This is a genomic window from Pseudoflavitalea rhizosphaerae (assembly GCF_003991355.1).
In the GTDB taxonomy this organism is placed as follows: Bacteria; Bacteroidota; Bacteroidia; order Chitinophagales; family Chitinophagaceae; genus Pseudobacter; species Pseudobacter rhizosphaerae.
On sequence record NZ_RCSU01000012.1, the window covers coordinates 1 to 115,343 of the forward strand.

Consider the following 115,343-nt stretch of genomic DNA (forward strand, 5'->3'; position numbering starts at 1 on the left):
TTAATGACATTGCTCGCCGGGAGGCGAGCGACTGGACGCACTCCAATGGATATTTTTATTGTTTCTGCGGCCAGGCAGCCAGGTATGCAGAGAGTTTTCTCGTGTATTCCTTTGCGCGTTGCGTGGAAATGGTTTCCATCCCAAACAGTAATACACCCTGGATGATCAGGCTGAGTCCCAATCCAACCCAGAATGTTCGTTCTGTCTGCCCGCGATACAGGATCAGCAACGCAATGCCAATTACCACCAGGCCTATTTCTACAGCCTGGTAGATCACAAATTTCCTGTTCACTTCCTGCATTCGCGGAAGCTCTTCAGATTTGAGTTGCTGCGGGTTCATATCATATGCATACACCAGACGGACGCGATCAGCATCGCTTCTCTTGTGAATGGCATATCCCACAATACATTCCAGTAAACCCAATACCAGTAGCGGAACAGCAGCCCCTTTGAAGAGGCTCGTTCTGAGAGCGAATAAGAAGATCAATCCTATAAGAATTGCAATCGCTCCAATGATCAACACCATCAGGGCAGCCTGCTTTTCAGCCAGGAAGTACTTTTCAATATCAGCTTTGCTCAACATGGAAATGGTATTTGAATATGATAGTACGATACCGGCAATTACGCCGATGCTTTCCTTTCCACGGCAGTCACTACTTCATTACTCAGGGGAGATACGGAGGGATCAAAGTAATCAGTCAGATGACCGTTCTCATCCAACAGGTATTTGGAAAAATTCCAGGTGGGGGCCTGTTCATTCCAACCATTCTCTTCTTTATTCGTCAGCCATTTGTATACCGGATGCTGATCAGTCGCGGGCACTACAACTGATTTTTTTACTAATGGAAAGGTAACACCAAAATTGATCTTACAGAATTGTGCGATCTCCTCATCTGTTCCTTTTTCCTGTTCGTGGAAATCATTGGCGGGAAAACCGATGATCTCCAGGTTACCGGAGAATTTCTTGTACAAAGCCTGCAGATCATCATACTGATTGGTATAACCGCAATTGGAAGCTGTGTTCACCAGCAAGAGTTTTTTGCCTTTGTATTGCCCGAGGTTGAGCTCTTTGCCGTTATTGAGTTGCACGCTGAGATCGTATATCGAAGTCATCGGTTGATCATTTGTGTTATGCAATACTTTTGAGTTCTTTCCGGTTGCTTTGGTGAGCTTCATCAGCAAAGGATACAGGAATTTCATGATGCGCTGCCTGATAGTCATACTTGTGGTGTTGTGCAACAAAGTTCCGGGTTTACCGGATGATCTTTTTGAATAAATTCATTTTACCCTTGAATGGTGGGTATTTCATAGCAGGGTCGAACCAGACTGGTGTTTTCATGATGGCCTTCCGGTGTGTGAATGTATCGAAGCCTGTTTTGCCATGGTAGGCGCCGATTCCACTACCGCCTCTCCCGCCAAAAGGCAAATGCGGATTGGTGAAATGCCAACTGGTATTGTTCACACAGCCGCCACCGAAAGAAATATTACCGAAGTAATATGCTTCCTGCTTCTTGCTTTTGGTGAACAGGTAGAGCGCCAGCGGCTCAGGGTTTCTTCCAATGATCTGCAATGCTTCCGATGCATGTTCAAATCCGACCACCGGCAATACAGGTCCGAAAATTTCTTCCTGCATCAAAGGAGCATCCATGGGTACATCATCCATTATGGTGGGCTCGATATAAAGTGAATCAGCATCGGTTTTACCACCATGCAGGATCCGCCCCTGTTGAAGATATGCCTGTATACGTGAGAATTGTTTTGCATTGATGATCCTGCCATAGCCATAATCAGTGGAGGCATCGCCTGAATAAAAGTTGATGATAGCTTCTTTCAAAGCATTTACCAGTGCATCTTTCTTGCTGTGATGCACCAGCACATAGTCCGGCGCTATGCACATCTGTCCGGCATTCGAGAACTTGGTAACTGTAATTCGACGAGCCGCCACCCTGATGTCTGCATCCTCTTCAACAATGGCAGGACTCTTACCGCCCAGCTCCAGCGTTACGGGCACCAGTTTTTCCGCCGCCATCTTATACACCAGTTTGCCAACTGCGCCGCCACCGGTATAGAACACATGATCGAACCTGAAATTATTCATCATCAGTGGCACCACTTCAGCGCCATCTCCTTCCACATACAGAACATATTGGTCTGAGAACACAGAGCGGACCAGTTTTTTCATCACTGATGCTGTGGCTGGTGCATGCTCACTCGGTTTGAGCACTGCACAATTACCTGCAGCAATGGCGCTGATCAACGGAGCAATAAGCAATTGAAAAGGATAGTTCCAGGCTCCCATGATCAAAACCACGCCCAACGGCTCCTGTAGAATATAACTGGATGATGGGAAATTCAGCAGATTGGTGCCGGCAGGCTGAGATTGCATCCATTGCTTCAGGTGTTTGAGATTGTACCTGATCTCGCTGTGAACAAATCCGGTTTCTGTTACCCAGCTTTCTTCCGGACTTTTTCTGAGATCGGCATAAAGCGCCTGATGAATATCATCTTCAAACTTTTTGATGGCTTCATCCAGTGCTTTCAATTGTTTCACCCGGAACTCATAGGTCCTTGTGGCTCCGCTGTTGAACCAGGCGCGCATTTGCTGAATGGATTCTGTGATAGTCAATACTGCCATGCAAGCTGTTTGACTGTAATTTACAGGTTTTTACTTTTTCCGTTTTGCAGCGCCAGCAGATTTCCCAGTTGAATGGCTGTTCGCACGAGGTTCAGCTTTGTGTTGCGAAATGCCTGTTCCAGTTCAGCGGGTTCATTACCAATGGGAAGGATGGCGTCGAAATAAGTTTCCATCACAGGTTCCTTCATCAGTGGCACTCTGCCGGCCAGACCGATCACAGGTATATTTAATGCACGCGCCCTTAGCGCTACTCCATATGGCGCTTTACCATGCAGGGTTTGTTCATCAAGACTGCCTTCTCCGGTGATCACCAGGTCAGCCTGCTCCAATGCTTTAATGAAATTGGTCATTTCAAGGAATTCATCTGTACCGTTCTTCAGTTCTGCATCCAGTAATGTTGCCAGCCCTGCAGCGGTACCACCTGCTGCACCGCCATGTTCCAGGCTTGCCATATCCCTGCCAGTTTGCTTCAGCACCACATCCCTGAATTGTTGCAGGGCAGCTTCCAGCTTTTCCACGTCTTCTTTGCCGGCTCCTTTCTGTGGGCCAAATACACGGGCTGCACCTTGCTCTCCCAATAGTCTGTTCTTCACATCACAGAGAATGATGATGCTGCACTCACGTAAACGTGCATGCGCTTTTGATATATCGACATGGGATAATTTCTGCAAACGCTCGGGCATGAAGAGCAGTTCCTGACCACTTTTGTCGAGGAAACGATAGCCCAGCGCCTGCAGGATGCCCGAGCCACCATCCACTGTTGCGCTGCCGCCAATACATAGCAGGATGGAACTGGCTCCCTGGTCCAGTGCATGAGCAATCAGCTCACCCGTTCCGTTGGAGCTGCAATGCAGCGGATCTCTTTCCGATACCGGCAAAAGCCTTAATCCTGATGCAGCAGCCATTTCGATGATAGCTGTGGCAGTGGAAGGGAGCCAGCCATAAGTGGCTTTTATTTCTTCTGCTTTGGGGCCCTGCACCACCACTTCAACCGGTCTGGCATTGAGGTGTTGCATCAACAGGGTGGCTGTGCCATCGCCTCCGTCTGCAACAGGAAAGAGCTCACAGGTAACCTGCTGATAACTTTGTTCCAGTCCTTCGCGGATAGCGGCTGCCACTTCTTCTGCGTTGAGACTGTTCTTGAATGAATTGGGAGCTATAAGTATGCGCATATGATCAGTTTAATAAGAAAAATGATAAAATGTACAAAACAAGGAGCGTGGTCAATCCCATCCAAAGAGTTGCCAGGGTATACACGCGCAGCATGGAGCGCATATCAAGACCAGAAAATTTCGCGATCACCCAGAAATACGAATCATTGGCATGCGAGATTATCATGGAACCTGCTCCCATTGATAATACCGTGATCAGTTTACCATTTTCCGAATCCAGTCCCAGGGCTGGCAACAGTGGCAGAACAATCGATGCAGTTGTAATGATGGCTACAGTGGATGAACCCTGTGCCGTTTTCAATACTGCCGTGAGCAGGAAAGGAAACAACAGTCCAAGACTCGCAAGCGACTCCATGTTTCCCAGATGTTTTCCCAGTCCTGTAGCAGCCAGTACAGCTCCGAATGCTCCGCCACCACCTATGATCACAAGGATCCCACCTGCTTTTTCGGCACTTTCCGTTAACAGCTTACCAACCTTTTCCCTTTTCCAGTTCCTGCCTGCTGCAAAAGCCAGCAATACACCAATGGATAAAGCCACTTCCGGCATTCCGATTACATTGATTATTGTATGCCAGCCTGTATTGGCAGTTTGTTTCATCACAAAGAAAGAATGCAGCGCAATCAACAAAATGGGAACAATCACCGGCAGGAAGGCCGCCACCACGGATGGCCTGGCAATCACTGACTCCTCAGATTGATGTTTCACAGAAGTTATCTGCCCGTTGGATTCCCCAGGCCATTTCTTTCCGGCATATAACGCCCACCAGTAACCGACCAACATGGCAGGAATGGCAACCAGCAAACCAATACTGATCAGCTTCCCAAATTCAACGCCAATGGTTCCTGCTGCAGCCGCTGCGCCAGGATGAGGCGGCAACAGGCAATGCACTGAATACAGCGCAGTTGCCAGTGTTACAGCCATCACAGACATGGCTATTCCGGTTTTCCTGGCAATCGACTGGTTCAATCCACTGAGAACGATATAACCTGAATCACAGAATATCGGAAGGCCCACAATAAAGCCGGTAAGGCTCATGGCCAGTGGCGCCCGCTTTTCACCTGTTTTACGTAGAATGAAATCTGCCATCACACGGGTACAGCCAGTATGCTCCAGCAATCCTCCCAGGGTTGCTCCCAGTATAATCACGAAGCCTAGTGAGCGCATGATATTCCCAAAGCCATCTTTGGAATGTTTCAGAATATCAGCTACAGGCATTTGTACGCCAACACCTACCACAAAACAGGCAAGTAATAAGGCAAAAAAAGCATGAACGCGATATCGTGCGGTCAGGATAATGATCAGTACTATTCCCAGGATAAGGCAAATCAGTACCTGCAAAAAAGTTGGGGTCATGGAGGCTTATTTCTGAAAAAGATACTTAAATTAACAGTACAAGCCTTAACTGTAGATCAAACTCCCCAAAACTTACAGTTCACTTCCCTTCCACCATGATTTACTGCTCTGCTTCCTGCCGGAACAAGATTTTTCTCTGCAACATTGCAATGTTTGTACTCTCTAACTTTTAAAAACATAAATATGAAATTCAGATCCGGTTCTTTTATGCTCCTGCTGATGGTGCTCACCACCTTTGCTGAAGCGGCACCTAACAGCACCGATCCCATCAGGACTAAAAAAGAAGTGGCTGCCATGACCACTTCCGAAAAGGAAGCAAGGGTTGCCGCCATCATCAAAAGGGTAGAGGAAATCAAAGCCATGGACAGATCGAAACTTTCCGGCTCGGAACGAAAAGAGCTCAGGAAAGAATTAAGATCCCTCAATAAGGAAGCTAAGATATTCGGCAGAGGTGGCATCTATCTTTCCGTAGGTGCAATACTGGTGATCATACTTATTCTGATATTGATCCTGTAAGATATTACCAACAGGTTTTTGCTCCTGCAATTTGCTCCGGCTTCCCCGCCCGGCTTTTTTTAGTTTGCCGGGCCGGGATGGCCAGGGCACAGCAGCTTCTTCCACCATACCAGGCGAGAAGTCTGCATCCGGGCAAAACCTGCGTACCAGCTTTTCCACCCTGCCAGCCAGGACCAGTATCTGTTCTTCCGAGATCACATAATCTTCTTTATACCGGCCATGTATATACGCTTTTTGCAATAAACGGAATAATTCAAGGTCCTCTGCAGTAGCTCGGGGAAAAATACTATTCAATGCATTTCCCATCATAGTAGAATATCGCAAAAGCTTATCGATATTATGTGTACCCGTTCTTAGACCGGTGCTTTGCAACACGAATGACATGCAAGCGTGTTCAGTAGCCTGGTGCAGGAGAAAAGCAGCCAGGCTAAACTGTTTCCTTTCTATGAATTGCCTTGCCCCGGAAAGGAAAGCAACGCTGCGATCATAGCCATTCAGTGCTTGTGTTTCCTGGTTAACAAGGTGTTCCTTTAATTGGTCGTAACCGGGAGCCGGCAGATGGGTGATCCCTGCATTGTACAATAGTGGCGCCTTATTCACTACCTGGATGGCGAAAGCCTGGCCGGCCTTCAACCATTGATAGAATGCTTTTACAGGATGTACAATCAGGTTAACAGGCATGCGAAAACGGTTACGCTGTTCCAGCATATCCTGGATAACATCATCTGACCTTTTCTCTCCCGGCCTCGTGAGCAATAAAAGAAAATATCCTGCAGCAGGTTCCTCTCCATGAAAAAAGGGACGGAAGATGGAATTGACCGGCAGGTTGTCCGTAGCAACTCCCAAAAGATAAATCTTATCGGTGGCCACTGCCTGATGCAGTGTTCTCACCAGTTGATCCAGTGTTGGAGATGGTTGATATTGTAACATAGAACTGGTTTATTCGGATGAATGATTTTTTTTGTGCTGCGACTTACGCATTGATGCAGGCAGGTCTTTACGTACAATCATATAGGCTGCCTCCGACATCAGTTCCAGATTGCGGTAAAAGAACAGCAGATCACTCCGGTCACTGGGAGATTCAAACTGATCACCATCCGAAGTCATTGCTGCTTCTATCCATTGCCAGAGCAGATGACGAATGTCATCGAGATGATAAGTTGTAAAGAACTCGAGGATAACAGCTGAAGGATTCTTCTTCTGCTCCCTGGTCAGACGCACAGGTTTGTTGAAGAACTTAGTTCTTTTATTTTCATGCATAAAATTATTTTTAATGAATGAAAGAGTTTCTTTCAATAAAATTGAAAGGCAAAACCTAATCATGTAGAAAATCTGTGGTAGAAGGTACCTGTGGTCCTGAAGAAACTGGCAACGACCTTATCGTTACCGGAGTACTAACGCTTAATTATACACGCAATTTAGTAATTAATAAACAGACTGCCAAAAATTTTAGCATTTAAGTTTTACACATTCTCACTGAACTGAATCTTACCTTAGCGGCATGTCCAGTACAGACGAACAATATATGCGTCAGGCGCTCCGTGAAGCGCAACGCGCTTATGAAGCCGGAGAGATTCCTGTTGGCGCCATTGTGGTGATGAACAATCGCATTATTGCCAAAGGATATAACCAGGTGGAATTATTAAAAGATCCCACCGCTCATGCAGAGATCATTGCACTTACTTCCGCATTCAATTTTCTCGGCGCCAAATACCTGCCGGACGCTACGCTGTATGTTACTGTTGAGCCCTGCCTGATGTGCACCGGTGCTTTGTTCTGGAGCAAGATCAGCCGGATAGTATGGGGCGCCGATGATGAAAAGAACGGGCATCAGCGTATCACCGGTGAGAACTGGCCCTTCCATCCAAAGACCACCATCACAAAAGGCATACTGAAAGAAGAATGCGCTGAACTGATGAAGAACTTCTTTAAAGACCGCAGATAAGAAAAGCGGGGCATGAAGCCCCGCTAACCAAACATGCTATAAATATACCTAACTGCTCAGGGTTTGTCCCACCACACGCGTCCCTTCAGATCATCTTTTCCATTAAGCCCCGGCTGGTTCTGTACAGCATTGACATAATTCTCACCATTGATGTTCTGTTCCTTTACAGGGTAACCCTGTCTGCGTGGAATGGGTGTGTTATTGTTGTTGGGCGCAGGGGTCAGTACAGGGAATCCTGTTCTTCTCCATTCTGCCCAGGCTTCATAACCATTTGAATAAAGATGTAACCAGCGCTGATAACCGATCCTCTTTAAGGCATCGGCCGGCGTGTAGGCAACTTCAGGTTGTGCCAGGTACACGGCCAATCCGGTGGTATCTCCAACATCAGCTTTGTTGTATGGAATTGGTTCCACCTGTTTTTGCACATCGTCATCATAATCTTCATAACTATTCCGGACCCATTGACGAATTGAAGCTTCAACACCGGCTTTATAGTGTTGTTCAGCCACTGCATCGCCGCCACCGATCCAGTTGATCTTCGCTCCCTCTGCCAATGCAAATTTAACCTGGGCATTGGTAAGGATATAACAGGGAGCATTTTGCGTTCGTATATGCACACCCGTGAGAGAAACTGTTGAAGTGGGCACCTGCCCCACAGCATTTCCATCGAGTCCGTATGGAACGCCTTTATATCCCTTCGAACCATCCTTCACTGTATCTGCAAAAATAGGCAGGCGTGGATCGTTAAGGTCCTTCAAATAATCAACAATGGGCTCGCTGGCCCAATACCAGGCCCGGTTCTGAACGGTGAACACATAGTACCAATAACTTTGATTGGCAGCATTGGGTAGGTGAACAAACACTGCGCTTTCTGCATTATCGTCTATGATATCCGATGCTGCCGCATCGGCAAATTCAGGTTTACCTTTTGCTTCATCGATCTTTGAAAGGCGAAGCGCCATGATGAGCCTCATGGAATTGGCCAGTTTTTTCCAGCTGCTCATATCCCCTTTGAAAAGTATATCGCCTTTAACGGGATCCGCATCACTGATCTGTGCGGCTGCTTCTTTCAGTTCTTTCAGCAGATCATAGTAAATATCCTTCTGACTGGTATAGGCAGGTGTGAAATTCTCTTTTCCCTGCAATGCTTCTGAATAAGGGATATCTCCCCAGCGATCTGTGGCATGCCAGTAGAACCAGGCGCGCAGGATACGGGCCACGGCAATCTGATTATCTTTGGAACCCTCAGTAATGTTGAACTCCTTTGTTTCGAGGATCGTTTTCAGGTTCATCAAGGCACCTGAATAGATTCCGTAAAAATCGAAATTGACAGTCAGGTACCTGCTGGCATCGGTATAAGGTTTTTCCGACCAGTACTGTGCATACAGGTTGGGTGTAGGGGCTTCGAGATATGACGGTATCTGGTTGATAGCGTATGTGAGTAACTGTGAGTTTGCAGCCTTCGCCGGCAGGTTGGGGTTGATATTGAGATCATCTTCAAATTTGGTACAACCTGTTCCCATTACCAGCAATACCGCAATCAGTTGGATGAATGTTGATTTTTTCATGATGGTAATTTTTAGAAGGAAATATTCAGGTTAAGTCCAAAGGATCTTACGGTGGCCAGCTGACCGGTTTCCAGCCAGTTGAGCGATGAAGATCCGGTGGCCAGTTCCGCCGGGTTTAGTCCTTTGGGCGCTTTCTGCCAGATCATGAACGGGTTCCGTGTGATGAGGGCAATGTTCACGCTTTTCACCGGCAGTTTGGCAATCTGCTTGCTGGTGAAAGTGTATCCCAGCCTGATCTCACGCATACGGATATACGAAGCATCGTAACACCATTCTTCATAAACCCTTGTTCCTACAACATTCCTCCAATAGGACCGCGCATTCACATAGGCAGTCACTTCCTGTTTGGTTGAATTGGAAATGCCGGTGATCTTGTAGCCGCCGCCATCAGCCAGCGGATCGCGGATATTCTTTCCTTTATCGTTCATTGCAGCTGTTATGGCATGTTGTCCGCTTTTCACGGCCAGCATCTGCGTCCAGCTGAAAAATTTACCTCCTTTCTGAAAATCGATCACGGCGCTCAGGTCGAAATTCCCAACAATGATGCTATTGGTCCATCCGCCCGTAAATTCAGGCACAGCAGAACCTAATTTGTGATTGGTGCTCCACAGCGGCATGTTATCGTTACCCAACAGGATCTTTCCTGTTGCTGAATCACGCTGATAGCCGTTGCCTACCAGGGTTCCGAATGCTTCGTTCACATTGGAGAGCAGGTACACGCTTACACCTGCATATGTGTTCTGGTCGAGCGTTAGTGTATTGTTGCCAGGGATAAGCTCCAGCACCTTGCTTACATTCTTTGCAAAGTTGAAAGTGGTGGTCCATTTTACCAGCTTAGACTGAATGGGTGTTGCATTGATGGTCAACTCAACACCTTTGTTGCGGATCTTACCGGCATTGATCACATAACTGGTGAAGCCGCTTGGGCCGGGCACATCCAGACTGAACACTTCATCCCTGTTTTCCTGGTGATAGTAGGTAAGATTGAATCCAACTCGGTCTCTCAGGAAACGCATATCCAGGCCAAGCTCCCAGGCCGTTGCCAGTGAGGGCACCAGGTTTGGGTTTTTGAGATTGTCCGGAACATACATGGGAAAGTCCTTGTCGTAAGGATCACCCAGTACAAAGGAGTTGGCGGTTTGATAGATATCGATATCGGAGCCGGCCTGTGCAAAGCTGCCCCTGATCTTACCGTAAGAGAGCTGCGGTATATTGAGCAGTTCACTGAATACAACGCTGGCACCAACAGAGGGATATAGATAAGCGTTGTTATCCAGTGGCAGCGCCGAAGAAATATCCCTGCGCAGGGAGGCATCAATAAAATAAGTGTTATCATAACCAAGGCTCACAGATCCGAATGCGCTTCTCACTTGTTTCTTCCTCAGAATATTTGATACATCGGGCCTTTCCAGTGAATTGGCAATATTGTAAAAGCCTGGCGTTACCAATCCACCAACAGTGGCTTCACGCAAATAAGTGTAATGTTGGGTCATGATATTACCACCCAGGTTGGCCTGCAAGGATACTTTTCCAAACTCTTTGATGTATTGTGAAATGAATTCGTAGTTCATTTCCTTGTTCTCATATTTACCGATCCAGAAGCCAGGTACACCACGCCCACCCACAGCATTTCGTCCATCGATATTTTGAGTGAATCCATCACGGCGCACAAAGCCACTCACGGTCAGCCCGGGAATGATGGTCCAGCTCAAGCCCACATCTCCAAAAAAACGATCCCTTGAATCGTTGGATGGATTTTCATACGCATCGAAATATGGATTGTTCCAATCGATAGGTGTGAGATTATCATATACTCCCTCTGTATTCGGATCGTTCAGGTTCCAGTGATAGATGGTTCCATCGGGGTACCTGTATTGTTTCAGCTTGTTCATGTCGAGGTTGCGCTGGAACCATTGGTACATATTCCTCGATCCAAGCTGCTGGTAACCCTGGGAAGGGCGGATCGCTTTGTTATTGGCATAGTTCAGGTGTGTGCTCAAAACCAGTTTATCGGTTACGTTCAGTGTTCCTGCAAACGACAGGTTATTTCTCCGCAGGTTGGTATTGGGTTCGATACCTTTGATGGAAGTATTGTTGTATGAAAGGCGGAAAGTTGAATTGGCTCCGCCCCCCATAAAAGAGATATTGTTGTTCAGGTTGGTCCCTGTTTCGAAATAGTCCTTGATATTGTCCGGATGCGGCACAAAGGGCGTTTCTTTTCCAAAATCAGGGTCGGCACGATAGAAGCTGTATTGATGTCTTACAGGAGTGCCGTCCATTACGGGCCCCCAGCTTTCGTCCCAGGTCCCGTCAACATATTTTGTTTGCACACCATTGATGAGAGTAGTGGGAAAATTGAGATTGGATCCTGCTCCATAAATATTTTGCAAAGGCATCCAGTTGCCGGGTTTATCGATGGAGAAGGCAGAGCTGAGGCTTACCGTGGGTTTCTTTGCATTCCTGCTACCTTTTTTGGTTGTGATAAGGATCACGCCGTATTGCCCGCGCAGTCCATACAAAGCTGATGCAGCCGGCCCCTTGAGCACAGTCATCGTTTCAATATCATCCGGGTTGATATCCTGCGCCAGGTTACCATAGTCTTTACCGCCCTTGCTTGCATAGTTGCTGTTGGAGATGGGGATATTGTCTACTACAATCAGCGGCTCACCACCACCAGTAACCGAATTCACACCACGGATCTGTACTTTCTGTGTTCCACCCATACTGGCTGCAGAGGAACCTGAAACCTGCACGCCTGCAATTTTGCCACCAAGCGATCCCAGTACATTCTGTTCTTTGGCAATGGTCAGGTTTTCTCCTTTTATTTCCTGCTGAGAATAGCCGAGTGATCGCTGTTTACGATTGATACCGAGCGCCGTCACCACTATTTCCTGCATTTTGTTCTCATTTTCCACCAATTGGGCAGATACCTGGGTTACCTCGTTATCCTTTACAATCACGGTCCTTTCATCGGCAATATAACCAACAGCAGAAATGGTTAATTTGTAAGAGCCTGCACTCAGCCCGGGAATGGAGAACTCACCGTTCTGGTTAGCCGCAGTGCCTTTGTCGCCGGGTTGCACCGTCACGGAAGCATTGGGTATGGCCAGGCCCAGGGTGGTGGTCACCCTTCCGCGGATACTGCCATCGAAAGCGAGCTGCTGCCCTCTCACATCCATTGCGGGGATCAGCGGCGGCGAATAGTCTTTTACTTTTTTGATAATGATATTACTGTTCACCAGCTCATAATGAAGGCCTGTATTATTCAAAAGAAGTGGCAACACTTTGGACAAAGGCATCTTATTCACCCGGAGGTTGATACTGTCGTAGGGCGCTATTTCTGAATTCCTGTAGGTAAAAGGGACTTTGGAAGCCGACTCGATAGTACGAAGGGCTGTTTTCAGGGAAGCATTTTTCAGGTCCAGGGAAACAAAGATCTTGTCGAGTTCCTGGCCCCTGGAATGGCCTGCCATGAGTATCCCATTGATCGTGAGCAGTATAGTCAGTACAAAAATTCTCATGAGTATTTGCTTGTTCAAAAGCAACCTGGCAAACGGTAGCCGTTGATGCATTGAAGCGCCTGCGCCCGCCTGGGCAGGGGCATGCGATTGTGCAGACAAATTCATAGTTTTGGTCTGTTTAATAATTCTGAAAGAGGATTATGTTTAAACGCAGGGCCTTTACCAGGTCGCAACTGGTAGGGCCCTTTTTATTTCCCGTTCTATCCGGGAGCGGAAATAGTTGCTTTCATTTTATTTGATTTTGGATGAAGGTATTTTTTCAGTAAATAAAATACTGACCGTTCCGCTGCTCCATTTTTCTTTCTGTAAGACTGCAAATGATCTGCAATGCCTGCTCTACTCCCGTCTGTCGGTTGAATGATGTTGAAATTCGCATGTTACTCACCGTTATATCCCTTACATTGATCCTTACATTGTACATCCTTTCCAGGTCCGCTACAATATCCATGATGGTTTCATCATCATATACCAAATTACCCTGCTGCCAGGCTGCAACCTGATTGATACCGGACTTCCTGTCTGCAATACCGGCCCCATTGTTGTTCACTTTAACCTGCTGGCCGGGCGTGAGGGTGGCCACTTCTTTATCCAGGTATTCTACTTTTACTTTTCCCCTGCTCACTGCTACTGTAACATTGCTGAGATCATTGTATGCTTTAATATTGAAAGCTGTTCCCAATACTGTGGTAGAGATCTTACCGGTATGAATAATGAATGGTTTATCAGTTGCATGCTTCACGTCAAAATAGGCTTCGCCGGAAAGAAATACTTCTCTTTTTCTTCCTCCGAACTCAGGAGGATATTCCAGTGTACTTGCTGCGTTTAGCCATACCTGTGTGCTGTCTGGAAGCAGGAGATATTTGAATTCAGATCTTTCTGTGGAAGACACCTGAAAACTGGCAGATTGATTGTTAACAGTAGCATGCTCACGGAATAAGAAGAAAATACCTGCCACAGTTGCCGCCAGTCCCACTCCTATCCGGATGGCCCTTCCCCATTTTCTGCCAGTGACCTCAGCTTCTTCCGGTATTGGTTTTGAAAACCATTCAGGTTCCGGTAACACCAGGTTCCCTGATTCATCTACATATGTAACCGAGCCCTGCCCCAATTCCCTGTAAGCATTGCTGATGAGCTGGCGAAGGGATTCATCATGTGAAGCATCGCGCAGCAATGCAAAGAATTCATCAAACTCCCTGCGGGTACATTTATTCTCCAGATACTGCCTGAACAGATATTTGATCCTTGCTTCCATAAATTTTGAACTGTAAGACAGGCTGAAAAAAAGACGCCTGCTCCTGGTAGACGAAACAGGCAGTAGTATGTTCCTATCCGGAACGAATATTTTTTTACAGAAAGAAAATACGCGATGCTCCCGCCAGGAAACGGCGAATGGATTGCAATGCTGTAGAAAGCTGATTCTTAACGGTGTGCCTTGAAATCTGAAGCGTTTGTGCAATCTCCTGGTAGTTCAATCCTTTTTCCCTGTTCAGTTGATAGATCAGCTTTCGCTGTGCAGGCAGACTTTCGATGGCCTTGCGGATGATCTGGTGGTACTCTTTGGTTTCTATCAAAACCTCGGGGTCCTCATCCTGCATCGGAAGGTTTTTCCAGATAGCTTCTTTCAGCCTGCCATCCGCTGCGGCCTTGCGAAGGAAATCGATCACCTTGTTCTCTGTCATCCTGTAAAGCCAGGCTTCGATATTTTCGATGCGGGATAGCTCTTGCCTGCGTTCCCATAATTTGATGAACACTTCCTGGATCACATCCTTTGCATATTGTTCAGATTTGGTGAGTTGCTGTGCGAGCGTATACAACCGGCATTCATGCTTACGGAACAATTCTTCGAAAAGCAGTTCCATAGCCTGTTCATTGATATTCCCGCCGATATGTTGCCTGTTGTTCTCCATCATCAGCAGTTAGTGGTAGAAGGAATCGGTATTACTGTAAGTTAATGGATAGGGACCAATAATACCGCAATCAGCTGCATGTTTTTGCGAGGATTTACTTACTAAAACGGATTTATGCCGCATCTTGATGGTTGACATCAAAATGCACTCCGCCTGCGTTAATGCAGCCGCAAAAAACAGCACTTAATTGGAGAGCTGGCAGTCGCTCGCCTCCCGGCGAGTGAATTTTGTTTAGTCGCCTCCGGCGAGTGAGTTTTGTTTAGTCGCCTCCGGCGACGAAGTGTTCGCCGGAGGCGAACAAATACAGGTCACTCGCCGGGAGGCGAGCGACTGCTCTCCGCTAATCAAAGAGGTTTGATCTTGATATTCCTGAACCAGATGCCGCCTCCGTGGTCCTGCAATGCGATATGTCCCGCCGGATTTTTTCCATAAGCTGCAACATCTTTCCATTTGCCTTTGGCTTTCAGGGTTTCCCATTCCGGTGTCCACAGATCGAAGTCAACCACTTTCTCTCCATTGAGCCAATGCTCTACATGTGCGCCTTTCACAATGATCCTGCTGTGATTGTATTCTCCCGCAGGTTTCGCCATGATCTTAGCAGGCGGATGCATGGCATAATCCGATCCGCTCTTCTGCCAGTCTTCTAACTTCTCCGCATAACCGAGATCATCTATCAACTGGTATTCCGGCCCTGTCTGGTAGGTAGCGGCATGGTCTTCGGAAACCCGGTACATCACGCCGGAATTGGCGCTCTTACCAACTTTCCAGTCGAATGCAAATTCAAAGTCTTTGTATTGAGCAATGGTGATGAGATCTGCGCGATGTTGTACATCTTTTTCTTTACAATGAATTTCTCCATTCACCACTTCCCATCCGTCTGAAGTGGCGTTTTTGAATGGTCTCCATTCATTAATGGTTTTTCCATCGAAGAGCAATTGCCAGCCTTCCTGTTTTTCCTTAGTGGAAAGAATATTGTTTTTTTCCTGCATAAAGCTATTCATACTGGTTAAGGTGATCAGTATTGAAAGTGGTAGGATGAAGCGTTTCATGTGTATGTATTTTATCCGATCAGTTTCATTTTTTCGGGATCCCATTTGATGGCCTTTTCCTGGTAGTAGCTATCGTTGCAAAGCAAGGCAGGCGCAGCAGCACGATACCCGAACACAGTGTCTTCCACTACTGGTTTGCCGCCACGGATGGCCCTGATCCAATTGAAGAGATGATCATAATGTGCGCCCTTGTATCCTGCTTCCGCCTGGAATACGGTGGTATCATCGGCCTTGATCTTTTTACGATCGTAGTCCTTGTCGTATCTTCTCTCTGCAAAATATTTCGCGTATTCTTCGGGAGGCCAGAATTTATTTTTGATGAGGGTCACCTTATCCCATTCCACCAGCATGGCGCCTTCATTACCTACGAGGCGGAGCGAGTTCTCGCCACCGGTGCCGTCTACAAAATTCACGCGAAGCGAAAGATTGAAAGCAGGATGTGTTAACGTTTGGGGATAGTCGAACATCCCTAACAGGATATCAGGCACTTCCCTCCCATCTTTCCAGTAGCGCAATCCTCCTGTGCTCATGATCTTGTTGGGGCCATTGGAGCCCGTGATATAATGAAGACTGGAGAATAGATGAACGAAGAGGTCGCCCGAAACACCGGTGCCGTAATCTTTGAAACAGCGCCAGCGGAAAAAGCGTTTCGGATCGAAAGCGTGGTTGGGTTTATCGTGTAGGAATCTTTTCCAATCCACAGTTTGCGTGGAAGCATCGGCAGGGATATCCCATTGCCAGGCGCCCCCGGGCGTATTACGCGCCCAGAATCCTTCTGCATAATTAAGCTGGCCGATGGCGCCGGCCTGCAGCAGTTCCTTTGCTTTCTCATTACCGAGCGAGCTCATACCCTGGCTTCCTACCTGGAATACCACTTTGTTCTTAGCTTGTGCAGCAATCACTGCTGGTCCTTCGGAAACATCATGTACCATGGGTTTTTCGCAGTAAACGGCTTTGCCGGCATTCATAGCATCCACGGAAATGTCTTTGTGCCAGTGATCGGGTGTACCCACAATCACGGCATCGATGTCTTTACGGGAAATGATCTCCCGGTAATCTTTGGTAGTGAAGATATCGTTGCCGAATTTCTTTTTGGCATTGGCGAGCCGGCCATCGTAGAGGTCACAGGCAGCTACCAGTTTTACGCCTGGTATGCTCACAGCTGTTTCCGCATCTCCGGTGCCCATTCCTCCTGCGCCGATCAGCGCGATCTGCACAGTATTGTTGGGCGATTCATATTTCCTGGCCAGCAATTCTGTTTGGGGATAATTATCAGCAGCTTTCGCTATTCCGGGGATCAGAGCGGATGCGGCTACACTTTTACTGAGCTTTTGGATAAAGGCTCGTCTCGCATGGGTAGGTTTGCTCATGTGTGATGTAGTCTGGTTGGGTGAAATGGTTAGATTGAACGGAAGGTAATTTACAATAAAATGGTGAGTTGATGGCAGCTAAATGATCAGAGTTGGTCAATCCGGCAATGGCCCGTAAATTTGTTACCCTGTAAGCTTTGAGCGAAAGATTATCTTATCAATTTAAAATTTAATAGTATGGCATTCACATTATCACCTCTTCCATATGCAGCTGATGCACTGGAACCTCATATCGACGCAACTACCATGCAGATCCACCATGGTAAGCACCACCAGGCTTATGTTGACAATCTGAATAAAGCAATTGCCGGAACTCCCAATGAGAATAAATCTCTTGAAGAACTGGTAGCAGCAGCCGGCACTATCAGCCCTGCAGTAAGGAACAACGGCGGTGGTCACTGGAACCACAACTTCTTCTGGGAATCTCTTGCTCCCAATGCAGGCGGCGCTCCTTCAGGTGCATTGGCCGATGCTATCAATGCTGCATTCGGTTCTTTCGATGCCTTCAAAGAGAAATTCAATAATGCTGGTATGACCCGCTTCGGTAGCGGTTGGGCATGGCTGATTGTGAAAGATGGTAAACTGGAAGTTTCTTCTACTCCCAACCAGGATAATCCCCTGATGGATGTGGCTGAAGTAAAAGGTCAACCCATTCTCGGAGCCGATGTATGGGAGCATGCTTATTACCTGAAATACCAGAACAAGCGCGCCGATTACCTGGCTGCTTTCTGGAATGTAGTGAACTGGACCAAGGTAGCTGAACGTTTCGCAGCTGCATCCAAATAAGCGAGCACAACCATCCTTTTTACTAAATTTTGCAATGCATGAAACAAACTATCATCACCGCCTGCACGGTGGCATTTCTGGCAACTGCCTGTTCATCCGGATCTGATGTGAAGAGATTAGTGGTAATGAGCAGTGGCAAGATCCAGGCCGCAGGTAAAGACGCCAAAGAGATCACTTTCGAACCAGGTACACAGCACAACGAAATGGAATTCCAGTACGTTGGCAAGGACCCGGTTAAATTTACCGTGAAAAGCAAGGATGGTGATAAAACCTACGACCTCACCGAGAATGGCGCTTACGTACTGAACCTGAAATCAGCAGATACACTGATCGGCAGTATCGTGAACTATGGTAACTCAGGTATCCCAACTTCTATCACAACAGAACAATTGCAGCACATCGTAGACAGTACGCAGCAGTTGATCATGGGCATCAACGCCAGTGATGAGGCCAGGACCTATTTTCTTGTGCCTAATACCATCAAGAAGATCAGCGCTAATTACAACGCAAGACTGATCGGGCCATTCAATGGTATCCCCAATTCCGTGGAAGTAGATAAGGATGGTAAAGCTCCGGAAGTCTACAAGTTTGCTACCACCAAACAAAAACGCGAAGACCTGTACAAACTGGTTGAGCGCATGAACAAATAAGCGGAATTCATTTTCCGGAGAGAAGCATGAAGTGACAAACTTCGTGCTTTTTTCGTTTAAGGAACAGGGTCATATCCATGACCACCCCAGGGATGACAACGACTGATGCGTTTCACTGCCAGCCAGAAACCTTTGAACAGCCCGTATTTTTTGAATGCTTCCACTGCATAATGCGAGCAGGTAGGTGTATAACGGCATTTGGGCCCCAGCAAAGGAGAGATGCCCCACTGGTACAGTTTGATCAGCGCGATAAAAGGGAGACTAAGTATTTTGAGGATTTGCTTCATTGACAATGCCGCTAAGTCTTTGCAAAACTACACCGATCTTCTCACTCACAACATTATAATCAGGTAGTTCCTTTCCAACATAAATGAAGAAAATGGCCAGTTTAACATTGCCTTGAACAGTGGCATCCTGCAGTTGTTGCTTCTGCAGGCGGTATGCTTCACGCATGAGCCGTTTGATGCGGTTGCGGTCTGTCGACTTTCCAAAATGACGGCTGCTGGCGGTAAAGCCGGCCTGTAGGGAGGTTTCTATGTAAGGGATGAAAGCATACGATACCCGCAAAGGAAAGACGGAGAAATGCTTTCCTTTTTTGAAGAGCTGCTCGATGGCTTTTCGCCTCTTGAGCCGCTCCGTTTTGCCGAGCGTGTTTCTTTGATCCTTCATGATTCATCAAAAATAAAATAGCTCCGGCATATGCGGAGCTATTAATATAGTAGGAAGACTGATCAGCAGGGAATGAACCATTACTGCGCAGCGATCATTTATTTCAATTTCCTTTCATCAGAAACAGTCAGTTTCTTACGGCCTTTAGCCCTGCGGCTTGCCAGTACCTTACGGCCATTGGCAGTTTGCATACGCTTACGGAAACCATGAACGGTTTTACGACGACGGCGGTGAGGTTGGAATGTACGTTTCATAATTGTTTTCGTTTACACTTTTTGCGCTTCGATTTTGCGAAGCTTTGTTGAATGCGGCCTGGGAGAACAAGCCTGGTTTCTTTTTCAGCCCCACGGGTCACCACACCTGTAGGATTGTGAAAGGACGGCAAAGGTAGGGTAAATCAAATCTTTTTCCAACCAGTGAATCGTAAATTTCCGGGAAGAATCTTATTAATTAGTAAGTTACTGAAAACGAACCTTCTGTAATAGGTACATCAGGATTAGCAGGTGGATTGGCCTGGTCCTCTGCAGTGAACTGGAAACTGCCTTTGATGGTCCGGTTCTGATGCTCTGTAATCTTCAATGTGCCTCCGGCTCCTGCACCATAGGCTTTGTTGCCATTTAAATAAATGGCCATATAAAAAATATTGGTATTGTCCAGAGGATAGTCACCCGGTACGATAGTTTCAGGAACGGAGATTGTTATGGTTTTGGTCGCATTTTCAGTGCCAACGATACCAATCACACCCTGGTTGAGGGCGCCTCCTGCCTGTGGTGCAATCCATTCAGTACCGTCGATCTTGCATTTAAAAGAATTGCCGGTGCCGGTTGTAGGAGGATCTGCTGTATATGGAAGGTTCTCAAAAACACCTTCCGTGATCATGATTGATTTATCATCGATTGACCTGTAGAGTTTGAAGGTGAAATTGCCGGACATCCTTTTGGTGGCTTCATCGATCTTTGTGATGTTCACGGTGCCGCCTGCAATGCTGGAATTAGCGCCCTGATCTGTAGAATAACCTACAGGTGATGCTTCATTATTATCGATCACAATGGCAAAATGATCACTGGCCTGATCTAACTGGTAAGTACCAACGCTGGTAGTCTTGATCTGGATCATCAGGTCAAAATTATCCTGGCTTGCGCCTGTGATGGTAACGTGTTCATTCATGATGGTGGCTGAAGCTGTTTTGTTGGCAGTCCATTGCTTACCATCTATTTTCATTCGCAAGCTCCCTGCACCACCATCTCCGGTGGAATCCAAACTTTTTTCTTTCAGACAAGATACCAGGCCGAATATCATCAACACTGGCAAACACATACGAAGTAACCTGTTCATATGATTAAATTGATCAATGATTGAATACTTATGGGTACGGGTTGGATACGAAATTAGCTTTCTTTACTGAACAATTAAAGTGCCACATGCTGCGATTGAAGCCTTTCTCCAAAGAATATACTGGCCTGGCTATTGAAATCGTTGGGGTCGTCAGTAGTGAAAAATTGCCGGCTGCCACCTTTGCTGCAACGGCTTTCCATTTCCGGATGCCTTTGCAGGTAATCGGCAAGGCTTTGCGCCACAACAGGCCCCTGGCTCATCACCTGTATTCCGGGAGGAAGAAACTGTTTGATCTTATTCAATAGCAAGGGATAATGGGTACAGGCCAGGAGCAGCAGATCGGTACCTGGTTGCTTTTCCAGGATTCTGACCAGGTGTTGCTGAATGAAATAATCAGCGCCTGGCTGCTGATGCTCATTGTTCTCCACCAGCGGCACCCACATGGGGCAGGCTTCCTGCTGTACTTCCACCTCCGGAAAGAACTTTTCTATTTCGATTCGATACGATTCCGAATTCACGGTTCCCCTGGTAGCGAGGATGCCTATCTTTTTATTTTGCGTAAAAGTTCCAACTATTTCGGAAGTAGGCCGGATCACACCGAGCACACGGTTAGCAGGCGCAATTATGGGGAGATCATTTTGCTGGATGGTGCGGAGTGCTTTGGCAGAAGCCGTATTGCAGGCCAGTATCACCAACGGGCAGCCCTGATCGAAAAACCATTTCACGCATTGCAGCGTATAATGATATACGGTATCGAAGCTGCGATTACCATAGGGAGCACGTGCATTATCGCCGAGATAGATATAATCGTATTGAGGTAGTTTGTGCAGGATCTCTTTCATTACAGTGAGACCGCCATATCCTGAATCGAAGATTCCGATGGGTGCATGCATGCTCAAAAATACAACAAAAAAGCCCCACCGGGGGTGAGGCTTCTTCAATATGTTACAGTATTAACTTATGGTTTTTTAGCGGGAGCATTACCGGCAGCAGGCGGCAATTTGATGTTCAGCTTTTTTGCTACCAGCGGCAGGATGTCTTCTGCAGGAGGAGCCACCAGCAGCGCTTCTTTCTCGAAAACATAAGTATATCCGCTTTCTTTGGCAACAGCCTGGATAGCGTCGAATGCTTTTTTGTTGATTGGCATGATCAGCTCATCGCGTTTTTGCTGGAGCAGATTCTGGATGCGCTCTTCTTCACCACCGAGCTCAGTGCTCAGTTTATTCAGTTCAGTTCTTTTTACAGTTTTCACTGCATCGGACATGGTAGTTGAGTCCTTGATGAATTTTTCATATGCTGCGTAGAATGCAGTTTGTTTTTCCTGTGCGCTTGCCAGCAGTGCATTGCGATAATCTGTGAGGGATGAATCAGCTTTCCGGGTTTCAGGCATGATACCGATCACTTCCTGTGAACTGATATAGCCGATTTTTGTTTGTGCCTGAGCGTGTGCAGCAACCATCATAAGCCCTGAAGCGAACAACACTACTGTAAAAAACTTTTTCATGTGTTTCATTTTAGTTGTTTAGGACACCCTTAGCCCGGGAATTGGGGTGGGCATTATTTACGTTTAAGTTGAAATTTTATAACAATAAGTTGTTCCCCTGATGTTGCTTTCACGATTATTTAACACCGAGCTCCTTTAAAATATCTTCACTCCGATCCAGCTTGGGGTCGGCAAAGATAACAGTAATTCCTTCACTTTTATCCAAAATAAAATCGTATCCGCGGCTCACGGCTATTTTCTGGATAGCGTTGAAAACCTTGTCCTGTATAGGTTTCACCAGTTCCTGCCTCTTCTTGAACAGATCGCCTTCAAAACCAAAGCGTTTGCGTTGAAGATCTCTCAGTTCTTTCTCGCGGATGAATAATTCGTCTTCTCTTTTTTTCTTCAGTTCATCGCTAAGCATTACCTGTTCAGCATCAAAATCTTTATACATCTTATCGAGAACAGCCTGCTTATCGTCGATCTCTTTTTGCCAGGCCATGCTGAACTGGTCCAGTTTCTTCTGTGCTTCCTTGTACTCAGGCATCTTGTCGAGGATATACCTTGTATCAACAATTGCGTATCGCTGAGCATTGGCCAGTTGGGCCACCAACATCACTCCCAGGAGGATAAAGAGTATTTTTTTCATATCACTTCTTTTTAAGTTTATGAGAAAGGATATAAATATCCAGATAATCTCTGAAATGCCGGGGTTTACAGGCCTTTAAAAAAAGATTATTCGGGTTCAAATCCAAGCATGAAGGTAAAGCGTGCGGCATCGCGCAGTTTTCCTTCAGGTTTGAGACGGTCGAAACCAACACCGTAATCAAATCCAAGCAAGCCGAACATAGGCAGGAAGAAACGCATACCCACACCGGCACTTCTTCTCAGGCGGAAAGGATTATAGTCTTTATAATCATACCATCCGTTGGCAGCTTCAAACCATAACATACCATAGATGGTGCTGCTGGGGTTGGTAGTAAACGGATAGCGGAGTTCCAATGTATACTTATTGAACATTGTGAAGAACTGTGTTGCCGATTGCTGATCGGGATTCACCTTCGGATCGGAGTTCTCATACACGGGATATCCGCGGTGAGCAATGATATCATAACCCAGGATGAAGTTACCATTGGCCAGGCCTGCGTCACCCACCTGGAAGCGCTCAAACGGAGAATAATCCAGCTTGTTGTTGTATCGGCCCATGAAACCGTATTTGGCCGCAGCACGCAATACGAACTGCCTTGTTCTGTCTGCCCCCATCGCTTTACCGATCGGGATGAACCATTCGGCATTGAACCGCCATTTGTGGAATTCAGGCAATTTATAGTTGTCTTCGTTGGTGATATTCTTATTGAACAATGAATACGGAGGCGTCACCTGCACGCTGGCCAGGAAGTTGGAACCGCTCACAGGGAACATTGGGTTGGGGCCCGCGGAGTTCCGTGCCAGCGCCAGTTTGAAGCTGAGGTTGTTTGAAGTTCCATCCGAGAAGGATGAAATGAAATATGGATAGTTGATCAGCTTGTACTGAGTAAAGCTGATTGAATAGATCAGTGTAAAGAAGTCATCGGGCCATTTCAATTGTTTTCCCAATGATACAGACGCACTGAAACTTTTCAGTTTGTTGGTATCGCTGTACACATAACGGCTGCCATCATAGCCACCGGTACGGAACATAGTTTTTGACAGACTCACGGTGAGTGAGTTCCTTTTCTTTCCACCCAGCCATGGCTCAGTGAAAGAAGCATTGTAGCTCTGGAATGCGCGTCCGTTGGACTGGATACGCAGGCTGAGTTTTTGTCCGTCACCAGTAGGTAACGGATCCCATGCTTTCTTATTAAAGATATTACGGATAGAAAAGTTGTTGAAGGATACACCCACTGTACCGGTCAGACCGATACCACCACCCCAACCGGCGCTGAGCTCCAGCTGATCGGAAGATTTTTCTTCCAACGTATAATGAATGTCTACTGTTCCATCATCCTGATTGGGTACAGGGTTGATGCCGATCTTCTCCTGGTTGAAATAACCAAGCTGTGAGATCTCACGCTGAGAGCGGATAAGATCAGTACGACTGAATTTATCGCCGGGCAGTGTACGGAGTTCACGACGGATCACGTGCTCCTTTGTTTTATCATTACCGGCAATGGTAATGTTCTTGATGGTTGCCTGCGGACCTTCGCGCATACGGATCTCGAAGTCGATGGTATCATTGTATACCGCCGTTTCAACCGGGTCAACCTGGAAGAAGAGGTATCCATCGTCCATATAATAACTACCGATGTCTCCACCTTCCTGGGTGAGTTGTTTGCCGAGTTTCCTGTTGAGGGTCTCCAGGTTATAGATATCACCCTTCTTGATGCCCAGCAACATTGTGAGCACAGAATCGGAATATTTTGTATTTCCTTTCCAGGTGATATTACCGAAATAGTATTTGCGGCCTTCATCAACCTTCAGGTCAACTTTCAGATTGCCTTTGTTGTTGAAGTATTGCGTGTCTGCTACGATAGAGGCATCGCGGAAACCGAGAGAGTTATAAAATTCCAGCACACGGTCTTTGTCTTCGAGATATTTCTTCTCATTGAATTTGGCGGAGCTGAAAAGTTTGAAGCGGAAATAAGGATCGAGGAATTCTTTTGTTTTGGTGAGCGAGAGGAAACCTGCATTGTTCAGGTATTCATTGAAAGAGGTTTCTTTGTTCACACCATAAGGGCTGGTTTCCTTTGTGGGGAAGAGTGTGATCTTGGTCATCTCTTTGGTGCCCTTCATTTGTTTCTTCAGTTTCATCTCTCCCACTTCTTCATTGCCGTAGAAGTTTACACCATCGATACGCACTTTGTTTCCCTTGACAACCGTAAGGGTAAGGATCACAGAGTTGGGGAGTGCGGGATCCGGGGCTGATTCAATTTCAACAGTAGCTCCCCTGTTTCCTTTTTCAGTATAATATTTTTGGATCGCGTCTACAGCATTTCGTTTAACGTTTTCCGTTACTACCTTTCCTACAACCAGGTCTGTTTTGGGTTTCAGTTCATCTTCATCTGATTTGCGCACACCTTTGATAAAGAATTTGGAGAGGGTGGGCATTTCAGTAACATGGATTTCTATGTAGAGGTTGGAGCCTTCGAGTTTGGTAAAGTAGATCTGAACGTTGGAGAAGAGGCGTTGTTTCCAGAGATTGTTGATGGCTTTAGAGAAATTGTCGCCTCCTGGTATCAGTACTTTGTCTCCAATATTGAACCCGGCGATGGAGATGAGCAGTTGTTCGTCGTATCTTTTGGTTCCTGTAACGGTCACTCCTGCGATGATGTATTCTTTTGGATTTCTTGAGGTGAGTATTGCTTCCAGCTCCGGATCCACGGAAGTTGGGATGGTATCCCTTTCCTGCCCATAAGCCGAACCTGCCAATAACAGAACGAAAGCCAATAAAAATACAGGGGAAGTAAACGTACGCTGCATTCCGGGTTGTTTAAGCTGGAGCAAATTAAAGGGATTTATTAATTGTGTTTTAAAACTGTTTGTTAAAACGCGCTGCTGATGATCGATTTTTTCCGGGGAAATGGTGAATCATGAGAAGGGCTTATTGATTGACGACAGTTTCCTGCTGCAACTGGTCTCCTGTTTTACCAAATCTTCTTTCTCTTTTCTGGAAGTCGATAATGGCCTCGTACAGATTTTCCTTGCGGAAGTCGGGCCAGCGTACATTGGTAAAATAAAGTTCTGCATAAGCCAGTTGGTAAAGCAGGAAATTGCTGATGCGATATTCTCCACTGGTTCTGATCATCAGTTCGGGATCAGGGAAATTACCGGTGGAAAGGTAGCCAGACAGCGTATCCTGTGTAATGGAGGCGGGATCTATTTTTCCGGCCTTAACATCTTCTGCGATATGTTTCACCGCCTGTACCAGTTCCCATCGGCTGCTGTAGCTGAGCGCCATGATAAGATTAAGGCCGGTATTGCGGCTGGTGATCTCGAGTGATTCGCGCAGCGCCTGCTTTGCATATTCAGGCAGCATGTTCATATCACCGATCACATGCAGTTTGATATTGTTCCTGTTGAGTGTTTCGGTTTCTTTCCGGATGGTTTCCACCAGCAGTTCCATCAGACCGGTTACTTCCTGTTGCGGCCTGTCCCAGTTCTCGGTGGAAAAAGCATATAATGTAAGGTATCCTACACCAAGCTCGGCGCAGCCCTCTACTATATTACGTACACTTTCCACTCCGTGAAAGTGACCATAGAGGCGGTCCTGACCTTTCTCTTTAGCCCAACGGCCATTACCGTCCATGATAATGGCGATATGACTGGGCAGTCGCTGCAGGTCAATATGGTCCTTTCGGCTCCTCATACCTTAATTTTTGAAGGGCTCAAAGGTACAAAAATTTAACTCCGATGCTATTTTCATCAAAATTTTATCTACTTGTTATGAACATGGGTCCATAATCCTTTAAAATAGCCCGACGAGCGGGCGGTTTCTTACAATTGACAGGATCAGTTTGCCGATGGGCACCTGTAAGATGAGAGGTTGAAGGAGAAAGTGATCTCAGCAAAAATGTATTGGTCTTTTTGTTTGGAGAAGCCACGTTGTCTGCCTTCGATACCGATGATATCCCCTGTTTCGTAGGATCTGTCCTGCAGCAGGCGGGCTACTGAAGGCGTACCATCCGGGAGATCAGGGAACTTGTCTGCACCCACATAAGTTTTACTCACATCATCCAGATAATCGGTACCGGTAAAGCGGTGCACCACTTCAAAACCTATATTCATCCTTTCATTCAGTGCATACTTCACACCAACGCCGAAGGGAATACAGAAAGACATATTGCTGTAAGCTTTCCTGTCTGGATAAGCTGCAGAGCCCTGTCCCTCCGTTCCAAGCGGACGAAGAAAATATTTTTTACCGCCGAGATAGGCGAATGGGTCATAATTGAAAACCCCGGCGCCCACTGTAACATAAGGAGTGAAACGATGATAGGGGTCGGCCGGAATGAATTTGAAGAAATTGAAATCGCCCTGGACCGTCAGCTCAAAAATATTCGTGTTGAAGCTGAGGTTCCTTCTTTGCTGGTAAACGTTGGAAGTATTGTAAGTATCGGAATAGCCGAGCTGTGCAAAGTGACCGGCTACACGAAGGGCAATATAATTTCCGAATTGTTTGCGGAAGAAAACTCCCACTGCAGGCTTGGGCCTGTTAAGGCGGGCCCTGGTGTTGAGATCTCCGAAATAGTGAGCGCCGCCAACTGAGATACCAAATTCACCTACGTGAACATAGCTTTCATATTGGGCTAAAACCTGTGATGTCTGGAAGAGCGTGCCTAGCACCAGCAGTGAAAACACCAGTTTCTTCATAACTGCAATATAATGATTAAGTATGTTGCCTTTAACGGCAGAACCTGGTTTTTCTGTCTATTGGAAAAGTTAAAGTACCGCCTCACAGCGGGTTTCACGGAAATGATCAGTTTCTTGTATCAAGCCCCCAGGACAACTTATTTCGAAGAGTCTGGAGAAAATTGTTTTCATTCAATCTTACAAGACTGATGTTGAACGATTCACGCCTTACTGCAAGTTGCACTTTCTTTTCCACAATTTCCTTTCTTGAGTCCAGTGCGCAAATAAAATGATCGGCCCTTGCTTCCACTTCAAAAGATATTACGTTGTCATCGGGCACAACGATGGGTCTGACGTTCAAATTATGTGGCGCCACAGGCGTGATCACGAAACTGGATGATTCCGGAAATACAACCGGACCATTGCAGCTCAGCGAGTAGCCCGTTGATCCCGTTGGCGTAGCTACAATCAGTCCGTCAGCCCAATACGTATTTAAAAAATCTCCATTGAGATACGTGTGTATCTTGATCATTGGAGAAGTATCTGTTTTGTGGATCGCAAATTCGTTCAATCCGTAAGGCACATTTCCAAAAAGCGGTTTGTCTGCATCCAGGTGAATAAGCGAACGCTTATCGATCACTATATTCCTCTTCACCAAAGATTGTACCGCAGTGTGTAGTTCATCGCGGCCGATACTGGCCAGAAAACCCAATCTTCCGAAGTTGATACCCAGTACAGGGATGTTTTTATCACGAACGAGTGTAACGGTATCCAGCAGTGTTCCATCGCCACCGAGACTGATCACAAAATCGATGGACTCTCCCAGATCTGCGGGATCACTGAAAATAGCGGTCTTCTCCGGGAACCGGAAGGAAGACTTGATGGTTTCAAAGAACGGATGATAGATCACCGGTTCTATGTTTTCCTTGGCCAGTTCATCGAGCAATTGCTGAACGTCTGCCTTCTGCTCGTTGTCGATGATCCGGCTGTAGATAGCTACTTTCATAATGGGTTGCTGTTACTTAAAACTCGTTCTTGATGTGTAAAAATAGCCCCTTTTGGCCTAATTGGTTGAAGCTATAATCGAAGCGGAAGATAAAATCGTAAAAAGTGACAATATCCACACCAAACCCGCCTGTGTACAGCATTTTATTCACCAGGGAATTGTCTTTCAGGTTTTTGTTGTAAGCATAACCCATATCCCCAAACGTTCTTGCATAAATGCGGAAAGGGATCCTGTCGTGCGTTTTGGATTTGATAAAAGTAGGTATATTGAAACGGAACAACTCACGGCGGAATGTTTGCCTGGTAAGGCCTGCTGCCACACCATCCACCACATATCGTTCCAGTCCGCGCAGGTAGAGATCTCCATATCCGAACAGGCGCTGATTGATATACGGTTGATCAAATGGGAGTCGCACTACAGCATTGGCCTGCCAGCCGAAATAGAATTTCTTACCTATCCTCCATCCTTTGAAGAACTTTCCGGAAAACTCCCACATATTGTTATCCGCATGAAAGCCACGTTTGAGCAGGCTTCCCGAGGCCTGGATACCGGTGAGCGGGAAATGGACATAATCCACATTCACATAATTAAGCGTATAGGAGATTTCCGGGTATTCGATACTGGTAGTTTGCGGGCCGAAGTATTTCGGATTGAGGAGCAGCACCTGGCTGTCTATGATCTGTTTGGTATAAGAAAGGCGAAAGGCATGAAAAGTACGGAGACCGGGACGATAAGTATAATCGATATGACCTGAATATTGCTGGAAGCCTTCTTTGAGCGAGTCAATAAATTGTTGCTGGTTGTCAACAGTTGAATAATTGATCTCTTTATTGGAGGAGTACTTGAATCCGATTCGGTAACCATGCTTCAGGGTCTTATCTGCATAAGGCTGATCGTATTCGAATTGTAACTGTTTCGTATAACCGGTGATCAGCCATAGCCGGAGTTTGTCGTTACGGCCTGTGAAATTGTACCAGGTGAATTTGAAACCATAATTAAGGCGGTCTGTGCTGTAGCCCTGCTTTCCCCATTCCACCAGGTTTCGGTCTACAGGTTTTACATAAGGCAGGGGGAAGATGTACCATCGTTCTTTCAATTCGATATTCACATCCACCGTATAGCCCCGGAATGCTTTGAGAGAAACGATCACTTCATTGAAGAGGCCAGTATTGAACAATTGCCTTCTGGCTATTTCAAATCCTTTAACGAGGTCGGGAAGATAGATGGAATCGCCGGATTTGAATGGAAGCTCACGTTCTACAATATACGATTTGGTGCGGCGGTTGCCCTGGATATAGATGGTCCCTACCACGAAGGGCGTAGGTTGTGCCTTATCTATGTAGCGATCGGAATTGTTGTAAAGCCGTAATGTGTCAGTGTCTGATGTTTGCGCAAGGGAAACGATACAGCAGAACAACAGTATGGCAGTAAATTGATATTTGTATCCCATCCGCATGCTCGCTTGTCGCAGCTAGATATTGAGGTAATTCATGAGGTGATCGTAATTACTTCTGAGCTCATTTTCGTAAAGCTCTTCTCCGAAGTAATATTTCACCTGGTATTCATATCGCTGGAAGGTAGCAATGATGTCTGAAATTTCAAACTTGCTCACTTTGATGGTAACATAGAAAGCGCTGGTATTACTGTCCCAATGAGTATTGAGCTGTGTGATCTGAGCGTCATTGGTTTCTATCAGTTTGCTGATCTCGGAAAAGGAAAAATTGCGTTGCTCCATTTCGAGCACGATGATTCCCCCGGGTTCGTTGGCGCCGGTGGTTTTGCCCAGTTGTTTGAGTAGGTCGCTGACGGTGATCACGCCGATGAATTCTCCGTCTTTCTCTGTAACCGGAACAATGGACAGGTTGTGCTCATTGGCCATTTGTACAGATTCCAGGAAATGGGAGCCGGCCCTTGCGGAAATACGGGAAAAATAATTTGCGAATTGCTGAAGCAGTGCATTCTCATCCTTGTCCATCAGATCGTCTTCAGAAGCCATGCCCAGGTATTTCTCTTCAGCAACTACGGGAAGCTGTGCTACATGAAACTCCTGCATCAGCTCCATGGCCTGGAACACAGTATCGCCCGGGCTGAGCGAAGGAATGGCGGATGATATGAGTTCTTTGTTTAACACAGGTAATGTTGCTGTTTGTTTTTAGCACCAGTGAATCAGAAAGGTTTCAATAAAACTTAGCAAAGCAAGGCAGAGAACGTCAGAGCAAAAATAAGACCACACCGAAACAATTACCTGCTGCCATGCAGCCGGGAGAAACCGTTTCTTTTTTACTAAGACGCAAGAATTCAGGCTACCGCTGCGGGCTCATTCAATTTTGTAAGAAATTTATGCAGTATACGGTTGAATTCTTCCGGCACCTCCATCATGGGTGCATGGCCACATTTGTCAATAAAATGCAGTTCGCTGTTGGGAATCAGTCGCTGGAATTCCCTGGCCACGAATGGTGGAGTAACCGTATCGTTGTTGCCCCATATCAATAACGTGGGCTGTTTGATTTGATTGAGCTCTTCACCCAGATTATTTCTGATAGCGCTCTTGGCGAGGGCGATGATCTTAATTACTTTCAGACGATTGTTAGTAGTTTCAAATACTTCATCCACGATCTCTTTGGTAGCCACTTTAGGGTCGTAGAATGTTTGTTCAGTTTTTTTCTTAATATATTCGTAATCGCCTCTTTTTGGATAGGTATCCCCCATTCCGTTCTCAAAAAGACCGGAACTACCCGTAAGGATCAGGGATTTTATCCTTTCGGGATGTTTAAGAACGTGTAAGATGCCAACATGTCCTCCGAGCGAATTGCCCAGCAGGTGAACATCCTTATAATCCCTGTATTCAATGAATTTATGAACGAACTTCTGCAGTCCGCTAACGGAAGTATGGAGGAGGTCCAGGTCAAGCAAGGGGAGCATGGGTACCACCACTTTATAATGGTGGCGGAAATATTCTATCAAATCCTGGAAGTTGCTCAATGCGCCGAATAGACCGTGTAACAACACTAACGGTTCTCCCTCACCTTCTTCAAGAAATTTGAATTTGTCCGCCTGTTTGATCTCGTAATTCATCAGATAAATCGGTTCAATTCAGTCAAATATTCGCTAAAATAAACGATTTACCTCAAATATGGCATCGTTCCATTTTCAGCAGTTAAATTTTACTGTAAACTACAATTTTTTTGCGTCTTTCCGGTCACAGTGTTGTGATGGTCAGACAGCTTTTTGTGCAGATGCATCAGCTGCGATCCTTTCAAAAAAAGTTTCCAGTTCAGTAAACATATCTTTAAATGCAGGGATCAGCTTGCCGATTCCATCCACCACCCAGGGGCCCAGCGGTTGTATGTACGCGTAGGTAACTGACTGCCGGATACTTTCTGCACTGATCAATTTCAATTGCTCTGCATAGAATAGCAGTACACTGTAAGCAAGTATATATATAATTATATACAACAGAATACCACCCAATTTGTTGGCCCAACCCAGCAAAGCTACTTCCAGAGTAGCTTCCAGGAGATTGGCGCCTAATCTTATCAGCAGTACTGCTCCTATGAACACCACTGCGAAAGAAATAAAAGGCAACCATTTTGCAGAAATGCTGGTGGAATCTTTCAACCATTCCGCCACAAGTGCGGACAGTTTCATGGCGGCAACAATTCCCACAATCAATCCGATCACGGAGAACACTGCTATCACCAATCCACGCTGCCATCCTTTGATGACAGCCATGATCAGCATAATGATAAAGACAATATCAATGATCATGGAGTATCATTAACGGGTGTTCTACCCGTTTTCTTATTTGCTCAGCAACTCTTTTACCATGGCACTGATAGATTTTCCATCAGCTTTGCCGGCGAGTTGTTTGGAAGCTACGCCCATTACCTTACCCATATCTGCCGGGGAACTGGCGCCAACAGCTACGATGATCTCGCCAACAACAGCCTTCAATTCCTCTGCACTCATTTGTTTGGGCAGGAACTTTTCAATCACTGCAATTTCTTCCTGCTCTTTTTTGGCGAGGTCTTCCCTGTTCTGCTGCTGAAATATGTCCAGCGAATCCTTACGCTGCTTCACCAGTTTTTGCAGAAGCTTGATCTCGGCATCCTGCGTAAGATCTGCACCTCCTGCACCTTCGGCTGTTTTGGCCAGCAGGATTGCGGCCTTGATGGCGCGAAGGCTTCGAAGTGTAGCTTCGTCTTTGGCCAGCATCGCTGCTTTAAGGTCTGTATTCACCGTTTGCTCGAGGCTCATATACTATTTTTGATGTTAGGCTTTGTTCTGTTCGAGTTGGATTTCCTGGAACCTCTTATAGAAGTCCTGGGCAAACACCCTCATTTTCTCTACCAGTTCCGCCTGGTGTGTGGAACGCTCAAAACTGTCTGCCATGGTCATGATGGTCTGATAATAAAAGTCGGCCATCTCGTCCACCATCATTTCTTTGGTCCAGAGATCCATGCGGAGAGCGGTCTTATCCGTGCCATCCCAGAAGGCCAGCATCAGCGCTTTGGCTGCACGGGCATTGTCTGCTGTACTCTCAGTTGCGCTCCAGGAGATGCTTTCAGGTACACGCTTATCGTCCAGCTGTACGTCTATAGTGATCGTTGATTTTGTCATGTTTTTATTGACAATCAGGTTTTTGTAAAATAGAACCCCAAAAATACGGGGAATAATTCTATCAAATAGTGATGGATATTACCAAACTGGTAAATTATCCACTTTTTAACCCATAATAATACCAAAACCAGACCCAGATTCGTTACTGTTCAATGGCATTGACCAAACAGTATTAATCCGGCTGTTTGCATTCGGGCCTTCCTGCACAAATTACTATGATCCAAATAAGCGTAAAACCGCCTTGTACCGCGGTTTTTCCGGAAGTAGTTTTGGGCAGTGACACCATAATCCGATACGTTTATGAAAATCAGTACCTATGAAGCACATTTATTACACACTGATCAGTGGGTTCGTTTGTATTTTGGCGTTAGTGACTCCCCTTAATTCCCGTGCTCAATGCAGTACCTGCGCGGGTGGTGTACCAAGTCAGACCATTGAACATACCGTTATACTCGACACCACCACGGCCAGCACCAATACCATTACCTTTCCCATGTTTCCCCCGTCTACCGGCACCCTTACCTGTGTTACCTTTTATGATACCATCAGCCTGGTTGCCACATCAGGCGCAAGGAACCGCGACCCTTATGGAAAGTTCGCCAGATTCCTGCTTTCATTAAGCCCCAATATATCGGGTCATGGGATCAATATCGATGACAATGTAACCAGAACCTATGGTCCAACCTGGCTTGAAGAATTCGGACTCCCCGGCGATTCCACCACCTATGGGCCGGATACAGTGTTCAACGATGCAGCCCATCAGCAAACGATCCCAGGAACAGGAAGTTTTTTAGGCACCGGAAACCTCAATTTCACTTTTGATCTCAGTGGAGGACTATTACCCAATATGGGTGGCATCAATTACAATTTGAGCGTGGTTGGAAAATTATGGGGCAAATTCAGGATTGTATATTCTTACTGTCCCATGATGTCCTTACCTGAAATTTTCCGGCAATTCACTGCTGTAAAGCAATCCGACAATACTATCCAGCTCAGCTGGAGCGTTACTAATGACCAAATATCCAATTCTTATGAAATCGAGATCAGCCATGATGGGCGCAACTTCACAACAGCCGGCAAGGTTGCCAGCCAATATGCTGCTCAGGGTGCTGCAGCAAAATACAACTATCAGTACCTGCCTGATAAAGCTGCTGCAGGCAAGCTCTTCTTCCGCATCAAACAACTCTCTGCTGACGGAAAAGGGCAATACTCTGCGATCCGCCAGGTAGGTATCGGCACAAACGCTCCCATCACTTTCATTACCTACCCCAACCCGGTCAGGAACCAGGTGACCATACAGGCAGACCAGTTGCTCAGAGGAAAATACCTGCTGGAACTGGTTTCAGCCAGCGGACAACAAGTAATGAAACGGACCACCAATGTCAACAACTCAAGCCAGATCATTTGGCAGTTCCCTTCCCAGCCCGCACCTGGCGTCTATTATCTGCGCACCCGGGAACTCGCATCCGGACAAACCGCCAGCTATAAAGTACTGGTGAATCGTTAAATGAAAAAGTTTGTTACATTTGTCCAATGCAAAAAGAAGTTGAAGAAATGGAGTACAATACTACCAGGAACCATTTGATCATGCGTGAATATGGCCGCCATATTCAGAAAATGGTCGAGTACCTCCTGGGTATTGAAGACAGGGAAACCCGCCAGCGTAATGCTTATGCAGTGATCGAGCTGATGGGGTTCCTGAATCCACATTTAAAGAACGTAGAAGATTTTCGCCATAAATTATGGGATCACCTTTTCCTGATCTCCGATTTCAAACTGGATGTGGAATCTCCTTACCCCATACCCACCAGGGAAACATTGAAGGCAAGACCTAAACCGCTTCCTTACCCCAAGCGTTATCCGAAATTCTCTCACCTCGGGAAAAATCTCGAAGTGGTGATCAACAAAGCGTTGAAAGAAGAGAACCCGGAAAAGCGTCAGGGTTTCGCCAATGCTGTGGCCTACTACATGAAACTGGCCTACAACAACTGGCACAAGGAAGCAGTTCATGACGATGCTATCCAGAGCGAGCTGACCAATATCACCAACGGTCAACTCACGTTCACCAATACCCCATATGTTCGGCAGCAACGCCACACTGAAAGCAGGGACCGTGACCGCGGAGGTTATGGCGACTATCGCAATAAACGCGGCGGCGGCAGCGGCGGTGGTGGCGGAAAGAATTTCGGACAACGAGATAACAGGGGCGGCGGCAATAACAACCGCAACGACCGTAACGATCGCGGTGGCGGCAAATTCAAGAAAAGATACAAGTAAGCTCTACTGACATAATTATGAAAAGTTGATCATCCTGAATGATCAACTTTTTTGTTTAACCAGTTCATCTAATCAATACAACCTTAAGCAATGCCTTCCTTTGAAGTAACCGGTGGCAAAAAACTCAGCGGGTCCATCAATCCTCAGGGCGCTAAAAACGAGGCGCTCCAAATTCTCAGCGCAGTGCTGCTCACGCCGGAGAAAGTGACCATCACTAATATTCCGGATATCCTGGATGTGAATATGCTGATAGAGCTCCTGGCAGACATGAATGTGAAAGTGGAAAGACCGCAGCGCGATACCTGCATCTTCCAGGCTGATGATATCAATCTCGACTACCTGCACAGTGAAGCATTCCGCAAAAAGAGCGGACAGCTCCGCGGCTCCGTGATGTTCGCAGGACCACTGCTGGCTCGCTTCCGCAAAGCCTTCATTCCAAAACCCGGTGGCGACAAGATCGGTCGCCGCAGGCTGGACACACATATCATCGGTTTCGAAAAACTCGGCGCCGAATTCACGTATCATGCTGAGGACGGTTTCTTCCATCTCAACGCACCCAATCTCAAAGGCACCAACCTCCTGCTGGATGAACCTTCCGTAACAGGAACAGCCAATATCATCCTTGCAGCAGTGATGGCCAAAGGCATTACCACTATTTACAATGCAGCCTGCGAACCTTATGTGCAGCAGCTTTGCCGCATGCTAACGCGCATGGGCGCCCGCATCCAGGGGATCGGCAGCAACCTGCTCACCATCGAAGGCGTGGATTATCTCGGCGGAACCGAACACCGCATGCTCCCGGATATGATCGAGATCGGCTCTTTCATCGGCCTCGCAGCTATGACGCAGAGCGATATCACCATCAAGAATGTTGGTCTTGAAAATCTTGGTGTGATCCCGGACAAATTCCGCCAGCTCGGTATCCATATGAATTTTGTGGGCGATGATATCCATGTGCCCGCACAGGACGTTTACGAGATCCAGACATTCCTCGATGGATCAGTGCTTACTATCTATGATCATCCCTGGCCCGGCTTCACACCGGACCTGCTCAGCATTGTACTGGTAGTAGCCACACAGGCCAGAGGCTCCGTACTCATTCATCAGAAAATGTTCGAAAGCCGTCTCTTCTTTGTTGACAAACTCATAGACATGGGTGCACAGATCATCCTCTGTGATCCACACCGGGCCGCAGTGATAGGGCTCGGCAGGGAACAGCAGCTAAGAGGTATCACCATGAGCAGCCCCGATATCCGCGCCGGTGTATCATTGCTGATTGCGGCATTGAGCGCAGAAGGCAAGAGCACTATCCAGAACATCGAGCAGATCGATCGCGGCTATCAGCATATCGATGACCGCTTACGCGCACTGGGCGCTGATATTATAAGAATTTAGGTACACCTGTTACTCAGTTTGTGGCAGTCGCTCGCCTCCCGGCGAGTAACTTGTGTTTAGTCGCCTCCGGCGACGCGGTGTTCGCCGGAGGCGAACAAATATAAGTCACTCGCCGGGAGGCGAGCGACTGGCACCCACTGATTATTTCCCCGCTTTTCGTTTTCTTTGCAACTTTATACCTCTATATGGCCTTTGATCCGCACAATAAGATCATCATCATCACTGCCCCCTCCGGTGCTGGAAAAACATCCATCACTCACCATTTGCTGGAAAAATTCCCGCAACTCAGTTTCTCTATTTCAGCTGCTACCCGCAAACCGCGCGGCAATGAAAGGGATGGTGAGGATTATTATTTCCTCAGCGAAGAAGATTTCAACCAGAAGATCCAGAACCAGGATTTCGTGGAATGGGAAATGGTGTATGAAGGAAAATATTACGGCACACTCAAATCAGAACTGGAAAGGATCTGGAAGAACAACCAGGTGCCCGTGCTGGACATAGACGTGAAAGGAGCCATCCATGTACAACAACAATACCCCGAAACCACCCTCTCACTTTTCATTGAACCGCCTTCCGTGGATGAACTGAAGAAAAGACTACAGAGCCGCGGCACCGAAACAGAAGAAAGCCTGGCTGCCAGGGTGAATAAAGCCTCATACGAGATCTCTTTCAAACATCATTTTCACCGGATTGTTATCAACGACCACCTGCCCAGGGCCAGGGAGGAAGCAGCAGGAATAATTCAGGATTTTCTGGACCTGTAGAAACTATTTCAAGCATAACAGCGTTAGAATCCGGAGGGTATATATTTATTTTATGTAATACCCCTGGCTTTTTTTATATTCGTATACCAGGTATGAGTCTAATTGTAATCCTCGTCATATGCTTTGCGATACTTGCTATCGCTTATTTTTCCGGAATTGAAGTGGCTTTCACTTCAGCAAGCCGGCTGAATGTGGAACTGAAAAGGACACAGGGCGCCAGTGGCATTGCGTTCCTGAGCAGCCTATACGACAATCCTTCCCGCTTTATCGGCACCAATATCGTTGGTTTCAATTTATGGCTGGTGATCGCCGTGCTATCCGGTAGCGCCGGATGGAGCCTGATGATAGATTCTTTCCAGCTCTCCAAAGATTTTGTTGACTCCTTTGCATGGCTGCGTGTGATCATCGAAATACTGCTTTCCTGGCTCGTTGTGATCATTTTCTGCGAATTCATTCCCAAAGCTATTTTCCGCGCAAAGGCAGACAGTGCACTTTCTTTTTCAGCACGCTCGGGCCTTCTCGCTTTTTCGGATGGCCTCTTCCATTGGGTGGCCGATGCCTTCTCACGCTTATCTATCTTCATCCTCAATGTGATCTTCGATATGAGGATCGATAAGAAAAAAGAAACTTTCTCACGCTCGGACCTGGAGCATTTCGCACAACAGAGCTCAGATCAGCATAGCATGGAACACCAGGACCTGAAGACCGAACTCTTCAGGAATGCAGTCAGTCTGCCGAAAGTGAAGATCCGCGACTGTCTCGTGCCACGCAAAGAGATCGTAGCCGTGGATTTGAACACGCCAATGGAACAGGTGCGTGCACAATTCATAGACACCAAACTGAGCAAACTGGTGGTATATGAAGGGAATATCGATACCATCGTGGGCTATATCCATCAGCTGGACCTGTTCAAAAACCCGTCAACCGTGAAACAGATCCTCCTGCCGATCCCTGCGATCCCGGAAAGCATGAGCGTTACCGATCTTATCAACAAGTTCACGCGCGAAAGAAAAAGTATCGCCTGGGTGGTGGACGAGTTCGGTGGCACAGCCGGCATCGTTACCATGGAAGACCTGCTGGAAGAAATTTTCGGCGATATCCGCGACGAATACGATACGGAAGAATTCGAAGAGAAAAAGATCTCCGATGATGAATATATTCTCTCAGGACGCCTGGAGCTGGACCATCTGCGTGAGAAATACGGATTGCAGTTCCCAGAAAACGATTCAGAGACCCTTTCCGGCTTCATTATCCACCAGCATGAGACCATCCCCAGGCTGAAAGAACGTATAATAATCGGGCATTATGAGTTTGAAGTATTGAACGTCAGCGATACCCGTATTGAAATGGTCCGCCTCAAGATCCTCAAGATTTAATGCCTTCACTGTTGATCAATCACCACTGATTAACAGGTTTATTGCAGATTCCTGTGCTAATACCCTTAAATTTGCCCCGCTTTTCAGTGTTGATCAGCGAACTTAATCGATGGCACTATCATTTTTAAAAAAGAGAGCATCAGAAGAAAGTGAGATGACCTTTGTGGATCATCTGGAGGCACTGCGCTGGCATATCATGCGATCATTGCTCGCAATCATTGCCGGGGCAATCGTGATGTTCGTGTATATCGACTGGATCTTCGATAACGTGATCACCGCCCCCCTGCAGGCTAATTTTATAACCTATGTCCAGCTATGTAATCTCAGCCACTGGATAGGCGCAGGAGATGCGCTTTGCCTACCCCCTCCAAAGGATGTAGAGATGCAGACCATCACTTTCGGCTCGCAGTTCATGAGCAGTATCACTATTGCCATTGCCGGAGGTTTCATTCTTGCCTTCCCCTATATTTTCTGGGAGATCTGGAAATTCATCAGGCCTGCACTGACGCCAAAGGAGCTGAAATCCACCAGGGGCGCCATTTTCTGGGTAAGCCTTTTCTTTTTCCTGGGGGTAGCATTCGGTTATTTCCTGCTCGCCCCTTTCACATTCAGCTTCCTGCTGAACTATACTATCGGCACCAAACACTTGCTGGTGGCCCGCCCTACGCTGGCGGACTATATGGAGAACCTCGTTGATATCATCATCGGTTCGGCCATCGCATTCCAGCTTCCCGTTGTTTCTTATGTACTCACCAGGATCGGACTGGTAACACCAGCATTCCTCAGAACTTACCGCAAATACGCATATGTGGCCATTCTTGTGATTGCAGCCATCATTACGCCATCGCCCGACTGGATGAGCCAGATGATCGTGTTCCTGCCGCTCTGCGCATTGTATGAGTTCAGCGTTGTGATCTCTGCACGCGTGTTCAAAAGACAACAGGAGAGAGATCAGAACTGGGATTAATCCATAACAAAGCAACTTTTCAACTTGTCATATGTCTTCATTCAATCTTACATTACCAATAGCCATCGGTTGCGACCACGCGGGCTTTGAATACAAAACAGCTATTGTAAAATGGCTGAATGAAAAAGGTTACCAGGTGACCGATATGGGCGTTTATGAAAACAAATCAGTTGACTATCCTGATTATGCGCATCCGGTTTCCGATGCAGTGGAGAAAGGGGAAGTAGCCTTCGGCATCCTCATCTGCGGAAGCGCCAACGGCGTTGCCATCACAGCTAATAAACATCAGGGGATCCGTGCCGGGCTTGCGTTTGAGACAGAAGTGGCCAAACTTATCCGGCAACACAACGATGCCAATGTGATCTGTATCCCTGCACGTTTCGTAGCGCTGGATTATGCCATCAATATGGTGAACCTGTTCATTGAAACGCCATTTGAAGGCGGAAGGCACCAGACAAGGGTGAATAAGATCGCTTGTTCTTAACCGATAGTTAGCTTTAGAAAAATGAAAAATGCCAGGCTTTTACAGTCTGGCATTTTTCATTTCGGTGTGCCCAGTCGCTCGCCTCCGGCGAGTGACCTTTATTTAGTCGCCTCCGGCGACGCAGTGTTCGCCGGAGGCGAACAATTAGAAGTCACTCGCCGGGATGTGAGCGACTGGTGGCAGCCAACAAAAAACTTAACAACGCTTACCAGCCGAGCAGGTAGGCGAATATCAATGGAGCTACAATGGTAGCATCGCTTTCAACAATGAATTTGGGCGTATGAATGTCCAGTTTACCCCATGTGATCTTCTCATTGGGCACAGCGCCGGAATAAGAACCATAAGAGGTAGTGGAATCGGAGATCTGGCAGAAATAGCTCCAGAACGGAACATCATGCCATTCAAGGTCCTGGTACATCATGGGCACAACGCAGATTGGGAAATCACCTGCAATACCGCCACCGATCTGGAAAAAGCCTACTCCTTTGCCACCGCTGTTCTGACGGTACCAGTCGGCCAGCCAAACCATGTACTCGATACCGCTCTTCATGGTAGTGGCTTTCACTTCATTCTTGATCACGTAAGAAGCGAAGATATTGCCCATGGTGCTGTCTTCCCAGCCCGGAACGATGATGGGCAGGTTCTTTTCAGCAGCAGCGATCATCCAGCTGTCTTTCGGATCGATCTCATATCCATCCTCCATCACTTTGCTAAGTAGGAGTTTGTACATGAATTCATGAGGGAAATATCTTTCACCTGCTGCATCTGCATCTTTCCACAATTTGGCAATATGATGCTGGATCTTGCGGAATGCTTCTTCTTCGGGGATGCAGGTATCTGTAACGCGGTTCAATCCTTTTTCGAGCAGTTCGAACTCCTGCTCGGGAGTAAGATCACGGTAATTGGGAATGCGTTTGTAATGCGTGTGCGCCACGAGGTTCATGATATCCTCTTCGAGGTTGGCGCCTGTGCAACTAATGATTTGCACTTTATCCTGACGGATCATCTCGGCCAGTGAAACACCCAGCTCTGCTGTACTCATGGCGCCGGCGAGCGTCACCATCATTTTTCCTCCTTCCAGTAAATGGGTTTCATAACCTTTAGCAGCATCCACCAGCGCCGCCGCATTGAAGTGACGGTAGTGATGCTGGATAAATTGTGAGATAGGTCCTTTACTCATGATCTATTATGATTGGTTTTATGGCGGCAAAGTTAACATAAATGGGAGAATGATCGCCGCCAAAACAAAAGTCCTCCCGCTGATGCGAAAGGACTCATCTTTCCAACTAAAACCAACTAAAACTGAGTTGAGCGCTTAGGAGGCTTTTTGCTTCCTGAACGTTTGCCAGCCCTGCACACCGCTTGATTTCAGAATGATCGTCTGATCCGGATTCTGCAGGGTAATATAATAATCTGTACTGTCGTCGGCGGAGATCTCGAACAAATCTGTGATCCAGTATTCCTGGTAGTTCTTCTTCAGGTCTGCCAATAATGAGATAGGCAGCTGACCAGAAATGATATTCCTTGTTACCGCCACCAGGTTACCCGTTTCCTGATAGTATGCGAACAAAACCTGACCGTTCAAACGGAATGTAGCTTTCAGAACGGTTTTACCAACTTCCCAGTTTACATCCTGAGCATCTGCAAATTCCTTGTTGAAAGCGCGGAGAACATTTTCATTTACTTCTTCTCCTTTATGGGCAAAGCTGCTCAAAGCAACCATCATTGTGAATACGCCCATTAAGACTAACTTTTTCATTGTTGAATGATTATATAGATTGATTGTACTGACGTTGTTTATCGGGTGGATACCGGACTATAATATTTGACGCAGGTCCGGATACTTTGTTACAGGATCGCTCAAAAAAGCCTTCGGTGAAAACGCTGCACCTGTCCGGATGAGCAACACAAAATTAATCCGTAAAATCAGTGCGCATAGCTAATATTGACCAATGGCAGAATACGGCACAAATACAACCCTCACCACACCACGAAATTGTTCCCTGCGGATTTAAAATCCTCCGAAATCAGCGCCCACACTCATATTGCTCCGATTCGCCAACTTTCTCCCAATGTGTAGTTAAGCCAACGTTAAATTGGAAGACAGTTACCGTTTATCATTTCGGTGGCGCCTCACCGGTTTGGAAAGCCATTCAAAAAATGGTAAATTGTTCTGTGAATTTTTTAGCCCACGCATACCTCTCTTTCGACCGGCCGGATATCCTCGCCGGTAATATGATCAGTGATTTTGTAAAAGGAAAAAAGAAGTTCGGTTATGCCACCGGCATCCAGAAAGGCATTGCCCTTCACCGCGATATAGATGCCTTTACAGATGCACATCCTGCCACCCGTGCAGCAGCCGGCCTCTTCAGACCAGTGTACAGATTGTATAGCCCTGCATTCATCGATGTAAGCTTTGATCATTTCCTTGCCAATGATCCTACCATCTTCACAGAAGAATCGCTCTTCGATTTTTCACAACAGGTTTACCAGACGCTGGAGAGACGATACGCCATTCTCCCTGAAAAATTCCAGGGTATTTTCCCTTATATGCAGTCGCAGAACTGGCTCTTCTTTTACAGGCAACGATCCGGTATCGCACGCAGTTTTGAGGGATTGGTGAGAAGATCCGCCTGGCTCACGGATTCCGGACCTGCATTCGATATCTTCGAATCCCATTATACCCGGCTGCAAGAATTGTACAACCAGTTCTTTCCGGCCCTGAAAGCTTTTGCCGCCGGAAGACTGCTGCAACTGGACGGTGAATAGCATTACCCAACCGAAAGTCAGTAGCCGCTCGTACTTTAGATAAATAATTTTCCGCCTTTAAACTGTTATTTTTGCGATTCAAATCAATGCTATCAGGTATGAAGTACAAGATGATGATGTTTCTTTTGTGCGCTGGAATTATAACCGCTTCCGCCCAAACCAGGCCCCCTGCTGTAGACAGGTCCCCCATGGACATGAGCTACTACCCATGCAATTACCCCGTTTTACGCATCCAGAATAAAGTTGCCGAACCGCTTTGCGCCCGCGTGGTGTACAGCAGGCCACAGAAAAACGGCAGATCAGTGTTCGGTGACCTGGTGGAATATGGTAAGATCTGGAGACTCGGCGCCAATGAAGCCACAGAAATTGAACTTTATAAAGACGCAATGGTCAAAGGAAATAAATTGAAAAAAGGAAGGTATACCATGTATGCCATCCCCACTCAGGATAAATGGACCGTTATCTTCAACAGGGAAACCGATATCTGGGGCGCATTCCAGTACAATCAGGCAAAAGACGCACTGCGTGTGGAAATCACTCCGGAAACAACACAGGACCCTGCTGAAGCATTCACCATGGTTTTCGAAAAAGCCAATAGCGGCGCTAATCTCCTCGTTATGTGGGATGCCGTGAAAGCTTCCATACCTTTTACATTTTAATATGTTTGCAATCCGTTCTGATATCTTTTTCATTGCCCTGCTTACCGGCAGCCTCCTGAGTGCTTGTGAAACCAAACAAAGCAAAGGAAGCAATACCGTTACCGTTAATCAACACCCCGCAGGCAATGCCGCCGACCGTCTTGCCCAGGCAGGAATGGACAAGAGCCCGATGGACATGGCTTATTTCCCGGCTGAATATCCAAAACTGAAAATGGCGCATCCCAACCTGGAGCCGCCCATCGCCAGGGTGATCTTCAGCAGGCCACAGAAAGGCGGCCGCACTATCTTCGGAGAAGTGGTCAAATATGGCAGCATCTGGAGAATGGGCGCCAATGAAGCCACTGAACTGGAATTCTTCAGAGACGTTACCATCAACGGCAAAACCGTACCCAAAGGGCGTTATGTGCTCTATGCCATTCCCTGGGAAAATGAATGGACGATCATCTTCAACAATGATCTTTACACCTGGGGACTTAAGATAGATTCCTCCAAAGACGCTTTCAAATTCAATATTCCCATCGCCAGGACCAACTTTCCTTTCGAAGTGTTCACCATGGAATTCGTGCCCGTGGAAAAAGGAATGCAACTGGTTATGGAATGGGATAGCGTAAGAGCAATACTGCCTATTAAGTATTAACTTGTTGCCATTATGTGTGGCATCGCAGGTATCTTATCTTCCAATCCTTCGCTGGTAAGCCTTAACAGGCTTCAACAGATGAGCGCTGCCATTGCGCACCGCGGCCCTGACGGAGCCGATATTCGTTTATACAACAACGGTAGTGCAGGGCTGGCCCATCGCCGTCTGGCCATCATCGATCTCAGCCAGGCCGCCGCTCAGCCGATGGAATACCTGCAACGATATCATATCGTGCACAACGGCGAAATCTATAATTACAAAGAACTCAAACAAACCCTTCAGCAGAAAGGATACCAGTTCTCTTCACAATCCGACACGGAAGTGGTCCTCGCTGCATTCGATTGCTACGGCCACCAATGCCTGGAACAATTCGAAGGCATGTTTGCCTTCGCCATCTGGGATAGTAAAGAACAACAACTCTTTGCTGCCAGGGACCGCTTTGGAGAGAAGCCCTTCTTTTATTACAAAGATGATGATCAATTCCTTTTCGCCAGTGAAATGAAAGCCCTCTGGGCTGCAGGCGTGGAAAAGCAGGTAGACGAACAAATGCTGTACAACTACCTCACACTCGGATACATTCAGCATCCCGGCGATCCCGCCAGGAGCTTTTACAGGAATATTGCTCAACTACCTGCAAGGCATTACCTGGTCTATGATCTGCCTTCGCAATTGCTTTCCATCCACCAGTACTGGGATATCGATGCGCGGCAAACAGATCATTCCATCACAACCGAAAATGCGATTGACCGTTTCCGTGAGTTGTTCACGCAATCTGTCAGCAACAGGCTGAGAAGCGATGTTGCCGTTGGCACTTCTCTCAGTGGCGGGCTCGACAGCTCCTCTGTACTTGCCACTGTTTGCGAACTCACCAATACGCCCGTACATACTTTCTCTGCTGTTTTTCCGGGATTTGCAAGGGACGAATCGAAACATATCAACACGGTAGCTCATCAGCTTGGCGTAACACAACACAATGTGCAACCTTCCGCAAGCGATATGCTGAATGAATTCGAGAAGGTTTGTTATCACCAGGAAACGCCTTTTCAATCTTCGGGGACCATTGCCCAGTTCAAAGTATTCCAGCTGGCGAAACAGCATGGAGTGACTGTACTGCTGGATGGACAGGGTGCGGATGAAACACTGGCCGGTTACCATAAATATTACCAGGGATTCTGGCAGGAACTGGGCAGGAGCAACCGTTCGCTGCTGCAACAGGAAATGCAGGCTACAAAAGAATTGGGCATCGTTGTTGGATGGGGTTGGAAAGAACAACTTGCAGGAAAGTTCCCATCTTTTGCTTCAGCCTTTCTCCTGAAATCAAAAGCGAGAAAACAACAATACCACCCCCACCTTGCGCCGCAATTTGTGGAAGCATACGGTCAATCGCATTATGCCCGCCCGTATATCGATTCATTGAATGGCATGTTGTACTACAACAGCTTTCTCAACGGACTGGAAGAACTGCTTCAATATGCAGACCGCAATTCCATGGCGCATGGTTGTGAAGTAAGACTTCCTTTCCTCCATCATCAACTGGTGGAATTTATTTTTAGCCTCCCTTCCACACTCAAGATAAGAGATGGCTTTACCAAGTGGATCCTCCGGAAGACCATGCAATCGAAACTACCTGATTCAATTGTATGGAGAAAAGATAAAACCGGTTTTGAAACGCCGCAACAACAGTGGATGCAGCTGTCCGATGTGCAGGACTTTGCGCAGGAAGCCAAACGGACTTTGGTGAACAGGGGCATTCTTCAGCCTGCTGTCTTACATAAAAAAATTCAGCCGCTGGAAATCCATGCGGCTGAAAATTTCGACTGGAGATATCTGGCGGCCGGTACGTTGTTGAGATAGATAGACTTAATCGGCTGAGAGGTACGCACTAGCCAGGCCAGTTTATCCCTTTTTGTATCTCTCGTACACACTGGAGTTGCCTGAATCGTCAACTTTGATGGTTGTCCACCATTTGGCGTCTTCCATCTTGATGTAGTAATTTACTTCACCATTGGCGTTGATCTCAGTTACTCCGAACAATGTTTTTTTGGGATGTGATTTCTTAACCTGGTTGAGGATACCGATCGGTAACAGGTTAGGGGTATAGTAGCGGGTAGAGCCCAGCATATTCCCGTCTTTATCGTAATTCACTTTGGCGCGGACCTTACCGCTCACAAAGCTTACGGTGTAATAATTTTCGTATTCCGCCCATTTTACCTCTTCGGCGTTGGAGAATGTTTCATTGAATGATTTCAGCACTTTCTCGTTGGGGTCTGCTGCTTTGTAGGCGAAGGCTGCAACTGAGATCAGTGCAGTGCAAAGGATGAAGAAAACTTTTTTCATGGCTATACTTTTTTTATGGGTGAACTATGTTGATCAGATTCACGACCCAAAAGTAATAGCATCCATAACCGAAGTCAAGTAAATTGGTACTGGCGGGAGCCACATGATAAGCAATACGAAGAATTTCGCAGATGTACGCAGTGTACGGTTTAGGACGAGAGGCTTCAAATGCAGACCCACTCAGTGTTTGCAAAATGTTACAGGGTATCCGGGAAAGGCAGGTTAAGCTTCTGTTAAACTGGAAATCCGGCTTTTATTCTGCATCTTTGTAAACCAATTCTGAAAATCTATGAAGCTCGCAACTAAATTCATCCATGCCGGAACTGAACCGGACCCGTCAACCGGCGCCATCATGACGCCCATCTATCAGACCTCTACATATGTTCAGGAAGCGCCCGGCAAAAACAAGGGGTATGAGTATGCACGCTCGCAGAATCCCACCAGGCACGCGCTGGAAGAAGCACTGGCAGTGATAGAGAATGGAAAGCATGGACTGGCTTTCAGCAGCGGCGTGGCAGCTACCGATGCTGTGTTGAAGCTGCTGGTGCCCGGCGACGAAGTGGTTGCAGGCAATGATATGTACGGGGGCACTTACCGCCTGTTCACGAAGATCTATGAGAAAGCTGGTATCAAATTCAGCTTCGTGGATATGACAGACACTACCAATATCAGCAAGGCCATCACTGCCAAAACAAAGCTGATCTGGGTTGAAACGCCCACCAATCCTTTACTCAACGTTACAGACATCGCCGCAGTTGTTGCCATTGGCAAGACTGCAAAAGCGTTGGTTTGTGTAGACAATACATTCGCTTCACCTTTTCTGCAAAACCCACTTGATCTGGGTGCAGACATCGTGCTTCATTCAGCCACCAAATACCTCGGCGGCCACAGTGATGTGATCCAGGGAGCACTCGTGATGAATGATGATGGCTTGCGCGAGCAACTTTACTTTATCCAGAAGAGCTGTGGCGCTGTGCCCGGCCCGATGGATTGCTTCCTCGTACTGCGTGGTATCAAAACCCTGCACGTCCGTATGCAGCGCCATTGCGAGAATGGGATCAAGATCGCCAACTTCCTCCGCAACCATCCGAAAGTTGGAAAAGTGTACTGGTGTGGATTTGAAGACCATCCCGGCTATGCCATCGCCTCTAAACAAATGCGCGGCTTCGGCGGCATGATGAGCTTCACGCTGAAAGACGACAGTGTAGCAACTGCCACCAAAGTGCTGTCATCCACCAAACTCTTCTCCCTGGCGGAAAGCCTAGGAGGCGTTGAATCGCTCATCAATCACCCCGCATCCATGACGCACGCCAGCATTCCCCGAGAAGAGCGCGTGAAGAACGGCCTGTCCGATTCCCTCATCAGATTGAGTGTGGGCATCGAAGACGCGGATGATCTCATCGAAGACCTCCGCCAGGCAATTGAAGGATAAACATGACATCCACCGAATCGCTCAAAGCTTTCCTGATAAAGAAAGCGGCTGAATACAATCAGCCTTCTTTCATCAAAGACGACCCGATCTCTATTCCTCACCTGTTCTCCAAACAGCAGGATATAGAGATCGCGGGATTCTTTGCATCTATCTTTGCCTGGGGTAACCGTACCACCATCATCAACAAGACCAGGGAACTGATGGAATTGATGGACATGGCGCCGCATCAGTTCATCCTCGATAGCAGTCCGCAAAAACTACAGCAGCTCACAACTTTCAAACACCGCACTTTCAATGCAACAGACCTGCTCTACTTCCTGGAGTTCCTGCACCAGCATTATCATGCGCACCAAAGCCTGGAAGCCGCCTTCCTCAAAGGCATGAATAAGAAAGATGAAACAATCGAGTTTGGATTGAGAGGATTCTATGATTATTTCTTTTCACTGGAAGATGTGCCTAACAGAACAAGGAAACATATCGCCACACCGGCAAGAGGTTCTACCTGCAAACGCCTCAGCATGTACCTCCGCTGGATGGTGCGCAGAGATAATAAAGGTGTGGATTTCGGAATCTGGAAAAAGATCTCGCCTGCTCAGCTAATCTGTCCCATGGACCTGCACGTAGCGCGTGTGGCCAAAAAATTCGATCTCCTGCAACGCACCCAAACAGACTGGCTCGCTGCCGTTGAGCTCACCAAATGGTTGCGCCAGCTCGATCCCGAAGATCCGGCCCGCTTTGATTTTGCATTATTCGGCCTTGGCGTGATGGAGAAATTCTGATCATTGTTTTTTCCCTCCAAAACTCTGGAAGGTATAGAGAAAGCTCACCAGGTAATATTGTTGCAATACATCCACCTGCACATCCTGGATATAGTTCTGCGAAATTGTTCTGTTCACATTCGTGTTTTGCCTGAGTATATCGTAGATGGCAAACCGAAGTACGCCTCTTTTATTTTTAAACATTTGAAAATTGGCCGCAGCATTCCAACTGGTAATGCCCTTCCTGAACCCAGGCGCAATGCGGCTGTTGTAGATATAGGTGATATTATTTTCGATGATCAGCCGCTTTGGCCAGTTGATGAAAAAATCAGTCGACAGCATATGTGTTACACTCGATGCGTCCTGGTTCTGCGCAACGCTGTACTTTGAATCATTGAACCGGACAGTGTACGCCGGCATCAGGTTGAACAGGTCTCTGTACGTACCGGTCAGGAACAATCTCGCATTCAATCCGTAGGACTTCGACTCAAGGTCCTGCTTATCGATCCTGGACATATTCCGGTTGAAAGAACCGCCCAGGCTGGAGTTTGCGCGGAAGGTAAAGTCTTTCGATTTCCAGGTTTTGCTCACTGTTGCATTTCCCGATGTGGAGTAATTCCCGTTCATATTCAGTGGCCTGCTTACCTGTCTTCTCAACTCATCAAAATATGTTTCCGTAATGATCATATTGGAAGTGGTGGAAAAATTCATAGCAGTATACCAATAGAATGTGCCTTTGGATTTACGGACCGATAAACTGAAGTTGTGACTGAAAGCCGGCCGCAGATCAGGATTTCCCATGATGATGTATAACGGATTGCTGTTATCCGGAACAGGTTGCAATTGCTGGGGAGATGGTTGCTGGTTGCTGCCGCTGTAGAAAAATGAAAGTTCTCCTGTTTTGTTGAACTGCCAGGCAAGGCTGGCTGTAGGAAAGATATTGGTGAATCGCTGGTCCATATCCTTCTGTATCCGGGATGTATTTTGCTGATGCATCCATTGCATGCCAAACCCGGCGTTGACCCTGAATTTGTTGTTCCTTGTGTAGTTGAGGCTCACATCGGGATTGCTGACAACAGAACGGTTGGTGAAAGCATCAGTCAGGGAGGTGTCGATGATATCGTATTCTTTGGTGCCATCGTTGAAGCGGCTGGTATTCTTATTGGAGTTGCCATCGGTAACACGGTAATTGTACCTGAGCAGGATGTTCAGGTCCTTTACTACCGGTTCTGTATAGCCGATAGAAAAACCATAATTCCTGTTATCGCCCGAAAGTACGCTACGCTGGTTCAGCAGGCTGGAAGAGTCTGTGCCATCCTGCTTAAGTAACCAGATATTGCCTTTGTTCAGATCATTGGTGTTTGAAATATTCGATCCATAATTCAGGTTCAGGGAAAGACTTCTGCCTTCTTTCTTGAATTTTCTTCCAATAAAGAATTCTGCCGCCAGGTCATTGCCATCATTGGTTCCATTCAATTCATTGAAACTGGTATTGAGGAGGGTGCCTCCTCTTCCTTTCGAACTGGCATTATTTACTGAGCCGGAGTATCCCTTCATTTTTCCGTATGCAGCATTCAGGTAAAGGCTGGTCATGCTATCCGGCCTGTAATCGATGCTCACATTGAGGCGGTGATTGTTATTGGTGCTGGAATTGGTATTGAGGGAATGGTAATCATAAATACTGAGATCATCTTCAGCAAGGATGTATTGTCTTTGTGTACGCGTATTGTTTTTGAAAAAATTCCTGTTGTAATAATAGCTGCTGGCCAAAGTGAGTTTCTTGCTGAAGACATTGCTGAAATTGAGCCCTCCGGTTTTTGTATCGGTGAAGCCCGAGCCGCCTCCGCCGAGGCTGCTCTGTGCATTGCTGATACCGAAGCTGCCCATACCTGCGCTGGAGCGGTTGGTATTGTTGGCAGTGGCGATAATGCTTACCTGCTTTTCACTATTGAACATGTTCATATTGCCCCCGGCATCATAGCGGTCTTCGGAGCCGTATCCTCCATAAGCGCGGCCGAACCATCCCTGGTTCTGGTCTTTTTTCAAAGTCAGGTTCAATACTTTGTTTTCTTCTCCGGTTGTAGTTTTGTTGAACTGCGCCTGCTTCGATTTATTATCGGTGACCTGTATCTTATCGATGATGCTTCTTGGCAAATTCTTCAGGGCCATTTGCGGATCATTGCCGAAGAAATCCTTCCCGTCGATAGTGATCTTTTCTATTTTCCTTCCATTCATGGTGAGATTGCCGTCTTTGTCTACATCGATACCCGGTAATTGTCTCACCAGGTCTTCCAGCACGGCATTGGGCATTGTTTTGAAGGCGCCGGCATTGAATTCTACTGTATCTTTTTTGATCACCATGGGAGGTCGCAGGCCTACTACCATCACTTCTTCCAGTTCTTTCACGGCCTTGCCTAATCGAATTGGCGGTAATATGGTGTCAGCTTTGTCTTCTGCAATGGTGAAAGCCAGGGTATAACTTTTGAGGCCGTTGCAGGAGATGAGTAACTGGCAGGGTTTACCTAGTGGTACATCCTTCACCTGGAACTGTCCTTTCCGGTTGGTGAGCACATAACTGATGAGTGAAGAATCCTGGAGCAGGAATACAGAAATGGTGGCAGCCTCCACCGGTTGGCGGCTGGAAGAGTCGAGCACTGTTCCATTTACCACACCGTACTTTGTACGTTGTGCCTGGAGGGCGCCGGCCGAAAAGAATAAAACTGCAATAAGCAATGCACTTAGCCGCATAACCGGATAAGGATATTTATTGCAGAGGGTCTAAGAAATAAGGTTCATTACCAGCATGCTGGTATATCGTACATTTATGTCGGTATTATAAATTTAATCATTTGAGCGTAGATAAAAACATAATGTTTGTGCAGGAAACCCTGCGTCCTTTTTTTGATCTGCCGGAAGGAAACCAGGAGGCATTCGAAAGTTTACTGGCAGCCAGGATAAATTACCTGGTGGGTAATGATTTTCCCTCACTGGTAAACATTTTGTACAGGATAGATGTTAGCGAACAGAAAGTAAAACAGGTTTTAAAAGATCATCCGGATGCCGATGCAGGCTCGCTGATTGCGGCATTGATCATTGAAAGGATGCTGGCCAAGGCCCAAAGCCGGGACAATTTCAGGCCAAACTCCCCCATTCCGGATGACGAGAAATGGTGAAATTGAGCTAAGTTCGCAGCATGAACGTCATAGAGGTAAATGACTCCCAATCTGCCAGGGAGTTTATTGAATTCCCGGGGAAATTATACAGGACCGACTCAAATTGGATCAGCCCGCTCCACAACGATGTTGAGGCGGTTTTCGATCCAAAAAGGAATGTATTTTTCTCTCATGGCGTTTGTACCCGCTGGCTCCTCAAAAACGGCCAGGGTGAAATTATCGGCCGCATTGCCGCGTTTGTGAATGAGGAAAAAGCACACAAGAACCAACAACCCACCGGTGGTGTAGGTTTTTTCGAATGCATCAACGATCAGAAAGCGGCTTTCCTCCTCTTCGATACGGCCAAGGAATGGCTCAGAAAGCAGGGCATGGAAGCCATGGACGGCCCTATCAATTTCGGTGAGAACGATAAATTCTGGGGACTCCTCATTGAAGGATTCAAACCACCCAGCCTGGGCATGAACTACAACCCCGCCTACTACATCGATTTCTTCGAAGCTTACGGCTTCAAAAAACAATACGACCAGTTCACCAATTTCCTGGATGCCACCATTCCTTTACCGGAAAGGTTCACCAAAATTGCCGACTGGGTAATGAAGAAGCCCGGCTACAGTTTCAAACATTTCGATAAAAGGCAGTTCCACAAATTCGCCGCTGATTTCCAGGAGATCTACAACAATGCCTGGAGCGATTTCGAGAATTTCACGCCGATTGAAATGGGCACTATCAAGGAAAGTTTCCGTCAGATGCAGGCTATCATGGACGAGAAGATCATCTGGTTCGCTTATTACAACGATGAACCGATCGCCTTTGTACTCTGCCTTCCCGATGTGAACCAGATCCTCCGTCATGTGAATGGCAAACTCAATCTCTGGGGAAAGCTCAAATTCCTCTGGTACAAGAACCGTACAACCATCGACAGGCTCCGCATCATCATCATGGGATGCAAGAAGAAATACCAGAACCACGGTATCGAATCAGCGCTGATCCGCTGTCTGCAGCTGGAAGTATTACCACGCAATACCATCAAAGGTGTAGAACTGGCCTGGGTGGGCGATTTCAATGAAAAGATGATGAGCATCCATGAAGCAACAGGCGCAAAAAGAGATAAGATCCACAGGACTTACCGCGTTGTATTCTGATCTTATTTCTGGTACATCAGTTCCTTCACCTTCTCTTTGTCTTCCTTTTCTTTCTTCAGATCGAACATGGTACCAAATACCCTGTCCCAGATAGTAGTGCTAACGCCATATCCTTTGCCTTCATCTTTATAATGGTGCAGGTGGTGATTGCGCCACAGGGGTTTCATCCACTTGAAGGGAGGGTTCCAGGCGTGGATGGCATAGTGCATGCTTCCATACATCAGGTAACCGAGAATGAAACCGGGGAAGAACATGAAAGCATTGCCGCGCATCAGCAGGTACATGATCCCGAAGATAGTACCGGAGATCAGCAGGCTGGGAATGGGCGGCATGAACAGCCTCTCCCTGTCGCGCGGAAAATGATGGTGATTACCATGCATCACGTAAATGACTTTCTGTGCACGCGGACTTTCAGCGATCATGTGAAAGATCCAGCGGTGCATTACATATTCAAAGAAGGTCCAGAAAAAGATTCCTGCAATATAGGTAGCTGCTATCCTCCATCCTTCATAGCCAAGTTTCGTTGCAGCATACCAGGGCATTCCCACGAATACAGGCAGGTACATTCCCCAGATCACGAGCGGATGCGTTTTCGTGAGCATCTCGAGATAACGGTTCTTGAATAACTGTGCCTGTCCCTTGTTATGGATCTTTTCAAATTTCATAATACCCGGGTTTATACAAAAATAATACAAGATTTGCGCCTACATCGTTTCTTCAAAGATATTTTCAGAGGCTCCGTTCTGTTTGAGTAACCTGAAATGATTGCTCAGGCTTACTCTCAGGGAATACTGCCTGTAAGGCAGGTCATATTGCCTCGCATACTGCTGCAACAGTCCCGTGATCTCCGGGTAATACACATGGTTCACATTGGGGAACAAATGATGCACTACATGGAAGTTGAAAGAACCCATGAAAAATCTTGTAAACCAGTTATCGTGACTCACATCATTGGTAGTAGTGAGCATATGCATCATCCAGTTATGCGGTAATTTATTCTTTTCATCCGGCACCGGAAACTCCGAATCGGTATTCGCGTGCGGGCTCAGCAACACCATCAGCGAAAAGATGCTGGCGGTAAATAACATCAACAGGAAACCTGCAATGATCTTCAACCAGTCTACAGACAAGATCCAGTGTGGTAATACCAGTAGATAGAATAAGAAAGCCGCTTTGAAAACGAAGAGCTTTACATATTCCTTCCGGGGAATGTTCACCAGTTTCCAGATGGTCTTCCTCTTGTTGAAGAAATCCCTGAAATCCCGCACCAGCAGCCAGTTGAAGAGATACAGCGGATACAGCAAAGGGAGATAGATATGCTGGAATTTGTGGAAGGGCAATACTTTACCTGTTGGAAAGATCCTGGCAAGACTGCTCTGCTCTATATCCGTATCCCATCCTTCCACGTTCGGATAATTGTGGTGGAACCTTACATGACGTAGCCGCCACACGTAGCTGTTTGCACCCATCAGATCAAAAAAGTAGACGTATATTTCATTAGCCCATTTTTGGTTGAAGATCGTGCCGTGAACGGCATCGTGAATGGTATTGAGAAAGATCATTACCAGTGTTACACCCAGCAGGAAATAACCGGCAAAGAAAATATAATCATTTCCACCCCATAACAACAGTGATGTATAAGTGGCGATGTACAATAGCGGAAACAATAATGCTTTAAAAACAATATTCTTCCTGCGGGATGGCTCCAGTTTGGCAATGAGCTCCTTTACATCCTTGCGCAGCTTTTGAAATGCGGCTTCTGCCGCGGGTTCACTTTTAGTGAACTGTGGTTTGGTTGCCTTCTCCATAACAAAAGGATTTCTGTTACGTATGGTATCGGTCGAGAAGGGGTATGGGTTATAACCAGAAGTTGATTCGATTGTTCAACAACGAACAGATTTTTTTGTTCATTGTTGAAACATCCGGATAACGGCAATGTCTGAACTTTTTATTACTATTTGGGGAGGGGAAAGCTCAATTGATCCACCCTGACCAGCTCATATCCTTTAGCCTTCAGAAACTTTATCAGTTCCGGGAGGCGCCGGTATAGCTTATCGGTGCGTTTAGGATCGGTTCCGAAATGCAGGAGCAGCATAAATCCGTTAAGCCCTGCTGGCCGCTTTGATTCACATTGCCAGACAGACTGCAGGATGTCTTCACTGCTTCTGTAATTTTTCATATCGGGTGTTGTATAATCCGCATTGCTGAGCGTACCACCGGTGAAATTGATCAGCTGCAAATTCTCTGCCGCTGTCCACCTGGCTATTTCCTTGTTGTACCACTCATAAGGAGGCAGAAAGAAATGCGCATCCGTTTTGGTGATGCCAAATTTTTTCATGGCAGCATAATTCTTCCGCAGGTCTTTTCGGAATTGCTGCTGTGTAACCAGTGTGCTATCTCTTTTCTTCCAGTCGCAATAAAGCAGGTGCTGGTCACTGTGAGGTCCGAGATAATGGCCATCTTCTTTCAGCTTTGCTATTTTATTGGTAAAAGCTTTATTCCGGTAGAACCTGCCGGTGAAAAAGAAAGATGCTTTTACTCCCTCTTTCTTCAACGCATCAGTAATGATGTCTGCGCCATCTCCAAATTCATCTGCTGTAAAAACGATGGCTATCTTTTTCTGCGTGGTATCTGCACGAACAATGGCGCCATGCACTACCTGCTGTGCAATGGAAGCGAGATCCACTATCAGCATCAATGCCAGGGAAATTACAGAAGTACGGAGGATCATCATGTGAAATTATTTATACTGCAATTGAAAATCTTTCAGGTCAGGCGCAAAGGTACGTTGACGTTGCAGTTCATAGTTATAAATAATGCTGCCCATTTCTTTGAACCAGGGATAACCTGTTTGTTCATACTCATACCTGTCATCATTGAGGATCCCATCTTTATTGGTATAGATAGTGCCACTGAGCATGAACTCCACATTGTTTTTGAAATCCACGATATAACATACATCTGTGAGAAACCCGTATGACCAGCCGGTCTTATTGAATGAGCGGATATATGGCGGGATCTTTCCCTTGTTGGCTTTGAAGAAAAAGAATTTAGTGTAACTGTCGAAATATTCTGAACTATCGTAGGATGGATATGCGCTTTCCGAAGGCAGTTCACTCATGTATTGATGGAGGAAGCTGTAATCTTCCGGCGTCAATTTGAATCTTTTCGAGCGTGGTGCAGCTTCAGGGAAAAGAACAGACTGCATGATCTGCTGCAAATATTCCAGCGGAAAATTATTGTGAGTGGTGAAATCCATCGGAGAATTGATCAGGCTGTCTTCCCGATTGTAATGGGCATTCCCAACAAATATCTTTTTACTGAAATCGAAGTTCTTTGTGAAGTAAGCGGGCGGCTGGATGTAGAGGAGGTCTCCATTCCGTTTGAAGCGGATAGGGTTGGTATGACGATTTTGGTCTTCGGTCATGGTCACAAAACGGCGTGTGATGCGGGCCTGTTTGTATCCCATTTTCCAGAGCCGCTCATTGAGCGTTTGTTGTCCCACAAATTCATAGAGCCTGTTGTAGGCATCGTTATCACTTACGAGGAAGATCTTTTTTACGTAATGCGCAACAGAGGGCATTCCATCTTCCGAAGTGCTGTCCCATACTACGCGGGTTTGGCGGTCATATGAACTATCGGTGAGCATGGTGGAGTATTTGTTTACGCCATATTTACTGAGTGTATTGATCTTCTCGAGGGCCAGCAGCGCAGTGGGCAGCTTTACCATGCTGGCCGGGTTGAAGTAGCGGTCTTTGTTTACATGGAGGTAGTAGTTCTGGAAATGCGGCTTATTGTTTTTGTCGCGGTTGATCTGTGTATAGATGAACTGGTATTGAAAAGTATCAGGCTGATTGAGTACATTCAGCAGAAAGGGCGATGCCTGTGAGCGTATCAGCGAATCCAGCCAGGGATCGTTTTTTTCCTGTGCAATCGCAGTTGTGCCGGTGATCAAAAACAATAAGGCAGCAATAGAATTTTTCATACCCAAAAGATACGAACAAACTCAATTCATTTCGCAGCGGGCACTCGCTCACCTCCGGCGAGTGAGTGCTATTTAGTCGCCTCCCGGCAACGTGGTGTTCGCCGGAGGCGAACAATTAGAAGTCACTCGCCAGAGGCGAGGGACTGCCAACTCTCCGCCCTTTTTAGTCAGCCCAGGCCGCACCCAATCAACTCACTGCCTGGTCAGCTACTACTTCTTTTGTATGATCGTTCTTCGGATAGTCGCCGCTCTGTTGTCCTGTTGCACTGTTGATCTCCGCCCTTTCCATTCTCGAATGTTCATGACCGGGTTCGGTCCGTTTCCCCATTTCCTTTTCACTCTCTTCCATCAGTTTCCTGTTGTTGATCGCGCTTGCTACATCGCCCATCATATCGGCCATGAAAACGTGCATTTTTGTTTTCATGCCGGACACGATCTTTGCTTCGCCTTTCATCATTGAGCGGTTTCGGTTTTCCGTATTTATCGTTGCCATAACAGGATGCTTTTGGTTATTATGCAAAAGGGTTTAAAAATGATGCCAGCGGCCAACCGCCACCGGCCGTGAATACAAACGATTGTTCTATCTTGCAGACCTCAATAAATTGCTTTATATGAAACTGGTTTCCTACCTGTTCAATGAGCAGGACAGACTTGCGATGTACGTAGACGGAATTTTGTACGACCTGGAAGAGCTGCACCCGGACCTTCCGCAGAGCATGGCCATGTTCCTGCATTACTGGGATGATGCCTATCCCATGGCGCTGAAAGTGGAAAAGAATATCAAGGATGGCAAAGTATCCGCCTCCAAAGGATTCGATTACAAATCCGCTCATATCCTGGCTCCCGTGCCCAATCCGCCCAGTTGCCGCGACGGATATGCGTTCCGCCAGCACGTTGCAGCCGCACGCCGCAATCGTAAAGTGCCGATGATCGATGAATTTGACCAGTACCCCATCATATACATGACCAATCACCTCAGCATTCAGGGCCCTGGCGATGTTTATTGCATGCCGGACCATTTCGAGAAACTGGACTTTGAGCTGGAGGCCGCTATCGTGATCAGCAAACCAGGCCGCAATATCCGCGCAGCCGAAGCCGATCAGTACATTGCCGGCCTCATGATCATGAACGATATGAGCGCACGCAGACTGCAGATGGAAGAAATGCTCCTTAACCTCGGACCCTGCAAAGGCAAAGACTTCTCCACGGTGATCGGCCCCTGGCTGGTAACACTGGATGAACTGGAGAATTTTGAAATCCCCGCCAAAGAAGGCCATGTAGGCAAATCCTGGAACCTCCGCATGCAATGCCGCGTGAATGGCGTTCAGGTGAGCGATGGCAATATTGGTGATATGGACTGGACCTTTGCAGAGATCATCGAAAGAGCTTCCTATGGCGTTACCCTGCATGCAGGTGACGTGATCGGAAGCGGCACAGTTGGCACCGGTTGCTTCCTGGAACTCAACGGCACCGGCAAACTCAACGCTCCTAACTACCAGGAACAGTGGTTGAAGGAAGGTGACGTAGTAGAGATGGAGATCGATGGACTGGGTATCCTCAGCAATACCATCGTACGCGAAGACGATAATTTCTCCATCCTGGCCCAAAAGAAAAATGTAACGAAGGCAAACTAACGGCACATGATCATCGATCTCAAGAATATCACTACAGTTGAAAGGCAGAATTACCTGCAACATGCCATCGCGCCAAGACCTATCTGTTTTGCCAGCACCATCGGTGCGGATGGACAGGTGAACCTGAGCCCGTTCAGCTTTTTCAATCTCTTCTCTTCCAATCCTCCGGTGGTGATCTTTTCACCCGCACGCCGTGTGCGCGACAATACCACCAAACACACATTGCAGAATGTACTGGAAGTTCCGGAAGTGGTGATCAATATTGTGGACTACGATATGGTGCAGCAGACAAGCCTCGCCAGTTGCGAGTTTCCCCGTAATATCAATGAGTTCGGTCCTTCAGGCTTTACGCCCGAACCTGCTACGCTCGTAAAACCGCCGATGGTGAAAGAAAGTAAAGTGAAGATGGAATGCCATGTACTTGAAATCAAACCGCTCGGCACGGAAGGCGGCGCCGGCAACCTCGTGATCTGCGAAGTACTGCGCATGCACATAGACGATAGCATCCTCAATGAAAAGAATTTCATCGACCAGCGTAAACTGCACCATGTGGCCCGTCTCGGTGGCGACTGGTACTGCAAAGTAGATGAAAGCAATCTTTTCCAGGTGGAAAAACCGAATGTAAAACTGGGGATCGGGATCGATGCCTTACCGGCGCATATCCGTACCAGTAAGATCCTGAGTGGCAACAACCTGGGACAGCTGGGCAATGTGCATGAAATGCCCGTTATCGATCCGTCTTTCCATGATGATACGCTGAAGAATATTTTCCAGTACTATTCCGTAAACCCGGAAGAAATGGAAAAAGAACTGCATACCTACGCCAAACATCTCCTGGACCAGGGCAAGGTGCAGGACGCCTGGCAGATCCTCCTCGCTACCAATTAGCAAAGGCATAAAAAAACAGTCCTGAAGGAACTTCGGGACTGTTTAAAATTTCTTTGTACGAAACCTTACCAACAGTACAGGGTCATCAATAGGTACAAATTTTACAAGTCGTTTCTTAGGATACTTGGATCAGCGGGTTATTGGATTTTCTTGTGTTCTATTGACTGAACCGGGACGATAATTTAGTTGTTCGGACATTGGTACTCTAATCCCCCGTTGGTTAGGCGGGTTTGGTTATTTCGTCAGGATGTTGGACTTCGGTCGCTCGGTCGGTTTTTCGTTTTGGATATTGGCGTCCTTGTTTCAATCAATCAACAGTACAAACATAGAATCAAACGCTTCCGTTTGCAAGAGCATATTTGCTTTATTTTAAGAATTCAGTATTTACAACAGCCATCGTAATTCTACTTTTCCGTATTTTAGTACAACTACCCAATCTTTCCCTGGCCATAATAAAGCGCATATATTTATAGTTGTAATCAACAGTTGTACATCTTTAAACATCTTGTCATATGTTGCTGGAAAACAAAACAGTGCTGATAACGGGCGGAAGTCGTGGCATCGGAAAATCCATCGCAGTAAGGCTGGCAAAGGAAGGGGCCAATATTGCGATCGTTGGAAAGACCACCGAGCCGCATCCGAAACTGGAAGGGACCATCTTTACCGCCGCAGAAGAAATTGCGGCTGCAGGTAATGGCAATGTGCTGCCGCTTGCAGGTGATGTACGAAGCGAAGAAAGCATCCGGCAAGTTGTAAATGACACAGTATCAAAATTCGGCGGCATAGACATTCTCGTGAATAATGCAAGCGCCATCAATCTTTCCTCCACGGAACAACTGGAGCCCAAACGCTGGGACCTGATGCACAATATCAATGTCCGCGGCACCTTCTTCATGAGCCAGGCATGTATCCCGCACCTGAAAAAAGCGAACAACCCGCATATCCTGAATCTTTCCCCGCCCCTGAATATGGACCCCAACTGGTTTTCCAAACACCTGGCTTATACCATGAGCAAATATGGCATGAGCATGGTGATATTAGGACTGGCGGAGGAACTTAAACCACACCGCATAGCCGCCAATGCGCTCTGGCCCGCTACAACAATCGCCACTGCTGCAGTACAGAATTTGTTGGGAGGTGATTTCCTCATCCAACGTAGCCGCACACCCGAAATAGTGGCAGAAGCAGCGCTCCATATTCTCAAACAACCTTCGTTTGAATGTTCCGGCAATTTCTTCATCGATGAAGATGTGCTGAAAAAAGAAGGGATCACCGATTTCAGCAAGTATGCAGTGAACCCGGATCAGAAGCTGATGCCGGATCTTTTCCTGTAGAAAATACTCAGGGTGTGGCCAGTCGCTCGCCTCCGGCGAGTGACTTTTGTTTAGTCGCCTCCGGCGACGCGGTGTTCGCCGGAGGCGAACAAATAGAAGTCACTCGCCGGAGGCGAGCGACTGGCCACACCCTGAGTAATTATTTCCTTTCCGTTTTTGCTCCATCCACATACTGGTATTCTCCCAATACTGTACGCATCAACGTTACTTTATAAGTTCCGCCGGGGTATGTAGTTGAAGTCTCAATCGTTTCTTTCTTCGCTGATTTGAGCGCGTTAGCAGCAGGTTTTTGCAGCAACTCGTTCATCACCCTTCCATTCATCGCTGCGGGCACTGGAATATTCAGGATATGCAGCACCGTTGGCGCCAGATCCACATTGGAAGTGGGCAGATCCGTTTCAAATCCTTTTTTGAATGCAGGCCCTGAAACGATCAATGGAATATGCACATCCCAGGGACTGAGCGTACCGTGGCCCGCAACACCCGGCAGATAACTGGCGCCTGCATAACCTGCGCTGTTCACCCTGTTGCCCCAGTTGGCATCCACCAGGATGTCTGCGGCCCGGGCATGGTTCCAATGAATGGTTTCAAAGCTCAGCGTTCCCGGTACAAAGCCTTGCTGATCGCCGGGTATGGCAGCCTTTGTGAAAATGGCGCCTACGAATTCCAGGGGTTGCAGCAGGGCCACGATCTTTTTGATGGTCTCTGGGTTTTGGTCCTTCAGATATATAGCGCCACCGGCGGTTACAATGTCTTCAGAAGTTTCGCTTTGCTTGAAGCCGTTACCGATGAGGAGCTGGTTCAGGCTTTTCCTTCCCTGTCCTACATGGGTCATAAATCCATGATCGGTTGAAATGAGAATATTGTAAAAAGATGTGAGGCCTTTTTCTTTGAGGGTGGTCACGATCCGGCCAAACTGTTCATCCACTACTTTGATACTTGCCACTGCTTCAGGCGAACCGATGCCTTTGGCATGCGCAGTTCCATCGGGATCGGAAAACCAGATAGCGCTGATTAAGGGGCCATCCGCAGCAAAACCATAACGGATAAGTGCATCCGTTACCCATTTGTGTTTGCCACCTGGCCCAACCGGACCGAGATCACGGAAAATGCTGTCTTTGATGCTTGCCGGCAGGACCATCGCCGGGTTGATGATAGCGCCGCCGCTGATGGTATGGTTTTGCAGGTATGCCTGCCCGGTAGACCCGGAACTGAAGACCATCATCTTCTTTCCGATGGATTGCACGATCTCGCCCAGTGAAACAGTGGTGAGCAATTTGCCCTTTGTAGCTTCTGTGATCTTCATCAGCTCTTCCGCTTCACCGGTATTGAGGCTTTTTGAAGAATTCACCTGCGGAAAGAAAACTGAATTCCCCATTAGACCATGTGTTACCGGGTAGCTGCCGGTGGAGTAAGAAGCAGAATTCACTCTTGTTACTGTTGGAAATACACTGTGGTGGCTTTTTCCATAAGCGCCCTGCTTCTTGAAAGCATAGAGATTAGGCATCAGCTCAGGTGTGATGTAATCGGGTCTGAGCCCGTCAAAGAAAACGATCAGGGTACGCGTCTCTTTAGTTGATTGCGCCGCTGCTGCCTTCAACAGGAAGCAGGAAGCGAGAATCAGGATCCATGGTTTCTTTATCATTATACTGCGTGTTTGAATTCTGGAAATTATTTATCCCACCATACTTTGATATTGCTGTTATCGCCTCCCATTTCTTTTACCGCATCTGCCAGATTATTGGGATTGAGCGATTGCAGGTAGGTAGGGTAAGGAACCCGGGCGGGGAACTGGTTCTCGGCCGGAATACCCGATCCTCTTGGCAATACCGGATAGCCTGTTCTTCTTTTCTCGAACCAGGATTGATAGTCTACAAAGAAGTAAGCGAAATATTTCTGCAACATGATCTGTTCCAGTTGCTGTTCAAATGAGCCGCTTTCGTTGTACAACACGCCGGGCCTGCTGGTGAAATCGGCAGGCATCGATACACCCCATTGGGTCATGGAAGCCAGGATACCATTTTCGTAATGTTGTTTTGGAGTACTACCGGTATTGAACCCACGAAGAGCCAGCTCTGCTTTGATGAATTCCATTTCAGCGTAGGTCATCATCACACCAAGCCCCTGGTAGGTCTTCAAAGCATCCGGGTAGCTGGAATTGGCTCCCACAGCGTATTCCACAGAAGTGGGATAACCGCTTTCGATACCACTGAAAGTGTCTACATTATTCTTTTTCACTTTCAGCGCCCATACGTACCTGCGTGGGTCCTGGTTTGTGTTCAGCCTGTCGAGAAAGAATTTGGTGAAGTAGGCGCCATCGCGCCATTCCAGTTGACGGGTATTGTAGAATGGATTGAAGTAAGGGAAGGTGCCGGGATATTTGAAGATGGCTTCATCATCATTGCTGTTGAAAACAGGTCTGTTTGCAGGATCAGTAAGGATGGCATTGATCTGTTCTGCAATATTCAGTTCACCATCGCGTTTGAGCAAACGCAGCAATAGCCGCAGTTTGAGTGAATTGGCGAATTTCTTCCATTTTTGGATGGCGGCCCCGGGATCCTTGTTGGTTGAATTGGCATTGTATAGCATATCACCCCCATAGGTAAGCGCTTTTGGAACAAAGGATGAATTTGCCTTATCGAGGTCTGCCAGCAATTGCGGGTAAATGGCGGATTGCTTGTCGAACTTCGGAAGGAAATTGCCGGAAGCTCCTTTCGTAGCTTCGGAGTAAGGCAGGTCTCCATACAGATCAGTAAGTATGGAATAAGCCCAGCTTTTGTACACGAGCGCTATTCCTTTGTAATTGGGCTCTTTCAGGCTGTCTGCACTGAAGGAAATATCTTCGATATCAATTATGTACCGGTAGAAATTGCTCCAGACGGCGGCTCCGGGTTGCACCACGTAGCGATGCAATCCTGCTCCATTATTGCTGCTGCGGGGAGCATCCACCTGCATCAACTGGTGTGTAAAGAACCGCCCTTCATTAATGGTGGTATTCACGATCCTGTATTCCAGTTGACCAAGCATCACACCAGGTGTACTGGCCTTCGGACGATTGGGATCGGTATTCAATTCATCAAAATTCTTTGTGCAACTGTTGAACAGCAGTAATAGCGGAACAGTTGCTGAAAAAATATGTTTATGCCAATTCATACAACTTGATTAAAATTTTACAGTAAGATTTACGCCCATGGTCCGTGTTGAAGGGAACTGCGTCAGCTCCACGCCGGGCGTGAGTGTTCCATTGTTCAGGTTACCACCTTCAGGATCGAAACCGGGGAAGCTGGTGAAATTGAAAAGATCCCTCCCGTACAATGCAATGCTGGCCTGCTGCAGTCTTAACTTCTGTACCAGTTTACGTGGAACGCCAAATTCTAAACGCACTTCGCGGATCTTGAGAAAACTGGCATCGAAAATATTCATCTCTGCATTGCTGATGGCGTAGATGGATTCGTAATAAGTGGAAGCATTCACACGAACAGTATTGGGCACATATTTTTTTGCTGTGGCGTCCCATACTACTCCATCGCCAACGATACCTTCATCTCTACCAGGCAGGGTAACTTTCGTTTTTCCCAGCGTATTGTTCTTGTGATTGGTTTGCGAGTACATGCTGCCGCCTTTCTGGCCATCCAGCAGGATGCTCACCCGAACATTCTTGAAGGCGAATTCATTCATGAGCCCTGCTTTCCAGTCGGCAAATGCATTGCCCCATTTCTTCATTACAGGATCCACCGGTAACGGCAGGCCCAGTGTGGAGTATATGATCTTTCCTTCTTCATTGCGCTGGAAGCCGCTGCCATACATATCTCCCATTCTTCCGCCTACACGCGCTTCAATGGAAACATTACTGTTATGAGCATAGATCACCTGGCTGGTAATGCCCTCAGCAAGCTCTTTCACATAACTGCGGTTCGTGCTCCAGTTGAGCGTAGTGGTCCAGGAAAAATTCTTGTTTACAACAGGCTTACCGGTGATCATCAGTTCAACGCCCCGGCTGTTGATCAAACCTGCATTCACTACTTTATTGTTGAACCCGGAAACAGGGTCAACAGGAATAGCAATGATCTGGTTTCGGCTATTATTGTTGTATATGGTAAGATCGATACCGACCCTGCCTTTCAGGAAACGCAGGTCCATACCGGCTTCATAGCTGGTTGTGATCTCAGGTTTAAGATCAGGATTGAACATGGTGGCAGGATTGGTAAGCCCGTTGCTGTAGACCTTATCGTAATACTTGGCTGTCCGGTAAGGATCCGTGTCGTTACCCACCTGCGCCCAACTCAATCTCAGTTTTGCAAAAGAGATAGCAGAAGGAAGGGCCATCAGCTCACTCAGCAATATGCTGGTACTGACAGAAGGATAGAAATAAGAATTGTTGCCTTTGGGCAGTGTGCTGGACCAATCATTCCTTCCGGTAACATCGAGGAAGACCTTATCCTTGAAATTCAATTGACCGGTTGCATACAAACTATTGATGGACTTCTTTATTTTCTGCGGATCAGCCACGGCAGGATCGAGGCTGTTGGAGATCATGTAAACACCCGGCTGTGCCAGCTGGTCTGCATACATCCCCGCGAAATCATAGGTGGAGCGCATAGCGTTGCCACCAGCTGAAATGCTGTATCGAAAATTCTTATTGATCCGATCATTATAAGTAAGCAGGGCATCTGTATTGATCTCGTAATTGAAGATGTTCTGCTCGCGATAGGATCCATTGGGGAACTTGGTCATGCTGAATGGTCGTTGCTGAGAACGGAACTCGAAAGAAAGGTCTGTTCCTGTACGCACCATCAGTTCCAGCTTCGGACTGATCTCGTAGTTGGCAGAGAGCGTGCCGATCACACCATGCTTGTTCATCTTGTTGAGCATCTCGTAGAGATCGAGATAAGGGTTATCTGGACCGGTATTGAAAGGATTGCGTTGTTTCACATTCTCCTGACCAGGCATCCAGTAAGGCTTGAACCATTCGGGCCTGATATTCGGCGCAGTACCGATGATCAGGAAATACATGATGGATTGGTTGTTGTAGCCTGCGCCCGGGAGATTATCACTTTTCTTGTTGGTGTAATTGACCTTTCCGTTGATCTTTAAACGATTGGAAATTTTCTGATTAACGGAGAGCGCGGCATTGATCCTTTCGAAACCTGTATTGGGAAGGATCCACTGGTTCTTAAGATGCGTTAAGCTGAGGCGTGCCGTGCCCCTGTCGCCCCCACCTTCGATGGAGATACCATTGGTGATGGTGAGACCTGTTCTGAAGAAACCGGAGATATAATCTTCATGCGCCACCCAGGGAGTCCGTTGTGTGGGTTTGTTATCGGGCGTGTTGGGATCGTACTGGAAATACATTTGTCCATTGAACTTCGGGCCGAATGCGCGTCCCGCAGCTACAGTGGTACTGGTGTTGGTGCCGTCTTCGCTGTTGCCATAAGAATAGTATTTGTCCGTTCTGCCTTCTCCATATTCGAACTGATAATCGGGCCAGCGGTTCACCTGGTCAATGCTGATATTGGAATTGTAAGTTATGCCGAAGCCCTTGTCCTTTTTTTGTCCTGATTTTGTGGTGATCAGGATGGCGCCACCAGCAGCACGGCTTCCATAGAGAGCTGTAGCGCCAGCGCCTTTAAGCACAGTAACTTTTTCGATATCATCCGGATTGATATCGCTGAGCTGAGAACCAAAATCCACCGGGTTATCGGCAGACAGGTGTGAAGAATAACCGGTACCGGTAATGCGCTTACTCACGGGCACACCATCCACAATGATCAGCGCCTGGTTATTGTCGAGATTGAGGGAAGACTCGCCACGCAGTGTGATCCGGGAAGATCCCATGGGGCCGGCGCCCGCGCCCTGAATGTTCAGGCCGGCAACTTTTCCGGAGAGCGCATTCACCCAGTTATTGGTCTTTGCATCCTGCACTGCATTGTCTTTGATGGTCTGTGCGGCATAGCCAAGTGACTTCTCCTCTCTTCGTATACCCAGTGCTGTTACAACCACCTCATTAAGTTCTTCGGATTTCATGCGAAGTGTAACAGCCAGGGAGATCCTGGCCTTCTCCTGTACAGTGTAGCCAGTGAGTGTATCGGACACAAATCCGATATGACTAAAGATAAAATGGTAAGGGCCTCCAACCGGGAGGTTGGAGAAAGTGAAAATTCCTTTTTCGTTGGTTTCGCCACTGGCAACAGCTTCGTTTTGCTGGTTCTGCATGGTTACTGCCACATTGCCGAGCGCTTCGCCCTTGCTGTTCTTTACTACGCCCGTAGCCACAGGTCCGCGGGATTGCAATTGCCCCTGTGCCCAGAGGCCGCAGAGCAGCAATAACAGCAAAAGATGGGCCCTGTTGGTCCTTGAAATTGGTTTGATGAATGGTTTCATACTTTCCGGTTTAGACAATACAATTCCTGTGCACTCAATTTGTATTTAGAATGCGATGAAAAAATGTGTTTGAATGATTTATTACTGGACTGTTACCTGTATAATGCCGTTCTCATTTGCGGCAGAAAGATTGTTGAGCAAACCGATCGTTTGAATGAATTCAAGTAATGATTCCTTTTCCGGATCGAATTTTCCGGTGAACGTCATGCCGGCCATTTGTTCAGGCCTGAATTGGATATTGGTTTTGAAATGATCAGCCAGCCTGTTGAAAATGCTTTCCAGCGATTCGTTGTGAAATACCATCAGCTGGCTGCCTGGCTGTGCTTTCGTTTTTGCAGGAACAGGGATCGGAACTCTGCGTGTTTTTACTTTCACATCTGTGATCACCATTTGATGCAGACCGTTCAATTGCAATTGTTGACCGGGCAGCAGTATCGCGCTTTTCATGCCCCTGGTCATCATGGAACTGTCGGCTTCCACACGTACTTTCCCGCTCATCAAATGCACACGTATATTTTTCCCTTCGAAGGCTGAGATCGAAAACACAGTTCCGAGCGCAGTTGTAGCCAGTTGCCCTGCATATACGGTGAATGGTCTTGCCTGGTCTTTTGCCACATCGAAGCGGGCTTCACCTTTCAATATGATGCTGCGTTTATCATGCAGGAAAGGTTGAGGATAGATCAGTTCACTGTTGGGCGATAACTGAACACAACTACTGTCTTCAAGAACCAGTGATAAGGTTTTATTGGTGGAATTGAATCTCCGTTGATAACGTAGAGGCGCAACCGCTGGCGCCACCTCTTTTGCTGCAATGGTTTTTGCGGCCTTAGGCCTGTTTGTCTGCGTGTACCATATTCCGCCGGTGATGAGCAGCAGTATTGCCGCTGCGGCGGTCCAGTTCCGGCGGATGGCCCTGCGCCTTTGTACTTCGTATGTATTGGTCCTGATCGCAGACAGTAATTTCTTTGAAATCTCCATCGGCAGGTCTAGCCTTACTTCAAAGTTTTCCCATGATTGCTCAGTTAGGTATTTTTCCAGGACCTCCGGATGCCTGATAAAATATTCGCTGATTGCCTGTCTTTCCTGTGTATCACATTCATTGTTGAAATATCGCCTGATCTGCGCTTCAGTAATTTTCATACATCTGTAATTCGTGGAAAAAAGGCTGATCCCTCACCGGTAACAATTAGTTAATGAAGAAATGGACCTAAAGAAACCAGAAGATGCAGACCATTCTATCTTTCAAATGCCGGATGGCGCGCCCAATGTGGTTTTCAACGGTCTTGGGGGAAATGGACAATTGTTCTGCGATCTCTTTGTGAGAGAGTTCATCAAAGCGGCTGAGTTTGAAAACTTTTTTTCTGACTGGTGAAAGATCTTCGATAAGTGCTTCCACCTGTTTAAGATCTTCTTTATGATCTGTGGGGCCTGCATCCTGGATAGCTGTGATATCGTCTACCGGGTGGAGAAGAAAACGATTGGCAGTTCTTTCCTTTCTGAGGAGATCGATCATGGTGCTGCGTGCAATACGGAAAAGCTGTATGGAGATATCATACTGCAGAGAAAGATCTTTCCGGTTCTCCCACATCTTGATAAAAGTGAGCTGGACTGTTTCTTCGGAGAGATAAGCGGAGTGACAATGCCTGAGCACATAATAATACAGTTTGGAATGGTATTGCTGGTATACCTTTTCAAAGCTTTGGATGTTGCCGCTTTGTATTTGCTGAATCATCTGCATAGCCGGTTGCAAATATCCTGAAGAGAAAATGCGTGCGGGTAAAATGCATGATTATCGTATTGTTATTTCGGTAACATCCCCAACGGAGAGCAGTCGCTCGCCTCCCGGCGAGTGACTGCTATTTGTTCGCCTCCGGCGAACACCGCGTCGCCAGAGGCGACTAAACAAAACTCACTCGCCGGGAGGCCAGCGAGTGGGAATCCCTTATTAGTTTTCTGCTGCTTTTTCTTCTTCCTGTTCTTCCGGTTTTTCGGGTCTCATTTGTGGGAAGAGGAGTACGTCCTGGATACTGGTGTTATTGGTCATCAGCATGGTCAGGCGGTCGATACCGATACCGATACCACCGGTGGGCGGCATGCCGTATTCGAGTGCGCGGAGGAAATCATGATCTATGTACATGGCTTCATCATCGCCGCGTTCCATCAGTTTCACCTGCTCTTCGAAGCGTTCACGCTGATCGATGGGATCATTCAGCTCGCTATAGGCATTGGCGATTTCCTTTCCGTTTACCATTAGCTCAAAACGCTCTACCAGTCCGGGTTTGCTGCGGTGCTTCTTGGTCAGGGGGCTCATTTCCACAGGATAGTCTGTGATAAATGTGGGTTGAACGAAATGTCCTTCACATTTTTCACTGAAGATCTCGTCGATCAGTTTGCCCTTGCCGAAAGAAGGATCGGGATAAAGACCGAGTTGTTTGCAGGCTCCGCGAAGCTGTTCTTCATCCATATTGGTAACGTCGATGCCTGTGTGCTCTTTGATGGCATCGTACAGGGTGATGCGTTTGAAAGGCGCCTTAAAATCGATCTCTTTATCACCCACCATTAATTTGGTAGTGCCATGCAGGTTCAATGCGATTGTCTCCAGCATCTGCTCGGTGATCTCCATCAGCCAGAAATAATCCTTGTAGGCAGTGTACCATTCCAAAACGGTGAATTCGGGATTATGTGTGCGGTCCATTCCTTCATTGCGGAAGTTGCGGCTGAACTCATACACCCAATCGAATCCGCCCACGATGAGGCGTTTCAGGTAAAGCTCATTCGCAATACGCAGGTAGAAAGGAACATCCAGTGCATTGTGATGCGTTACGAAAGGGCGAGCTGCTGCTCCTCCGGGAATAGCCTGGAGAACAGGAGTGTCCACTTCAATAGCTCCGCGCTCATTGAGGAAGTCGCGAATGGTATTGATAAGCCTGGTGCGTTTCAGGAAAGTATCTTTCACCTGCGGGTTCACAATAAGGTCTGCATAACGTTGACGGTACCGGAATTCAGGATCGGTAACGGCATCGAAAGTTTCGCCTTCTTTTTCCTTCACCACGGGAAGCGGCTTCAGGGATTTGGTAAGGATACTAAGTTCCTTCACATGAACGGAAGTTTCACCGGTCTTGGTTGTGAACACATAACCTTTTATTCCGATGATATCACCGATGTCTGTGAGATGTTTCCATACTTCATCATACAGAGATTTATCTTCTCCGGGAGCAATTTCATCACGCTTGATATAGAGCTGGATCCTGCCTGAAGCATCCTGTAATCTGGCGAAGTTGGCTTTTCCCATATCGCGTACATTCATAATACGGCCTGCCAGCACTACTTCATTGAAATCAGCATTGTTCTCTCCCTCCTTAAAATTTGCCAGAATATTGGCAGCGGTGTTGTTCACCGGGAATAAGGGTGCGGGATAGGGATCGATGCCCATTTCCTGGAGTTTTGCCAGTTTCTCTCTCCGGATAATCTCTTGTTCTGATAAATGCATGTGTGATGATTGGTTATAAAACGGCTGCAAAAATAGCGCAAAAAAGCGGAATTGGAAGTGTGGCAAAGAATCAGCGTGTGCGCAGTGGCTGACTAAAAAGGTCAGAGAGCTGGCAGTCGCTCGCCTCTGGCGAGTGACTTCTAATTGTTCGCCTCCGGCGAACACCGCGTCGCCGGAGGCGACTAAATACAAGTCACTCGCCAGAGGCGAGCGACTGGCAACTGCGAAACAATCAATCAAAACAACTTCGTTCCAACAACCTTATGACTTTCCAGTTTATCTAACTGCGTCTGGTACTGGAGTTGCACCAGTTGAAGTTTGGCGTCTTCCACATTGGTTTGTGCGGTCAATAATTCAACGTTGGTAATAAGTCCTTCCTTGAACCGCACCTGCGCCAGTGAATAAGCGCGCTCCGCCTGCGATACCAGTACGCTTGTATTCTTTATTTTTTCCTGCAGGTTCTTATAATCCTCCTGTACAGTGGCCAGGTCTTTCTGAATATTGTTCTCCAGGGTTTTGAGCGATGCTTTGGTGGCATCGATCTGTACCTGCGTCAGTTTCTGACGGAGCCTGGGGCGATCGCCACTCAGGATCGGAATGTTCAATCCAACGCCAACCGAACCATTGAGACGCCACTGATCGATATCCGGCTGATAGCCGTTGCGAACACCGCCTGATGCTGTACCGGTAAGACTGGGCCTGGATTCAACAGTCGATTCTTTCAGATCATACTGATAGAGGTCCAGTTGCTTTTGGATCACGCGCGCTTCCGGATTCACCTGCTGCCAGTTGCCCGCTTCCATCAGCAGGGTGAGCTCATCATAGCTTTCCCGTGCTGGTATCTTTCCACGCACATCCGTAGCCGTTAGCCACTGCATGAGCACGTACTGCTTTTCCAGGGAGCTTTGCAGGTCAGACAGGCGGTTGGTAGCATTGGCCGTGCGCACCTGTGTGGTGAGCAGGTCATATTCCAACGCATCTCCATTACGGATACGCGCCTGGATCAGTCTTTCATTCTCTTTGAGCGAACCGATCTGGTCTGCCTGCACCTGGATGGCTTTCTGGTAGAACTGAATATTGTAAAAGAGTTGCGATACCTGGTAAGCGATCGCGTTTTTGCTGTTATCCAGGTTCTCGATGTTAAGCGCGTGTTCCGCATCGTTCTTACCCAGCTTCAGCTTGGTCCGTCCAAAATCATAGATCAGCTGCTGCACGTTCAGCGCTGCATTGTAATTATTGTAAGGAGTGAACTGAATGGTAGCAGGACCGGTAGGCAGCGGGAATTCCGCTTTCGCCACCGGAGCATCGAAACGGTACGAAATATTGGTGGTTGCTGTAGGAAGATATCCTGCTTTGATGATGGATTGCTTAACGCCATCCGCTTTCAGGGACTCTTCCATTTCTTTGATACGGGGATAATTGCTGACAGCAGCCTGGATCAGGCCTTTCAGTTGTTCATCCCTAACGGGCGACTCCTGCGCCATTGCGGGAGATAACGCAATAACCAGGGCAAGTGCGCCGATAATCTTTTTCATGCTGTATGATTTGTTTGATCGCTTCATAGTTGTAATGTATCAGTGTGCGGCTTCCATCGCTTCTTTTACTGCCTTTGCATCCACAGGGGCAACTGGACCGTTCGTTTTCTTCTTCCTCAGGAAAACTACCAGCGGCAGCACGATGATGAAAAAGATACCGATGAGCCGGAATGTATCGAGGTATGCGAGATAATAAGCTTGTTTGTCCACCGCTCCGCTCACCATCGCATAGGCCTTGGCGGTAGCAGTGGAGGCGTCTCCGGTTTTTGCGATCATGCTTTGGGTGATCGCCGTCATGCGTTCTGTCATAGCCGGTGCGCCATCGTATGTATTGGCCACCATATCGGCCCGGTGCTGCGCATAACGATGGCTCACGAAATTGTTGGCCATGGCAATTCCGAAGGCGCCACCTATCTGGCGGATCATATTGTTCAATGAAATTCCCGCCGCATAATCTTTGGGTTGCAATCCCGCCACCGCCTGGTTGATCAATGGCAACTGGCTCATCGAAATACCGAATGCACGGATCAGCAAGGGCACAAAGAAGGCCCATCTTCCCACATCCGGGCTTACATCGGCGCTCATCCAGGAATAGGTGGCAAAGAGGATAAAGCCTGCCACGATGAAAGGAATGGGCGATACGCCTTTACTCATCATCTTCCCGATCACCGGCATCATCACTACGCCCGCCAGGGTGGGCGGCAAAAGCGACAATCCCGTTTCATAGGCAGAGAAGCCTAATACCCGTTGCGCGAGCACCGGATAAACGAACACCGAGGTGAACAATCCCAAACCCGCCACAAAAGTGAAGATGGTGGTGAAGGCATAGGGCCGGTGTTTCATCACACGCAGGTTCACCACGGGATTGGGTATGCGCAATTCGTAGATGATGAAACCAACCACGCCGATCACTGCCAGCACCGCACAGGTTTTGATGGCGTCACTGGCAAACCAGTCTTCCGCTTCTCCGCGTTCCAGCACAAATTGAAGTGTGCCGATACCCAACATCAGTAAGGCGATACCAATATAATCGATCTTGATGCCGGCACGCTTCTGCCCTTCTCCTTCTTTTTTGTCGATAAATGTATAAGCGAGAATTGTAGCGATGATACCCACAGGCAGGTTCACGAGGAACATCCATGGCCAGCTGAAATGTTCGATGAGATAACCGCCCACAGTAGGTCCCAGCGTGGGGCCCAGGATCAGTCCCATACCGAAAAGCCCGGAGGCCATCGGTCTTTCTTCCGGCGTGAATGCATCAAACAAAATTGCTTGCGAAGTGGAAAGCAGCGCACCACCACCAACGCCCTGTACAAATCGCCAGATGATCAGTTCAATAAGATCTGTCGATTGCGCACACATATAACTGGCGATGGTGAAAATGACCATACTTACCAGGTAATAATTCTTTCTCCCGAAATATTCAGCCAGGAAGCCTGTCATTGGAATGATGATCACATTGGCGATGGCGTAAGAGGTGATCACCCAGCTGATGTCTTCAATGTTCACACCCAGGCTGCCCGCCATCTCACTGAGGCCCACATTCACGATACTGGTATCAATCAGCTCCATTACGGCTGCTGTTACAGTGGTGAGCACTATTATAAATCGTGCAAATCCTTTTGGACTGGACATGGTAAAATGTTGGATAGATCAGGCCATAGCATTGCCAGCTGCCGCTGAATGCATGCAGTAGATAATGTTATGGCAAGAACGGGTGATTAATTCAGGGGAACGCTTACAAAAACGCTGAGCCCTGCGCGAAGCACTTCGCGGTATTTATCGCAATCGGTGATCGCGATCTTCACAGGAACGCGTTGCGTTACTTTCACGAAGTTGCCGCTGGCATTGTCCGGAGGCAACAGCGCGAAACGCGCACCGGTTGCATCACTGAGACTTTCAACAGAACCTTTGATCTTCATATCGGGATATGCGTCCACCTCAATGTCAACAGGCATTCCGGGATGAAGCTTCTTGATCTGGTTCTCTTTGAAATTGGCCACGATCCAGTAAGTTGTATCATTCACCACCGTGAAGAGGGGAGCGCCCGCCTGCACGTATTGGCCCAATGAAATATTCTTCCTGCCGATCTTCCCGGCCTGCGGAGCATAGATCTTCGTATAGCTCAGTTTAAGTTTTTCCTGTTCGATGAGGGCCTTCTTCACATCGATAGTGGCCGCAGCTTTTGTTACAGCTGCCTCAAGGATCCCGATGCGACTTTCAGCGCCGGCGAGATCATTGTGACTGTTATCTGTTGTTTTCACCAGCGTTTCGTAATCATACTTACTGTCTTCAAGTTGTTTGTAAGTGATGGCATTCTCGGCATAGAGGTTCTGATTACGCTGCAGGTCCTTTTGCGCTTTTTCGAGTTTCACCTGGTTGATGGAGATATTGCCTTTATTCACGCGGAGTGAAATGAGCGCATTGTTGAGTGCCGCTTTTGCATTCTGCAGATCGGCCACTGCCGCTGCATAGTCTGCATTGAGTTGCACCAGTTGCGCCTGTATATCGGCATCATCCAGCTCCACTACCAGCTGTCCCGCTTTTACGGAATCGTAATCATTTACAGCGATGCTCTTCACATAACCGGGCACTCTTGGAAGTACAGGCACCAGTTGTGTTTCCACCTGAGCGTTATCGGTGCTCTCATGATGCAGCGCAAACATGATCTTCTTATAGCCGAAGATGGCCACCACCACCAGCACTGCTGCGATAACGATCAATCTCACAGGTGATTTCTTTTTTTCAGGTTTGTTCGGTTGTTCCATACTGTTATAGTCTGTCGGTTTATTAAAAGTTGTTACTCTGTTGTAAGATGGGCGCAGATCATTTGCCTGAGGTGATCTTTCAGCCTCGGCTTCATTTTGGCGAGGTATTCCGCTTCGTTTTCCCTGTCTATCTTGAAGAGGGCGCAATAGATGTTCTTTGAATTGATAACGGAATTGATGGTTCCCATCATGGAAGCCATCGTCATTTCAGGATCGATCTTCCTGAACTCTTTCTTTTTGATGCCTTCATCTATGAGTTGCCTGATCAGCGTGAAGTTCTTCATCTTGATGCTGGTGATGAGATCGATGATCTCGCGGGAACGGTCTGTATTGTATTCCTGGTTGATGATGGTGTGGAATCTTCTCCCGTTGAGGATCTTGTCTACATAATATTCAATCACCTTTTCGATCTTTTCCCGGGAACTCAGCTTCGTGTTCTTCGCCATATCTTCCAATAACTCGGAACTGGAAGCAAAACGTTGCTCGATCAGCACCAGCAACAGTTTTTCCTTCGATCCGAAATAATAAGAGATCATAGCCAGGTTCACATCTGCTTTCTGTGCTATATCGCGCACCGATGTGCCATCAAATCCTTTCTCAGCAAACAGCTCCTCTGCTGCATTGAGAAGCTGCTCCCGTTTATCTGTCTTTTCAGCTGAAGTCATCCTGCGATTGATTTACAGGCCAAAATTAAACAAACGTTTGAATTAAACAAATGTTTAGTTTGTTAGCGGCTCGTTAAGGGGATCTGATTCCGGGTTGGGAAACATATTGGCGCTTTTGTGGGTTGATGGGCTTGGGAATGAGATTGGGGCTGTAGTTGAAAGCCAGGCCCTGGGGTGTATGTTTCCAGGACCCGTCATCAGACCCCTTAACTCGCATGGGTCCTCTGTGCGGCAGGCTTTTTCTTTTTTAGGTGAGTAGTGGGTGGGGCTTTGCAGATTTCGGAATAATCGGGGCTTCACTTAAATGATGCCTTGATGCAAATTTAGTATTGCCGAATTCCAGCGATATCAAACATTTATAGATATAGGGGGCAATTATTAATAAGCGCTCATGCGCCCTCAGCTCTCGCCCACTTTCGCGGCCCATGGGTTCGCGGGGTTGCCAGGGGAAGGGCCTTCGAAACAGAAGCGATGAAGCCGATCAGAATTACCACAGCCCCATCACACCAATTCAACAGCTCAAAAATATTCTCCTGCGCCGGTCTGTTTCACAGGCCCTTCCCCCGGCAACCCCCGAACCCAAATTATTCCTAAATGCGAAAGTCAGCGGAGGGTTTGCCCGCGGATATTGCCTCGCTATACCGTAAATTTGCAGGAATATCATTTTTGAATTTCGATCTATGAGTGTAACTACCCCCCCGACGCTGACGGCCAAGGATTTTTCGAGCGACCAGGAAGTGCGCTGGTGCCCGGGCTGCGGCGACTACTCTATCCTGGCACAGGTGCAGAAGATCATGCCGGGACTGGGAATCCCTAAAGAGAATATCGTGATCATCTCAGGGATCGGCTGCAGCAGCCGCTTCCCCTACTATATGAATACCTATGGCATGCACTCGATCCACGGCCGCGCTACGGCTATCGCCAGCGGATTGAAAGCATCGAGACCCGACCTCAGCGTTTGGATCGTTACCGGTGACGGTGACGGACTCAGTATCGGAGGTAATCATACAATCCACCTGCTTCGCCGCAACTTCGATGTGAACGTAATGCTGTTCAATAACCAGATCTATGGTCTCACCAAAGGACAATACTCTCCCACTTCAGAAGAGAACAAGGTGACCAAGTCCACACCATTCGGCTCTATCGATCATCCTTTCAATCCCCTTGCACTTGCTATGGGCGCCGACGCCACTTTCATCGCGCGCAGCATGGACCGCGATCCCAAACACCTGCAGGAAGCACTGATCCGCAGCAATAAACACAAGGGCTCTTCTTTCCTGGAGATCTACCAGAACTGCAACATCTTTAATGATGGCATCTTCGAAGTGTTTACAGAAAAATCTTCCAAACCTGATAATACGCTTTTCCTTGAACAGGGGAAGCCGCTCATCTTCGGCGCACAGCAAAAAAAAGGCATCAAACTGGATGGCTTCAAACCCGTAATTGTGGAACTCGGTGACGGCGTGAGCGCCGATGATCTCTGGGTACATGATGAGCGCGATTTTTACAAAGCACAGATCCTCGTGCGTATGTTTGATGATCCAAGAGTAGAAGGTCATCTGCCAAGGCCATTTGGAGTGTTCTACGAAACTGACCGCCCTTGCTATGAAGACATGTTGGCGCTTCAGATAGAAGAAGTGATCAGATCAAAAGGCAAAGGTGATCTGGATAAATTACTGAGAGGAAAAGAAACCTGGAGCATCGCTTAGATCAAAGCAATCAATTTTCTTATTATATATCAGGAGCCGTACTCGCGTATGGCTTTTTGATTTTTATCATATCGATTCCCTGAAAATAAAAAGCCAGCGATGGAAATCGCCGGCATGTGCTTACCTCTGAAACCACAAAAAGAAAGAAGTTAGCAATGAGTTCTATCTACTAAAAATAGGCTTGGGCATTTCCCATAAGTTGTATTGGATCCTTCCCAGCGGGGTGGCATAGCCTGATAGCTTTGCCATAAAATTCTTTGATGCAATGTTCATTAGCTCCATAAAAGAAGCCGATGCTATATTGGGTTTTCCTTTTATTTCAGGAATTAAAAACAAATTGATTTCAGTTTACTTGGCATCAATGGGTACAAAGCACCGATAGCCAGTAACTGCAAAGAGTGGTTACAACAACGAGGTAAGCTTATTTAAAAGGGTCGGGATACAATATTAGTCAACATGGAAAATGGATCGTCCTCACATCAGACTTTAGTTACCGGAGATTGGATGGTTGGAAATGAGGAGATTGGATTGAAGCGGTTTGCTTTGTCGGTGAGAGTATTGTTTCAGCGCATAAGCACGGTAAAAGTAAAGACTGTTTTCTTAAAAATCAATATTTTTAAGAAGAATTTTTAACACTGTTGCAATAAATCAATTTTTCCTGACAGGCGTCTGCTACAAAAACACTAATGAACACCGTTAGTGGTCAGCACTCTTCCCGCAGCTTTGAACACCTTTTCTTTCTTATAATCGTACCACCATTTGGGGGCCGTCTTCTTCATCAGGGTATCGATGCCGCGCATGCCGAAAAGATTCCATAGTCCGTTCAACTTACCGATATGGGATTTCTGCAGAGCGCGGAGACTCATGGCAAAGCCACTGTCGAGATACTCCATATGATGCCAGTAACCTGCCGGCATGAACAGGGTATCCCCATGATCCAGGATAACTTCATAGCCCCTGGCCAGTTTCAGTGCAGGGAATTGCTCATAGTCGGGTTTGCCTTTGTTTTCGGCATAATTGCTGAAATCGGCGAGACTGAGTACTTCAAAAGGTTTGCGGTATAGCTTGTATTGTTCTTCGAATGGGAAGAGCAGCACTCTCTTTCTGCCGGTGAACTGTGTATGCAGGATATGGGAAAGATCGATATCAAAGTGCATATGGGTGATGCTGGAAGCGCCCCCCGTGAACAACATGGGGTATTTCTTCACGAAACCTTTCATCAGGTGCTCGGGCCAGATGAAATCCCTGGCGAGCTCAGGAGCATGATCGAAAATATTGAACAGGAAGATCCTCCAGCCGGCCGGACCCTGGCTGATCATATCGATGTATTCGCCAAAGGTCTTGTAATCATCTGCAGTATTGATGGGAGTATAGGCATCGCTCTTCACATTGTTGTAAAGTCCAACTCTCTTTTCTCCAACTACACTTTTGAAATATTGCCAGTTCCATTTGTCGTATGCAGGCCAGGCTTTTGCAAGGTCTGCAATGACGAGGGGCTTCATAGGTTTATAGTAATGCTGCTGAAAATCTTCGCCACTGATATTGTCAACTCTGTCTACAGGATGTAAACGCATAGCAACAAAATTTTCGCAAATCTAACATTAAATTCATTTTAGCAATACAGTCCCGCCCGGGAATATGGCTGTCTGGTGACAATTTTGCACCTTTACACTTTAATTTATAATATGTTACTACACCTTCATCCAGACGATCCGCAACCACGGAACCTCCGTACGATTGCGACCACCCTCTCAAAGGGCGGAGTGATCATTTATCCAACCGATACCATCTATGGACTTGGATGTGACATATATCAACACAAGGCCGTGGAAAGGATTGCCCGGATCAAGGGAGTTGACCCGCAAAAAGCACAGCTGTCGTTCATCTGTTATGACCTCAGCGATCTCAGCAAATACACCAAGAGCATTTCCACTCCGGTATACCGTATGTTGAAAAGATATCTCCCCGGTCCTTACACTTTCATCCTCCCTGCCAGCAAGGAAGTGCCGAAGATCCTAAAAAGTAAAAAAGATACTATCGGGCTTCGCATACCCAATAACAATATTGCCCGTGCCATTATCAAAGAACTGGGTCACCCCATCCTCAGCGCCTCACTACCCGGAGAAATGGTGGAAGAATACACCGATCCGGAACTGATAATCCGGAAATTCGAGAAACAGGTTGACCTGGTGATCGATGGCGGCATTGGCGGAATGGTGCCCTCTACCATTGTGGATTGCACCGGCGATCAGCCGGTAGTGATCAGGCAGGGTGCCGGCGCCTTTGAAATGCAGGAAGAAGATTAAAACTTTCCAGATAATTTCACTTATGTCTAACCAATCATTGTACGAGAAATATTTCCCTCAGACCTTTTCCCTGGAAACCCCACGCGTAGTACTGCGCCTCCTGCAACCGGAAGACTTCGACGCCTTCCTGCCGCTGGCGGCTTCCAAAGAAACCTGGACTTATTTCACCAAAGACCTCACTGATCCCGAAGAGCTCCGCTCCTGGATCTATGTAGCCCTCGAAGAGCGCGCAGAGCATAAGCGCATGCCCTTCACCGTAATAGACAGGGATACGCATGAAATTTGCGGCAGCACCAGTTTTGGTAATATTTCATTCTATGATTCAAGGATCGAGATCGGATGGACCTGGCTCGGCCCGGACTTCAGAGGCACCGGCGTGAATCGTCATGCCAAATTTGCGCTGCTCAGCTATGCATTCGAAGTGATGAAAATGGAAAGAGTGGAAATCAAAACAGATAACCTCAACGAAAGGTCCAAAGCCGCCCTCCTCAAAGTAGGCATGATCCCCGAAGGCGTACTTCGCAGTCATATGCTTATGCATTCCAACAGGAGAAGGGATAGCGCTTATTTCGGTTTACTGAAAAAAGAATGGGACGAAAGGAAATTCTCTTTTTTTCCGGACATGTACTAGATGTGGCCAGTGATATTTGTTGGGTGTGGCCAGTCGCTCGCCTCTGGCGAGTGACTTATATTTAGTCGCCTCCGGCGACGCAGTGTTCGCCGGAGGCGAACCAATACTGGTCACTCGCCAGAGGCGAGCGACTGGGCTTCCCGCAACTTCCGGAACTCCCTATAAAGCAAAAGGACTTACCTTTTGGTAAGCCCCTTGCAAAAGTACAACCACCTGAAAAACCGTCCTTGATTATTTGCAACGAACGCGGCCATTGTGCTTGTGGTGATAGATCTTCCTGCCAGCCATTTTACGTTCGTGGATTAAATGTTTTCTTTCGCGGGGACTGATGCGGCCATCATTCCTTTTGTAACGCATTCTATCGTGGCGAATATCTTTCTGATCTTTATGTAAACGATAAGCTTCCGCTTTCGTAAGCTGACCAGTCTTAACGCCATTGTATATGCGCTCTTTCTGATTCTTCTCCCTGATGGGCTGAGCTTGTGAAACACTTACACCAACCACCATCATCATTACAACCGAGAGGAAAATTGAAGCTTTCATAATCGTAAATTTTGTAGTGAAACAATCTTTACATATCAGACGGCTGCTGCTCTCTCCGGTTTAATGGATGGTGCAACGATAATTGTTAGGGAAACTATAAATCCAATTCCAGTTGTTCTTCCGAAGAGAAGCACTGGAAGGAACGGCGATGGTAAGGACTCAGTCCATGCGCCATAATAGCTTTGCGATGATCGGCAGTGCCATAACCTTTATTCGAATTCCATTTATAATGCGGGAATGATTCGTGTAATTGTTTCATGTGATCATCGCGGTAGGTCTTGGCCAGGATACTGGCAGCCGCAATGCTTGCATAAATGGAATCCCCTTTGATAATACAGGCATGAGGAATGCCCTGATAGGGAATGAAACGATTACCATCTATGAGCAACAGTTTCGGTTGTTGCTGCAGTTGAGCCACTGCCAGGTGCATCGCCTTGAAAGATGCTTTTAAGATATTGATCTCATCGATCTCTTCATGCGAAACCATCGCTACTGCATAAGCCACTGCTTTTTCCTGGATGAAACTGCGTAATTCATACCTGTTTTCTTCAGTTACCTGCTTGGAATCATTCAACAGGGGATGATGGAATCCGGCTGGCAATATTACAGCCGCCGCCACTACCGGACCTGCAAGGCAACCACGGCCTGCTTCATCACATCCGGCTTCAATCAGTTCTTCCTGGTGAAAATTCTTGAGCAATTCCTGAAACTTTGTTCAAAAGTAAGGGGTTGGCAAGAATAGGAGCATGATTGGTATAGGATTTTTACTCACATGTGTATTGCTTTGATGTGATTGATGTATCGGAAATCCATATTAGCTAAAGATTCCGTTCTTTTGCTAAATTTTTCATGGAGATTCTTGCCTATATCATTGCTGTGTTGATCGGCGTTTCGCTTGGACTGATCGGTGGAGGAGGTTCCATCATCACAGTTCCGGTATTGGTATATCTGATGAAAGTGCAACCAGAACTGGCAACTGCTTATTCGCTTTTTGTTGTGGGCAGTTGCAGCCTTGTAGGTTCTGTTCGCTCTTACAGAAAAGGACTGGTGGATTTCCCGGTCGTTTTTGTATTCGGCAGCGCTTCGATGTTATCCGTTTTCACTACAAGACATTGGCTCGTCCCGAAAATTCCCGATCATCTGTTCACCATCGCCGGTTACGAAGTGAACAAAGGTAGTTTCCTCATGCTGCTCTTTGCCTGCCTGATGTTGGCCAGTTCTTATTCCATGATCAAAAACGGAAGACAAAAACTTACTGTTGTTCCTCCATCCGATAAACCCCGCAAAATGGGCCCATTGTTTTTCCAGGGAATCGTAGTAGGTGTGGTAACCGGGTTGCTCGGCGCAGGCGGCGGCTTCCTGATCATTCCGGCACTGGTGTTGTTTGGTAAGCTTCCCATGAAGGAGGCCGTAGGTTCCAGCCTCACCATTATGGCTTTCAGCTCTCTCTTCGGATTCTTCAGCACTTCAGGACAATACGAGATCAACTGGGCGCAGTTGCTCAGCTTCACTGCCATTGCAGTGAGCGGCATCTTTATTGGTCAATACCTGAGCGACAGGATCTCCGGCGCAAGCCTCAAAAAAGGGTTCGGATGGTTTGTTCTCGCCATGGGTGTGTATGTACTTAGTAAAGAACTCTTTCACTGGTAATAGTTTCTTCGTTTTAAGGCAGAGATGACCCGTTTGTTCCTACCTTTGTGCGCGCTATGAAGACACAATCACCCCCTGCGGATTTGTTGCGCCCCGGGTCTTATGGCCCCGGATCCAAAGCAGTTTACAACTGGATCATGATCGGCGTAGTGATGTTACTGGTCCAGGTAATTCTCGGCGGCATCACCCGCCTGACCGGTTCCGGATTGAGTATCACAGAATGGAATGTTGTTACCGGCGCCCTCCCCCCTCTTTCAGAAGAAGCCTGGCTGAACGAATTCAACAAATACCAGCAAACACCCCAATACCATTATCTCAATTCTGATTTCACTTTAAAAGATTTTAAATTCATTTTCTTCTGGGAATGGTTCCACCGTTTCTGGGCGAGATTGATCGGCGTGGTATTCGTGGTTGGATTTGTTTATCTCGTGGCAAAGAAATACCTGAAGAAGGAAATGTTCAATCCGCTGCTCATCCTCTTTCTTTTCGGAGCCCTGCAGGGAGCCATCGGCTGGATCATGGTAGCCAGTGGCCTCACAGGAGATGCTGTTTATGTAAAACCGACCAGACTGGCGCTGCACTTCATATTCGCTCTCGGTTTGATCTCCTATGCTTACTGGTTTGCACTGGAACTGAAAGTAACGAGGGCACAAACCATCGCCAATCCATCTTTAAGAAAATGGACCTGGTGGCTGCTCATCGTTCTTTTTATTCAACTCATTTTCGGTGCACTCATGGCCGGTCATAAAGCCGCCATTGCGGCCCCCACCTGGCCCACCATCAATGGCAGTATGATACCCGGCGGCATGTTACGGGAATCCCCGGCCCTGCTGAATTTTTTCGAGAACAAGATCACCATCCATTTTGTGCATCGCGGTCTCGCCTACCTGTTACTGGTATTGATCATCATCTATTCCAGGAAATTGTTTCAATTGAAAACTAATAGCCAACCTTTCAATAAAGCCAGGAAATTTCCGTTGGTATTTGTTTTGATACAGGTTTTGCTGGGCATCATTTCAGTACTCACTGCACCATTTATTGTTCCCAGTCATTGGGGAAGTTTCGAATGGATGGCCCAACTGCACCAGGTTACAGGCATGTTATTAGTTTTAAGCCTGGTGGCCATGTTGTATATGATACGGAAAACCGCTTACTCATTACCAGCGTAATTGTATATAAACCTTTTTCTTTTATGTAAATTGGTGGCAGAATGCCGGTAACCCCGGTACCCCTCTGTAAAATATGAAAGCATTCCTGAGAGGACTATATTACTCATTCCCGCTCCAGTTGTTCCTGCTTCACTTCAAGAAGTTCCAGGTATTGCTGTTCTTCTGGTTCATACTCTTCAGCACAGTGAATGGCACATTCATGAAGAGTTTTGGAGCCGATTCCCTCTATCTGGCTCCGGAATATCTCGGTAATGTAAATGCCCTGAGCGCTTCTTTTGTTGGAGTGAGTATCGGCATCTTCATCATGAGCTGGAATATCACCACTTTCATTTTGTTCAGCCGGCATTTCCGTTTCCTGGCTACTACCTCCAACCCATTCCTTAAATACTGTATCAACAATTTCGTGATACCACTCGCCTTCCTCATTTTCTATTTTTTCAATGCAGTGGTATTTGCGCGCGATAAAGAACTGATGGACGCCTGGCATATTTTTTTACTGGTATTGGGCTTCCTGACCGGGCTGGTAGTGATCATCATCATTTCATTATACTATTTTTTCCGCGCAGACAAAACCATCATCCGCCGGCTGGCGCCGGTGATCAGTAATCCGCAACTCTTCAAGGCCCAGTTCAAAAAAGGTGAAACCCGCGCCACCGAAAGCCGTCTCGTAAAAGTAGAATGGTATCTCAATTCAATTTTAAAATTGAAGAAAGTGCGCGATGTATCGCACTACTCCCGCGAGTTCCTGGAAACCATTTTTAGCCGGCATCACTTCGCAGCGGTGATCTCGATATTCGTTGCCTTCATCTTTTTGATAGTGGTTGGTTTCTGGCTCGACAACCCACTGTTCCAGTTGCCTGCAGCGGCCGGCATCACCTTATTCTTTGCCATCCTGATAGCCGTGTCAGGCGCCTTCACCTATTTCCTGCAGAGCTGGAGTATCCCTGCACTGGTAGTGATCTTCCTGGTCCTGAACGTGCTTTACCGCTACGGGATCATCGATCCCACCAATAAGGCTTACGGGCTGGACTATGCGAAGAAAGAAGACAGGCCGGAGTATTCCCAGGAATCACTCATGGCGCTTTGCGCTCCTTCCCATATCGAAGCAGACAAGGCAAACATGATCGCAATCCTGGATAAATGGAAAGCGAAACAGAACAGTCCAAAACCCGTGATGTTCATCATCAACACCAGCGGAGGGGGAAACCGCAGCGCCACTTTCACAATGAACGTACTGCAAAGGCTCGACAGCCTCAGTGGTGGCGACCTGATGAAGAAAACATTCCTCATCACCGGCGCTTCAGGCGGCATGCTCGGCGCAGCTTATTTCCGTGAACTGGAAAAAGAAAAAAGGAATGGCAAGTCCATTAACCTGCAGAACAAACAATACGTAGACGATATTTCCAGCGACCTGCTGAATTCCCTCTTCACATCCTTTGTGGCGCGTGACCTGGCTGCTCCGGCACAGCGATTCTCCGTGGGCCCTTTTGAGTATGTGAAAGACCGCGGCTACGCATTCGAAGAGAAACTCAACAGCAATACAAGAGGCCTGCTCAACAAGCAGCTAAGGGAGCAATATAACGATGAAGTGCAAGCGAAAATGCCATTGATGCTCTTCAACTCCGTCATCACCCGCGACGGAAGGAAGATGATCATCTGCACGCAACCCGTAAGCTTCCTCATGCGCCCCTGCTACGATACATTGCGCGATGCAGATGTAGACATCGATGGCGTGGACTACCAGGCATTGTTCTCCAAACAGGACCCGCTGAACCTGCGCATGCTCACCGCCCTGCGCATGAATGCCACTTTCCCCTACGTGCTGCCCAATGTCTGGCTGCCCAGCACTCCGGTTATTGATGTGATGGATGCAGGCCTCCGCGATAATTTCGGACAGGAAACCGCCACCCGCTTCGTGCAGGTCTTTGATGACTGGATCAAGGCCAATACCAGCGCTGTTGTACTGCTGCAGATCCGCGACCGCAAGACCGGCGGATGGGACCACCCCTACGAATCCGGCGCCATCACGGATATTGCAACCAAACCCATGCTGCTGCTGCAATACAACTGGTTCAAGATGCAGGAGTATGGGCAAAATGAAATGATGAGCCTTACACAGGAACTACTCGGCGGGCATTTCCATCGCCTCACATTTCAATACATTCCCAAAAAAGAAGATGCTGCCGCAGCATTGAACTTCCGTCTCTCCAAACGTGAAAAGCAGGACATCAGTGAAGCGATGATGAGCAGTGTGAACGCTGGCAGCTTCGATCAGTTCACGCAATACGTTAACGGCTCACATCCGCATTCGATCACTAAAAAGGATGAATAAGCCTGAAATAATGCGGGAGTACTTTGATGGATAGATTCTTCAGGGTTTCTCTCGGTTCACCGTCGATATGCAATGGCGCTTCCGCCGTATTTTCGATCACCAGCTCTTCTGTTTGAAAATAGATGACCGGTGAGCGTAATGAATTTTCAACCCTTTTGATCTTACCTGCCATTACCTGCTTCAGTACAGTGAGCAGGAGCAAGGGCTTTGCAATTTTTTTCACCACCACCACATCCAACATACCATCTGAGAGAACAGCCTGCGGCGCAATGGTGAAATTATTTCCGAACTGGTTGCTGTTGGCAATGCTGATGAAGAAGGCATCCGTGGAGAATACCAGTCCGTTTGCTTTTATTTTGAAAGGCCAGGTCTTTGCCGAGAAGAAATTACGGGTGGTTAAGGAAGCGTAGGTTGCCAATCCTCTTTTGGGTTGCTCTGCAAATTCATGCGCCACTTTTGCATCGAAGCCCAGTCCGCAGAGCATGCAGGCAAACTGGTTGTTCACCAGGAACCCGTCTGTGGGGCGGGCCACGCCATCGAACACAATGTCCAGCGCTTTGCTGCTGTTCTTTGGAATACCCGCGGCATAAGCCAGTCCGTTTCCCGATCCCATCGGAACAATACCGAAGTTCACCTGAGTATCCGCCAGGGAATTGACTACCGCATTCACGGAACCATCGCCACCACAGACAATGATATCCGTGATGCCATCATCCTTGATCTTTGATCTCAGGAAGCGGTAATCGCCATCGATCATAGTGGGCAACACTTCAAAAGGGATTTTCCGCTCTTTGGTTTTGCTGACCACCAGTTCCTTCAGTGAAGATTTACCCTGGGTTCCGGAAATAGGATTGATAAGATAGATGATCTTTCTTCGCATGCGTGGCAAAATTATTAGTTTTGGACCATGAGTGAAGCCTTATTTTTCGACCGGGACCTGAGTTGGTTATCATTTAACGAAAGGGTATTACAGGAAGCTGGCAACATAAGGGTGCCTCTTCTGGAAAGGATCAAATTCCTCAGCATCTATTCTTCCAATTCCGACGAGTTCTATCGTGTTCGGATGCCGGCCCTGATGGCGCTGGAAAGGATCCACCAGAAGTCGCCGCGCAAGGGGCTCCCGGCCTTTACTCATGTGCAGGAAGCCAACCAGCGCATTCACCTGCAACAACAACTGTTCGGAAATATCCTTCGCGGCATCATTCCCGAACTGAAGGAAACGATCAACTGCGAGCTGGTGTTCAACCGCCCCATTCCCGAAGTAGTGCAGGCAGCAGCCACAGATTACTTCTTTACGCAGGTACTTGCATTCCTTCAGCCACAATATCTTTCCGATCGTCAGTCCAGCCTTTTCCCCGAAAACAACAAGATCTACCTGGCCGCCATCGGAAGCAGCAAAAGCAAAAGCCTGGAGCTGATCATTGTTAACGTGCCTTCCGATGCGCTTCCCCGCTTCTATACTATCAGGCATGAACAAACGCAATACATCCTTTTCCTGGAAGACATCATCCGTTACAACCTGCAACTGGTAATGCCGCAGGTGACCATCGAATCCTGCTATAGCTTTAAAGTTACCCGCGATGCAGCCCTGGAACTGGCTGATGAATATGAAGGGGACCTCGCGGAAAAAATAGAAAGACAGATCGCCAAACGCGATTTCGGGTTCGCTACCCGCCTGCTTTACGGCGCAGGTACACCTCCGGAATGCCTGCAGGCGCTCATCAATCTTTTCAACCTGGAAAAGGCCAGCATCATGGAAGGCGGTGTATACCATAACCTGAAGGACCTGTCCGGTCTTCCCATCAAAAACGATTTGCTGGAATATCCTCATTGGCCGGTGCTCACGCATCGCATGAATAACCTGCGAGGCTCTCTCCTGGAAGAGATTTCGCAAAAAGACATCATTCTGCATGCGCCATATCAGTCGTTCAACACGGTATTGCGATTTTTCAATGAAGCCGCCCTCGACCCTTCCGTTGAAGAGATCTACGTAACCCTGTACCGTATTGCCAGCGACTCGCGCATCGCCACATCTCTGATCAGTGCTGCCCGCAACGGCAAGAAAGTAGTGGTATTTGTTGAGCTCAAGGCCCGCTTTGATGAAGCCAATAATCTCCGTTGGTCGAAGAAACTAAAAGATGCAGGCGTAAAGATCATTTACAGCATTCCTACCCTCAAGGTACATGCGAAAGTGGCGCTGGTTAAAAGAATGATCAACAACAGGCCACAACATGCAGGATTACTCGCAACCGGTAATCTCAACGAAAGCACGGCCCGTTTTTACACCGATCATATATTACTCACTGCTCACACGGGTATGCTGGCGGAGCTGGAACAACTCTTCGTTTTCCTTTCCGAGCGAAAAAAGCCGCTCACGCCCGGACTGCTGCCTTTCGCCCACCTGCTGATTGCGCAGTTCAACCTGCTGGACCGCTTCATCCACCTCATCGACCGGGAGATCGACAATGCCCGCAACGGCCTTCCTGCCGGCATTATCATCAAGCTGAATAATCTTGAAGAAAAAGTTCTGATAAGCAAGCTTTATGAGGCATCCAATGCAGGCGTTCGCATACAGATGATCGTAAGAAGCATCTGCTGTCTCATCCCCGGTATTCCCGGCATGAGCGAGAACATCACCATCAGGCGTATCGTTGACCGCTACCTCGAACACGGACGCGTTTTCATCTTCCAGAACAACAATGACCCCCAGCTCTTCATGGGCTCGTCCGACTGGATGAACCGTAATATCTATCGCCGTATCGAAGTCTGTTTCCCCGTCTACAACCCTGTGATCAAAACCGAGATCATGGAACTCATCAACCTTCAGTTAAAAGATAACATCCAGGCCGTTCAGCTCAACAACGAACTTCAAAATATCCCGATTCCACCATCAGATCCTGAGATCCGCTCCCAGCAAGCCATCAGCGTGCTGCTCAACGAGCGATATGGTTCCGGTAAATAACTGTAGGGAATACTCTTCAGCTCTAAATGCGAAGGAATATGGAGAAAGGTTATAGGAAAGATGAATGAACAATATATACTAACATATCTGTATAAGCGATAACACAAAAACGGCAATGCAGCACCTGAAACTCTGGCGCTATCAGTGTGCCCATGCGAGCGGGGATTGCAAAAATCCGGCCTTGAAAACAAAAGCCTAGCAGCCTGGCTCTGCTTCACAGTCCCATCCAACCAACTGACAGCCCAATAATCCCCCCCAAAGCGCCGGTTTGTTTTCCAGACGGTATTTTTGTAACCCCGTGAGCAGTGTAACCCCGTGAGCCACTTACCAGCGAAGCAGCGCACTGGCCCACGTAAACCCGCTTCCGAACGCCGCCAGGCAAACAAGGTCGCCTTTATTGATCTTCCCTGCTTCCCAAGCTTCACAAAGCGCGATCGGCACAGATGCCGCCGTTGTATTCCCGTATTTCTGAATGTTATTGTAAACCTGGTCATCCCTCAGCCCCAGTTTCTGTTGCACGAACTGTGCAATGCGAAGATTAGCCTGGTGAGGAATGAGCATGGTGAGGTCGGAAGGTTTGTAGTTGTTTTTATCCAATGCTTCCATGATCACTTCCGGGAATTTGACTACAGCTTTCTTGAATACAGAGGGGCCATCCATAAAGGGATAGTTCTGAGCTTTATCGATCATATCGTGGCTCATGAACATTTCTCCGATCTCTGCATCATCGAAGTCCGCGAGTTTTTGTTCCATCCAGTGATTGGCATGTGTACCGGGATTGTACATAGCGAGGATTTCCGCACTCTCGCCGTCAGAATGAAGATGCGTACTAAGTAATCCGCGGTTCTCATCGGTGGAAGGTTGCAGCACTACAGCGCCGGCGCCATCTCCGAAGATCACACTGATTGCGCGGCCGCGTGTACTGAAGTCCAGTCCAAAACTATGTTTCTCGCTTCCGATCACAAGCACGTTCTTGTACATGCCCGAGCGGATGAACTGATCGGCTACACTGATGGCATACAGGAAACCGCTGCATTGGTTGCGAACATCGAGGGCGCCAATTTCTTTCATCTTCATGGCACGTTGCACCAATACGCCGCAGCCGGGAAAATAATAATCCGGGCTGAGGGTGGCGAATACGATGAAGTCTATATCCTGTGGTGTGATGCCTGCTCTTTCGATGGCGATCTCAGCGGCTTTCACGCCCATGGTGGTAGTGGTTTCTTCTGTGCGGTGGGCATAGCGCCGTTCCTTGATGCCCGTCCTTTCCTGGATCCATTCATCACTGGTTTCCATGTAACGGGTAAGGTCCTGGTTGGTGACAACATTTTCGGGAACATACTTGCCGATGCCGGCAATGACTGATCGGATCATATAGCAAACACATTTTGATCCGGTAAATTACGGAAAGAAAAATTGCAGGGGAAATGAAACTATTGCAAATGGAACTATTGTTTGGGAAGCTGCAGTACTTCAGAAAGGAACTTCGCGGTTTCTCTTTCCACGCTTTCCACATCTTTTGATTTGATCCAGCTTCCGATCACGTGATTGCCTGCATTGGGGATGGCGATGGCGCGTTTCTTACCGGCGGGCGTTCCCAGTTCTTCATACATTTTTTTGATGGCGCTAACGCGAACAACGCTATCGCGCTGCACATCATCTTTATAATAAAACATCACAAGCGTTGGTTGATCTACGCGGTGGAAAGTGGAGGGAGTCATGGATGTCTCCAGCAGTTCTTCCAGTTCCACAGCCGCTTCCAGTCTGTACCTGGGCTGCCAGTACTGGAGGTAAACCGGACGTGTATCCGATTTGGAATCGTTGAATTTACTTCCCTTCACCAGTCTTGCTATCTGCAATCCCCAGGGGTTGTTGAGCAGCCAGGCATTGGGATCATCGATCTCGATATTGGGGCTCATGAGCACCAGCGCATATACGTCAGGGTATTCGGCGGCCAGCTTCAATGCCAGTGTGCCGCCGGTGGAAGTTCCCATGAGGATCACTTTTTCTCCCAGTTTACGTCCGATGGCGAGCGCATCCCTGGCGGATTCCCAGTACTTGTCTGCCGTAAGGTTGGCCATGGCTTCCGTGGTATCGATGCCATGTTCGGCGAGCCTGCTGAGATAGAGATTACATCCGAATTGTTTCGCGATATTTTCATGAACAGGTGCGCCCTCTTCCTGCGAAGCAGAGAACCCGTGCAGGTAAACGATGGAAACCGGCGTTACATTTTTGGAAGAGTCGTTGAACCAGATGATGCGCGCTTCATTATCTTTTTTCAGTTTATGGGCTTCTTCTTCATTATGAACATAATCGATGAGGGCTTCTGCATCGGAGGGTACCATCGGCATATCGCTGGAGTAAACAGGTGCTTTAGGCTTGGGGCCCAGCAGGTAAACGATCAGGAGAAGCAGGGGAATAATAAAAAGCCAGTTCCTTTTCCGCATGCAGTAAATTTGAATATGAAATTAAAGGATTTCCGGAAACCATGAATGCGGAAACAGGTAAATACATAATGATAACAGGGGTGCTGATATTCCGGAAATTCCGACTATTCCATCAGCCAACCTACTGGTTATCAAACCCCTGCGTTTCTTTCTCCCAAGCCCGGTTTTACCAAAATATAAAGTTTGGCCAATGCTCTTGCCCTCCCGTTGAATTAACGTACCTTTGCGCCTCAAAAAAATGGTGATGCCGGAAGGCTGAAAAAGCACTTAACACACCGGCAGAACAACACTCACGATTATGAATATTCGCAACATAGCGATCATCGCGCACGTAGACCACGGAAAAACAACGCTTGTAGACAAGATCCTGCACGCAACCAAAGTATTCCGTGACAACCAGGAAACAGGTGAACTGATCATGGACAGTAACGATCTCGAAAGAGAACGCGGAATCACCATCTTCAGTAAGAATGCCGCCGTAACCTACAAAGATGTTAAGATCAATGTGATCGATACCCCCGGCCACGCCGACTTTGGTGGTGAGGTAGAACGTGTACTGAAAATGGCCGATGGTGTTTGCCTGCTGGTAGACGCTTTTGAAGGACCTATGCCACAAACCAGGTTCGTACTCCAGAAAGCACTTCAGCTCAACCTGAAACCAATTGTGATCATCAATAAAGTGGATAAGCCAAACTGCCGTCCTGATGAAGTTCATGATGCAGTATTCGAGCTTTTCTTCAACCTCGACGCTACTGAAGAGCAGCTCGACTTCCCTACCTACTACGGTTCCGGTAAGAACGGCTGGTTCAATGATTCTCTCACTCCATGCGACGATATCACTCCGCTCCTGGACGGTATCATCAAACATGTACCAGCTCCCAAAGTGAGCGAGGGCCCGCTGCAAATGCAGATCACTTCTCTCGATTACTCTTCTTTCCTTGGCCGCATCGCTATCGGTAAGGTATCGAGAGGTTCAATCAAGGAGAACCAACCTATTGCCCTGATGCAGGCCGACGGCTCTATCAGGAAATCGAGAGTGAAAGAGCTGTATGTGTTCGAAGGAATGGGTAAGAAGAAAGTTAGCGAAGTATTTGCCGGCGATCTTTGCGCGGTGGTAGGCCTGGAAGATTTCAATATTGGCGACACAGTGGCTGATGCTGAAAATCCTGAAGCATTGCCGATCATCAGCGTTGATGAACCAACCATGAACATGTTGTTCTCAGTAAACAACTCTCCTTTCTTCGGCAGGGATGGTAAGTTCGTTACCAGCCGTCACCTCCGTGACCGCCTGATGAAGGAAACAGAAAAGAACCTGGCGCTGAAAGTTACCGATAGTGAAGAAGGCGATAGCCTGGTAGTATACGGTCGTGGTATCCTCCACCTCGGTGTACTCATTGAAACCATGCGTCGTGAAGGATATGAGCTCACTGTGGGTCAGCCGCAGGTGATCGTGAAAGAGATCGACGGAAAGAAATGTGAGCCTTACGAAACACTGGTAGTAGACGTTCCGCAGGAATTCGCATCCAAAGTGATCGACCTCGTTACACGTCGCAAAGGTGAAATGCTGGTGATGGAAACGAAAGGAGAAATGCAACACCTGGAATTCGATATTCCTTCAAGAGGTCTGATCGGTCTGCGTACACAGATGCTCACCGCTACAACCGGTGAAGCAGTGATGGCGCACCGTTTCAGCGAATACAAACCCTGGAAAGGCGTTATCCCCGGAAGGAACAACGGTGTACTGCTCTCCAAGAACACAGAAAAAACAACCGGTTATTCCATCGATAAACTGCAGGACCGCGGGACCTTCTTCGTTGATCCGGGTGAAGATGTATATGCAGGCATGATCATTGCCGAGCATATCAAACCGGGCGACCTGGTAGTGAATGCCACCGAAGGCAAGAAGCTCACCAACCACCGCGCCAGCGGTAGCGATGATGCAACACGCATCGCTCCCAAAACCCTGATGACGCTCGAAGAGTGCATGGAATATATCCAGCACGACGAATGCATCGAGGTTACCCCCAACTACATCCGTATGCGTAAAACCATCCTGGATGAGGAAGAAAGAAAGAAAGTAGCCAAGAGCATGGCGATCTCTTAATGAGGCATATTCTCCGGATTAAATAAATAAGCGAAAGGCTGTCTGTAACAGGATGGCCTTTTTGCATTCCCGTATTCTTGTAAGGCCCTGCTCCTGGATGCCGAACGGCAATAATCCTGTATGACCGGACCCAATTGTTAAACTGAAAAAATGATGCAACCATTCTGTAACAATGGAGAAAGTGCTGCGTCTTATTATGTATACAAGCAAACGCGCAGATGCTTCAGGGAAACCAACAAACAATTAAAACATCTTTCTAAAAATATTACCATGAAAAAGTTATTCATCGTTGCAATGATTCTTCTGACAGGATTAAGCACAACCTTCGCAAACTCACGTGAAACAGTAAACGAAAAAATAGCCAAAGCATTCACCGAAGATTTCGCCGGTGCGCAGGATGTAAAATGGGAGAACAAAGAGAATTTCGCCAAAGCCACTTTCACTCTCGGCAGCCAGGTGATGTTCGCCTTCTACTCTCAGGATGGAGATCTGCTGGGCGTTACAAGGAATATCGTTTCTTCCCAGCTGCCTATCAATCTGCTCTCCGAACTGAAAAAAGGATACAGCAGCTACTGGATCACAGACCTCTTTGAAATGGGCCACAACAACAACACAACCTATTATGTTACCCTGGAGAACAGCACTCACACTGTAGTACTGAAATCAACCGGAACAGAGGGTTGGAACGTGTTCAGCCGCACAAAGAAACCTGCATAACAAAATTCAGGACCGTAATAAAGTATAGCCAGAAAAACAAAATGGTGTATCATGCCGATACACCATTTTTCATTTAAGCCTTTTCAATGGTAGTTTTTACCGGTTGTAAATACTGTAGCTGGTAATGGATTTGAGTTGTATTTTTGCATACCTATAATTCCATGATCATGAAAACGTGGCGTAAGATCATCTTCATATTAAGTTTGGTTGTTATCTCAGCAGCAACTGCAACTGCGCAATGTTCAATCTGCACAAAAACTGCGCAGCAACTGGGTGAAAAGCCGGCCAAGGCCTTGAATACCGGTATCGTTTACCTGGCATTTACGCCTATTGCCATCATTGGTATTGTGGCATACAGGTGGTACAAGGGTAATAAGGCTGCATAATTTCGGCTGTACTCTTAGAAGCTTCAATACTTTTTCAATTCTTCTTTGTATGTAGAGACGGAGAACAATCAGAGCCAGGATTGCACGAAACGGTAAAGATTGAAATGTCCCTCCTGTAAAGCCGCTTCCACAGCGTTTTTCAATTGGTCTTTACTGAGTCCTTTCATCCTGTATTGCTGGATCAGGAACCAGGCCCGTTCCGTTAGCAGCCAGGGCTTTTTGGATTCATGCATGGGGTGTTGCAGAAACTCTGTGATCTTTTCGAAGAGCTTGTCCACTCCTTCTTTCTGCGAAGCCACTGTTTTCACCACAGCAATTTCATACTGATGAGTAGTGAATACAGGCGCCAGCATGAGCCGGAGATTCTTCACAAAAAGATCTGCGCCAGGACGGTCGGCTTTGTTCACAACAAAAATATCGGCGATCTCCATGAGGCCGGCTTTCATGGTTTGCACTTCATCGCCGGCTTCAGGCACTACCACCACAACGGTAATATCGGCGAGGCCAACAATTTCCACTTCGCTTTGTCCTACGCCTACTGTTTCCACAATTACATAATCGAAGTCTGCGGCTTTCATCAGTTCTGTGATCTCGATGATCCTGGGATGCAGTCCACCCAATGAGCCGCGTGTAGCGAGCGAACGGATATAAACGCCGGGATGATCGTACCATTCACTCATGCGGATACGGTCTCCCAGCAGCGCTCCAAAATTGAAGGGAGAAGATGGATCAACGCAAAGTACGCCCACTTTCATTCCTTTGGCTGTGAGCACTCCTATCATCGCATCCACGAGTGTTGACTTTCCCGCTCCCGGAGGGCCGGTGATACCGATGATCTTTGTATGGCCAGTTTCCGGGATTGAGGCCAATAACTGGTCATAGCCTTCCACTTCATTTTCCACGTAAGAGATGGCCCTGGCCAGGCTCTTGCGGTTCCCGCCTCTGATCTTTTCCAGCATTGATGGCCAGTTGGTCAAGAGAGAAATATTTTATTCCGGATTAGCAAATATCGTTCAATCTTGTTTTAGCTGATGGGCAGCATTAGATGATCCTGTAATTGCGGAAATCGAAGAGCCGGATACCGGTCTTCTTTTCAAACCAGTACAATATCTTTCCTTTTATCGAAAATCTTTTACGCGACACGTCGAGATCTATCTGCCAGTTATGGCTGGCCACACGAGGCATCATTACCATCGGATGGGAACCGGTGAACCTTTCCAGCGAATCGAAATCCGAGAAATCGAAGAAATCCTGTTCCTGCAGTTTTTGCGCTCCCAGCACATCTTCCGACCAATATTGTTTCACGTTCAGGTGCTTGGCAAGCATTTGCTTTGGGCTTTTTACCCAACCATAGTGATATACAAAAGCATCGATCTGTTTTACGTTCAATTTTTCTCGTTCGCGGCGGAAGCCCTGCGCGTCTTTGTACGACTGAATGGTTTTATCGTTGCGGATGATGCGAACCTCTTTATGGTACCACCGGCGGCTGTCACCGATATAATCGAAAGTGCCATAAAAATGGAGATAATTGAAGAGCAGGCCATCCACCCTTTTGTCGTCTTTGTATCTTTCTGCCGCCTTTACAATGGCGGCGTGGTACTGTTCGTGCACCACTTCATCGCCCTGGATATAGAAGGCCCAATCGTATTCTTCCGGGATATGGCTGAATGCTTTATCAGTTTCGAGGGCCAGTACTACCCCACCTTTCCGGGCATTCGGATCCCAAACAGTCTTAATAATCTTTATCTTTTCAGAAGGTATATTCTGGATCAATTGAAGGGTGTCGTCTTCGCTTTCTCCTACAGCAACAATCATCAGATCAACCACAGGTAAAATGGATGCTATCGCTTCCACAATAGGATAGTCATTCAGTATTGCATTTCTAATGATGGTAAATCCTGCTATTTTCATGAATGCACTTTTTGAGAGGTTCCAGGGTTATTTACCTGGCAAGCCTGATGGTTCTTTCCAATCCTTTTGTAACTCGGTTAGCTTTGCATATTTGAAATAGGTGCTGATGGAATTATACAAGGCAATGGTAAACCCCACCCTGCCATCGAGGATTCCCAGCCTCAGGAAATAGGTCTGCATAAATTCGGCCCATCCATGTAATACAGCTTTTGTAATACTGCCTTTTTTCTTACTGAATAATTTTTTAGCGCCCAGCGATGAGTACCTATTGGCTTTATTGATAATCTGTTCGAGGTTCTCGAATGGAAATTGCCAAATTGGATTTGTCAGTTTTCCCAGCGGTCCCTTCGCTTCGAAACCTTCATGAACTTCCAGTTGAGTATAAGTCATCATCCCCTTCTTGAACAATTGAGGCTGGCGGTAATCCGGGTACCATCCGGAATACTTTACCCACTTGCCCATGAAATAATTCTTCCTGGGCATCAACCAAACCTGGGGAACATTGGCGTTATCTTCCCGGACTATTTTTAAGATCTCATCCCTGGCTGCGGGAGTGCAGCGTTCATCAGCATCGAGACTGAATATCCAGGGATAGCGGCAATGCTCCAACGCCGCATTGCGAAGTTTGCCAAACCCCTCGAAAGGTACCTGCACAACTCTGGCCCCCAGTTTCTTACTGATGGAAGCCGTATTGTCTGTACTATGAGAATCCACCACAATTACTTCATCCGCCCATTCAATTACACTCTGGATAGCGGCTTCTATCTTCTTTTCTTCATTATATCCTATGATATAAACGGAAACTTTGCTCATTTAACTTTTTTTCCTGGTAGTTGATCACATGCTGCGAACCTAAACAATGCACCTTTGGTTAAGTCACGAAAATAATCAATTAAAGTTGCCGGCCGCGTAAATTGGTTTTCAAATTTTGGAAGGGGTTGATACTCGTAAAAACCGTTGGCTCTCGCTTAGAATTAATAACAGATTGCGTAATATTGGCTTGCAAATGACAAATTTCATTCCCATATTTCCCCTTGCAGTTGTGGTTTATCCCGGCGAAGTGATGCACCTGCATATCTTCGAACCGCGGTATAAACAACTGATCCGTGAATGCCAGGAAAGCAGCAAGCCCTTTGGCATCCCCTCCGTGGTGAACGATAAGCTGCAGGACATGGGCACACTGGTGGAGGTTACTGAAATTGTGCAGGAGTACCAGAATGGTGAGCTGGACATCCGGACCAAAGGCCTGAAAGTTTTTCGCATCCTGGAAGTGATCAAACAGATCCCCGACAAACTTTATAGCGGCGCTATAGTGAATTATCCTGACAATGAAGATGATGCCGGCAACCGCGCGCTGATGCAGAAAGTGGTATTCGGTGTGAAAGAATTGCATCGCATGCTCAATGTCAGCAAGGATTTCCGCAAATCAGACGACCAGCTGAAAAGCTATGATGTAGCTCATCATGCAGGGCTTTCACTGGAGGAGGAATATGAAGTACTCGGTCTGATGAATGAGGTCCAGCGGCAGGAATACATCAGGAGGCACCTGGAAAAAGTGTTGCCTATGCTCCAGGAAATGGAGCAACTCAAAGAGAAAGTAAAACTCAATGGTCATTTCAGGAACCTCTCGGCCTTTGACCTGGATATAGAATAATATCCATTAAAATCCCATCAGCTTTGACGCCAACAACAACGCTTTGCCTTGATTTCGGAAATACCCGCCTGAAATGCGCGGTGTTCAGGAACGGGGTAATGGAGGAACTGATTGTTCTACCCGATGAAAGTGACGCTACCATCCGGGACCTCGTGAGCAGGTACCAACCGCTGCGCTCCATCCTTTCTTCCGTTATCAACCACAATCCTTCCCTGGAAACGATCCTCGCTGAAGCAGGATCTTTCCACAAACTCAGCAACCAGTCCAAACTTCCTATCACCACACCTGTAGGTAAGCCCGAAAGCATCGGAGCAGACAGGCTGGCCCTGGTTTCAGCCGCTGCGGACCTGTATCCCGGCAGAAATACACTGGTGATTGCGCTGGGCAGCGCCATCACATATAATTTTATTAATAAATATAAAGAATTTGTCGGGGGCAGTATTTCTCCCGGGATGGAAATGCGCTTCAAATCATTGAACGTTTTCACCGCCAAACTCCCGCTGGTAAAGAAAGATTGGAACTTCCCACTCATGGGATATGACACCCGGACCAACATTTTGAGTGGCGTAATCCTTGGAATGACCACTGAGATCGACGGAATCATAGAAATTTATCGACAAAAGTACCATAACTTTAACGCCGTCTTAACCGGGGGCGATGCACCGTATTTTGTCTATCATCTCAAAAACAAGATATTTGCAGACCCTAATTTAATCTATAAAGGGCTATATGCTATCTGCGAATACAACAATAACACCGACGTATAAGAAAATCGGACTGGTCTTAATTTTTTGGTGCTGTTTCATCTCCCTGGTACAGGCCCAAACTGAAAACTCTCCTTACTCACGTTATGGTTTAGGGGACCTTGTTCCCGGTCAATCCATCGCGAGCCGTGGTATGGGCGGGCTATCAGCTGCATATTTCGACTACACTTCGATCAACTTTATCAACCCTGCATCGTATTCCAAGATCAGCGCCACTACCCTCGACCTGGGTTTTGAGTTCGCTACACGCACTATCCGGGCAGGAGAGAATACTACCGATCCCAACAGGAAATTCAATTCATACAGTCCCAATATTTCCTATCTCCAACTTGCATTCCCGCTGAAAAAGAATGGAGGATGGGGTATGAACCTCGGCCTGAACCCTGTGAGCAGGATCAATTATAAAATCACAACCAGCTCTCAGAAAATATTCCCCGAGTTCGAGGATACAGTCGGTATCAATACCCTGTATGAAGGTACCGGCGGCGCCTACGAAGCACATATTGGCACCGGCTTCAATGTACTCAAAGGATTAAGTGTTGGTTTTAACTTCGGTTACATCTTTGGTACAAAGGATTACAGTACCCGAACCAATGTAGTAGACACCATTGCTTATTATTATAAATCCAACCACCAGCGTAAAACACATTATGGCGGCGTTCACCTCAATGGTGGATTACAATATATGGTGAAGCTGAACAAAACCAACTTTCTGCGATTAGGCGCTTATGGAAGCCTTCAGCGCAACCTCAATGCTAATGCGGATTACACTGTTCACACTTTCGAATATGCTACCTCCGGCGCAACAGATACTCTGGATATCGCTTATTCCGAAAAAGATATTTCAGGAACCGTGAAGTACCCTGCCAGCTATGGCGCCGGCATCATCTGGGACAAACCAGGAAAATTCATGGTGGGCCTGGATTATGCCACTGAAAAATGGAGCTCTTACCGCTTCTATGAAGGTAAAGACATGGTGCAGGATAGCTGGGAAGTCCGCTTCGGCGCTCAAATCGCCCCCAGGATCGGCAAGACCTACTGGAGCAATGTGAGCTGGCGCGCAGGTTTTACCTGGGGACAGGATTATATTTATGTGAACCAGACTGATCTCCCCAAATGGAGTGTCTCTGCCGGCGCTGCACTGCCCATGCGCAAACCCGCCTACACTAATCAGTTTTCAGTGATCAATGTCCTGTTTGAATATGGTAACCGGGGCAATAAGGATAATGCACTTCGTGAAAACTTTTTCAGATTTGGAGTTGGTCTCGCACTTACCGATATTTGGTTCCTCAAACGTAAGTACGATTAATAGGTGACCAGGTTCATATCAACATATTCTTTTTTTCTTGCAGCCCTGTTAATGGGCTGCTTTTTTCTTTTCTCCTGTGAGAACACTACCGAAGAAGTAGATGCTGTTTTCGGCAAGAAGGCAATAGCCATTGAAGAAGCCATTCAGGTAGATAGTTATATGAGCCAGGATGGCAAAACAAAGGCACATCTCACAGCACCGTACATGCTTCGCCAGGTAAGAGATTCCCAATACATCGAATTTCCCCGCTCATTACATGTTGACTTTTACGATACCACCGGCGTTATAGAAACCATTCTCGACGCGAAGTATGGTAAGTATCGTGAATACGAAAGCAAGGTTTTGCTTAGAGATAGTGTGATCGTGATCAATATCAAGAACGGGGACACGCTCCGTACTCCCGAATTATGGTGGGACCAGAACAAAGAACAATTCTATACAGATAAACCTTCGCATATCACTAAACGTGATGGCACCGATATTTTTTCACGAAATGGCATGAAAGCCAAACAGGACCTGACCTGGTATGAGCTGTACGGTAATTCCGGCAAACTGCCCACACCAGATGAAGCAGCCCCCGTTGGTTCCGATAGCCTGCGCAGGGACTCTGCTGTGCAAGGCAAACCAGTTCCACCACCTTCACCAATTCCGGCTCCCGCGAAACAGGAACCCGTGAAATCTTAAGCCTGCCCCTCACAGGCAATTCTCCTCATTCCTGCCGATCTTTTTCCGTATTTTCAATGCCATAAAATGCAATGAACATGGAATATCGCAGACTTGGAAGATCAGGACTGGAATTGAGCGTACTATCATTCGGCAGTTGGGTAACCTTTCACAAGCAACTGGAAGACGGCCTCGCCGATGAACTGATGGGCATCGCCTACGACAAAGGCGTCAATTTCTTCGATAACGCCGAAGTATACGCGCTGGGAGAAAGTGAAAAGATGATGGGGCGTGTTCTCAAAAAGAAAAAATGGGACAGGACTTCCTATACAATTTCCTCCAAAGCCTATTTCGGCTGGAGAGGAAAAGAAAACAAACCCAATCAAACGGGCCTCAGCCGAAAGCATCTTTTTGAAGCCTGTAACGAAGCATTGCAAAGGCTACAGCTGGACTACCTGGATCTTTTCTTCTGTCATCGTCCGGATGTGAATGTACCGATCGAAGAAGTGGTTTGGACCATGCACAACCTTATTCAGCAGGGCAAGGTCCTCTACTGGGGCACCAGCCAGTGGAGCGGGGCAGAGATCATGGAAGCACATCGTGTGGCGCAGCAATACAATCTTATCGGGCCTGTGATGGAACAGCCGCAATACAATATGTTCGAGCGTTTCAAAATGGAACAGGATTATCTTCCTGTATTCAAGAATGTTGGTCTCGGCACCACCATCTGGAGCCCACTGGCAGCCGGTTTCCTCACAGGGAAATACAATGATGGTATCCCTGCGGATTCACGCCTTGCCCTGGAGGGATTCGACTGGCTGAAAGACCGCTGGATCCAGGACGCGAAACTTGAGAAAGTGAAAAAGCTCACGGAGCTGGCAAAACATCTCAATGTATCACTTGCTTCACTTGCCATCGCCTGGACCATAAAAAACCCAAACGTTACCACAGCAATTCTTGGCGCCACTAAGAAATCACAGCTGGAAGACAACTTCAAAGCGCTGGACGTAGTGCAGTTGCTCAGTCCGGAATTGATGGCGCAGATCGAAAATATATTGCAGAACAAACCTTCAATGGATCTGGCATAACGGAGAGCCGGGAGCTAACTGAAAAGGATATATGCTGAATGTCGGAGAGCTCACTCGCTCGCCTCTGGCGAGTGAGTTTTATTTAGTCGCCTCCGGCAACACAGTGCTCGCCGGGAGGCGAGCCAATACAAGTCACTCGCGGGGACGCGAGCGACTGCCAGCTCTCCGAATTACTGTAGCATCCCTACAGCGCCAGCAACTCCTCCCAATACTCCGCTGCTCTGCGTGTATGCGGGATCACGATCGTACCACCCACAATATTAGCTACGGCAAATACTTCATACACCTGTTCTGTAGTGATACCCACTTCATGACATTTGCCAAGGTGATATTTGATACAGTCATCGCAGCGCAATACCATACTGGCTACCAGCCCCAACATTTCTTTGGTGGAAACATCCAGTGCGCCGGCTTCATAGGTATTGGTGTCGAGGTTCCAGAGGCGTTTCATTACCAGGTTGTTCTTACCCAGTATCACTTCATTCATTTTGGAACGGTAGTCGTTGAATTCCTGAATCAGATTGCTCATGTCGAAAATTTATTAAAGCTACATTAAGAAATGCAGCCGTTGATCATTTCCTTCTTTCTTAGAAATATTGAATTTGTACATTCATTCCTTAAATGACTGTTTATGAAAAATGTCACATGGGTCCTCCTGCTTCTGTTGCAGGTGACGGTCCTCTTTGCCCAGGAGCCGGTAAAAGTCACAGACATGCTGAAGATCAAAAGCATCAGCAGTGTAAACCTTTCCAATGACGGCAGCAAGGTCGTTTACAGTGTTACCAGCATCGAGCCTGACGGCGAAAGCAAAACCGATTACAAATATGTTTCGCAACTCTGGATGGCAGGAACTGACGGCAACGCACAGCCAAAGCAACTCACCAGTAAGGAGAATGCATCACAGCCCGCCTGGAGCCCAGACGGGAAAAGCATTGCCTTCGTGCGCGCTGCAGATGGAAAACCGCAGATCTTCCTGCTCCGCCTCGATGGCGGCGAAGCCATTCAGCTCACCAAACACAAGTACGGCGCATCCTCTCCCAAATGGGGTCCCGATGGAAAACAGATCCTCTTCGCCGCAGGTATTCCTCTCAAAGATTTGCTCCAGGACAGTATTCTCAACCCCGGCAAAACCGTTCCGGAATATACACTCGAAAGACCTGGCTTCGATAATAACAACTGGCTTAAGAATGCATCCAGGGCAGACCCTGATGGCAATATCGAAGAAGTAAGGGCCTGGCTGGACAAGAATATCACAGACAAGAAAGCCACACTACTCAACAAACTGAATTTCCAGGATGAAGCCAATATCAATGGTGGACAGGGCTTCACACATTACTGGCTCGTGAACGCAACACCAGGCGCCACGCCTCAGCCTGTTACCAAAGGCTTTGCCAGACTGGCCATTGCGGATTTCACGCCTGATGGCTCCAAATTCATTCTCACCGGTAACACAGATATCAGTCAAAGTCCTGAACGTATTCTCGAAAACGAGATCTACATCATGGGAAGAGATGGCAATGGATTCAGAAAAGTGTTGGGAGAAAAAGGCAGATCTTTCTTCGCTCCCAAGCTCTCTCCTTCCGGCAAACTGCTGGCCTTTGCTTATAGCCCTACTTCTTTCGTGAATGTGCAGTCGCTGGGTATTATGCCGATAGACGGCAATGAAAAAGATCTCATCACCATTCCATTCGACAGAACAAAAGGAGGTTTCACCTGGAGCAATGATGAAAAATATCTCTATTTCACAGCACAAAGCAATGGCGGCACGCCAATTTACCGTGTTGATCTGAAAACGAAAAAAGTGGAACAGCTCACCGATTATGAAGGAGGTGTTGGGAGCTTCGATATCGTGAACAATAAACTGGTGTATTCCAGAACTGATATTACCAGCCCATTTGAACTTTACCTCGCCGATGGTAGTGCAAAGAATGCAAAGCGCATCACATCCCTCAATACTGATTGGATCAGCAAGAAACGGATATCCTTACCCGAAAAGAAAACTTTCGTGAATGATAAGGGACTTACCGTGGAATACTGGGTGATGAAGCCCGCCAACTACGAGGCCGGAAAGAAATATCCCCTGTTACTGGAGATCCACGGCGGCCCATCCGCCATGTGGGGACCCGGAGAAGCCAGTATGTGGCACGAGTACCAGTTCTTTTGCAGCAAAGGATATGGCGTTGTATACTGCAATCCCAGGGGCAGCGGTGGTTATGGACAGGAATTCCTTCGCGCCAATTTAGAAGACTGGGGCAAAGGCCCTGCCAGCGATGTACTTACAGCGCTGGACAAAACCGTTGCAGAAGGTTGGGCCGATACTTCCAAACTGGTAGTGACCGGTGGTTCCTATGCAGGCTACCTGGTGGCCTGGATCATCTCTCATGATCAGCGCTTCAAAGCAGCTTGCTCACAGCGAGGGGTATACGAACTCAATACTTTCTTTGGAGAAGGCAATGCCTGGAGACTGTTGCCGAACTATTTCGGAGGCTACCCGTGGGAGCCAAAAGCAAGAGAGATCCTCGATAGAGAATCTCCCTTCAATTATGTTGAAAATATCAAAACACCGTATATCATCTTTCATGGCGACAATGACCGCAGAACAGGTTTTGTGCAAAGCGAAATGATGTATCGCGCACTGAAAGTGTTGGGTCGTCCGGTGGAATATGTTCGTCATCCCGGAGGAACGCATGAGCTCACACGCAGTGGCGATAACCGTCAGCGTATGGACCAGATGTTACGCACCTGGGAATTCTTCGAGCGTTACATCAGGTAGTCTGCTGCGGCGCAACAGGATGTTTTTCTTTGTAGAGCGCCCTGTAAGCGATCCACGCACTCAGCAATAACAAGAATGCACCCAGATAGAAAGGCGCGCCGGGCAATTGTACCGGTGCGCTTTTATGTGTAAAGTAGCTGAACAACCCTGTCATCAGTGGCGGGCCGATCATCGCCGTTACACTGATCAAACTTGTTAAAGCTCCCTGTAATTCCCCCTGCTCATTAGCAGGCACATGATTGGAGATGGTGCCTTGCAGGGCAGGGCCACCAATACCCCCGAGACAATAAATAACTGTGAACACATACATCATCCAGCCCTCAGTTGCCAGCCCGAACAATACCATGCCCACTGCATAAAGGATCAGGCCGATATAAATACTTTTTTCCTGGCCGAATAAAGGAATGGTCTTTCGGATCAGCACGCCCTGCACCAGCCCAACGGTCAGGCCCACGATGCCCAGTGAAATACCGATCTCGCTTTCATGCCAGTTGAATTTCTCGATCCCATAAAAGCTCCACACACTCTGCACTGCATGTGATGCAATATATACGATCACCAGCGCACTAACCAGTCCAACCAGTGCAGGATATTTTTTCAGGTGCATTAACGAGCCCACAGGATTGGCTCGCTTCCATTCAAACTTGCGTCTGTTCTCTTTCTTGAGTGATTCAGGAAGAATGAAGAAACCATAGAGCCAGTTCAATAATGTAAGACCTGCACCTACAAGGAATGGAACACGCGTACCAAATCCTCCCAGCAATCCGCCGATCACAGGACCGATAATAAAGCCCATTCCAAATGCAGCGCCTACAATACCAAAATTCTGTGCGCGTTTTTCAGGTTCACTGATGTCTGCGATATAGGCTGTGGCCGTTGTAAAGCTGGCGCCTGTGATGCCTGCAATGATGCGGCCCAGGAACAACCAACCTAACGTTGGCGCAAATGCGAGAAAAATATAATCGACGCCAAATCCAAATAAAGAAATAAGCAGGATAGGTCTTCTGCCATACCTGTCGCTAAGGTTACCTAACAAAGGAGAGAAAAGGAATTGCATGGCAGCGTAGGCAGTCACCATCCAGCCGCCGATAGTGGATGCATTGCTGATGTCTACATGCGCCAGTTCCATGATCAGTTTTGGCATTACCGGGATGATGATCCCAAATCCGATCACATCAATTAAAATGGTTACGAAGATGAAACCTAAAGCCGCTTTCCCCGTTGATTTCATGAGATGAAGTTTAGTTGTTGTAAGAGCCCTGCAAAGTAAGTGTATTAAGGCTTTGCAGCCAATCAATCATTCGTGGAAACGGTGAAATTCCGGTAAAAAGAGAGAGTTTTTTTTGCACATCCGGAATGATGCGGCAACATTATAATTGGAAAACATTTTGACCTCGGAAATTGTTTGGCAAATTCAACTTTTCAGGTAGAAATGCTAACAACTGTTGGGGCATGCATGAGGTTCATAAAAAAAGCCCCGCAGATGCGAGGCTTTCAGTATCGGTTATACGCACTAATTAATAACGGTTGTTATAGTTATTATTGCGGGGAGCGAAAGAGCGTTTTTGACCGCCGCCACCGTTGCCGCTACGCTCTTCGCGAGGACGTGCTTCGGTAACTTTGATAGCCCTTCCTTCTACAATGCCACCATCCAGCTCAGTGATCGCCTTTTGTGCAGCTTCGTTATCGGGCATTTCCACGAAACCAAAGCCACGGCTTTTGTTGGTGAATTTGTCAGTGATAACTTTGGCAGAAGTTACTTCGCCATAGTCTGCAAAAAAGTCGTTCAGATCTTCATCTGTAACGTTGTAGCTCAAATTCGAAACATAAATGTTCATACAAAAAACTGGTTAAATTAATTAATCATCTGAGTAGTAAGCAGAGTAAAGAAGACTTAACTAATAGCAGGGGAAGTGCGTAGCAGAATATATCGTTCACTTACTAATTGCTCAATCGCTCAAATTGCGACGCAAATATACAGAAAAATACTACCTCAATTTACCTAATTTTGCTTTTCTATAAACCAAAGCATGGCAGCACAACAATTCGACTTCGGAATGATCGGCCTTGGAGTGATGGGAAGGAACCTCCTCCTGAATATGGCGGATCACGGATTTAAGGTAATCGGATTTGATAAGGACGAACAGAAGACCACCGCCTTCGAAAAAGCCGCAACCACCGGTACTACCGTTAAAGGAGTGAGCAACCTGAAAGCTATGACAGACGGGCTTTCCCTGCCACGAAGGATCATGATGCTGGTTCCCGCCGGCAAGCCTGTGGACGATGTGATCGAAAGTCTTCTCCCCCTCGTCCAACCCGGCGATATCATTATTGACGGCGGCAACTCCCACTATACAGACACGCTGAGAAGGGTGCAATACCTCGCTGAAAAAGGCATCCATTTCATGGGCGTGGGTGTATCCGGCGGTGAACAGGGCGCCAGAACAGGCCCCAGTATCATGCCCGGAGGCGACCAGGAAGCTTACCCCCATGTACAACCTATGCTGGAAGCCATTTCCGCCAAATTCAAAGGAGAGCCCTGCGTTGCACACCTCGGTAAAGGCGCAGCAGGCCACTACGTGAAAATGGTGCACAACGGAATCGAATATGCCATCATGCAACTGATCTGCGAAGCCTACGACCTGCTTCATCGCGGAGCTGGCCTCAGCAATGATGAGCTCCACCAGACATTCGACGCCTGGAACAAAGGGGAACTGCAATCCTTCCTTATCGAGATCACTGCTGCCATCTTCAAACAAAAAGACGATAAGACCAATAATCACCTTGTTGATATGATCCTGGACAAAGCCGGAGCCAAAGGCACCGGTAAATGGACCTCCCAGGATGCAATGGACATTGGCGTTCCCATCCCTACCATCGATATGGCGGTGACTATGCGCAATATCTCCGCACTGAAATCTGAAAGGACCAATTCGGCTGCATTATTTGCTCATTCCATCACTCCCGTTACAACCGGCAAAGCTACATTTGTACAGCAGGTGCACGATGCGCTCTTCTTTGGTATACTCATCAGTTATACACAGGGGCTGGCCATGTTGCACCGCGCTTCCACAGAGCTGGATATGCAGATCCCCATGCCCTCTGTTGTGAGAGTATGGAGAGCCGGCTGTATTATCCGTTCCACATTGCTTGACCTGTTCACGAACATTTATGATCAGAACCCTCAGCTGGAAAATTTGTTATTAGATAAGCAAATCGCAAACATGCTGAAAGGAAAAGAAGCAGGTATGCGCGCCGTAGCAGCCGCTGCTGTTACCAATCGCTTCCCTGCAGGCGCACTGCTGAATGCACTCACTTACTTTGATGCATACACCAGCGCGCAATTACCGATCAACCTGTTACAGGCTCAAAGGGATTTTTTCGGGGCGCATACCTATCAGCGTATCGACGAACCCGGATCTTTCCACACAGAATGGAACCAATGATTTTGACTACTGAATTATCTCAATACTATGCAACAACATAAAAGACCACCGGCAGCATTATTATTCATCTTCGGTGGCAGCGGCGATCTCAATCACAGAAAGCTTTCCCCGGCTCTCTACAATCTTTTTATCGATAACTGGATGCCCGAAAAATTCGGCATCGTAGGGATAGGTAGAAGACCCTATGCAACCGAGGGTTATCATACACACCTGATGGATGGTATCCGCCAGTTCTCCCGCCGCAAGGAAGAACAGAACGGTAAGTGGAATGATTTCTCCAAACATGTATCTTATCTCCAGATGAATGCAGAGGTGGAGGAAGAGTACCAGAAGATTGCCGAGATCGTAAAACAGAAAGAAGCTGAATTCGGAGAACATCCCAATGTGATCTTCTATATGGCCGTGGCTCCTCAACTGGTACCCGATATCGCCCAGAAACTCGGCCCCCTCAATATTTGCCATGATACCAAGTGCACGCGCATCGTGGTGGAAAAACCATTCGGTCATGATCTGGATAGTGCGAAGGAACTGAATGGCCTTCTTTCTTCCCTCTTCAGCGAAGAACAGATTTATCGCATAGACCATTATCTCGGAAAGGAAACAGTTCAGAATATTCTCGCCCTGCGTTTCGCCAATGCGCTCTTCGAGCCCATCTGGAACCGTAACTACATCGATCATATCCAGATCACTGCCGCTGAAACCGTAGGCGCTGAAGGTCGTGGCGATTATTACGAACGCTCCGGCGCGCTCCGCGACATGGTGCAGAACCATATCCTGCAGCTCATGTGCATGATCGCAATGGAAGCGCCCGTGTCTTTCGAAGCCAACGAGATCCGTAACAAGAAAGTGGATGTACTCAACGCCATCAGGAGATATTCTAACGATGAGGTACATGCGCATGCAGTACGCGGCCAGTACTCCGGCGGCTGGATGAAAGGGCAGCAGGTCCCAGGCTATCGCCAGGAAAAAAGCGTTAGTCCTGATTCACCTATCGATACATTCGCTGCTGTTAAATTCTATATCGATAACTGGAGATGGCAGGATGTGCCCTTCTACGTGCGCACAGGAAAACGCATGCACGAGAAATCCACCATCATCAATATACAATTCAAACCTGCGCCTTCTTATGCCTTCCCTTCGGAAGCGGCAGACACCTGGCGCCCCAACAGGCTTACCATCAGCATCCAGCCGGAAATGGATATCCGTCTGCGCTTCCAGGCTAAACGCCCCGGACAGAGCATGACCCTCAATCCGGTGGACATGATCTTTAACTACAAAGATGCTTATGACGGCGATGAACCGGAAGCATACGAAACACTGTTGCTGGATGTAATGGAAGGAAACCAAACCCTCTTCATGCGCTCAGACCAGGTGGAAGCCGCCTGGAAGATCATCATGCCCATCCTCGAAACATGGGAAGGCAGATCACCCGTTGATTTCCCCAATTATGCGCCAGACAGCTGGGGGCCTGAAGACGCCGAAGCGCTTATCGCACGCGATGGCAAGAACTGGGTAACTCTTCCTCAACCACATAAGGATTAAGCATGTTGCACATTTATAAAGATGCCAATGAGGTCAGTCACCAACTGGCTGAATGGATCACCAGCCTGATCGAAAGGACTTTGGAGAAACAGGATGGTTTTACCTGGGTACTCACCGGTGGCAACTCACCCAAACAGTTGTACGAACTCCTATCTGCAAGCCCTTACCGCGAACGCATCCAATGGGAGAAACTGCATTTTTTCTGGGGCGATGAAAGAGCAGTGCCTTTTGAAGATAGTCGCAATAATGCGCGCATGACCTTTGAAGCATTGCTGAATAAAGTGCCGGTGAAGAAAGAACGGGTGCATATCATGCAAACGGATCTCGCGGCAGATGCAGCAGCCTTTGCTTATGAAAAGATCCTGCATACTTACTTTCCTGAAGGCAATCAAACCTTCGATCTTGTATTGAATGGAATGGGGGATGATGCACATACGCTCAGCCTTTTTCCGGGTTCTCCTGCTATCAAAGAACAGGAAGCCTGGGTGACTTCTTTCTGGCTGGAAGCGCAGGATATGTATCGCATTACACTTACAGCGCCGGTGGTGAACCTTGCGAAGAACGTAGTGTTCCTGACCTTTGGAGCTAATAAGGCAAACGCTTTGCAGCATGTGCTGGAAGGGCCGGAGAATATTGAGTTGTATCCTTCGCAATTGATACGGCCACAGTCAGGAGAAGTGCATTGGTTTGTGGATGAAGCAGCAGCGGGTGGATTAACTAAAAAGTAGCCTCTATTGCTTAATAAAGAAAACAGCGCCCCAAATCTGAAGCGCTGTTTTCTTTATAAGAGGTTCTTGCTAATCCGAATTGTTTAATAATATTTCGCGACAAAAAACCTAACCTGCTCAATCTCTTTCGGATTCCTCTGTTTTATTGTATTCAGAAGATTTTTGAAATTCCTGTCGTTTCTAATTGCCAACTTCTTCGTTTTACTTAAGAAAGCTTGAAACTCGTTTGGAAAACCATATTTAGAAAGATCAATGTTCAAATCCTGGCACATGAGATAAATTACTTTATCCATAGCAGGAATCGCAACTACCAGGAACTGGCTTTTTGCTTCATGCTTAAGAATGCGAAAGCACCTGGACTCTTCAATCAATTTAAAGTTAGAGATATAAGCAGGCTTCTTTTTGTCGTCGTCTATAAAGCCAATGCAAACATTATTCGCTTTGTTTTTTTCCAATGATATGCAAACTTGCTGAATATTAGGCGCATGATTCGGACTGTCATATCCCAACATTTCTACGAACGCAGTATCAACATTACATTCAGGAATAAGATTAGGGTATCGAATCATTTATTCAATGCGTCAATGTTAAAAAATACATCTGCACCACTATTCCAAAGAATGTCTAAATCGCTTTGATCAAGTCGTTTGATTTTCGTTTGATAATTTTCATAGTACACATGAAAGAATGCAATGTCCTTTAAGTTCAGCGAGTCTTCAATTAGACTATTGATAAAATATGGACTGTGAGTTGTAATAAAATATCTATTACTTGAATCTTCTTTTATCAACTCAGAAAGCTCTTTTATATAGGGAGGGAAAGAATGGGATTCTGGTTCTTCCAATAGAATTGTTGCATTCTTATTTGAGTAGATCGCTGATATATAAAACAACATTCTCCTAAGTGTGTCTGGAGTTAGCTCAAATGGAATCTTATATACAATTCCCTTCTCTTTTTTTTGAACCTCAAATTTTTTTGAAGAAAAGTCTAACAAAAATTCCAAGTTGAATTCATCAAAAAATGTTGTAATGAATTCTTTGATCTTAGGGTTACCTTGAACTATTGTAAAGAGATTTTCTCCTGATGGCTTCAAATATGCCCTGAAAGGATCTGAATAACTCATTCCTTCCTTATATTCATATTTCCTTATAGGATTGTCAAGATCAACTGCCATGGAAGCTTTACTCGAGCAATTTCCCTCTTGATTTAAAAGAGCATAAAATGAATTAAACCCCGGATGCTCTTCATACTTTGGAAGAATTGGCTCTTTTGAATCTATATTCGAAATAGAATCTCCGTTTTCAAAAAAATACTTTTTTCTTTTCCAAAATGCGGCGCTAGGGTTGACAAGTTGAATATATGTGTTTACTGCTGCGTAATAACTCAAATAAGCTATATTCCCATTGTAATCAATAGATATATCATTTGATACATCCCGATCATAAAACAAATTATCTAAGGTGTTATATCTAATAACGCTAGCTTGTGATTGTTGTTGGGTCTTACTCTGAATTACATTAAACAATGTCAAAGCCTCCAACAAATTAGACTTACCGCTATTAGGCTTACCGAAAAAAACATTTATCCTTGAAGTCGAGATTCTAACATCACGAATAGACTTAAAATTCTTTACTTCCAAATTCCCGGCTTCTTTTGTCATATTTTCCATTTACTGATAGAAATTCTTAAGAAAATAAAGATAGGAAATACTTGTTGAACATTAAATTAGGCTATTGACACAGCTTTATCCAATTTAATAATGATCAATCCATCGCCTTCAACCAATCCACAATCCCCCTTGTGATCTTATTCGCCACATCTGCATCAAACCCTTTCTTCAGCATTCTCTTTTCTTCTTCCTCATTGCTCAGAAAACCAACTTCCACTAAACAATTCGGATATTCCGTTGGACCATTCAATGAAAAATTGAAACCACCAATATTCCCATAATTGCTAAAACCCAGTTCCAGCATGCGTTTGAGGATTGCCTGCGTCAATGGTTGAAAGCCAATATAACGATAATAAGTACTCGTGCCTCTTACCGTAGGATTACCGGATGAATTGAAATGAATGCTGATCAGCAGATCAGGTTCTGCCTTGCGCAGTAATGCTGCACGTTCAGGTTGTGTCAGATCCGCATCGGAAGTTCTGGTCATTACAACAGTAGCTCCTTTTTGTTGCAACAATTTTTCAAGCGCTTTTGCATATTGCAGCGTGAGGTTCTTTTCCAATATCTTACTTGTCCTTCCTGATGCACCAAGATTGCTGCCTCCATGTCCTGCATCGATGGCAATCACCATATCGCGTAAGCGCAAACTTTCGGGAGGACGTTTCACTTTGATCTGTAACCTGCTTCCCAGGCTGTCGTAAGCAATGGAATACCCCCAATGGACGGGCTTGCCTAATTCGATGAACACACGCATCACATCATCCTCTGGTTGCTCATACCAAACGCTGCGGATAAAAGAAGATGTGCCACGCTGTGTAATCCAGTTGGTATTGGAGGTAACGCCATACAGGTCTACTACGATCCTGGAAGGACTGATCTGTTGTACGCTCTTATAAGGCAACCGGTTCGGCAATGAGATCGATACCAGATCATACTTTCCTTCCCCGCTTACCATCCAGCTGCCACTGAGGTTCTCGCTGCTGAGACGTAAACCGGAGTCTGCCGCCACATTTGCCTTCGACACATAAGCGATATGATATTTCGATAATTGTATTTTGTAATCCGTGCCCGCAGAGTCAACCACTTTCAGCACCACATTCGTGTCCAGGTAAGTCATTTTTGCTCCGCCCAGGCGGTCGTCCCCGGTGCCGTATTCCAGGTATGGAAGCGGTCCGATGGTTTTTACCAGGAAGGACTTCAAAGTGGAATCCTGTGCTTTGCCCATTGTTCCGGCAGCAAGAACGAATAAAACAAGTAGCATATTTTTCATATAGGAAAGATACAGCATTGCAAAAGGATTTTATTATTTTTACCGCAACCCTAAACCTCTATCTAACCGAATGAGACTGTTTTTCCTGTTGGTAATCGTATGTTCCAGCCTCCCATGCTTTTCCCAATCCATTACTTACAAACCACTTAATGACGATGCCGCCCAGATCAAAACCTGGGACGCGAATATGGCCACGCAACACAAGCAATTGCTGGACACACTCCGCAATTACTATAAGGCCGATTTTAAAAAGATCTATGAGAACAGGTACACAGACCTCAAAGATCTCACAGCAAAAAATCGTATTCTCACCGATTCAGTAGCCAACAATTACCTGCAACAACTCGTAAAAACAATTTTCAGTAACAACCCTGTCATTTCCCAACAAGGTTACAGGATCAGGTTCACAAGGGACTACTGGCCCAATGCCGCCAGCATGGGCGAAGGCACCATCATCTTCAATATCGGGCTCTTTACCAAACTGCAAAATGAAAGCCAGGTAGCGTTTGTGCTTTGTCATGAAATCGCCCACTATCATCTTCGCCATAGCCAGAACAGCATTGAACGTTATGTGAATACCATCAACTCGAAAGAATACCAGCAGGAGCTCAGGCGTATCGTGAAATCCGAATACCAGCGAGGCAAACAGCTGGAAACACTCGCAAAGTCTGTAACTTTCAACAACCGCCGTCACACCCGCGAACATGAATCTTCAGCAGACAGCATGGCATTGGAGCTGTTTAAGAATACGCCCTTCAAAACTGAAGAGGCACTCAGTTGCCTGGCCCTGCTGGACAGTATCGACAGGGATAAATACAATATAGCGCCAGCGCTCGATAAACTCTTCAACTTCCCGCAATACCCTTTTCAGAAAAAATGGATCCAGGAAGAACAGTCACTGTTCAGTGCCATGGCCGCTTCATCAAAAGAAGAAAAGAGTAAAGACAGGGACTCGCTCAAAACGCACCCCGACTGCGCTGTTCGCGTTAAGCAGCTTTCCGGAAAAGTGAAACAGTACAGCTCCGGAAATAAACAAATCTCGCCGGTTGACCCTGTTTCCTTCAAACAGCTGCAGGAGCTTTTCGATTATGAGATCATTGCACACTGCTACAACAATGATGATGTTTCAAGAAGTTTTTATTACACACTTCAACTGTTGCATTCCCGCCCTAAAGATCCATGGCTCATCGCCAACACCGGACGATGCCTGAACCGGATGTTCCAGGCGCAGAAAAATCATGAACTGAATAAGATTGTGGACCTGCCTTCGCCCTGGCAGGAAGAGAAATACAATGCAGTACTCCAGTTCATTCAAAGAGTAAGACTGATGGACTTCGCAGCTATCAGTTATTATTTCCTGCTACCATACGAATCGATGGAAAACCCTTCGGAAGACATGCTGGTAGCATTGATCAACAGTAAGATCAATTTCAACAGACCAGAAGAAAAATCCTCTCTCATAGCCCTGTACAATAAACTTTATCCAAACGGGAAAACAAAATTCTGATAACAACCCTCAAACAAATCATGAAAAAGATTACTGGAATGCTTGCCCTGGCCCTCGCTATCGGCCAGGCCGCTATTGCACAGAAACTGAGCATCGAGAATGTTAGAACAGTTTCGCTCAGAAGTACAGGAGCCATCAAAACCAGGGAAGAAGTAAAAGGCTATTTTACATTGTACCAGGGTGATAAAATAGATAAGAACACCAATGAATACGCACTCCAGATCATGGATGAAAACCTCAATAAAGTAAAAGAGGTAAAATTCACAGATTCAAGAAAGGTGCAATTACTGGAATCCGCTTAT

Annotated in this window: 107 protein-coding genes (1 of these 107 running past the window's edge); 43 read left to right on the forward strand and 64 right to left on the reverse strand. The window is 47.1% G+C overall.

The features are described from left to right. Nucleotides 1-55 precede the first annotated feature (55 nt). The 5 genes from D9Y29_RS19250 to D9Y29_RS19270 are packed head-to-tail and all read right to left on the reverse strand — an operon-like array spanning nt 56 to nt 5,161. Nucleotides 56-583, reverse strand: coding sequence for a hypothetical protein (locus D9Y29_RS19250; protein WP_127131280.1), 528 nt, complete (start codon nt 581-583; stop codon nt 56-58). Nucleotides 584-621: 38 nt separating this feature from the next. Then, nucleotides 622-1,221, reverse strand: a complete 600-nt coding sequence (locus tag D9Y29_RS19255) for a glutathione peroxidase (RefSeq protein WP_127131282.1) — start codon at nt 1,219-1,221, stop codon at nt 622-624. Between the two features lie 31 nt (nt 1,222-1,252). Next, nucleotides 1,253-2,635, reverse strand: coding sequence for an aldehyde dehydrogenase family protein (locus D9Y29_RS19260; protein ID WP_127131283.1), 1,383 nt, complete (start codon nt 2,633-2,635; stop codon nt 1,253-1,255). Between the two features lie 20 nt (nt 2,636-2,655). Next, nucleotides 2,656-3,807 carry a glycerate kinase gene (locus D9Y29_RS19265; RefSeq protein WP_127131285.1) on the reverse strand — a complete coding sequence of 384 codons (1,152 nt, stop codon included), beginning with the start codon at nt 3,805-3,807 and terminating at the stop codon, nt 2,656-2,658. Between the two features lie 4 nt (nt 3,808-3,811). After that, on the reverse strand, nt 3,812-5,161 hold the full coding sequence (locus tag D9Y29_RS19270) for a GntP family permease (protein ID WP_127131287.1): 1,350 nt from the start codon (nt 5,159-5,161) through the stop codon (nt 3,812-3,814). Nucleotides 5,162-5,344: 183 nt separating this feature from the next. On the opposite strand from D9Y29_RS19270, the gene D9Y29_RS19275 reads away from it, so the two are divergent. Further along, nucleotides 5,345-5,677 (forward strand): hypothetical protein, encoded by a 333-nt coding sequence (locus D9Y29_RS19275; protein ID WP_127131289.1) that lies wholly within the window; start codon nt 5,345-5,347, stop codon nt 5,675-5,677. Here D9Y29_RS19275 and D9Y29_RS19280 read toward each other — a convergent pair. Together D9Y29_RS19280 and D9Y29_RS19285 are read right to left on the reverse strand one after the other, a co-directional pair. Then, nucleotides 5,573-6,607 (reverse strand): HEPN domain-containing protein, encoded by a 1,035-nt coding sequence (locus tag D9Y29_RS19280; RefSeq protein ID WP_127131291.1) that lies wholly within the window; start codon nt 6,605-6,607, stop codon nt 5,573-5,575. The genes D9Y29_RS19275 and D9Y29_RS19280 overlap by 105 nt on opposite strands. 9 nt (nt 6,608-6,616) lie before the next feature. Next, nucleotides 6,617-6,937 carry a hypothetical protein gene (locus D9Y29_RS19285; protein WP_127131293.1) on the reverse strand — a complete coding sequence of 107 codons (321 nt, stop codon included), beginning with the start codon at nt 6,935-6,937 and terminating at the stop codon, nt 6,617-6,619. A gap of 241 nt (nt 6,938-7,178) precedes the next feature. On the opposite strand from D9Y29_RS19285, the gene D9Y29_RS19290 reads away from it, so the two are divergent. Then, nucleotides 7,179-7,622 (forward strand): nucleoside deaminase, encoded by a 444-nt coding sequence (locus tag D9Y29_RS19290; protein WP_127131295.1) that lies wholly within the window; start codon nt 7,179-7,181, stop codon nt 7,620-7,622. Between the two features lie 56 nt (nt 7,623-7,678). Here the strand turns inward: D9Y29_RS19290 and D9Y29_RS19295 are convergent, their stop codons facing one another. The 6 genes from D9Y29_RS19295 to D9Y29_RS19320 form a co-directional block, all read right to left on the reverse strand. Next, the gene (locus D9Y29_RS19295) at nt 7,679-9,190 is read right to left on the reverse strand and encodes a SusD/RagB family nutrient-binding outer membrane lipoprotein (RefSeq protein ID WP_127131297.1); all 1,512 of its coding nucleotides are present in this window, start codon (nt 9,188-9,190) and stop codon (nt 7,679-7,681) included. 11 nt (nt 9,191-9,201) lie between these two features. Next, nucleotides 9,202-12,711 (reverse strand): SusC/RagA family TonB-linked outer membrane protein, encoded by a 3,510-nt coding sequence (locus tag D9Y29_RS19300; protein WP_241237987.1) that lies wholly within the window; start codon nt 12,709-12,711, stop codon nt 9,202-9,204. A 259-nt stretch (nt 12,712-12,970) separates the two neighbouring features. Beyond that, a complete protein-coding gene (locus D9Y29_RS19305) occupies nt 12,971-13,963 on the reverse strand; it encodes a FecR family protein (RefSeq protein WP_127131298.1) in 993 nt (330 codons plus the stop codon). 94 nt (nt 13,964-14,057) lie between these two features. Further along, on the reverse strand, nt 14,058-14,621 hold the full coding sequence (locus D9Y29_RS19310; RefSeq protein WP_127131299.1) for an RNA polymerase sigma factor: 564 nt from the start codon (nt 14,619-14,621) through the stop codon (nt 14,058-14,060). A gap of 341 nt (nt 14,622-14,962) precedes the next feature. Beyond that, on the reverse strand, nt 14,963-15,667 hold the full coding sequence (locus tag D9Y29_RS19315; protein WP_127131300.1) for a 3-keto-disaccharide hydrolase: 705 nt from the start codon (nt 15,665-15,667) through the stop codon (nt 14,963-14,965). An 11-nt stretch (nt 15,668-15,678) separates the two neighbouring features. Next, nucleotides 15,679-17,037 (reverse strand): Gfo/Idh/MocA family protein, encoded by a 1,359-nt coding sequence (locus D9Y29_RS19320; RefSeq protein ID WP_127131301.1) that lies wholly within the window; start codon nt 17,035-17,037, stop codon nt 15,679-15,681. A 177-nt stretch (nt 17,038-17,214) separates the two neighbouring features. Here D9Y29_RS19320 and D9Y29_RS19325 point away from each other — a divergent pair, with 177 nt between their 5' ends. Further along, a complete protein-coding gene (locus D9Y29_RS19325) occupies nt 17,215-17,823 on the forward strand; it encodes a superoxide dismutase (protein WP_127131302.1) in 609 nt (202 codons plus the stop codon). Nucleotides 17,824-17,861: 38 nt separating this feature from the next. Beyond that, nucleotides 17,862-18,473, forward strand: a complete 612-nt coding sequence (locus D9Y29_RS19330) for a hypothetical protein (RefSeq protein WP_127131303.1) — start codon at nt 17,862-17,864, stop codon at nt 18,471-18,473. A 56-nt stretch (nt 18,474-18,529) separates the two neighbouring features. Here the strand turns inward: D9Y29_RS19330 and yidD are convergent, their stop codons facing one another. The 17 genes from yidD to gldC all read right to left on the reverse strand — a co-directional run bounded on the left by yidD (nt 18,530) and on the right by gldC (nt 32,911). Beyond that, the gene (gene yidD / locus D9Y29_RS19335) at nt 18,530-18,760 is read right to left on the reverse strand and encodes a membrane protein insertion efficiency factor YidD (protein ID WP_192909900.1); all 231 of its coding nucleotides are present in this window, start codon (nt 18,758-18,760) and stop codon (nt 18,530-18,532) included. Further along, the gene (locus D9Y29_RS19340) at nt 18,735-19,142 is read right to left on the reverse strand and encodes a ribonuclease P protein component (RefSeq protein WP_127131304.1); all 408 of its coding nucleotides are present in this window, start codon (nt 19,140-19,142) and stop codon (nt 18,735-18,737) included. The genes yidD and D9Y29_RS19340 overlap by 26 nt, the downstream gene beginning before the upstream one ends. Before the next feature lie 98 nt (nt 19,143-19,240). Then, a complete protein-coding gene (gene rpmH / locus D9Y29_RS19345; RefSeq protein WP_026309617.1) occupies nt 19,241-19,396 on the reverse strand; it encodes a 50S ribosomal protein L34 in 156 nt (51 codons plus the stop codon). A 196-nt stretch (nt 19,397-19,592) separates the two neighbouring features. Next, a complete protein-coding gene (locus D9Y29_RS19350) occupies nt 19,593-20,477 on the reverse strand; it encodes a Riean_0653 family protein (RefSeq protein ID WP_127131305.1) in 885 nt (294 codons plus the stop codon). 74 nt (nt 20,478-20,551) lie between these two features. Further along, entirely contained in the window at nt 20,552-21,370 is an 819-nt protein-coding gene (gene murI, locus D9Y29_RS19355; RefSeq protein WP_127131306.1) for a glutamate racemase, read from the reverse strand. A gap of 65 nt (nt 21,371-21,435) precedes the next feature. Further along, the gene (locus tag D9Y29_RS19360) at nt 21,436-21,981 is read right to left on the reverse strand and encodes an OmpH/Skp family outer membrane protein (RefSeq protein ID WP_164735484.1); all 546 of its coding nucleotides are present in this window, start codon (nt 21,979-21,981) and stop codon (nt 21,436-21,438) included. A gap of 115 nt (nt 21,982-22,096) precedes the next feature. Continuing rightward, a complete protein-coding gene (locus D9Y29_RS19365) occupies nt 22,097-22,609 on the reverse strand; it encodes an OmpH/Skp family outer membrane protein (protein ID WP_127131310.1) in 513 nt (170 codons plus the stop codon). A gap of 86 nt (nt 22,610-22,695) precedes the next feature. Then, on the reverse strand, nt 22,696-25,419 hold the full coding sequence (locus D9Y29_RS19370; RefSeq protein ID WP_127131312.1) for a BamA/OMP85 family outer membrane protein: 2,724 nt from the start codon (nt 25,417-25,419) through the stop codon (nt 22,696-22,698). 121 nt (nt 25,420-25,540) lie between these two features. After that, nucleotides 25,541-26,305 (reverse strand): isoprenyl transferase, encoded by a 765-nt coding sequence (locus D9Y29_RS19375; protein WP_127131314.1) that lies wholly within the window; start codon nt 26,303-26,305, stop codon nt 25,541-25,543. A gap of 143 nt (nt 26,306-26,448) precedes the next feature. Beyond that, the gene (porG, locus tag D9Y29_RS19380) at nt 26,449-27,306 is read right to left on the reverse strand and encodes a type IX secretion system protein PorG (protein WP_127131316.1); all 858 of its coding nucleotides are present in this window, start codon (nt 27,304-27,306) and stop codon (nt 26,449-26,451) included. Between the two features lie 106 nt (nt 27,307-27,412). Then, nucleotides 27,413-28,291 carry an NAD kinase gene (locus D9Y29_RS19385; RefSeq protein ID WP_127131318.1) on the reverse strand — a complete coding sequence of 293 codons (879 nt, stop codon included), beginning with the start codon at nt 28,289-28,291 and terminating at the stop codon, nt 27,413-27,415. A gap of 16 nt (nt 28,292-28,307) precedes the next feature. Then, nucleotides 28,308-29,741 (reverse strand): POTRA domain-containing protein, encoded by a 1,434-nt coding sequence (locus D9Y29_RS19390; RefSeq protein ID WP_164735485.1) that lies wholly within the window; start codon nt 29,739-29,741, stop codon nt 28,308-28,310. Between the two features lie 21 nt (nt 29,742-29,762). Beyond that, nucleotides 29,763-30,422 carry a CBS domain-containing protein gene (locus D9Y29_RS19395; RefSeq protein ID WP_241237988.1) on the reverse strand — a complete coding sequence of 220 codons (660 nt, stop codon included), beginning with the start codon at nt 30,420-30,422 and terminating at the stop codon, nt 29,763-29,765. A 167-nt stretch (nt 30,423-30,589) separates the two neighbouring features. After that, nucleotides 30,590-31,366 carry an alpha/beta fold hydrolase gene (locus D9Y29_RS19400; protein ID WP_127131323.1) on the reverse strand — a complete coding sequence of 259 codons (777 nt, stop codon included), beginning with the start codon at nt 31,364-31,366 and terminating at the stop codon, nt 30,590-30,592. A 141-nt stretch (nt 31,367-31,507) separates the two neighbouring features. Next, complete coding sequence (locus D9Y29_RS19405) at nt 31,508-32,059, reverse strand: CvpA family protein (RefSeq protein ID WP_127131325.1); 552 nt, start codon at nt 32,057-32,059, stop codon at nt 31,508-31,510. A 33-nt stretch (nt 32,060-32,092) separates the two neighbouring features. Then, nucleotides 32,093-32,548 carry a GatB/YqeY domain-containing protein gene (locus tag D9Y29_RS19410; RefSeq protein WP_127131327.1) on the reverse strand — a complete coding sequence of 152 codons (456 nt, stop codon included), beginning with the start codon at nt 32,546-32,548 and terminating at the stop codon, nt 32,093-32,095. A 15-nt stretch (nt 32,549-32,563) separates the two neighbouring features. Further along, nucleotides 32,564-32,911: a gliding motility protein GldC gene (gene gldC / locus D9Y29_RS19415; protein ID WP_127131329.1), complete on the reverse strand. Its 348-nt coding sequence runs from the start codon at nt 32,909-32,911 to the stop codon at nt 32,564-32,566. 316 nt (nt 32,912-33,227) lie between these two features. On the opposite strand from gldC, the gene D9Y29_RS19420 reads away from it, so the two are divergent. The 7 genes from D9Y29_RS19420 (at nt 33,228) to rpiB (ending at nt 40,174) form a co-directional block, all read left to right on the forward strand. Continuing rightward, nucleotides 33,228-34,418, forward strand: a complete 1,191-nt coding sequence (locus D9Y29_RS19420; RefSeq protein ID WP_127131331.1) for a choice-of-anchor E domain-containing protein — start codon at nt 33,228-33,230, stop codon at nt 34,416-34,418. Nucleotides 34,419-34,444: 26 nt separating this feature from the next. Continuing rightward, nucleotides 34,445-35,188, forward strand: a complete 744-nt coding sequence (locus D9Y29_RS19425; RefSeq protein ID WP_241237989.1) for a DUF4290 domain-containing protein — start codon at nt 34,445-34,447, stop codon at nt 35,186-35,188. A 90-nt stretch (nt 35,189-35,278) separates the two neighbouring features. After that, entirely contained in the window at nt 35,279-36,583 is a 1,305-nt protein-coding gene (murA, locus tag D9Y29_RS19430; RefSeq protein WP_127131333.1) for a UDP-N-acetylglucosamine 1-carboxyvinyltransferase, read from the forward strand. Nucleotides 36,584-36,768: 185 nt separating this feature from the next. After that, complete coding sequence (gene gmk / locus D9Y29_RS19435; protein ID WP_127131335.1) at nt 36,769-37,347, forward strand: guanylate kinase; 579 nt, start codon at nt 36,769-36,771, stop codon at nt 37,345-37,347. A gap of 92 nt (nt 37,348-37,439) precedes the next feature. Next, on the forward strand, nt 37,440-38,723 hold the full coding sequence (locus D9Y29_RS19440; RefSeq protein ID WP_127131337.1) for a hemolysin family protein: 1,284 nt from the start codon (nt 37,440-37,442) through the stop codon (nt 38,721-38,723). Nucleotides 38,724-38,877: 154 nt separating this feature from the next. Next, a complete protein-coding gene (gene tatC, locus D9Y29_RS19445) occupies nt 38,878-39,690 on the forward strand; it encodes a twin-arginine translocase subunit TatC (RefSeq protein ID WP_277601136.1) in 813 nt (270 codons plus the stop codon). Between the two features lie 31 nt (nt 39,691-39,721). Next, nucleotides 39,722-40,174 (forward strand): ribose 5-phosphate isomerase B, encoded by a 453-nt coding sequence (gene rpiB, locus D9Y29_RS19450; RefSeq protein ID WP_127131341.1) that lies wholly within the window; start codon nt 39,722-39,724, stop codon nt 40,172-40,174. 205 nt (nt 40,175-40,379) lie between these two features. Here the strand turns inward: rpiB and D9Y29_RS19455 are convergent, their stop codons facing one another. Together D9Y29_RS19455 and D9Y29_RS19460 are read right to left on the reverse strand one after the other, a co-directional pair. Beyond that, a complete protein-coding gene (locus D9Y29_RS19455; RefSeq protein WP_127131343.1) occupies nt 40,380-41,354 on the reverse strand; it encodes a deoxyhypusine synthase family protein in 975 nt (324 codons plus the stop codon). A 135-nt stretch (nt 41,355-41,489) separates the two neighbouring features. After that, nucleotides 41,490-41,933 carry a hypothetical protein gene (locus D9Y29_RS19460; protein ID WP_127131345.1) on the reverse strand — a complete coding sequence of 148 codons (444 nt, stop codon included), beginning with the start codon at nt 41,931-41,933 and terminating at the stop codon, nt 41,490-41,492. A 416-nt stretch (nt 41,934-42,349) separates the two neighbouring features. On the opposite strand from D9Y29_RS19460, the gene D9Y29_RS19465 reads away from it, so the two are divergent. The 4 genes from D9Y29_RS19465 to asnB all read left to right on the forward strand — a co-directional run bounded on the left by D9Y29_RS19465 (nt 42,350) and on the right by asnB (nt 46,093). Further along, the gene (locus tag D9Y29_RS19465; RefSeq protein ID WP_127131348.1) at nt 42,350-42,943 is read left to right on the forward strand and encodes an acyl carrier protein phosphodiesterase; all 594 of its coding nucleotides are present in this window, start codon (nt 42,350-42,352) and stop codon (nt 42,941-42,943) included. Nucleotides 42,944-43,041: 98 nt separating this feature from the next. Beyond that, on the forward strand, nt 43,042-43,602 hold the full coding sequence (locus D9Y29_RS19470) for a DUF2911 domain-containing protein (protein WP_127131350.1): 561 nt from the start codon (nt 43,042-43,044) through the stop codon (nt 43,600-43,602). 1 nt (nt 43,603) lies between these two features. Continuing rightward, nucleotides 43,604-44,239, forward strand: a complete 636-nt coding sequence (locus tag D9Y29_RS19475) for a DUF2911 domain-containing protein (protein WP_127131352.1) — start codon at nt 43,604-43,606, stop codon at nt 44,237-44,239. Between the two features lie 12 nt (nt 44,240-44,251). Further along, complete coding sequence (asnB, locus tag D9Y29_RS19480; protein WP_127131354.1) at nt 44,252-46,093, forward strand: asparagine synthase (glutamine-hydrolyzing); 1,842 nt, start codon at nt 44,252-44,254, stop codon at nt 46,091-46,093. A gap of 42 nt (nt 46,094-46,135) precedes the next feature. On the opposite strand, the gene D9Y29_RS19485 is transcribed toward asnB, so the two are convergent. Next, nucleotides 46,136-46,576: a hypothetical protein gene (locus tag D9Y29_RS19485; RefSeq protein ID WP_127131356.1), complete on the reverse strand. Its 441-nt coding sequence runs from the start codon at nt 46,574-46,576 to the stop codon at nt 46,136-46,138. 289 nt (nt 46,577-46,865) lie between these two features. Here D9Y29_RS19485 and D9Y29_RS19490 point away from each other — a divergent pair, with 289 nt between their 5' ends. After that, the gene (locus D9Y29_RS19490; RefSeq protein WP_127131358.1) at nt 46,866-48,008 is read left to right on the forward strand and encodes a cystathionine gamma-synthase; all 1,143 of its coding nucleotides are present in this window, start codon (nt 46,866-46,868) and stop codon (nt 48,006-48,008) included. Nucleotides 48,009-48,010: 2 nt separating this feature from the next. Then, nucleotides 48,011-48,787: a TIGR02757 family protein gene (locus D9Y29_RS19495; RefSeq protein WP_127131360.1), complete on the forward strand. Its 777-nt coding sequence runs from the start codon at nt 48,011-48,013 to the stop codon at nt 48,785-48,787. On the opposite strand, the gene D9Y29_RS19500 is transcribed toward D9Y29_RS19495, so the two are convergent. Continuing rightward, a complete protein-coding gene (locus D9Y29_RS19500; RefSeq protein WP_127131362.1) occupies nt 48,788-51,514 on the reverse strand; it encodes an outer membrane beta-barrel protein in 2,727 nt (908 codons plus the stop codon). Between the two features lie 101 nt (nt 51,515-51,615). On the opposite strand from D9Y29_RS19500, the gene D9Y29_RS19505 reads away from it, so the two are divergent. Together D9Y29_RS19505 and D9Y29_RS19510 are read left to right on the forward strand one after the other, a co-directional pair. Further along, nucleotides 51,616-51,939 carry a hypothetical protein gene (locus tag D9Y29_RS19505; protein ID WP_127131364.1) on the forward strand — a complete coding sequence of 108 codons (324 nt, stop codon included), beginning with the start codon at nt 51,616-51,618 and terminating at the stop codon, nt 51,937-51,939. Nucleotides 51,940-51,959: 20 nt separating this feature from the next. Further along, a complete protein-coding gene (locus tag D9Y29_RS19510; protein WP_127131366.1) occupies nt 51,960-53,081 on the forward strand; it encodes a GNAT family N-acetyltransferase in 1,122 nt (373 codons plus the stop codon). A gap of 2 nt (nt 53,082-53,083) precedes the next feature. On the opposite strand, the gene D9Y29_RS19515 is transcribed toward D9Y29_RS19510, so the two are convergent. The 5 genes from D9Y29_RS19515 to D9Y29_RS19535 all read right to left on the reverse strand — a co-directional run bounded on the left by D9Y29_RS19515 (nt 53,084) and on the right by D9Y29_RS19535 (nt 57,559). After that, entirely contained in the window at nt 53,084-53,746 is a 663-nt protein-coding gene (locus D9Y29_RS19515) for a sterol desaturase family protein (protein WP_127131368.1), read from the reverse strand. Between the two features lie 39 nt (nt 53,747-53,785). Further along, nucleotides 53,786-54,889 carry a fatty acid desaturase family protein gene (locus D9Y29_RS19520; RefSeq protein WP_127131370.1) on the reverse strand — a complete coding sequence of 368 codons (1,104 nt, stop codon included), beginning with the start codon at nt 54,887-54,889 and terminating at the stop codon, nt 53,786-53,788. 146 nt (nt 54,890-55,035) lie between these two features. After that, nucleotides 55,036-55,815 (reverse strand): polysaccharide deacetylase family protein, encoded by a 780-nt coding sequence (locus tag D9Y29_RS19525; RefSeq protein WP_127131372.1) that lies wholly within the window; start codon nt 55,813-55,815, stop codon nt 55,036-55,038. 6 nt (nt 55,816-55,821) lie between these two features. After that, nucleotides 55,822-57,066 (reverse strand): serine hydrolase, encoded by a 1,245-nt coding sequence (locus D9Y29_RS19530; protein WP_127131374.1) that lies wholly within the window; start codon nt 57,064-57,066, stop codon nt 55,822-55,824. A gap of 187 nt (nt 57,067-57,253) precedes the next feature. Beyond that, complete coding sequence (locus D9Y29_RS19535) at nt 57,254-57,559, reverse strand: hypothetical protein (protein WP_127131376.1); 306 nt, start codon at nt 57,557-57,559, stop codon at nt 57,254-57,256. 118 nt (nt 57,560-57,677) lie between these two features. Between D9Y29_RS19535 and D9Y29_RS19540 the strand changes: the two genes are divergently transcribed. From D9Y29_RS19540 to D9Y29_RS19550, 3 genes are all read left to right on the forward strand, one after another. Next, nucleotides 57,678-58,700: a fumarylacetoacetate hydrolase family protein gene (locus D9Y29_RS19540; protein WP_127131379.1), complete on the forward strand. Its 1,023-nt coding sequence runs from the start codon at nt 57,678-57,680 to the stop codon at nt 58,698-58,700. Between the two features lie 6 nt (nt 58,701-58,706). Further along, a complete protein-coding gene (locus D9Y29_RS19545; RefSeq protein ID WP_127131381.1) occupies nt 58,707-59,588 on the forward strand; it encodes a flavin reductase family protein in 882 nt (293 codons plus the stop codon). 512 nt (nt 59,589-60,100) lie between these two features. Further along, a complete protein-coding gene (locus D9Y29_RS19550; RefSeq protein WP_127131383.1) occupies nt 60,101-60,922 on the forward strand; it encodes an SDR family oxidoreductase in 822 nt (273 codons plus the stop codon). 139 nt (nt 60,923-61,061) lie between these two features. Here the strand turns inward: D9Y29_RS19550 and D9Y29_RS19555 are convergent, their stop codons facing one another. The 10 genes from D9Y29_RS19555 to D9Y29_RS19600 all read right to left on the reverse strand — a co-directional run bounded on the left by D9Y29_RS19555 (nt 61,062) and on the right by D9Y29_RS19600 (nt 75,761). Beyond that, nucleotides 61,062-62,567, reverse strand: a complete 1,506-nt coding sequence (locus D9Y29_RS19555; RefSeq protein WP_127131385.1) for an alkaline phosphatase family protein — start codon at nt 62,565-62,567, stop codon at nt 61,062-61,064. A gap of 26 nt (nt 62,568-62,593) precedes the next feature. Next, complete coding sequence (locus tag D9Y29_RS19560; protein ID WP_127131387.1) at nt 62,594-64,075, reverse strand: SusD/RagB family nutrient-binding outer membrane lipoprotein; 1,482 nt, start codon at nt 64,073-64,075, stop codon at nt 62,594-62,596. A gap of 9 nt (nt 64,076-64,084) precedes the next feature. Beyond that, the gene (locus D9Y29_RS19565) at nt 64,085-67,303 is read right to left on the reverse strand and encodes a SusC/RagA family TonB-linked outer membrane protein (RefSeq protein ID WP_127131389.1); all 3,219 of its coding nucleotides are present in this window, start codon (nt 67,301-67,303) and stop codon (nt 64,085-64,087) included. An 81-nt stretch (nt 67,304-67,384) separates the two neighbouring features. Beyond that, nucleotides 67,385-68,443, reverse strand: a complete 1,059-nt coding sequence (locus D9Y29_RS19570) for a FecR family protein (protein ID WP_127131391.1) — start codon at nt 68,441-68,443, stop codon at nt 67,385-67,387. A 67-nt stretch (nt 68,444-68,510) separates the two neighbouring features. Continuing rightward, nucleotides 68,511-69,035 (reverse strand): RNA polymerase sigma factor, encoded by a 525-nt coding sequence (locus D9Y29_RS19575; protein ID WP_164735486.1) that lies wholly within the window; start codon nt 69,033-69,035, stop codon nt 68,511-68,513. A 213-nt stretch (nt 69,036-69,248) separates the two neighbouring features. Continuing rightward, nucleotides 69,249-70,793: a lysine--tRNA ligase gene (gene lysS, locus D9Y29_RS19580; RefSeq protein ID WP_127131395.1), complete on the reverse strand. Its 1,545-nt coding sequence runs from the start codon at nt 70,791-70,793 to the stop codon at nt 69,249-69,251. Between the two features lie 236 nt (nt 70,794-71,029). After that, nucleotides 71,030-72,328: a TolC family protein gene (locus D9Y29_RS19585; protein ID WP_164735487.1), complete on the reverse strand. Its 1,299-nt coding sequence runs from the start codon at nt 72,326-72,328 to the stop codon at nt 71,030-71,032. A gap of 39 nt (nt 72,329-72,367) precedes the next feature. Beyond that, nucleotides 72,368-73,963, reverse strand: a complete 1,596-nt coding sequence (locus tag D9Y29_RS19590) for a DHA2 family efflux MFS transporter permease subunit (protein WP_127131399.1) — start codon at nt 73,961-73,963, stop codon at nt 72,368-72,370. Between the two features lie 86 nt (nt 73,964-74,049). Then, nucleotides 74,050-75,096: an HlyD family secretion protein gene (locus tag D9Y29_RS19595; protein WP_127131401.1), complete on the reverse strand. Its 1,047-nt coding sequence runs from the start codon at nt 75,094-75,096 to the stop codon at nt 74,050-74,052. 32 nt (nt 75,097-75,128) lie between these two features. Continuing rightward, entirely contained in the window at nt 75,129-75,761 is a 633-nt protein-coding gene (locus tag D9Y29_RS19600; RefSeq protein ID WP_127131403.1) for a TetR family transcriptional regulator, read from the reverse strand. 680 nt (nt 75,762-76,441) lie between these two features. Here D9Y29_RS19600 and D9Y29_RS19605 point away from each other — a divergent pair. Then, nucleotides 76,442-77,470 carry a 2-oxoacid:ferredoxin oxidoreductase subunit beta gene (locus tag D9Y29_RS19605; RefSeq protein WP_127131405.1) on the forward strand — a complete coding sequence of 343 codons (1,029 nt, stop codon included), beginning with the start codon at nt 76,442-76,444 and terminating at the stop codon, nt 77,468-77,470. A 683-nt stretch (nt 77,471-78,153) separates the two neighbouring features. Here D9Y29_RS19605 and D9Y29_RS19610 read toward each other — a convergent pair. Next, the gene (locus D9Y29_RS19610) at nt 78,154-79,044 is read right to left on the reverse strand and encodes a cupin-like domain-containing protein (protein WP_127131407.1); all 891 of its coding nucleotides are present in this window, start codon (nt 79,042-79,044) and stop codon (nt 78,154-78,156) included. Nucleotides 79,045-79,155: 111 nt separating this feature from the next. Here D9Y29_RS19610 and D9Y29_RS19615 point away from each other — a divergent pair, with 111 nt between their 5' ends. Together D9Y29_RS19615 and D9Y29_RS19620 are read left to right on the forward strand one after the other, a co-directional pair. Next, nucleotides 79,156-79,776 carry an L-threonylcarbamoyladenylate synthase gene (locus tag D9Y29_RS19615; RefSeq protein ID WP_127131409.1) on the forward strand — a complete coding sequence of 207 codons (621 nt, stop codon included), beginning with the start codon at nt 79,156-79,158 and terminating at the stop codon, nt 79,774-79,776. A 22-nt stretch (nt 79,777-79,798) separates the two neighbouring features. Continuing rightward, nucleotides 79,799-80,407 carry a GNAT family N-acetyltransferase gene (locus D9Y29_RS19620; RefSeq protein ID WP_127131411.1) on the forward strand — a complete coding sequence of 203 codons (609 nt, stop codon included), beginning with the start codon at nt 79,799-79,801 and terminating at the stop codon, nt 80,405-80,407. 231 nt (nt 80,408-80,638) lie between these two features. Here the strand turns inward: D9Y29_RS19620 and D9Y29_RS19625 are convergent, their stop codons facing one another. Together D9Y29_RS19625 and D9Y29_RS19630 are read right to left on the reverse strand one after the other, a co-directional pair. After that, nucleotides 80,639-80,950, reverse strand: coding sequence for a hypothetical protein (locus D9Y29_RS19625; protein ID WP_127131413.1), 312 nt, complete (start codon nt 80,948-80,950; stop codon nt 80,639-80,641). Nucleotides 80,951-81,044: 94 nt separating this feature from the next. Next, complete coding sequence (locus D9Y29_RS19630; RefSeq protein WP_127131415.1) at nt 81,045-81,650, reverse strand: ribonuclease HII; 606 nt, start codon at nt 81,648-81,650, stop codon at nt 81,045-81,047. A gap of 149 nt (nt 81,651-81,799) precedes the next feature. Between D9Y29_RS19630 and D9Y29_RS19635 the strand changes: the two genes are divergently transcribed. From D9Y29_RS19635 to D9Y29_RS19645, 3 genes are all read left to right on the forward strand, one after another. Then, nucleotides 81,800-82,600, forward strand: a complete 801-nt coding sequence (locus D9Y29_RS19635) for a sulfite exporter TauE/SafE family protein (protein ID WP_127131417.1) — start codon at nt 81,800-81,802, stop codon at nt 82,598-82,600. Nucleotides 82,601-82,656: 56 nt separating this feature from the next. Then, a complete protein-coding gene (locus tag D9Y29_RS19640; protein WP_127131419.1) occupies nt 82,657-83,769 on the forward strand; it encodes a COX15/CtaA family protein in 1,113 nt (370 codons plus the stop codon). Between the two features lie 73 nt (nt 83,770-83,842). Beyond that, nucleotides 83,843-86,101 (forward strand): hypothetical protein, encoded by a 2,259-nt coding sequence (locus tag D9Y29_RS19645; RefSeq protein ID WP_127131421.1) that lies wholly within the window; start codon nt 83,843-83,845, stop codon nt 86,099-86,101. On the opposite strand, the gene D9Y29_RS19650 is transcribed toward D9Y29_RS19645, so the two are convergent. Further along, the gene (locus tag D9Y29_RS19650; protein WP_127131423.1) at nt 86,085-86,981 is read right to left on the reverse strand and encodes a diacylglycerol/lipid kinase family protein; all 897 of its coding nucleotides are present in this window, start codon (nt 86,979-86,981) and stop codon (nt 86,085-86,087) included. The two genes, D9Y29_RS19645 and D9Y29_RS19650, sit on opposite strands and share 17 nt — an antisense overlap. Nucleotides 86,982-87,008: 27 nt before the next feature. On the opposite strand from D9Y29_RS19650, the gene ppk1 reads away from it, so the two are divergent. Continuing rightward, nucleotides 87,009-89,063, forward strand: coding sequence for a polyphosphate kinase 1 (gene ppk1 / locus D9Y29_RS19655; RefSeq protein ID WP_127131426.1), 2,055 nt, complete (start codon nt 87,009-87,011; stop codon nt 89,061-89,063). A 324-nt stretch (nt 89,064-89,387) separates the two neighbouring features. On the opposite strand, the gene D9Y29_RS19660 is transcribed toward ppk1, so the two are convergent. After that, nucleotides 89,388-90,437: a 3-oxoacyl-ACP synthase III family protein gene (locus D9Y29_RS19660; protein ID WP_127131428.1), complete on the reverse strand. Its 1,050-nt coding sequence runs from the start codon at nt 90,435-90,437 to the stop codon at nt 89,388-89,390. Between the two features lie 74 nt (nt 90,438-90,511). Then, on the reverse strand, nt 90,512-91,510 hold the full coding sequence (locus tag D9Y29_RS19665; RefSeq protein ID WP_127131430.1) for an alpha/beta hydrolase: 999 nt from the start codon (nt 91,508-91,510) through the stop codon (nt 90,512-90,514). Nucleotides 91,511-91,808: 298 nt separating this feature from the next. Between D9Y29_RS19665 and typA the strand changes: the two genes are divergently transcribed. From typA to D9Y29_RS19680, 3 genes are all read left to right on the forward strand, one after another. Further along, nucleotides 91,809-93,614, forward strand: a complete 1,806-nt coding sequence (gene typA, locus D9Y29_RS19670) for a translational GTPase TypA (RefSeq protein WP_206513832.1) — start codon at nt 91,809-91,811, stop codon at nt 93,612-93,614. Between the two features lie 270 nt (nt 93,615-93,884). Further along, a complete protein-coding gene (locus tag D9Y29_RS19675) occupies nt 93,885-94,331 on the forward strand; it encodes a hypothetical protein (RefSeq protein WP_127131434.1) in 447 nt (148 codons plus the stop codon). A gap of 167 nt (nt 94,332-94,498) precedes the next feature. Then, nucleotides 94,499-94,717, forward strand: coding sequence for a hypothetical protein (locus D9Y29_RS19680; RefSeq protein WP_127131436.1), 219 nt, complete (start codon nt 94,499-94,501; stop codon nt 94,715-94,717). A gap of 68 nt (nt 94,718-94,785) precedes the next feature. Here the strand turns inward: D9Y29_RS19680 and meaB are convergent, their stop codons facing one another. The 3 genes from meaB to D9Y29_RS19695 form a co-directional block, all read right to left on the reverse strand. Continuing rightward, nucleotides 94,786-95,676: a methylmalonyl Co-A mutase-associated GTPase MeaB gene (gene meaB / locus D9Y29_RS19685; RefSeq protein WP_127131438.1), complete on the reverse strand. Its 891-nt coding sequence runs from the start codon at nt 95,674-95,676 to the stop codon at nt 94,786-94,788. An 82-nt stretch (nt 95,677-95,758) separates the two neighbouring features. Continuing rightward, the gene (locus tag D9Y29_RS19690; RefSeq protein ID WP_127131440.1) at nt 95,759-96,628 is read right to left on the reverse strand and encodes a glycosyltransferase family protein; all 870 of its coding nucleotides are present in this window, start codon (nt 96,626-96,628) and stop codon (nt 95,759-95,761) included. A gap of 27 nt (nt 96,629-96,655) precedes the next feature. Next, nucleotides 96,656-97,441, reverse strand: a complete 786-nt coding sequence (locus tag D9Y29_RS19695) for a glycosyltransferase family 2 protein (protein WP_127131442.1) — start codon at nt 97,439-97,441, stop codon at nt 96,656-96,658. 193 nt (nt 97,442-97,634) lie between these two features. Here D9Y29_RS19695 and D9Y29_RS19700 point away from each other — a divergent pair, with 193 nt between their 5' ends. From D9Y29_RS19700 to D9Y29_RS19720, 5 genes are all read left to right on the forward strand, one after another. Then, on the forward strand, nt 97,635-98,282 hold the full coding sequence (locus D9Y29_RS19700) for an LON peptidase substrate-binding domain-containing protein (RefSeq protein ID WP_127131444.1): 648 nt from the start codon (nt 97,635-97,637) through the stop codon (nt 98,280-98,282). A 23-nt stretch (nt 98,283-98,305) separates the two neighbouring features. Further along, nucleotides 98,306-99,049, forward strand: coding sequence for a type III pantothenate kinase (locus tag D9Y29_RS19705; protein ID WP_127131446.1), 744 nt, complete (start codon nt 98,306-98,308; stop codon nt 99,047-99,049). Next, a complete protein-coding gene (gene bamG, locus D9Y29_RS19710; protein ID WP_478356821.1) occupies nt 99,012-100,355 on the forward strand; it encodes a BamG family beta-barrel-assembly machinery protein in 1,344 nt (447 codons plus the stop codon). Before D9Y29_RS19705 ends, bamG begins: the two co-directional genes overlap by 38 nt. A 3-nt stretch (nt 100,356-100,358) precedes the next feature. Continuing rightward, nucleotides 100,359-101,039, forward strand: coding sequence for an LPS export ABC transporter periplasmic protein LptC (gene lptC, locus D9Y29_RS19715; protein ID WP_277601135.1), 681 nt, complete (start codon nt 100,359-100,361; stop codon nt 101,037-101,039). Nucleotides 101,040-101,116: 77 nt separating this feature from the next. Next, a complete protein-coding gene (locus D9Y29_RS19720) occupies nt 101,117-102,106 on the forward strand; it encodes a potassium channel beta subunit family protein (protein WP_127131452.1) in 990 nt (329 codons plus the stop codon). Between the two features lie 184 nt (nt 102,107-102,290). Here the strand turns inward: D9Y29_RS19720 and D9Y29_RS19725 are convergent, their stop codons facing one another. After that, nucleotides 102,291-102,635 carry a carboxymuconolactone decarboxylase family protein gene (locus D9Y29_RS19725; protein WP_127131454.1) on the reverse strand — a complete coding sequence of 115 codons (345 nt, stop codon included), beginning with the start codon at nt 102,633-102,635 and terminating at the stop codon, nt 102,291-102,293. 102 nt (nt 102,636-102,737) lie between these two features. On the opposite strand from D9Y29_RS19725, the gene D9Y29_RS19730 reads away from it, so the two are divergent. Continuing rightward, the gene (locus tag D9Y29_RS19730) at nt 102,738-104,879 is read left to right on the forward strand and encodes a S9 family peptidase (protein WP_127131456.1); all 2,142 of its coding nucleotides are present in this window, start codon (nt 102,738-102,740) and stop codon (nt 104,877-104,879) included. Here D9Y29_RS19730 and D9Y29_RS19735 read toward each other — a convergent pair. Together D9Y29_RS19735 and D9Y29_RS19740 are read right to left on the reverse strand one after the other, a co-directional pair. Continuing rightward, nucleotides 104,872-106,110: a TCR/Tet family MFS transporter gene (locus tag D9Y29_RS19735; RefSeq protein ID WP_127131458.1), complete on the reverse strand. Its 1,239-nt coding sequence runs from the start codon at nt 106,108-106,110 to the stop codon at nt 104,872-104,874. The genes D9Y29_RS19730 and D9Y29_RS19735 overlap by 8 nt on opposite strands. Before the next feature lie 286 nt (nt 106,111-106,396). Then, complete coding sequence (locus D9Y29_RS19740; protein ID WP_127131460.1) at nt 106,397-106,717, reverse strand: RNA recognition motif domain-containing protein; 321 nt, start codon at nt 106,715-106,717, stop codon at nt 106,397-106,399. A 192-nt stretch (nt 106,718-106,909) separates the two neighbouring features. On the opposite strand from D9Y29_RS19740, the gene gndA reads away from it, so the two are divergent. From gndA to pgl, 3 genes are read left to right on the forward strand one after another with little or no spacing between them, the layout of a single operon-like run. Then, the gene (gene gndA / locus D9Y29_RS19745; protein WP_127131462.1) at nt 106,910-108,325 is read left to right on the forward strand and encodes an NADP-dependent phosphogluconate dehydrogenase; all 1,416 of its coding nucleotides are present in this window, start codon (nt 106,910-106,912) and stop codon (nt 108,323-108,325) included. Between the two features lie 27 nt (nt 108,326-108,352). Next, nucleotides 108,353-109,867, forward strand: a complete 1,515-nt coding sequence (zwf, locus tag D9Y29_RS19750) for a glucose-6-phosphate dehydrogenase (RefSeq protein WP_127131464.1) — start codon at nt 108,353-108,355, stop codon at nt 109,865-109,867. A 2-nt stretch (nt 109,868-109,869) separates the two neighbouring features. Next, a complete protein-coding gene (gene pgl, locus D9Y29_RS19755; protein WP_127131466.1) occupies nt 109,870-110,595 on the forward strand; it encodes a 6-phosphogluconolactonase in 726 nt (241 codons plus the stop codon). An 83-nt stretch (nt 110,596-110,678) separates the two neighbouring features. On the opposite strand, the gene D9Y29_RS26570 is transcribed toward pgl, so the two are convergent. The 3 genes from D9Y29_RS26570 to D9Y29_RS19765 all read right to left on the reverse strand — a co-directional run bounded on the left by D9Y29_RS26570 (nt 110,679) and on the right by D9Y29_RS19765 (nt 113,525). Continuing rightward, the gene (locus D9Y29_RS26570; protein ID WP_164735488.1) at nt 110,679-111,050 is read right to left on the reverse strand and encodes a hypothetical protein; all 372 of its coding nucleotides are present in this window, start codon (nt 111,048-111,050) and stop codon (nt 110,679-110,681) included. Nucleotides 111,051-111,160: 110 nt separating this feature from the next. Next, nucleotides 111,161-112,255, reverse strand: coding sequence for an AAA family ATPase (locus D9Y29_RS19760; protein WP_164735489.1), 1,095 nt, complete (start codon nt 112,253-112,255; stop codon nt 111,161-111,163). Nucleotides 112,256-112,358: 103 nt separating this feature from the next. Continuing rightward, entirely contained in the window at nt 112,359-113,525 is a 1,167-nt protein-coding gene (locus D9Y29_RS19765; protein WP_164735490.1) for an N-acetylmuramoyl-L-alanine amidase, read from the reverse strand. Between the two features lie 79 nt (nt 113,526-113,604). On the opposite strand from D9Y29_RS19765, the gene D9Y29_RS19770 reads away from it, so the two are divergent. Both D9Y29_RS19770 and D9Y29_RS19775 read left to right on the forward strand, forming a co-directional pair. Then, nucleotides 113,605-115,041, forward strand: coding sequence for a M48 family metallopeptidase (locus tag D9Y29_RS19770; RefSeq protein WP_127131473.1), 1,437 nt, complete (start codon nt 113,605-113,607; stop codon nt 115,039-115,041). A 20-nt stretch (nt 115,042-115,061) separates the two neighbouring features. Beyond that, on the forward strand, nt 115,062-115,343 hold the start of the coding sequence (locus D9Y29_RS19775) for a DUF6770 family protein (protein ID WP_127131475.1). It continues 1,269 nt past the right edge of the window; 282 of the gene's 1,551 nt are visible here — the first part of the coding sequence; its start codon is at nt 115,062-115,064; its stop codon lies off the right edge, out of view.

What these genes read in the sequence shown, in the direction of transcription:
- D9Y29_RS19250 (WP_127131280.1), bottom strand. Translation starts at nt 583, where the DNA reads ATGTTGAGCAAAGCTGATATTGAAAAGTACTTCCTGGCTGAAAAGCAG.
- D9Y29_RS19255 (WP_127131282.1), bottom strand. Translation starts at nt 1,221, where the DNA reads ATGACTATCAGGCAGCGCATCATGAAATTCCTGTATCCTTTGCTGATG.
- D9Y29_RS19260 (WP_127131283.1), bottom strand. Translation starts at nt 2,635, where the DNA reads ATGGCAGTATTGACTATCACAGAATCCATTCAGCAAATGCGCGCCTGG.
- D9Y29_RS19265 (WP_127131285.1), bottom strand. Translation starts at nt 3,807, where the DNA reads ATGCGCATACTTATAGCTCCCAATTCATTCAAGAACAGTCTCAACGCA.
- D9Y29_RS19270 (WP_127131287.1), bottom strand. Translation starts at nt 5,161, where the DNA reads ATGACCCCAACTTTTTTGCAGGTACTGATTTGCCTTATCCTGGGAATA.
- D9Y29_RS19275 (WP_127131289.1), top strand. Translation starts at nt 5,345, where the DNA reads ATGAAATTCAGATCCGGTTCTTTTATGCTCCTGCTGATGGTGCTCACC.
- D9Y29_RS19280 (WP_127131291.1), bottom strand. Translation starts at nt 6,607, where the DNA reads ATGTTACAATATCAACCATCTCCAACACTGGATCAACTGGTGAGAACA.
- D9Y29_RS19285 (WP_127131293.1), bottom strand. Translation starts at nt 6,937, where the DNA reads ATGCATGAAAATAAAAGAACTAAGTTCTTCAACAAACCTGTGCGTCTG.
- D9Y29_RS19290 (WP_127131295.1), top strand. Translation starts at nt 7,179, where the DNA reads ATGTCCAGTACAGACGAACAATATATGCGTCAGGCGCTCCGTGAAGCG.
- D9Y29_RS19295 (WP_127131297.1), bottom strand. Translation starts at nt 9,190, where the DNA reads ATGAAAAAATCAACATTCATCCAACTGATTGCGGTATTGCTGGTAATG.
- D9Y29_RS19300 (WP_241237987.1), bottom strand. Translation starts at nt 12,711, where the DNA reads ATGAGAATTTTTGTACTGACTATACTGCTCACGATCAATGGGATACTC.
- D9Y29_RS19305 (WP_127131298.1), bottom strand. Translation starts at nt 13,963, where the DNA reads ATGGAAGCAAGGATCAAATATCTGTTCAGGCAGTATCTGGAGAATAAA.
- D9Y29_RS19310 (WP_127131299.1), bottom strand. Translation starts at nt 14,621, where the DNA reads ATGATGGAGAACAACAGGCAACATATCGGCGGGAATATCAATGAACAG.
- D9Y29_RS19315 (WP_127131300.1), bottom strand. Translation starts at nt 15,667, where the DNA reads ATGAAACGCTTCATCCTACCACTTTCAATACTGATCACCTTAACCAGT.
- D9Y29_RS19320 (WP_127131301.1), bottom strand. Translation starts at nt 17,037, where the DNA reads ATGAGCAAACCTACCCATGCGAGACGAGCCTTTATCCAAAAGCTCAGT.
- D9Y29_RS19325 (WP_127131302.1), top strand. Translation starts at nt 17,215, where the DNA reads ATGGCATTCACATTATCACCTCTTCCATATGCAGCTGATGCACTGGAA.
- D9Y29_RS19330 (WP_127131303.1), top strand. Translation starts at nt 17,862, where the DNA reads ATGAAACAAACTATCATCACCGCCTGCACGGTGGCATTTCTGGCAACT.
- yidD (WP_192909900.1), bottom strand. Translation starts at nt 18,760, where the DNA reads ATGAAGCAAATCCTCAAAATACTTAGTCTCCCTTTTATCGCGCTGATC.
- D9Y29_RS19340 (WP_127131304.1), bottom strand. Translation starts at nt 19,142, where the DNA reads ATGAAGGATCAAAGAAACACGCTCGGCAAAACGGAGCGGCTCAAGAGG.
- rpmH (WP_026309617.1), bottom strand. Translation starts at nt 19,396, where the DNA reads ATGAAACGTACATTCCAACCTCACCGCCGTCGTCGTAAAACCGTTCAT.
- D9Y29_RS19350 (WP_127131305.1), bottom strand. Translation starts at nt 20,477, where the DNA reads ATGAACAGGTTACTTCGTATGTGTTTGCCAGTGTTGATGATATTCGGC.
- murI (WP_127131306.1), bottom strand. Translation starts at nt 21,370, where the DNA reads ATGCATGCACCCATCGGAATCTTCGATTCAGGATATGGCGGTCTCACT.
- D9Y29_RS19360 (WP_164735484.1), bottom strand. Translation starts at nt 21,981, where the DNA reads ATGAAAAAGTTTTTTACAGTAGTGTTGTTCGCTTCAGGGCTTATGATG.
- D9Y29_RS19365 (WP_127131310.1), bottom strand. Translation starts at nt 22,609, where the DNA reads ATGAAAAAAATACTCTTTATCCTCCTGGGAGTGATGTTGGTGGCCCAA.
- D9Y29_RS19370 (WP_127131312.1), bottom strand. Translation starts at nt 25,419, where the DNA reads ATGCAGCGTACGTTTACTTCCCCTGTATTTTTATTGGCTTTCGTTCTG.
- D9Y29_RS19375 (WP_127131314.1), bottom strand. Translation starts at nt 26,305, where the DNA reads ATGAGGAGCCGAAAGGACCATATTGACCTGCAGCGACTGCCCAGTCAT.
- porG (WP_127131316.1), bottom strand. Translation starts at nt 27,306, where the DNA reads ATGAAGAAACTGGTGTTTTCACTGCTGGTGCTAGGCACGCTCTTCCAG.
- D9Y29_RS19385 (WP_127131318.1), bottom strand. Translation starts at nt 28,291, where the DNA reads ATGAAAGTAGCTATCTACAGCCGGATCATCGACAACGAGCAGAAGGCA.
- D9Y29_RS19390 (WP_164735485.1), bottom strand. Translation starts at nt 29,741, where the DNA reads ATGGGATACAAATATCAATTTACTGCCATACTGTTGTTCTGCTGTATC.
- D9Y29_RS19400 (WP_127131323.1), bottom strand. Translation starts at nt 31,366, where the DNA reads ATGAATTACGAGATCAAACAGGCGGACAAATTCAAATTTCTTGAAGAA.
- D9Y29_RS19405 (WP_127131325.1), bottom strand. Translation starts at nt 32,059, where the DNA reads ATGATCATTGATATTGTCTTTATCATTATGCTGATCATGGCTGTCATC.
- D9Y29_RS19410 (WP_127131327.1), bottom strand. Translation starts at nt 32,548, where the DNA reads ATGAGCCTCGAGCAAACGGTGAATACAGACCTTAAAGCAGCGATGCTG.
- gldC (WP_127131329.1), bottom strand. Translation starts at nt 32,911, where the DNA reads ATGACAAAATCAACGATCACTATAGACGTACAGCTGGACGATAAGCGT.
- D9Y29_RS19420 (WP_127131331.1), top strand. Translation starts at nt 33,228, where the DNA reads ATGAAGCACATTTATTACACACTGATCAGTGGGTTCGTTTGTATTTTG.
- D9Y29_RS19425 (WP_241237989.1), top strand. Translation starts at nt 34,445, where the DNA reads ATGCAAAAAGAAGTTGAAGAAATGGAGTACAATACTACCAGGAACCAT.
- murA (WP_127131333.1), top strand. Translation starts at nt 35,279, where the DNA reads ATGCCTTCCTTTGAAGTAACCGGTGGCAAAAAACTCAGCGGGTCCATC.
- gmk (WP_127131335.1), top strand. Translation starts at nt 36,769, where the DNA reads ATGGCCTTTGATCCGCACAATAAGATCATCATCATCACTGCCCCCTCC.
- D9Y29_RS19440 (WP_127131337.1), top strand. Translation starts at nt 37,440, where the DNA reads ATGAGTCTAATTGTAATCCTCGTCATATGCTTTGCGATACTTGCTATC.
- tatC (WP_277601136.1), top strand. Translation starts at nt 38,878, where the DNA reads ATGACCTTTGTGGATCATCTGGAGGCACTGCGCTGGCATATCATGCGA.
- rpiB (WP_127131341.1), top strand. Translation starts at nt 39,722, where the DNA reads ATGTCTTCATTCAATCTTACATTACCAATAGCCATCGGTTGCGACCAC.
- D9Y29_RS19455 (WP_127131343.1), bottom strand. Translation starts at nt 41,354, where the DNA reads ATGAGTAAAGGACCTATCTCACAATTTATCCAGCATCACTACCGTCAC.
- D9Y29_RS19460 (WP_127131345.1), bottom strand. Translation starts at nt 41,933, where the DNA reads ATGAAAAAGTTAGTCTTAATGGGCGTATTCACAATGATGGTTGCTTTG.
- D9Y29_RS19470 (WP_127131350.1), top strand. Translation starts at nt 43,042, where the DNA reads ATGAAGTACAAGATGATGATGTTTCTTTTGTGCGCTGGAATTATAACC.
- D9Y29_RS19475 (WP_127131352.1), top strand. Translation starts at nt 43,604, where the DNA reads ATGTTTGCAATCCGTTCTGATATCTTTTTCATTGCCCTGCTTACCGGC.
- asnB (WP_127131354.1), top strand. Translation starts at nt 44,252, where the DNA reads ATGTGTGGCATCGCAGGTATCTTATCTTCCAATCCTTCGCTGGTAAGC.
- D9Y29_RS19485 (WP_127131356.1), bottom strand. Translation starts at nt 46,576, where the DNA reads ATGAAAAAAGTTTTCTTCATCCTTTGCACTGCACTGATCTCAGTTGCA.
- D9Y29_RS19490 (WP_127131358.1), top strand. Translation starts at nt 46,866, where the DNA reads ATGAAGCTCGCAACTAAATTCATCCATGCCGGAACTGAACCGGACCCG.
- D9Y29_RS19495 (WP_127131360.1), top strand. Translation starts at nt 48,011, where the DNA reads ATGACATCCACCGAATCGCTCAAAGCTTTCCTGATAAAGAAAGCGGCT.
- D9Y29_RS19500 (WP_127131362.1), bottom strand. Translation starts at nt 51,514, where the DNA reads ATGCGGCTAAGTGCATTGCTTATTGCAGTTTTATTCTTTTCGGCCGGC.
- D9Y29_RS19510 (WP_127131366.1), top strand. Translation starts at nt 51,960, where the DNA reads ATGAACGTCATAGAGGTAAATGACTCCCAATCTGCCAGGGAGTTTATT.
- D9Y29_RS19515 (WP_127131368.1), bottom strand. Translation starts at nt 53,746, where the DNA reads ATGAAATTTGAAAAGATCCATAACAAGGGACAGGCACAGTTATTCAAG.
- D9Y29_RS19520 (WP_127131370.1), bottom strand. Translation starts at nt 54,889, where the DNA reads ATGGAGAAGGCAACCAAACCACAGTTCACTAAAAGTGAACCCGCGGCA.
- D9Y29_RS19525 (WP_127131372.1), bottom strand. Translation starts at nt 55,815, where the DNA reads ATGATGATCCTCCGTACTTCTGTAATTTCCCTGGCATTGATGCTGATA.
- D9Y29_RS19530 (WP_127131374.1), bottom strand. Translation starts at nt 57,066, where the DNA reads ATGAAAAATTCTATTGCTGCCTTATTGTTTTTGATCACCGGCACAACT.
- D9Y29_RS19535 (WP_127131376.1), bottom strand. Translation starts at nt 57,559, where the DNA reads ATGGCAACGATAAATACGGAAAACCGAAACCGCTCAATGATGAAAGGC.
- D9Y29_RS19540 (WP_127131379.1), top strand. Translation starts at nt 57,678, where the DNA reads ATGAAACTGGTTTCCTACCTGTTCAATGAGCAGGACAGACTTGCGATG.
- D9Y29_RS19545 (WP_127131381.1), top strand. Translation starts at nt 58,707, where the DNA reads ATGATCATCGATCTCAAGAATATCACTACAGTTGAAAGGCAGAATTAC.
- D9Y29_RS19550 (WP_127131383.1), top strand. Translation starts at nt 60,101, where the DNA reads ATGTTGCTGGAAAACAAAACAGTGCTGATAACGGGCGGAAGTCGTGGC.
- D9Y29_RS19555 (WP_127131385.1), bottom strand. Translation starts at nt 62,567, where the DNA reads ATGATAAAGAAACCATGGATCCTGATTCTCGCTTCCTGCTTCCTGTTG.
- D9Y29_RS19560 (WP_127131387.1), bottom strand. Translation starts at nt 64,075, where the DNA reads ATGAATTGGCATAAACATATTTTTTCAGCAACTGTTCCGCTATTACTG.
- D9Y29_RS19565 (WP_127131389.1), bottom strand. Translation starts at nt 67,303, where the DNA reads ATGAAACCATTCATCAAACCAATTTCAAGGACCAACAGGGCCCATCTT.
- D9Y29_RS19570 (WP_127131391.1), bottom strand. Translation starts at nt 68,443, where the DNA reads ATGAAAATTACTGAAGCGCAGATCAGGCGATATTTCAACAATGAATGT.
- D9Y29_RS19575 (WP_164735486.1), bottom strand. Translation starts at nt 69,035, where the DNA reads ATGATTCAGCAAATACAAAGCGGCAACATCCAAAGCTTTGAAAAGGTA.
- lysS (WP_127131395.1), bottom strand. Translation starts at nt 70,793, where the DNA reads ATGCATTTATCAGAACAAGAGATTATCCGGAGAGAGAAACTGGCAAAA.
- D9Y29_RS19585 (WP_164735487.1), bottom strand. Translation starts at nt 72,328, where the DNA reads ATGAAAAAGATTATCGGCGCACTTGCCCTGGTTATTGCGTTATCTCCC.
- D9Y29_RS19590 (WP_127131399.1), bottom strand. Translation starts at nt 73,963, where the DNA reads ATGTCCAGTCCAAAAGGATTTGCACGATTTATAATAGTGCTCACCACT.
- D9Y29_RS19595 (WP_127131401.1), bottom strand. Translation starts at nt 75,096, where the DNA reads ATGGAACAACCGAACAAACCTGAAAAAAAGAAATCACCTGTGAGATTG.
- D9Y29_RS19600 (WP_127131403.1), bottom strand. Translation starts at nt 75,761, where the DNA reads ATGACTTCAGCTGAAAAGACAGATAAACGGGAGCAGCTTCTCAATGCA.
- D9Y29_RS19605 (WP_127131405.1), top strand. Translation starts at nt 76,442, where the DNA reads ATGAGTGTAACTACCCCCCCGACGCTGACGGCCAAGGATTTTTCGAGC.
- D9Y29_RS19610 (WP_127131407.1), bottom strand. Translation starts at nt 79,044, where the DNA reads ATGCGTTTACATCCTGTAGACAGAGTTGACAATATCAGTGGCGAAGAT.
- D9Y29_RS19615 (WP_127131409.1), top strand. Translation starts at nt 79,156, where the DNA reads ATGTTACTACACCTTCATCCAGACGATCCGCAACCACGGAACCTCCGT.
- D9Y29_RS19620 (WP_127131411.1), top strand. Translation starts at nt 79,799, where the DNA reads ATGTCTAACCAATCATTGTACGAGAAATATTTCCCTCAGACCTTTTCC.
- D9Y29_RS19625 (WP_127131413.1), bottom strand. Translation starts at nt 80,950, where the DNA reads ATGAAAGCTTCAATTTTCCTCTCGGTTGTAATGATGATGGTGGTTGGT.
- D9Y29_RS19635 (WP_127131417.1), top strand. Translation starts at nt 81,800, where the DNA reads ATGGAGATTCTTGCCTATATCATTGCTGTGTTGATCGGCGTTTCGCTT.
- D9Y29_RS19640 (WP_127131419.1), top strand. Translation starts at nt 82,657, where the DNA reads ATGAAGACACAATCACCCCCTGCGGATTTGTTGCGCCCCGGGTCTTAT.
- D9Y29_RS19645 (WP_127131421.1), top strand. Translation starts at nt 83,843, where the DNA reads ATGAAAGCATTCCTGAGAGGACTATATTACTCATTCCCGCTCCAGTTG.
- D9Y29_RS19650 (WP_127131423.1), bottom strand. Translation starts at nt 86,981, where the DNA reads ATGCGAAGAAAGATCATCTATCTTATCAATCCTATTTCCGGAACCCAG.
- ppk1 (WP_127131426.1), top strand. Translation starts at nt 87,009, where the DNA reads ATGAGTGAAGCCTTATTTTTCGACCGGGACCTGAGTTGGTTATCATTT.
- D9Y29_RS19660 (WP_127131428.1), bottom strand. Translation starts at nt 90,437, where the DNA reads ATGATCCGATCAGTCATTGCCGGCATCGGCAAGTATGTTCCCGAAAAT.
- D9Y29_RS19665 (WP_127131430.1), bottom strand. Translation starts at nt 91,510, where the DNA reads ATGCGGAAAAGGAACTGGCTTTTTATTATTCCCCTGCTTCTCCTGATC.
- typA (WP_206513832.1), top strand. Translation starts at nt 91,809, where the DNA reads ATGAATATTCGCAACATAGCGATCATCGCGCACGTAGACCACGGAAAA.
- D9Y29_RS19675 (WP_127131434.1), top strand. Translation starts at nt 93,885, where the DNA reads ATGAAAAAGTTATTCATCGTTGCAATGATTCTTCTGACAGGATTAAGC.
- D9Y29_RS19680 (WP_127131436.1), top strand. Translation starts at nt 94,499, where the DNA reads ATGAAAACGTGGCGTAAGATCATCTTCATATTAAGTTTGGTTGTTATC.
- meaB (WP_127131438.1), bottom strand. Translation starts at nt 95,676, where the DNA reads ATGCTGGAAAAGATCAGAGGCGGGAACCGCAAGAGCCTGGCCAGGGCC.
- D9Y29_RS19690 (WP_127131440.1), bottom strand. Translation starts at nt 96,628, where the DNA reads ATGAAAATAGCAGGATTTACCATCATTAGAAATGCAATACTGAATGAC.
- D9Y29_RS19695 (WP_127131442.1), bottom strand. Translation starts at nt 97,441, where the DNA reads ATGAGCAAAGTTTCCGTTTATATCATAGGATATAATGAAGAAAAGAAG.
- D9Y29_RS19700 (WP_127131444.1), top strand. Translation starts at nt 97,635, where the DNA reads ATGACAAATTTCATTCCCATATTTCCCCTTGCAGTTGTGGTTTATCCC.
- bamG (WP_478356821.1), top strand. Translation starts at nt 99,012, where the DNA reads ATGCTATCTGCGAATACAACAATAACACCGACGTATAAGAAAATCGGA.
- D9Y29_RS19720 (WP_127131452.1), top strand. Translation starts at nt 101,117, where the DNA reads ATGGAATATCGCAGACTTGGAAGATCAGGACTGGAATTGAGCGTACTA.
- D9Y29_RS19725 (WP_127131454.1), bottom strand. Translation starts at nt 102,635, where the DNA reads ATGAGCAATCTGATTCAGGAATTCAACGACTACCGTTCCAAAATGAAT.
- D9Y29_RS19730 (WP_127131456.1), top strand. Translation starts at nt 102,738, where the DNA reads ATGAAAAATGTCACATGGGTCCTCCTGCTTCTGTTGCAGGTGACGGTC.
- D9Y29_RS19735 (WP_127131458.1), bottom strand. Translation starts at nt 106,110, where the DNA reads ATGAAATCAACGGGGAAAGCGGCTTTAGGTTTCATCTTCGTAACCATT.
- D9Y29_RS19740 (WP_127131460.1), bottom strand. Translation starts at nt 106,717, where the DNA reads ATGAACATTTATGTTTCGAATTTGAGCTACAACGTTACAGATGAAGAT.
- gndA (WP_127131462.1), top strand. Translation starts at nt 106,910, where the DNA reads ATGGCAGCACAACAATTCGACTTCGGAATGATCGGCCTTGGAGTGATG.
- zwf (WP_127131464.1), top strand. Translation starts at nt 108,353, where the DNA reads ATGCAACAACATAAAAGACCACCGGCAGCATTATTATTCATCTTCGGT.
- pgl (WP_127131466.1), top strand. Translation starts at nt 109,870, where the DNA reads ATGTTGCACATTTATAAAGATGCCAATGAGGTCAGTCACCAACTGGCT.
- D9Y29_RS19760 (WP_164735489.1), bottom strand. Translation starts at nt 112,255, where the DNA reads ATGACAAAAGAAGCCGGGAATTTGGAAGTAAAGAATTTTAAGTCTATT.
- D9Y29_RS19765 (WP_164735490.1), bottom strand. Translation starts at nt 113,525, where the DNA reads ATGCTACTTGTTTTATTCGTTCTTGCTGCCGGAACAATGGGCAAAGCA.
- D9Y29_RS19770 (WP_127131473.1), top strand. Translation starts at nt 113,605, where the DNA reads ATGAGACTGTTTTTCCTGTTGGTAATCGTATGTTCCAGCCTCCCATGC.